At 34.2% G+C, this 115343-nt stretch carries 94 protein-coding genes, 1 other RNA gene and 1 pseudogene (1 of these 96 only partly in view); 45 read left to right on the forward strand and 51 right to left on the reverse strand.

All coding sequences use genetic code 11. The features are described 5' to 3' along the window. From EKL99_RS01430 to EKL99_RS01495, 14 genes are all read left to right on the forward strand, one after another. Window positions 1-840 carry the 3' portion of an ATP-binding protein gene (locus EKL99_RS01430; protein WP_255416394.1) on the forward strand. 1755 nt of this gene lie to the left of the window's left edge, so the window shows 840 of its 2595 coding nt (coding positions 1756-2595); its start codon lies off the left edge, out of view; the stop codon is at window positions 838-840. 2 nt (window positions 841-842) lie between these two features. Further along, the gene (locus EKL99_RS01435; protein ID WP_126459855.1) at window positions 843-1277 is read left to right on the forward strand and encodes a response regulator; all 435 of its coding nucleotides are present in this window, start codon (window positions 843-845) and stop codon (window positions 1275-1277) included. 205 nt (window positions 1278-1482) lie between these two features. After that, window positions 1483-1674: a hypothetical protein gene (locus EKL99_RS01440; RefSeq protein ID WP_126555764.1), complete on the forward strand. Its 192-nt coding sequence runs from the start codon at window positions 1483-1485 to the stop codon at window positions 1672-1674. 302 nt (window positions 1675-1976) lie between these two features. Further along, window positions 1977-2198 (forward strand): hypothetical protein, encoded by a 222-nt coding sequence (locus EKL99_RS01445; protein WP_126555761.1) that lies wholly within the window; start codon window positions 1977-1979, stop codon window positions 2196-2198. 122 nt (window positions 2199-2320) lie between these two features. Continuing rightward, window positions 2321-2755: a hypothetical protein gene (locus EKL99_RS01450; protein WP_197037190.1), complete on the forward strand. Its 435-nt coding sequence runs from the start codon at window positions 2321-2323 to the stop codon at window positions 2753-2755. Window positions 2756-3030: 275 nt separating this feature from the next. Continuing rightward, on the forward strand, window positions 3031-3249 hold the full coding sequence (locus EKL99_RS01455; protein WP_126459867.1) for a hypothetical protein: 219 nt from the start codon (window positions 3031-3033) through the stop codon (window positions 3247-3249). Between the two features lie 397 nt (window positions 3250-3646). Beyond that, a complete protein-coding gene (locus EKL99_RS01460) occupies window positions 3647-4285 on the forward strand; it encodes a porin family protein (RefSeq protein ID WP_126459870.1) in 639 nt (212 codons plus the stop codon). A gap of 33 nt (window positions 4286-4318) precedes the next feature. After that, window positions 4319-4471, forward strand: a complete 153-nt coding sequence (locus EKL99_RS01465; protein WP_126459873.1) for a lmo0937 family membrane protein — start codon at window positions 4319-4321, stop codon at window positions 4469-4471. Window positions 4472-4497: 26 nt separating this feature from the next. After that, window positions 4498-4767: a YtxH domain-containing protein gene (locus EKL99_RS01470; RefSeq protein ID WP_126459876.1), complete on the forward strand. Its 270-nt coding sequence runs from the start codon at window positions 4498-4500 to the stop codon at window positions 4765-4767. 141 nt (window positions 4768-4908) lie between these two features. Beyond that, window positions 4909-5124: a histidine kinase dimerization/phospho-acceptor domain-containing protein gene (locus EKL99_RS01475; protein WP_126576256.1), complete on the forward strand. Its 216-nt coding sequence runs from the start codon at window positions 4909-4911 to the stop codon at window positions 5122-5124. A 364-nt stretch (window positions 5125-5488) separates the two neighbouring features. After that, complete coding sequence (locus EKL99_RS01480; protein ID WP_126576257.1) at window positions 5489-7180, forward strand: Ig-like domain-containing protein; 1692 nt, start codon at window positions 5489-5491, stop codon at window positions 7178-7180. Window positions 7181-7183: 3 nt separating this feature from the next. Continuing rightward, complete coding sequence (locus EKL99_RS01485; RefSeq protein ID WP_126555742.1) at window positions 7184-9217, forward strand: OmpA family protein; 2034 nt, start codon at window positions 7184-7186, stop codon at window positions 9215-9217. A gap of 429 nt (window positions 9218-9646) precedes the next feature. Continuing rightward, complete coding sequence (locus tag EKL99_RS01490; protein WP_126562180.1) at window positions 9647-10126, forward strand: nuclear transport factor 2 family protein; 480 nt, start codon at window positions 9647-9649, stop codon at window positions 10124-10126. Next, window positions 10116-10562, forward strand: coding sequence for a DinB family protein (locus EKL99_RS01495; protein WP_126576258.1), 447 nt, complete (start codon window positions 10116-10118; stop codon window positions 10560-10562). The genes EKL99_RS01490 and EKL99_RS01495 overlap by 11 nt, the downstream gene beginning before the upstream one ends. A 586-nt stretch (window positions 10563-11148) precedes the next feature. On the opposite strand, the gene EKL99_RS01505 is transcribed toward EKL99_RS01495, so the two are convergent. The 19 genes from EKL99_RS01505 to nagB (EKL99_RS01595) all read right to left on the reverse strand — a co-directional run bounded on the left by EKL99_RS01505 (window position 11149) and on the right by nagB (EKL99_RS01595) (window position 32850). Next, window positions 11149-12195 carry an o-succinylbenzoate synthase gene (locus tag EKL99_RS01505; RefSeq protein ID WP_126576260.1) on the reverse strand — a complete coding sequence of 349 codons (1047 nt, stop codon included), beginning with the start codon at window positions 12193-12195 and terminating at the stop codon, window positions 11149-11151. 137 nt (window positions 12196-12332) lie between these two features. Next, window positions 12333-13541: a M48 family metallopeptidase gene (locus EKL99_RS01510; protein WP_126576261.1), complete on the reverse strand. Its 1209-nt coding sequence runs from the start codon at window positions 13539-13541 to the stop codon at window positions 12333-12335. A gap of 185 nt (window positions 13542-13726) precedes the next feature. Beyond that, complete coding sequence (locus EKL99_RS01515) at window positions 13727-14404, reverse strand: metal-dependent hydrolase (protein WP_126576262.1); 678 nt, start codon at window positions 14402-14404, stop codon at window positions 13727-13729. 54 nt (window positions 14405-14458) lie between these two features. Then, window positions 14459-15421, reverse strand: a complete 963-nt coding sequence (menA, locus tag EKL99_RS01520; RefSeq protein ID WP_126576263.1) for a 1,4-dihydroxy-2-naphthoate octaprenyltransferase — start codon at window positions 15419-15421, stop codon at window positions 14459-14461. 85 nt (window positions 15422-15506) lie between these two features. After that, on the reverse strand, window positions 15507-17021 hold the full coding sequence (locus EKL99_RS01525) for a PH domain-containing protein (protein ID WP_126576264.1): 1515 nt from the start codon (window positions 17019-17021) through the stop codon (window positions 15507-15509). Further along, window positions 17021-17542, reverse strand: a complete 522-nt coding sequence (locus EKL99_RS01530; protein ID WP_126555721.1) for a PH domain-containing protein — start codon at window positions 17540-17542, stop codon at window positions 17021-17023. The genes EKL99_RS01525 and EKL99_RS01530 overlap by 1 nt, the downstream gene beginning before the upstream one ends. A gap of 198 nt (window positions 17543-17740) precedes the next feature. Then, entirely contained in the window at window positions 17741-18571 is an 831-nt protein-coding gene (locus EKL99_RS01535) for a 1,4-dihydroxy-2-naphthoyl-CoA synthase (RefSeq protein ID WP_126459908.1), read from the reverse strand. 876 nt (window positions 18572-19447) lie between these two features. After that, on the reverse strand, window positions 19448-20302 hold the full coding sequence (locus EKL99_RS01540) for a S1 RNA-binding domain-containing protein (protein WP_126454843.1): 855 nt from the start codon (window positions 20300-20302) through the stop codon (window positions 19448-19450). A gap of 413 nt (window positions 20303-20715) precedes the next feature. Next, entirely contained in the window at window positions 20716-21219 is a 504-nt protein-coding gene (locus EKL99_RS01545; RefSeq protein ID WP_126562183.1) for a CAP domain-containing protein, read from the reverse strand. Between the two features lie 165 nt (window positions 21220-21384). Then, complete coding sequence (pdxH, locus tag EKL99_RS01550) at window positions 21385-22029, reverse strand: pyridoxamine 5'-phosphate oxidase (protein ID WP_126562184.1); 645 nt, start codon at window positions 22027-22029, stop codon at window positions 21385-21387. 96 nt (window positions 22030-22125) lie between these two features. Continuing rightward, on the reverse strand, window positions 22126-23031 hold the full coding sequence (locus EKL99_RS01555) for a ribonuclease Z (RefSeq protein WP_126459916.1): 906 nt from the start codon (window positions 23029-23031) through the stop codon (window positions 22126-22128). Between the two features lie 95 nt (window positions 23032-23126). Further along, on the reverse strand, window positions 23127-23459 hold the full coding sequence (locus tag EKL99_RS01560; protein ID WP_126459918.1) for a ribonuclease Z: 333 nt from the start codon (window positions 23457-23459) through the stop codon (window positions 23127-23129). Between the two features lie 77 nt (window positions 23460-23536). Next, window positions 23537-24463: an aspartate carbamoyltransferase catalytic subunit gene (locus EKL99_RS01565; RefSeq protein ID WP_126555712.1), complete on the reverse strand. Its 927-nt coding sequence runs from the start codon at window positions 24461-24463 to the stop codon at window positions 23537-23539. Window positions 24464-24509: 46 nt separating this feature from the next. Continuing rightward, window positions 24510-25049, reverse strand: coding sequence for a bifunctional pyr operon transcriptional regulator/uracil phosphoribosyltransferase PyrR (pyrR, locus tag EKL99_RS01570; RefSeq protein ID WP_126555710.1), 540 nt, complete (start codon window positions 25047-25049; stop codon window positions 24510-24512). Window positions 25050-25130: 81 nt separating this feature from the next. After that, entirely contained in the window at window positions 25131-25427 is a 297-nt protein-coding gene (locus tag EKL99_RS01575) for a DUF418 domain-containing protein (RefSeq protein ID WP_126555707.1), read from the reverse strand. 46 nt (window positions 25428-25473) lie between these two features. Next, window positions 25474-26241 carry a DUF4382 domain-containing protein gene (locus EKL99_RS01580; protein WP_126555705.1) on the reverse strand — a complete coding sequence of 256 codons (768 nt, stop codon included), beginning with the start codon at window positions 26239-26241 and terminating at the stop codon, window positions 25474-25476. Between the two features lie 813 nt (window positions 26242-27054). Next, window positions 27055-28674 (reverse strand): ABC-F family ATP-binding cassette domain-containing protein, encoded by a 1620-nt coding sequence (locus tag EKL99_RS01585; RefSeq protein WP_126453416.1) that lies wholly within the window; start codon window positions 28672-28674, stop codon window positions 27055-27057. A 186-nt stretch (window positions 28675-28860) separates the two neighbouring features. Beyond that, complete coding sequence (locus tag EKL99_RS01590) at window positions 28861-30888, reverse strand: beta-N-acetylhexosaminidase (protein ID WP_126576265.1); 2028 nt, start codon at window positions 30886-30888, stop codon at window positions 28861-28863. A gap of 24 nt (window positions 30889-30912) precedes the next feature. Further along, window positions 30913-32850 carry a glucosamine-6-phosphate deaminase gene (nagB, locus tag EKL99_RS01595; protein ID WP_126564202.1) on the reverse strand — a complete coding sequence of 646 codons (1938 nt, stop codon included), beginning with the start codon at window positions 32848-32850 and terminating at the stop codon, window positions 30913-30915. Window positions 32851-33196: 346 nt separating this feature from the next. On the opposite strand from nagB (EKL99_RS01595), the gene EKL99_RS01600 reads away from it, so the two are divergent. Beyond that, complete coding sequence (locus EKL99_RS01600) at window positions 33197-34858, forward strand: MFS transporter (protein WP_126562186.1); 1662 nt, start codon at window positions 33197-33199, stop codon at window positions 34856-34858. A gap of 120 nt (window positions 34859-34978) precedes the next feature. Here EKL99_RS01600 and fsa read toward each other — a convergent pair whose 3' ends face one another. The 3 genes from fsa to ffs all read right to left on the reverse strand — a co-directional run bounded on the left by fsa (window position 34979) and on the right by ffs (window position 36786). Continuing rightward, window positions 34979-35635 carry a fructose-6-phosphate aldolase gene (gene fsa / locus EKL99_RS01605; RefSeq protein WP_126576266.1) on the reverse strand — a complete coding sequence of 219 codons (657 nt, stop codon included), beginning with the start codon at window positions 35633-35635 and terminating at the stop codon, window positions 34979-34981. 138 nt (window positions 35636-35773) lie between these two features. Further along, on the reverse strand, window positions 35774-36577 hold the full coding sequence (locus EKL99_RS01610) for an SDR family oxidoreductase (protein WP_126576267.1): 804 nt from the start codon (window positions 36575-36577) through the stop codon (window positions 35774-35776). A gap of 111 nt (window positions 36578-36688) precedes the next feature. Beyond that, window positions 36689-36786: signal recognition particle sRNA small type (ffs, locus tag EKL99_RS01615), an RNA gene on the reverse strand. 86 nt (window positions 36787-36872) lie between these two features. On the opposite strand from ffs, the gene EKL99_RS01620 reads away from it, so the two are divergent. Both EKL99_RS01620 and hutI read left to right on the forward strand, forming a co-directional pair. Then, on the forward strand, window positions 36873-37949 hold the full coding sequence (locus tag EKL99_RS01620) for a glutaminyl-peptide cyclotransferase (protein ID WP_126576268.1): 1077 nt from the start codon (window positions 36873-36875) through the stop codon (window positions 37947-37949). 11 nt (window positions 37950-37960) lie between these two features. Then, on the forward strand, window positions 37961-39199 hold the full coding sequence (hutI, locus tag EKL99_RS01625; protein ID WP_126562190.1) for an imidazolonepropionase: 1239 nt from the start codon (window positions 37961-37963) through the stop codon (window positions 39197-39199). Between the two features lie 48 nt (window positions 39200-39247). On the opposite strand, the gene EKL99_RS01630 is transcribed toward hutI, so the two are convergent. Next, window positions 39248-40132, reverse strand: coding sequence for a hypothetical protein (locus EKL99_RS01630; protein WP_126576269.1), 885 nt, complete (start codon window positions 40130-40132; stop codon window positions 39248-39250). 100 nt (window positions 40133-40232) lie between these two features. Between EKL99_RS01630 and EKL99_RS01635 the strand changes: the two genes are divergently transcribed. Further along, a complete protein-coding gene (locus EKL99_RS01635; RefSeq protein WP_126459968.1) occupies window positions 40233-41270 on the forward strand; it encodes a formimidoylglutamase in 1038 nt (345 codons plus the stop codon). Between the two features lie 111 nt (window positions 41271-41381). After that, on the forward strand, window positions 41382-42635 hold the full coding sequence (locus EKL99_RS01640; RefSeq protein WP_126576270.1) for a DEAD/DEAH box helicase: 1254 nt from the start codon (window positions 41382-41384) through the stop codon (window positions 42633-42635). Window positions 42636-43173: 538 nt separating this feature from the next. On the opposite strand, the gene EKL99_RS01645 is transcribed toward EKL99_RS01640, so the two are convergent. The 3 genes from EKL99_RS01645 to aroC all read right to left on the reverse strand — a co-directional run bounded on the left by EKL99_RS01645 (window position 43174) and on the right by aroC (window position 46991). Further along, the gene (locus tag EKL99_RS01645) at window positions 43174-44460 is read right to left on the reverse strand and encodes a dicarboxylate/amino acid:cation symporter (RefSeq protein ID WP_126453385.1); all 1287 of its coding nucleotides are present in this window, start codon (window positions 44458-44460) and stop codon (window positions 43174-43176) included. A 79-nt stretch (window positions 44461-44539) separates the two neighbouring features. Further along, window positions 44540-45820 (reverse strand): dicarboxylate/amino acid:cation symporter, encoded by a 1281-nt coding sequence (locus tag EKL99_RS01650; protein ID WP_197037191.1) that lies wholly within the window; start codon window positions 45818-45820, stop codon window positions 44540-44542. Window positions 45821-45929: 109 nt separating this feature from the next. Next, window positions 45930-46991: a chorismate synthase gene (aroC, locus tag EKL99_RS01655; protein ID WP_126453382.1), complete on the reverse strand. Its 1062-nt coding sequence runs from the start codon at window positions 46989-46991 to the stop codon at window positions 45930-45932. A gap of 183 nt (window positions 46992-47174) precedes the next feature. Between aroC and EKL99_RS01660 the strand changes: the two genes are divergently transcribed. Beyond that, window positions 47175-48014 carry a UDP-2,3-diacylglucosamine diphosphatase gene (locus tag EKL99_RS01660; RefSeq protein ID WP_126576271.1) on the forward strand — a complete coding sequence of 280 codons (840 nt, stop codon included), beginning with the start codon at window positions 47175-47177 and terminating at the stop codon, window positions 48012-48014. A gap of 103 nt (window positions 48015-48117) precedes the next feature. After that, a complete protein-coding gene (locus EKL99_RS01665) occupies window positions 48118-48627 on the forward strand; it encodes a hypothetical protein (protein ID WP_126576272.1) in 510 nt (169 codons plus the stop codon). 46 nt (window positions 48628-48673) lie between these two features. Here EKL99_RS01665 and EKL99_RS01670 read toward each other — a convergent pair whose 3' ends face one another. From EKL99_RS01670 to EKL99_RS01720, 11 genes are all read right to left on the reverse strand, one after another. Beyond that, the gene (locus EKL99_RS01670; protein WP_126576273.1) at window positions 48674-49105 is read right to left on the reverse strand and encodes a protease complex subunit PrcB family protein; all 432 of its coding nucleotides are present in this window, start codon (window positions 49103-49105) and stop codon (window positions 48674-48676) included. A 46-nt stretch (window positions 49106-49151) separates the two neighbouring features. Next, the gene (gene bshA, locus EKL99_RS01675; RefSeq protein ID WP_126459984.1) at window positions 49152-50285 is read right to left on the reverse strand and encodes an N-acetyl-alpha-D-glucosaminyl L-malate synthase BshA; all 1134 of its coding nucleotides are present in this window, start codon (window positions 50283-50285) and stop codon (window positions 49152-49154) included. Window positions 50286-50362: 77 nt separating this feature from the next. Then, a complete protein-coding gene (locus EKL99_RS01680; RefSeq protein ID WP_126576274.1) occupies window positions 50363-52375 on the reverse strand; it encodes a heavy metal translocating P-type ATPase in 2013 nt (670 codons plus the stop codon). A gap of 1 nt (window position 52376) precedes the next feature. After that, on the reverse strand, window positions 52377-53558 hold the full coding sequence (locus tag EKL99_RS01685) for an MFS transporter (protein ID WP_126459990.1): 1182 nt from the start codon (window positions 53556-53558) through the stop codon (window positions 52377-52379). A gap of 46 nt (window positions 53559-53604) precedes the next feature. After that, a complete protein-coding gene (locus tag EKL99_RS01690; protein WP_126459993.1) occupies window positions 53605-54225 on the reverse strand; it encodes a phosphatase PAP2 family protein in 621 nt (206 codons plus the stop codon). A gap of 144 nt (window positions 54226-54369) precedes the next feature. Continuing rightward, window positions 54370-57366, reverse strand: a complete 2997-nt coding sequence (locus EKL99_RS01695) for a glycoside hydrolase family 3 N-terminal domain-containing protein (protein WP_126576275.1) — start codon at window positions 57364-57366, stop codon at window positions 54370-54372. A gap of 13 nt (window positions 57367-57379) precedes the next feature. Further along, complete coding sequence (locus EKL99_RS01700) at window positions 57380-57862, reverse strand: ABC transporter ATPase (protein ID WP_126576276.1); 483 nt, start codon at window positions 57860-57862, stop codon at window positions 57380-57382. A gap of 90 nt (window positions 57863-57952) precedes the next feature. Further along, window positions 57953-58744 carry a (Fe-S)-binding protein gene (locus EKL99_RS01705; RefSeq protein ID WP_126453357.1) on the reverse strand — a complete coding sequence of 264 codons (792 nt, stop codon included), beginning with the start codon at window positions 58742-58744 and terminating at the stop codon, window positions 57953-57955. A 111-nt stretch (window positions 58745-58855) separates the two neighbouring features. Continuing rightward, window positions 58856-60187 (reverse strand): (Fe-S)-binding protein, encoded by a 1332-nt coding sequence (locus EKL99_RS01710; RefSeq protein ID WP_126568937.1) that lies wholly within the window; start codon window positions 60185-60187, stop codon window positions 58856-58858. 5 nt (window positions 60188-60192) lie between these two features. Beyond that, window positions 60193-61158: an MlaD family protein gene (locus EKL99_RS01715; RefSeq protein WP_126460005.1), complete on the reverse strand. Its 966-nt coding sequence runs from the start codon at window positions 61156-61158 to the stop codon at window positions 60193-60195. Between the two features lie 562 nt (window positions 61159-61720). Then, entirely contained in the window at window positions 61721-62878 is a 1158-nt protein-coding gene (locus tag EKL99_RS01720; protein WP_126576277.1) for an N-acetylmuramoyl-L-alanine amidase, read from the reverse strand. 83 nt (window positions 62879-62961) lie between these two features. Here EKL99_RS01720 and EKL99_RS01725 point away from each other — a divergent pair, with 83 nt between their 5' ends. Together EKL99_RS01725 and EKL99_RS01730 are read left to right on the forward strand one after the other, a co-directional pair. Further along, window positions 62962-65712 carry a putative LPS assembly protein LptD gene (locus EKL99_RS01725; RefSeq protein WP_126576278.1) on the forward strand — a complete coding sequence of 917 codons (2751 nt, stop codon included), beginning with the start codon at window positions 62962-62964 and terminating at the stop codon, window positions 65710-65712. A 49-nt stretch (window positions 65713-65761) separates the two neighbouring features. Next, window positions 65762-66142: a RidA family protein gene (locus EKL99_RS01730; protein ID WP_126460017.1), complete on the forward strand. Its 381-nt coding sequence runs from the start codon at window positions 65762-65764 to the stop codon at window positions 66140-66142. Window positions 66143-66297: 155 nt separating this feature from the next. On the opposite strand, the gene EKL99_RS01735 is transcribed toward EKL99_RS01730, so the two are convergent. From EKL99_RS01735 to EKL99_RS01750, 4 genes are all read right to left on the reverse strand, one after another. Then, window positions 66298-67149, reverse strand: a complete 852-nt coding sequence (locus EKL99_RS01735; protein WP_126460020.1) for an N-acetylglucosamine kinase — start codon at window positions 67147-67149, stop codon at window positions 66298-66300. Window positions 67150-67289: 140 nt separating this feature from the next. Further along, the gene (gene gap / locus EKL99_RS01740) at window positions 67290-68294 is read right to left on the reverse strand and encodes a type I glyceraldehyde-3-phosphate dehydrogenase (RefSeq protein WP_126460023.1); all 1005 of its coding nucleotides are present in this window, start codon (window positions 68292-68294) and stop codon (window positions 67290-67292) included. A gap of 75 nt (window positions 68295-68369) precedes the next feature. Further along, a complete protein-coding gene (pfkA, locus tag EKL99_RS01745; protein ID WP_126460027.1) occupies window positions 68370-69356 on the reverse strand; it encodes a 6-phosphofructokinase in 987 nt (328 codons plus the stop codon). Between the two features lie 383 nt (window positions 69357-69739). Continuing rightward, on the reverse strand, window positions 69740-74182 hold the full coding sequence (locus EKL99_RS01750; RefSeq protein WP_126576279.1) for a translocation/assembly module TamB domain-containing protein: 4443 nt from the start codon (window positions 74180-74182) through the stop codon (window positions 69740-69742). A 193-nt stretch (window positions 74183-74375) separates the two neighbouring features. Between EKL99_RS01750 and tsaD the strand changes: the two genes are divergently transcribed. The 8 genes from tsaD to EKL99_RS01790 all read left to right on the forward strand — a co-directional run bounded on the left by tsaD (window position 74376) and on the right by EKL99_RS01790 (window position 82403). Further along, complete coding sequence (gene tsaD / locus EKL99_RS01755; protein WP_126555958.1) at window positions 74376-75398, forward strand: tRNA (adenosine(37)-N6)-threonylcarbamoyltransferase complex transferase subunit TsaD; 1023 nt, start codon at window positions 74376-74378, stop codon at window positions 75396-75398. A gap of 3 nt (window positions 75399-75401) precedes the next feature. After that, on the forward strand, window positions 75402-76106 hold the full coding sequence (locus EKL99_RS01760) for a 16S rRNA (uracil(1498)-N(3))-methyltransferase (protein ID WP_126460036.1): 705 nt from the start codon (window positions 75402-75404) through the stop codon (window positions 76104-76106). 76 nt (window positions 76107-76182) lie between these two features. Continuing rightward, window positions 76183-76821, forward strand: coding sequence for a DUF4159 domain-containing protein (locus tag EKL99_RS01765; protein WP_126460039.1), 639 nt, complete (start codon window positions 76183-76185; stop codon window positions 76819-76821). Between the two features lie 509 nt (window positions 76822-77330). After that, window positions 77331-78278: a zinc metalloprotease gene (locus tag EKL99_RS01770; protein WP_126576280.1), complete on the forward strand. Its 948-nt coding sequence runs from the start codon at window positions 77331-77333 to the stop codon at window positions 78276-78278. A 260-nt stretch (window positions 78279-78538) separates the two neighbouring features. After that, entirely contained in the window at window positions 78539-79483 is a 945-nt protein-coding gene (locus tag EKL99_RS01775) for a zinc metalloprotease (protein WP_126453317.1), read from the forward strand. A 75-nt stretch (window positions 79484-79558) separates the two neighbouring features. After that, window positions 79559-80650, forward strand: coding sequence for an AI-2E family transporter (locus EKL99_RS01780; RefSeq protein WP_126460045.1), 1092 nt, complete (start codon window positions 79559-79561; stop codon window positions 80648-80650). Between the two features lie 2 nt (window positions 80651-80652). Next, the gene (locus EKL99_RS01785; protein ID WP_126460048.1) at window positions 80653-81834 is read left to right on the forward strand and encodes a class I SAM-dependent methyltransferase; all 1182 of its coding nucleotides are present in this window, start codon (window positions 80653-80655) and stop codon (window positions 81832-81834) included. A gap of 2 nt (window positions 81835-81836) precedes the next feature. Next, entirely contained in the window at window positions 81837-82403 is a 567-nt protein-coding gene (locus EKL99_RS01790; protein ID WP_126460051.1) for a hypothetical protein, read from the forward strand. A gap of 4 nt (window positions 82404-82407) precedes the next feature. On the opposite strand, the gene EKL99_RS01795 is transcribed toward EKL99_RS01790, so the two are convergent. The 5 genes from EKL99_RS01795 to EKL99_RS01815 all read right to left on the reverse strand — a co-directional run bounded on the left by EKL99_RS01795 (window position 82408) and on the right by EKL99_RS01815 (window position 91283). Next, window positions 82408-83067 (reverse strand): M15 family metallopeptidase, encoded by a 660-nt coding sequence (locus tag EKL99_RS01795; protein WP_126576281.1) that lies wholly within the window; start codon window positions 83065-83067, stop codon window positions 82408-82410. Window positions 83068-83321: 254 nt separating this feature from the next. Beyond that, window positions 83322-85241 carry an amino acid permease gene (locus tag EKL99_RS01800; RefSeq protein WP_126576282.1) on the reverse strand — a complete coding sequence of 640 codons (1920 nt, stop codon included), beginning with the start codon at window positions 85239-85241 and terminating at the stop codon, window positions 83322-83324. A 235-nt stretch (window positions 85242-85476) separates the two neighbouring features. Beyond that, window positions 85477-88392 carry an FAD-binding and (Fe-S)-binding domain-containing protein gene (locus EKL99_RS01805; RefSeq protein WP_126576283.1) on the reverse strand — a complete coding sequence of 972 codons (2916 nt, stop codon included), beginning with the start codon at window positions 88390-88392 and terminating at the stop codon, window positions 85477-85479. A 97-nt stretch (window positions 88393-88489) separates the two neighbouring features. Beyond that, a complete protein-coding gene (gene nagB, locus EKL99_RS01810; protein ID WP_126576284.1) occupies window positions 88490-90418 on the reverse strand; it encodes a glucosamine-6-phosphate deaminase in 1929 nt (642 codons plus the stop codon). Between the two features lie 115 nt (window positions 90419-90533). Next, entirely contained in the window at window positions 90534-91283 is a 750-nt protein-coding gene (locus EKL99_RS01815) for a DeoR/GlpR family DNA-binding transcription regulator (protein WP_126555976.1), read from the reverse strand. Between the two features lie 278 nt (window positions 91284-91561). Here EKL99_RS01815 and EKL99_RS01820 point away from each other — a divergent pair, with 278 nt between their 5' ends. From EKL99_RS01820 to EKL99_RS14825, 11 genes and pseudogenes are all read left to right on the forward strand, one after another. Continuing rightward, window positions 91562-94624 (forward strand): SusC/RagA family TonB-linked outer membrane protein, encoded by a 3063-nt coding sequence (locus EKL99_RS01820; RefSeq protein ID WP_197037192.1) that lies wholly within the window; start codon window positions 91562-91564, stop codon window positions 94622-94624. Window positions 94625-94635: 11 nt separating this feature from the next. After that, window positions 94636-95931, forward strand: coding sequence for a RagB/SusD family nutrient uptake outer membrane protein (locus EKL99_RS01825; protein WP_126555981.1), 1296 nt, complete (start codon window positions 94636-94638; stop codon window positions 95929-95931). 175 nt (window positions 95932-96106) lie between these two features. Next, window positions 96107-96934 carry an N-acetylmuramic acid 6-phosphate etherase gene (gene murQ / locus EKL99_RS01830; protein ID WP_126555983.1) on the forward strand — a complete coding sequence of 276 codons (828 nt, stop codon included), beginning with the start codon at window positions 96107-96109 and terminating at the stop codon, window positions 96932-96934. 41 nt (window positions 96935-96975) lie between these two features. Beyond that, window positions 96976-98484 (forward strand): sodium:solute symporter, encoded by a 1509-nt coding sequence (locus tag EKL99_RS01835; protein WP_126555986.1) that lies wholly within the window; start codon window positions 96976-96978, stop codon window positions 98482-98484. Window positions 98485-98534: 50 nt separating this feature from the next. After that, entirely contained in the window at window positions 98535-99743 is a 1209-nt protein-coding gene (locus EKL99_RS01840; protein WP_126576286.1) for an anhydro-N-acetylmuramic acid kinase, read from the forward strand. A gap of 51 nt (window positions 99744-99794) precedes the next feature. Continuing rightward, on the forward strand, window positions 99795-101066 hold the full coding sequence (locus tag EKL99_RS01845) for an acyltransferase family protein (protein ID WP_126576287.1): 1272 nt from the start codon (window positions 99795-99797) through the stop codon (window positions 101064-101066). A 143-nt stretch (window positions 101067-101209) separates the two neighbouring features. Then, on the forward strand, window positions 101210-102739 hold the full coding sequence (locus tag EKL99_RS01850) for a glycoside hydrolase family 10 protein (RefSeq protein ID WP_126562203.1): 1530 nt from the start codon (window positions 101210-101212) through the stop codon (window positions 102737-102739). Window positions 102740-102765: 26 nt separating this feature from the next. Continuing rightward, window positions 102766-104040 (forward strand): MFS transporter, encoded by a 1275-nt coding sequence (locus EKL99_RS01855; RefSeq protein WP_126460066.1) that lies wholly within the window; start codon window positions 102766-102768, stop codon window positions 104038-104040. A gap of 167 nt (window positions 104041-104207) precedes the next feature. Continuing rightward, window positions 104208-105821: a glycoside hydrolase family 3 protein gene (locus tag EKL99_RS01860; RefSeq protein ID WP_126576288.1), complete on the forward strand. Its 1614-nt coding sequence runs from the start codon at window positions 104208-104210 to the stop codon at window positions 105819-105821. A 204-nt stretch (window positions 105822-106025) separates the two neighbouring features. Further along, window positions 106026-107492, forward strand: a complete 1467-nt coding sequence (nhaC, locus tag EKL99_RS01865) for a Na+/H+ antiporter NhaC (RefSeq protein WP_126460073.1) — start codon at window positions 106026-106028, stop codon at window positions 107490-107492. Between the two features lie 94 nt (window positions 107493-107586). Next, window positions 107587-107817 (forward strand): annotated as a pseudogene (locus tag EKL99_RS14825) (integrase core domain-containing protein); the annotation flags it as partial. Window positions 107818-107927: 110 nt separating this feature from the next. On the opposite strand, the gene EKL99_RS01875 reads toward EKL99_RS14825, so the two are convergent. The 5 genes from EKL99_RS01875 to EKL99_RS01895 all read right to left on the reverse strand — a co-directional run bounded on the left by EKL99_RS01875 (window position 107928) and on the right by EKL99_RS01895 (window position 112309). Beyond that, window positions 107928-109712, reverse strand: coding sequence for a DUF885 family protein (locus EKL99_RS01875; protein WP_126568927.1), 1785 nt, complete (start codon window positions 109710-109712; stop codon window positions 107928-107930). A 165-nt stretch (window positions 109713-109877) separates the two neighbouring features. Then, window positions 109878-110057 (reverse strand): hypothetical protein, encoded by a 180-nt coding sequence (locus EKL99_RS01880; protein ID WP_126460079.1) that lies wholly within the window; start codon window positions 110055-110057, stop codon window positions 109878-109880. A 9-nt stretch (window positions 110058-110066) separates the two neighbouring features. Further along, on the reverse strand, window positions 110067-111359 hold the full coding sequence (locus EKL99_RS01885; protein WP_126562206.1) for a type II toxin-antitoxin system HipA family toxin: 1293 nt from the start codon (window positions 111357-111359) through the stop codon (window positions 110067-110069). Next, a complete protein-coding gene (locus tag EKL99_RS01890) occupies window positions 111359-111706 on the reverse strand; it encodes a helix-turn-helix domain-containing protein (protein WP_126556010.1) in 348 nt (115 codons plus the stop codon). The genes EKL99_RS01885 and EKL99_RS01890 overlap by 1 nt, the downstream gene beginning before the upstream one ends. Before the next feature lie 237 nt (window positions 111707-111943). Beyond that, window positions 111944-112309, reverse strand: coding sequence for a hypothetical protein (locus EKL99_RS01895; RefSeq protein ID WP_126576289.1), 366 nt, complete (start codon window positions 112307-112309; stop codon window positions 111944-111946). Between the two features lie 1178 nt (window positions 112310-113487). On the opposite strand from EKL99_RS01895, the gene EKL99_RS01905 reads away from it, so the two are divergent. Genes EKL99_RS01905 through EKL99_RS14490 form a run of 3 tightly spaced genes read left to right on the forward strand, consistent with a single transcriptional unit; the run spans window position 113488 to window position 115130 of the window. Further along, on the forward strand, window positions 113488-114243 hold the full coding sequence (locus tag EKL99_RS01905) for a hypothetical protein (RefSeq protein WP_126576290.1): 756 nt from the start codon (window positions 113488-113490) through the stop codon (window positions 114241-114243). A gap of 13 nt (window positions 114244-114256) precedes the next feature. After that, complete coding sequence (locus tag EKL99_RS14830) at window positions 114257-114967, forward strand: DUF5675 family protein (RefSeq protein ID WP_370453896.1); 711 nt, start codon at window positions 114257-114259, stop codon at window positions 114965-114967. Further along, window positions 114954-115130, forward strand: a complete 177-nt coding sequence (locus EKL99_RS14490) for a hypothetical protein (protein WP_197037193.1) — start codon at window positions 114954-114956, stop codon at window positions 115128-115130. Before EKL99_RS14830 ends, EKL99_RS14490 begins: the two co-directional genes overlap by 14 nt. Window positions 115131-115343 lie beyond the last annotated feature (213 nt).

Consider the following 115343-nt stretch of genomic DNA (forward strand, 5'->3'; position numbering starts at 1 on the left):
AATGCCGATGTTGAATTAGAAAATGAGTTAATCGAATTAGATACCGAAATCAAGAATATTAAAGTCTTAGTAGTTGAAGATATTCCGCTCAATCAATTGCTAATGAAGACATTATTAGACGATTTTGGATTTGAGTGCGATATTGCCGAAAACGGGAAAATAGCTATCGAAAAACTAAAAGCGAAAGAGTACGACATTATTCTAATGGATTTACAAATGCCAGAGATGAACGGATTTGAAGCTACAGAGTATATCCGTAAGAAAATGAATTCAAAAGTCCCAATTATTGCTTTAACTGCTGATGTCACCACAGTTGATTTAGCTAAATGCAAATCGGTAGGAATGAATGACCACCTTGCAAAACCAGTTGATGAAAGACTGCTGTACAGCAAAATTGTTGGAATATTAAAAAAACCAAAACTGGAAAAACTGAGTGAAAAACTTAATAACGGTTTAAAGGAAAACAATAGTAAAGAGAAAAAAATAAAATGTATTGATTTGATTTATTTGAATCAAAAAACAAAATCAAATCCAACCTTAATGATGGAAATGATATCCCTGTATTTAGTACAAACACCGCCTTTAATGAATACTATAAAGCAAAGTTTAGAGGACAAAAACTGGAAATTATTAGGCGCTGCTGCTCATAAAATGATCCCTTCATTTGCCATAATGGGTATTAACAGTGATTTTGAAAATATGGCAAAAAAAATTCAGAACTTTGCAATTACACAAGATCAATCAGAGGGAATATATGATTTAGTATTACAACTAGAAAAAATTTGTCTGCAAGCCTGTATTGAACTAGAGGAAGAACTTAATATAATTAAAAACGCATAATAGTGAAAAACGAAAATAAAATAAAAATCTTCTTAGTAGATGATGATGCATTATTTTTAAAATCTTTAGAAATTGAATTTACCACAAATACTGATTTTATCGTTGAAACCTTCTCTACCGGTGAACACTGCTTGGCAAATATATCCAATAATCCAGATGTGATCATTTTAGATTACCAACTTGATGGTATTGAGAAAAATGCCATAAACGGAATTAAAACTTTAGATCAAATTAAAGCTTTCAATCCAGATATTCCAGTGATCATGTTGTCCTCACAGGATAAGATTGAAATTGCAGTAAACTGTATGCATCACAAAGCATTTGATTATGTAGTAAAAAGTGAAACTGCCTTTATTCGGTTAAATAAAAATATCAAAACTATTTTTAAATATCAAAAAATGACAAAGGAATTGAATTGGTTCATGGATAGAATGTGATACTAAATCCCTTTTTTTTAAGTGTGAATGATGTAACTTTTATAGACAATTATATAACACTCGTAAAGTCTAATCGGAATACATTTGTATTGTAATACCATTATTTACAGCTGTTTGAAGATATTTTTATTTTGTGTATTTGTTTCTAATTAGACTTTCACGAGAAATTACTAAAACTATAGCAATCCATTTAAAAAAAAGAAATATGAATCTTAAAAGAATCTTTGGAACTGTACTTACTTTTCTTGGAATTAGCGGTCTAATCTATACTGCGGTATTATTTTCTAGTGCCTCAGACGATATGAGTGACATTAAATCCCTCCTTATTTATGGCATATTAGGTGCCGTATTTTTCGCTTCAGGTATTAGTCTGATTCGTACAACAAAAGATGAATAATAAAATATCTTCACTCTGCACAACTGTCAAAACAACACTCCATAAATAGAACGGAATTATCTTATAATTTAAATTGTTTTATACCAAATTGACAACTCTATAGCTGTACTTTAAAAGCCATTTGCTCTAGCACACCCACTGGAACTGTTTAATTTCTTGAGTGAGGATGAACATTTTTTAAAATAAAATTCGAAATCAAACATCCCAATCAGATGACACCAAATCAGCAACATACCTTTGTAAAAGAATATTTTTCAAAAGCATAAACGCATCTCCATACAATCACTTTTAAATAAAAAAAAATGAAAACAAGAACCATTGGAATCGCGATGATTTTTTTAGGAGTAATTCTGTTACTTTACAACAGCTTTAACTATGTAACCACTGAAAAAATTGTTGATATAGGCCCAATACAAATAAATAAAAAAGTAAACCATCCAATAAAATGGTCCCCCATTATAGGGGCTGTACTTGCTATTGGAGGAGTTGTTTTAATTATGAAAGACAAGAAACAAAGTAATTAATTACAAAGAATAAATTTTTTATTAATCTGTGAATATTACAAGTTTAAATAAAAGTTATTCAACAACTAATTTAATAAAAAAACTTAAATTTGTATTATATATACTCTTAAAATAAAACTAAAATGAAAATAAGTGCTGATTTAAAAAAAATATTTATGGGTGGTTTAGCAATGCTGATGCTGCTTTCGATTTCTTCATGTGGTAAAAACATTGCTTTTCAAAATTCTATTGTGGTCCCCGCAGCAAATGGCTCGGTAAATGTCACAAAAGACAGTAACAAAAATTATTTGATAAAAATAAAAATATCAGATTTAGCCGAAGTAAACAGATTACAGCCTTCAAAAAATGTTTACGTTGTCTGGATGGAAACAGACGGGGATATTGTGAGAAATATTGGTCAAATAAAAAGCGATAGCGGATTTTTGTCCTCAAAACTTAGAGCAACTTTTGAAACAGTTACAGCCTACAAGCCGTCAAAAATATTTATAACTGCTGAAGATGACGGAGATATTCAATATCCGGGGATGCAGATGATTTTGTCTACCAACAAATTTTAAATTTATAAAACCTACCTGATATGAATCCATACCTGGTAGGTTTTATTTTTAAAAAGTTACCTTTTCTTTTTTTGGAATAGCAATAATCCAAAAAAACCTTAGGACATGAAACCCGCAATAACAATTCTTACTCTGGAATAAACAACCGTATTTTGAATAAATTTACTTTATAACCACTACTTTATCAAGTATTTATTCTAATTATTAAAGATGAAATTCGTGAATTTGATTGCATCTTTTTTAAAAAAATAAAGGTTACCTTAAACTATTTTAGTATGAAAACAGAAAAACAACTTAGCGAATCTATTCTTGAAATTACGATAAAAATACACGACCAGTATCCTGAGTTATCTAAATACCTAGCGGAGATTCCCATCACTGTTCCAATTATTTCAAATCCTGAAATAAATATCCAAACATTAACAAATTACTACAAGTCTTTAGAAAATATCCTTAAAGAATACACTATTAATCACCCTAGAACTGCCAATTAATCAATTCCGGTATATGAAATGAATGAGGCAAAATACATGTGGCTCTAAGCCTTAGTCTGTAACCCGTGAATAATGTAACTAATCCTAAAAGTTATGTAATCGTTTTTAGGTATAAAGTGGATATTCCAGAGCAAACTGAACACCCTATTCCGGTTTAAACTGTACATAAAGAGCTGAACTTTGTAAAGTGACAATTCTTTCACAGGTAATTATCAATAAAGCGGAATGAATCAGATTTAAAAGGAAATTGGAAAAACAAAAATAAAAATCAAAAGAAAAATTTGGAGATTGAAAAAAGTGTGAATAATATAAACTTATCAAAAAGTATTGTAACATAATTATTTTGAAACAGTTGCATCTTTGCAAAGAACAATTTTTTAATTAAAAAATTAAACAAATGAAAAAATCAAAATCAATTATTTTAGCTTCACTATTTGTAAGCCTTATCACTTTTACAACTATTGAAGCACAAGAAAAAACAGCTTCTTTTGGTTTTAAAGGAGGATTAAATTTCTCAAATCTTTACACGGATAATGTAGATGACAATAATGTATTAACAGGTTTTAATGCCGGTTTATATGCTAAGCTTCCCATTACTAATGCTATTGCTATTCAGCCTGAGATTAACTATACCACAAAAGGAGCAGAACTGGTGTACAACAATTCTTTTGCTAACGGAACAGCTAAATTCAATGTCAATTATATTGAAGTACCAGTCTTATTGGTAATGAATCTTACCGATAATTTTAATGTCCATGTTGGGCCTTATGCCGCTTATATGGTAAGTGGTAAAACAACCAATGATTCTAACTTATTTAGTTCCGAAAGTGAATTAGACACCAATGATTTCAATAAGTTTGACGCCGGTATCTCCGGAGGTATTGGTATCGATTTAGATGTTGCAAACTTTGGAGTACGATATAATTATGGTTTAACCAAAGTAGGAAAAGAAAGAAATTATTCCGGTACTAATTACACTTATCCTGATGCAAAAAATAGCGTATTGAGCGTATATGTGGGACTTAGACTTAACTAGAAATTAAAATATTAATCATTAAAAACTAAAATCATGAGCAATCTATTATATACCATAGCCGTAATTTTAATTATCTTTTGGGCGGTTGGGTTCTTCGCATACAGCGCGGGATCAATTATTCACATCCTTTTGGTTATAGCTGTAATAGCAGTGATATTGAGACTGATAAAAGGCCGAGGAATTTAAATTCATTGTTATTAAAAATAAACATTATGAAAGCAGATAAAATTATATTAGGAGTATTAGGAGGAGTTGCCGTAGGAGCATTATTAGGAGTCTTGTTTGCGCCTGAAAAAGGAGAAAAAACAAGAAGAAAAATCATGGACAAAAGCAATGATTATGCTGATGAACTAAAAGGCAAATTAGACTCTTTATTAGGGACAATAACTCAAAAGTATGAGAAAATTTGGAACGAAGGCGAAAATTTAATTGGCAAGGGAGAAACTAAATTTGTAGAAGCTAAAAAGGAATTTAAAATTTAAAATTTTTAAATTACAGTTACAAAAAGATTCTCAATATCAATTTGTTCCAATTTTCAGTGTGGAAAACAATGTAACTACAGTATAAATGCTTTTTAAAAAAGCAAAAGAAACCATAAAGAATATATAAAAGGTCTTGAAGAAATGATCTTCATGACCTCGCATAGAGTGAGGCAACCTATTGCCAATATCATTGGGTTAGCCAATTTACTTGAGGAATCTATAAATTCCCCAAATGAATTAAAGGAATTTTCAGAGTACATAAAACAATCTACCATAGCGCTGGATATTTTTACAAATGAATTGACAACATTTATTTTTGCATTAGAAAAAAAAGGTAAAAAGAAAAAAAAGACATAAACAGATTATATTCGTATTATTTACAAATCAAGAATGAAAATTCTTGATTTTTTTTATGTCTTTTTTTAAAATTAATTTTTGCATTTTACGCTATTTACTTTTTTGAACTTAAAATTGAACATCGATATAAAACTACAAAAAAGCTTTTAAACTGTAAAGAGATCCTGTAAAAGGCCACTATTCTCTTTTAATATTGCGTTAAGCAAACACAAAATATAACTAATTGATTTTTAATACATAAAAGTAAAGATGACAATTTACAAGAGTAAATCTTGCAAGTAATTTCGCTAATTCCATAACATATTCCTACTTTAATAAACTCACCTTTGTCTGCATATAACTTAATCCCCTAAATAAACAAAAAATGAAAATTAAAAATTTATTAGTAACTTTTGCAATACTATTTATTGCATTAATTTCTGGTTGCGCTAAGGATGACTTTCAAGAAATTGATGGTGTTTGTCCAGAAGTTATCTCGACAAGCCCTGAAAATGGAGCTATTAATGTAGCACTAGACAAATCGATTACCGTTATTTTCAATGAGGAGATGAACGCATCAACTTTTAACCAATCCTCTTTTACTTTACAAGGCTCCACTTTAGTTACAGGAACTGTTTCATTCAGTGGAACAACTGCTACACTTGATCCTACATCCCCATTATCTGCGAACACAACCTATACCGGTAAAATTAAAACATCCGTTAAAGATGTAATGGGAAATGCATTACAAGTAGACTATGTTTGGACATTTAGTACCGGATCTACAGTTACTCCAATGGTAATAGAAACAGATCCGTTGAACAATGCCACCAATGTATTTCTGAATAAAGTGGTTGCGGCAGAGTTCAATATGCCAATGAATCAAGCGACTGTAAACGCTACCAATTTCACCTTAAAACAAGGCGCTAATTCCGTTGCTGGTACGGTTACTTATAACGGAACAAAAGCTTATTTTGTACCTAGTATTCCTTTAACTGTCAATACCGTCTATACAAGTACGATCACAACTGGAGTCAAAAATATACAAGGAACATCACTTACAAATAACTTTGTTTGGACATTTACCACAGGCGCCACTAGTGGACCTTCAGTAGTCACAACAGATCCTGAAAATAATTCTTCTGGTGTTGCTCTGAATAAAACTATTACTGCTGGTTTTAGTGTAGAAATGGATCCTACTACTATTAGTAATTCTACCTTTACTTTAAAAAATGGTACTACAGCGGTAGCAGGAGCTATTTCCTATTCAGGGACTACACTTTCCTTTATTCCTACAAGCCCACTTACAGCAGGGACTACTTATACCGCAACAATTAGTACAGCTGCTAAAAATTTAGCGGGTACTCCTTTGGCAAACGATTACGTTTGGAACTTTAGTACTAGTTCAAACTTGGTTGGAAATACAGTAAATCTTGGATCAGCAGAAAGATTTGGAATTTTATCCGGTGTTGGAGTAAGTAATAATGCAGGTTTCAGTGTAATTAATAATATGGATGTGGGTATCAGTCCTGGTGTTCGTTCTTCAATAACAGGCTTTCCTCCCGCAGTTATAATAAATGGTGCTATTTATGCTTCTGATGATACTGCCCCTGTAGGGATTGCTGCCCTGCTAACACAAGCAAAACTAGACCTGACTAATGCATATCTTTTTGCAGAAGGAGCTTCTTATAGTGCGCCAATAACTGTATCCGGTGATCAGGGCGGAAAAACACTTGTTGCAGGTATATACAAATCAACATCCACACTTTTAGTACAAAATGGAGATTTGACTCTTACCGGTTCTGCAACTGACGTTTGGATCTTCCAAGTCGCATCTGCTTTTACTACTGTTGGTGGTGCAGGTGGAAATATAAAACTTAGTGGTGGAGCACTTGCTAAGAATGTGTATTGGCAAACGGGAAGTTCTGCAACTATTGGAAACTACACAAAATTTGAAGGGAATATATTAGCCTTGCAATCTATAACAATGGGAGCATATTCAACTGCAAATGGCAGAATGCTTGCTCGAAATGGAGCAGTAGTAATGACGCACACAAATATAATCTCTAAACCGTAAAAAATGAAAACTAAAAATAATTTCAAAATGGGATCATGCGCTGCATGGTCCCCTAATAATCTGAATTTCAAAAGTGTTGCGATAGTTGCTTTGACATGGTGGAGCATTCAAACCCAAGTTCAGGCACAAGAAACACTAGTAGTAAAATATGCAAAACCTACTTGGCTTTTTGGAGCTGCAGCTGGTGCCAATTTTAATTTTTATCGCGGTTCAACAAATCAGTTGAATGCTAATTTCACACCACCCGCTACTTTCCATGAGGGAGACGGTATTGGACTTTTCATTGCGCCGCTTGTAGAATACAGGCCTGCTGATTCCAGATGGGGCATCATGTTTCAAGCAGGTTATGACAGCCGTAAAGGTTCTTTTGACCCCGTTACTACCGCATGTGACTGTCCTGCAGATTTATCTACTGATCTTAGTTACATCACCGTGGAACCCAGCGTACGTTTTGCTCCGTTCAAATCTAATTTCTATGTGTATGGAGGCCCGCGTTTAGCTTTCAACTTAGACAAATCATTTACCTATCAATTGGGCACTAATACGGCATTTCCGGATCAAGAGCCTTCTCCTGAAGTAAGAGGTGATTTTAGTGCCATTAACAAAACAATTTTATCTCTTCAAATTGGAGCTGGATATGACATTCCGCTATCTTCAGACAGCAACAAAACACAATTTATATTGTCGCCTTTTGTCGCTTTCCAACCCTATTTTGGTCAAGATCCACGTGCTACAGAAACATGGAACAATACTACTGTCAGAGCTGGTGTTGCGCTCAAATTTGGACAAGGGAAAAATATTCAGGAAGCAACAGATCTGGCTAAGGACCGTGAAGTACAGTTCTCCGTAAATTCTCCTAGTAATGTTCCGGGAGAAAGAAGAATGACAGAGATTTTCCCACTTAGAAACTATGTGTTTTTTAATCAAGGATCTACTGAAATTCCAAGTCGTTATGTTGTATTAACGAAAGACCAAGTAAAAGACTTCAAAGAAGACCAACTGGAAGTTTTTGTTCCAAAAAAATTGTCTGATCGTTCTAAACGTCAAATGACTGTGTATTATAATGTATTGAACATTCTGGGTGATCGAATGCAAAAAAATCCTACAGCTACAATTATCTTGGTAGGTTCGTCAGAAAAAGGATCCCAAGAGGGTTTAGTAATGGCAGCATCAATCAAAACTTATCTAGTATATATATTTGCTATTGATCCGTCTAGAATCATGACTAAAGGTCAAGACAAACCAACTATACCTTCTGAACAACCAGGCGGAACTCAAGAACTAGTCTTACTTCGTGAAGGCGATCGCAGAGTTTCTATCGAAAGTAATTCACCGGATTTACTAATGGAATTTCAAAGTGGACCTGATGCGCAATTAAAACCTGTACAAATAATAGCACTACAAGAAGCTCCTATTGAAAGCTATGTTAGCTTCAACAATAAAGGAGCCGGTGAAGCCTTATCTTCATGGTCATTACAAATTACTGATGAGCAAGGTACGGTTCAAAATTTTGGACCATATACTCAAGACGAAGTTAAAATTCCTGGGAAAGCAATTTTAGGGAGCCGTCCAGAAGGTGATTACACCGTAAAAATGATTGGTCAAACTAAAAGTGGTAAAATTGTAGAAAAAGAAACTCCTGTTCACATGGTACTTTGGACTCCTGCAAAAATGGAGGAAGGCACCAGATATAGTATTATTTATGAATTTAATAAATCTAAAGCAATTGGTATCTATGAAAAATACCTTAGCGAAGTAGTAACCCCACAAATACCTGTTGGCGCAACAGTACTAATTCACGGTCATACTGATAGTATTGGTGAAGAAACCTACAATCAAAACTTGTCTTTAGCCCGTGCTAACGATGTGAAAGGGATCCTTGAAAAAGGGTTATCTAAAGCCGGTAGGAATGACGTAAAATTTGAAGTAACCGGAGAGGGCGAGAATGAAAATAATTCTCCTTTTGAAAACAAAACCCCTGAAGAACGTTTTTACAACCGTACCGTCATAATTGATATAATGCCCGCTATTAAATAAGTAAAATGCACGTATTATAAATTGACAAAGAGGGTAGAAACGCAAAGTTCTATCCTCTTTTTTTGTGCTGAAATTTATTTCAGATATCATGAATAGAAATTCATTTTCATAATTAAGTAGCAAGAAAGATATATTCTCGCAATTATTAAAGAAAATTTTTGCAACAGATTGGGCTGATTAAAAATATTTTAAAGCTATGAAGCGCATTAATCTATGCAAATCTGTGAAATCTATGGAAAGAAATGAAGATCTTTATTACTATTTTAGTCCCAAATTAATACCAATTTTTTTGAATTAATTTATTAGTTCTGAATCTTATAATTTTACAAAGTAAAGGTAAATTAGACGTAGTCCCTTTCCAATTTTGATTTTAAACACTTACTTTTCGTAAAAATTTTAGTATTTTTACTTTTCACTTTATTTAAAAACATGACCGAAAACGAGAAAATCCTTACCAAATTCTATAGTGCTATTGCAAATGCAGATTCACCAACAATGTGTAACTGTTATGATTCCAGTATTCAATTTCGTGATCCAGTTTTTGGTCTATTAAAGGGAAATGATGTTTGCCTAATGTGGAAAATGCTCCTCGAAAAAAGCAAAGGGAATATTACAATTAAATTCTCTGCGGTCAAGGCTGATGACTATATTGGCTCCGTACAATTTATAGCTACCTACAATTTCAGTAAGACTAATAGAAAAGTAGTAAATCGTATTCAGGCACAATTTCAGTTTAAAGACGGATTAATTATAAAACACACCGATGATTTTGATATTTTTAAATGGTCCAAACAAGCTTTTGGAATCACCGGATACCTACTAGGCTGGACTGGTTTTTTTCATAAAAAAATTCAAGAGCAAGCCCTTTTATCATTAAAAAAATATAAAGAAACTCAACATGCTGATTGACACCCTGAAAATGCTTTTCATTAGAGATTTAAACATTCTGAAATCCGAAATTGAATCGTATGAAAACGAAAGTGATATTTGGAAAACACAAAAAGGAATCGCTAATTCAGCCGGAAATCTATGCTTGCATATTATAGGAAATCTCAACACATATATTGGAGCCCAATATGGAAAGACGGGTTATATAAGAAACAGACCATTAGAATTTTCACTGAAAGATATTTCAAGAGCAGAATTATTATCAAAAATCGAAGAAACGATAGTTATCCTTGTCAATGCACTTAATACCCTCTCAGAAGAAGATTTGAAAATGGAATATCCACTTTTAGTTTTAAAGAACAAAACTTCAACTGAGTTCATACTCCTCCATTTGACCACGCACCTTGCCTATCATTTGGGACAAATTAATTACCACAGGCGATTATTGGACGCTTAAATATTTCCCACAATATTCAATTTACTGTAATTCGATTAGTTATAACAAACATCTTACTCGCAAATAAATATAAAATACGAATAAGAGATAACGACTATAATGTAATATTGATATCCAATCCTCTAAAACTCCCATCCCGGTTCAGTCCACTAAAAAATATTCTGTTTTAGAAATTCTTCAGTTTATAAGTAATAACCATGGTATAATGTCGTATTTTAAAATCAGGATAAAATTATGTAACAATCTGATTTAAGGATGTTTTACTTAAAGTTAATTCTTTTGACTTTACGACTTTTAAACTTTCGACTTACTTAACGTTGTCCGCATTAATATTCTATTTTAGAAAAACACTATTTATTCCGTTATGTTTTGCTTTACTCATTAGTTTTATTCTATATCCTGTTTGTAAGTGGATTGAAAAAAAAGGAATACAAAAAGGATTAGCTATCTTTATTTGTATTTTAGAACCTCACTTTTGGCAGGTCCCGTTATTTATTTATTATCAAATTGATAACGGACCGCACTCCTAGTTAGAAGACATTATCCGTTTTGTTAGGAGAGGGCGAACAAAAAAAGACGAGATAATCTATTTCAAAAGAGCAAAATCAAACGCCCAGTCCAACTCCTTTTTATACCACAATTGCCCTTGTGAAACTTCCAGCGGACAGTCAAAATTATTCGTATAAAGCGCTCCGGTTCCTAATCCCTGAGGCATTGCATTGTGTTGCAAAAAAGTCCATTGCGCAATCGCATTTAGTCCAATATTACTCTCCAAAGCAGAGGTAATCCACCACCCGATTTTATGCTTTTCAGCCAATGAAATCCATTCTTGCGTGCCTCGAAAACCACCTACAAAACTAGGCTTCAAAATGATGTATTGCGGCTTGATTTTTGTCAGTAATTGCTTTTTCTCTGCCAAAGTAAACACACCGATCAGCTCTTCATCCAAAGCAATAGGAAAAGGAGCTTTTTTACACAGATCTGCCATCCTGTCAGTGTGGTTTTTTTGTATCGGTTGCTCTATACTATGTAATTTAAATTCAGATAGTTGAATTAATTTATTTAAAGCTAAAGTTACATCAAAAGCACCGTTCGCATCCACCCGAATTTCGACTTGTTCCGGAGTAAAATGTTCCCGAATAAACCTTAATAACTGTAGTTCTTTATCAAAATCTATTGCTCCAATTTTGAGTTTGATGCATCTAAAACCCTGCGCTAATTTTTCCTCGATTTGCTGCTTCATAAACGCCTCTTCACCCATCCAAACTAAACCGTTTATCAGGATGGATTTTGTACCGTTTGTGAATTCAGATGGAAAGAGGAAAAAAAGGTTTTCACTCTCCAAAGATCGGAACGCCATTTCCACTCCAAATTGTATCGAAGGAAACTCTAATAACGCTTCCCAAAGCTGATCTTTTCCTAAGTGAATATTATCGCAAGTCCACTGCAATTTTTCTTCATAATCCGGTCGGTCATCAATACTCAATCCGCGAAGGATTCCGCACTCTCCTATTCCCTTTTTACCGTCTTGTTCCAAAACAATAAACCAAGTTTCTTTTTCGGTCATAACGCCACGAGAAGTTCCTGATGGACGTTTGAAATTAAGAATATATTTGTGGTAGGTTGCTTTCAAGAAATTATGAATTATGAGTTATTTCAATCTAGTAAACTTATATCTGAATTATTTTATTAAAATTTAGATGCCTAACATGGTAAAAAGAATTGTTGCTTCTTTAAAACATATAAGGCATATAAGTTTTAAAGTTCGATTTATTTATCCATTAACTTCAAAACTCTTTCAAAATCATCATTTTTAATCCCAACTTTCTTAAAAGCTGCGAAATCTTGTTTTACTTTTTGAGTCCAACTCAAACTATCCGTTACGTTTTGCGATTGATACTCTTTATAAATGGCTTTTGCAGACGAAAAATTATCATTCAATAAATAAGCGTGCGCCAAATTCAGCTTTATCAATAACTCTGTATCGTCTATTTTCTCACCTTCTTTCAGGAATTTAATTGCTTTGCCGTATTGCTTCGTCAAAACATAACTGCTACCTATCGCATTATAATCCAAAGCAGTTGCTTTTCCATCATTGATAATCGTTGTCAATTTCGTGATTGCCTCACCTTGTTTCCCTTGTTTAGCCAACATAGCGGCTTGCTTACGCAAATTGTCATACACACTTTTTGAAAGACTACTTTCACCAAAACAACTATTACCAAAATCCCTGAACGCCTTAGTGCGCTCTACAGCTAATAATTTCTGGAATTCCTTAAACTTGTACTTGGTTTGGATTTTATCGAGAATACAAACACAAAAATCATCTGAATTGGTCATTTTTTGAGCCAAATTAGAAGTTTTGCATTGATCGATGATTGCTTTTCTGTTTGCTAAAGTCCATCCGCGACTGAGTTTATTATCAACCCACGGCACCACTTCGAGAATGATTTTTTGGTTCATGATCCAGTTTTTACTTTCAAAACCAAACCATAAATTTCCCGAATTCGATCGCATACAAGTAGATTTCTCAGTAGAAAGTCGTTTGGCATCTTTACTCACCGGCGTGTCTTGAACCAAACAAGCATCATCCGTTTTGCCACTTTCTTTATATTGCATGGCTAATTCATCGCTAGAGAAAACAGCATACTTGCATTTATCATCACCTGATATTTTCGACAAGATAAAAACTGCTCCTGCTGAACCTTGACTGATTCCTGTTGGGTCTGGAATAGCTTTTAAAACCGAAACTAAACTGCCCACCATTTGCTGATTTTTATCCAAAAGCGTTATTCTGTATACGACCTCGGTAGTTCCTTCAGGGAAATCTTGAGTTTTTATAACGATTCTATCTCTGGCGGAAACTGTAATTTCTTCGGTTGTAGCACGGGTTTTATCCCAATAGCCATCTTTCTGAGAAAAAATAGTATTTGTTGAAATTAGAAACAGAAATAAAAAAATGAAATTCTTTTTTTGCATGATTGATATAAAATTTAAACACCAGAGCGAACAACGTTTTAGTAAAATTAACTACGAAGTTTGGTACCGGCAAACCCTAGCCCAGATAGAAGTAAAAATCCTTTTATCACCCTGTCAGGGTTTGAAACCCTGACAGGGTGATAAAAGATTGCAACGGATAGCTGGATTAGCTTCAAATAAAAAAATTACAACTCTATGGAACTTCCTATCTCTAACAACATGAGATCTTTTCCTTTATTGAAAAATTTACGAATAGCATCTTCATGATCAATTTCGATATAACCGAAAGTGTCGTAATGATACCCCAGAATTTTATCGCAATCCAAGAAATCAGAAGCGACAATAGCATCTTCAACATCCATGGTAAAATTATCACCTATGGGCAGAATGGCTAAATCGAGTTTGGTCCGCATAGGAATGAGTTTCATATCCATAGTAAGCGCTGTATCACCAGCAATGTATACGTTTTTATGTTCCCCTTCAATGACAAAACCGCCAGGATTTCCTCCATAACTGCCATCAGGAAACGAACTGGAATGAATGGCATTTACATATTTCAGTTTTCCAAAATCGAAATTCCAGCTTCCACCGTGATTCATAGGATGCGATTGAAAGCCTTTTGCACCATAATAACCGGCAATTTCAGCGTTAGAAACTATTACCGCATTCGTTCTTTTAGCTATCGCATCGACATCCAGAATATGGTCTCCGTGAGCATGTGTCACTAAAATATAATCGGCTTTTAACGTATCAATGTCAATGTGAGCTGCATTGGGATTTGCAGAAATGTACGGATCTACAATAATATGTTTGCCGCCAACTTCTATCCCTAATGCCCCGTGACCGTAAAATGTTATTTTCATCTTTTTAAATTTAAAAATAGAATGATTAAAGGATTCCGTATTTAGATTATTATTTTATCTCCCCCCTAAAAAAGTGTTTACAATTATATCCGAAAAGAAATAAATCATACCTAATGACAATAAAATTGAAAGTGCAAAAGTACTCAATGCCAGTTTTTTTAATTCAGGATCTAATTCCTTAGGATTTTGGTTTTTATAGACGGTAATTAAATGTTTAGTCAAAGGGATATACGACAATAAAAACAAGTATTGATCAAAGTGAAAATCATCTGTAATTGCAAAAATCAATACTAAAACCATTGCGGTTACAATCAGAATATAATGGTATATTTTAGCTTTGGCACCGCCAATTTTTACGACAATCGTGTTTTTATTTGATTTTTTATCTGATGCTTCGTCTCGCATATTATTCAGATTTAAAACACCTACACTCAATAATCCAATGGCTATTGCAGGTAAAACCAACAACGCATCCAATTGTTTAGAATATAAAAAATTCACTCCTAAAGTACTCACCAAACCGAAAAATACAAAGACAAACACATCGCCAAATCCACGGTATCCGTACGCCGTATTTCCAACTGTATATCTAATGGCTGATACAATTGCCAAAATTCCCAAAACCAAATAAAACAAGGAAAACCATAAATTTGTATCTCTAAACGCATAATAAATCAATAGCATCGCTGAAAGCAATGTCAAAGCTGATGTTATGATCATGGCGCGTTTCATGGCTTGCGGAGTAATCACACCGCTTTGTATAGCGCGTTTTGGACCTACACGATCGGCATTATCTGTTCCTTTCATTCCGTCACCGTAATCATTGGCAAAATTGGACAATATTTGCAATCCTAATGTTGTCAATATTGCAAAACCAAACAATCGCCAGTTAAAGACTTCCGTAGGCGTTAATATGTTATCTGTTGGGTGTGCCAAAGCATACATACTTCCTACGATGATTCCAGAAACCGATAAAGGCAAGGTGCGCAGTCGTGCGGCTTCAATCCAATGTTTCATATTTTTTTATTTAAAAGTTTGAAGTTTAAAACTTAAGCTTTATTGTAAAAAACAACTTTAAACCTTAAACTTTAAACCATTTTATTTACATCCAATTGCTATCGGAAGTTTCTATTTCGTACAACCAAAAATTAACTTGTTGTTGTAGTACTGAATAATTCCCTAATTGAAAAGCGATATTTCCTCCTGCGGTATGCAATGTTATGGAACCAATATCCAACTTTTTATGCCAAAAAAGCTGCGACGTTGTAATCGCTTGTATTTTACTGGGTTCAATAATATCATTGCTCACATCCCAAGCGCCACTTTGCTTTATTATAAAATTCTCGTGGATAAACAATCGGTCATTTTTGAATTTAAAATACTGGATTGCTCCAATAAAAATCACATAAATTGGCATCACATAATTATATTCAAAAATTATAGGTTCAATCCAATGACCAACTGCCATAAAACCAAACAAAGGTAATCCTATTGAAAGAATAACAGAAAAAACAAGTTTACGAAAATTAGGCTGAAGCATTAGTCCCTTTTCAGGAATTTGATGAAATAATAACTTCAATATGGAATCTCTTTCGGCTTCACTGCATCCCGGAATTTCTATTATTGATTTCCGTTCTTCCTTTTCACCCCCGGTAGCTTGTTTGATTTGTAGTTCTAAAATTCCCATTTTTTTTTGGAAATAATTTCTGGTAACGGACGTGATCTGAACTTTTTCAGGTTTGATGATAGTGCTTTTCGTATTCAACAAGCCAAAAGACAACAACAAAGATCCTTTTTGTCTCGCTATTCTATAATCATAATATTTAAAAACCGTACGGATCACATTTACTACCAGAACCACAACAAACAACAACAGTATTGATATTAAAATAGTTTGCAACACTGCATTTTTATCAATGTATAATCCTACTTTCTCCTTATAAGCATTGCTTTCTTCTCCAAAATTTTGAAAATTCTCATATATAGTACTAAAAAAAATTACCAATAGAGCGATACTTCTGCCATAATTAGATGTAATTCCAACTTTCAGCAAACTCAAAAAACTGATTTTAATAAAAGGATGCGCAGCTTCAAATAGTTTTTGCTCGGTTTCCTCCAATACAGTTTCTTCAGCGCCAATTTCATTCTTTATATCTTCATTTTCTAACAAACGAAATTTCAATTCCAAAGCCAGTTCTTGCGAAATCGCTTGAATAGCACCTTCTTTTTTATTGCTTCCGGCTGTGTCTACATCCAATTCATAAACACCAATTAATTTTTGAATAAAAGACTGATTGATATTTACCTGTTGGATTTTACGCAGCTGAATCGCGGTTTTGGTTTTATTGAAAACGCCGTCGGTAATGATAAATTCCTGATTTTCGGCATCCAAAAAGAAAGTGAAATTCAGGTATTTCAAATAAGAAACAACTCCAACACTCACAAAGAGGGCAAGCATCCCAAAGAAAAAATACAATTTATTAACCTCATCAAACTTGAAAATCCAAATCACAATCATAGGCCACAACGCTCTGGCGTAATACTGAAGCGTGTAAAAAAACATCACTAAAATCCCTATTGAAGATTGCCTCTGTGGCTGACTAAAATCGGCTCCCATTACAATTGCTTTTGTATTTTACCCATCAACAACTGTTTGATATTTTCCGCTTGTTCTTTTTCAATTCCGGGAATTTCAATATCACTGGAATTTCCGCCAGCAGTAAAAATTTCAATTTTGGCCAAACCAAAATAACGTGAAATCAGTCCTTCATGCAATGCCACATGTTGCACTCTGTTATAAGGAATTACAATCGTATTTGTAGCAATTATTCCGTGTCTGAAAAGCACATCGTGTTCCCTGAATGCAAATCCTTTTTTATGGAATCCAATAATAGAAAACACTACCAACAAAGCTGAGAATACGGGAATAACAGCTCCTATAATCAACCAGACTCTTCCTGAAAACAGTTCCGGTTTAAATGTTGAAATCAATATTGGAACAAGAATAAGTATGCCAATAAATAACGCCAAATTAATCAATACTACCCTAATATATTTAGGATGTAAATTCATAAAAGTGACTTTCTCAAATTTTGGAAGTTGGCCCGTATCAATTGTTTCGTTTGTGAAATTTTCCATTTGTAAATTTTAGTTTTTTTTGCCAAAAAGAGGCTTTCTTTTTTGCCACAAAGACCACTAAGGCGCGACGTTTTTATTTGAGTCTTTTGAGTCTGATTACTGAAACTGTTAATGAGATTTCTTCTTCGTCGAAATGACAAATTACGACTGCGTTCTTGATGGCGACCGACTACTGAACACTAATAACTGAATACTCAATTACGGCAACCATTTTTTCTCAAAATTCGGCTTTCTTTTTTCCAAGAATGCATTCCTGCCTTCTTTAGCTTCTTCTGTCATATAGGCAAGTCTAGTGGCCTCACCGGCAAAAACCTGTTGTCCCACCATTCCATCATCCGTAAGATTCATCGCAAATTTTAGCATTTTAATAGCCATTGGAGATTTTTGCAAGATTTCCTGCGCCCATTCGTAAGCCGTATTTTCTAATTCAGCGTGAGGAATCACAGCGTTCACCATTCCCATATCCATAGCATCCTGAGCCGAATAATTGCGTCCCAAAAAGAAAATTTCACGTGCTTTTTTCTGTCCCACCATTTTAGCTAAATAAGCTGAACCATATCCACCATCAAAACTGGTTACATCGGCATCAGTTTGTTTGAAAATAGCGTGTTCTTTACTTGCCAAAGTCAAATCGCAGACCACATGTAAACTATGTCCGCCGCCTACAGCCCATCCAGGAACTACGGCGATAACTACTTTTGGCATGAATCGGATTAAGCGTTGTACTTCTAAGATGTTCAAACGATGCTGTCCGTCATCGCCTACATATCCTTGATGACCACGTGCGTTTTGATCGCCTCCGCTACAAAAAGAATATACGCCATCCTTAGAAGAAGGTCCTTCGGCAGAAAGTAAAACTACTCCAATTGAAGTATCTTCCTGCGCATCATAAAAGGCATTATACAATTCAGCTGTCGTTTTTGGACGAAATGCATTGCGCACATCCGGCCTGTTAAAAGCAATTCTGGCAACGCCATTGCATTTCTTATAAGTGATATCTTCGTATTCTTTAGCAGTAATCCAATCCATTACAATTGATTTTAATTATTATAGTGTAAAAATAAATCATTTTTTACATTTTATCTATTCTATTTAGACAAGCTTATGGTAATATTTCTCTCATTAAAGGCTTTGTAATGTTAAAAAACGACCAAAAAATAGCGTTTTAACAGTTGGGAATCCAAATTATTTCTAACTTTATAATCAGCTAATCAGATAAATACGAATTATTTATCTCATTTAATTATTGATTTTTCACTGATTTATTAACCTAAAAAAAGAATGTATTGAATACCATTAAAAATGTTGTCACTCGTTTTTCTACGGTAATAACTTATAACACTATTTCAAAAGCCCTGATTAACGAGTTTATGAGAAAATCATTTGCTTCAGCAGTAAAAATAAAAGTAACACCCACGGTTAACTAAAGAGCTATTTTTCTTGTTCTTGCATAAGTGAGACATTAATAAACAATTGTTTAGAAAATTATCTTCCAATATATATAAAACCAGTGGCTTTATTGTGAAATTATTTTCAAAAATGCTACGCAACTGACTGGACATTTAAAGACAAACTATTCTTTAAAGTACTTTATGCTTACGTTATTGTTTTAAAAATAGTATCCTGAATACTATAGTGTTAGAGGTGGATAAAGTTACTTTGAACATCCAATTTATTTTAATGTTGTCAGAATTTATTATTCTAAAACAATATTAAAAAGAGAAAGACTAATCATACCGATTAGTCTTTCTTTTTTTAATTTACATTGAACATTGTTTAAACATTTTATATTTTTTCTAAATCATTTAGAAATTAATCTACAGTAAGAATATGCTCCTTGACTAAACTTCCTAAATTTTTTAATGGTTGCAAACGATAAAACATAAAAATAGTGTTGGTATTATTTTACTCCTTAATTAAGTAAATTCCGTCTTCCTTGATTTCGATTAATTTCTCTCGGTATAAAGCACCAATGGCTTTCTTGAAGGTTTTCTTGCTCATTTTCAAAACTGTTTTAATGTCTTCCGGGTGTGAATTGTCCGTCAAACGCAAAAAACCTCTGCTGGCTCTTAACTCATCTAGAATTTTATCTGCATTGGGCTCGATACTTTGGTACCCCTGAACCTGCAATGCCACATCAATTTTATTATCAGGGCGAATCGTCTTAATGTAGCCGCGCATGCGGTCTCCTGTTCGAATTGCATCATCATACACTTCATCTTTGTACAACAAACCTTTATGTTTCTCGTTGATAATTACGTTAATTCCTATTTCAGTAATGTGCGAAACAATCAAATCCACTTCTTCTCCTTTTTCAACCGTTAGCTCCTCATTTTTTAGAAATTGGTTGGTTTTACTGGAAGCCACCAAACGATTAGTTTTTTCGTCCATATAAAGATAAACCAAGTAGCGTTTGCCTTTTTCCATAGGACGCGCCTGCTCTTTGAACGGAACCAAAATATCTTTTTCCATTCCCCAATCCATAAAAGCACCAATCTGATTGGTATAATTCACACGCAAAAGCGCAAATTCATTCAATAATATATACGGTTCTAATGTGGTGGCAACGGGTCTTTCTTCGTGGTCTAAATACACAAAAACAATCAACTCCTCGCCTATTTCAAATTCGTTTGGTACATATTTGTTAGGCAACAGAATGTCGTGAATTCCTTCGGGATCTTTTTCTGGATTACCTAGAAACAAACCCACTTTGGTATCGCGTAATATGGTAAGCGTATTGTATTTTCCTATTTCAATCATTTTCTTTCAATTTCTAAAGTGCAAAGGTACGAAGTTTGAAAATAGTAAATTAAGAAACCGTCCACAAAAAAACAAAGCCCGAATCCGAGGTTTTTTGGTTTTCCAGAAGCATCACTTTCCGTTGTTTCATTATGAGTTGTACTGCCGACTATTTAGTATCTTTTACTCATCAGTGGACGTAAACCAAAAATGAAAGAGCTACTTTAGAATAAAATTAGTTGTTTTTTTTATAAACGAATAAAAATTCCGTAAGATTACACAAATACAAAAAGTCCAATGAAAGTAGATTCATTGGACTTTTTGTAAATAAAAAAATAGCACTAAACCTTTTTAAAAATAATTGGCTATTCATAAAAAATAAAAGGCCGTCTTTTGGGGGAAGACAGCCTTTTAATTATAAAAAAATACTCAACTTAAATTTTTGCGAAGATATTTGTGTAATATTTTTTACCCGTTGCAGGATCCTCTTTTATTGCAATTCCAAAATGGGTAAAATTACCCTCTATATTTTCTTTATGACTAGGACTGGCTAACCAAGCATTTAAAGCCGCTTGTGGTGTATTGTAATTATAAGCAATATTTTCGCTCACGGATGTGGCTCCTAATGTTTTCATTATATTTTCGGAACGAGCCACAAAATCATTATGATTCACTACATTATTTGCAATCATATAATGATCATGTTCTTCTGATTTGTAAGACATGTGATTAATTTTTTCTAAAGGTGTTAAACCCTTGCGAACTCTGTGAGCATTAATCAAATTCATCGTTTCTATTTCGATCGAATTGTATGAATAAACAGTTACTTTCTTTGCTACGGCATCAGCTGTTTGAGTATCAGAAGAGTCTGAAGAACAGGAATTCATAGTGCATATTACAGTCACGAGCAATAACGCACGAAGTAATTTTAGCTTCATAAGAGTAGTAGTTTAAGTGTAAAGTAAATTGTGGGGCAAAAAACTTTAAGAATAATTAATAGATGCTTTTTATTATTAATTAAAATTACATCTTTTATCGTTAAACTACCAAAAATAATCGACTAACTACATTATAAAGATATTTATATATGTATATTTCCTACTTTAAGGAGAGAGTCTGTCCATTTTCCAAGAATAATCGTGTTGACTTGTATAACGAATTCTATCATGTAATCGATTGGGCCTTCCTTGCCAAAACTCTACTTCTAAAGGAGTTACTAAAAATCCGCCCCAGTGTTTGGGTCTCGGAATTACAACACTCTCAAAATCTTTTTCTAACTGCTTCAGGTTTTCCTCTAAATAGCCTCTGGAAGGAATCACTTCACTTTGGTTAGAAACTATTGCGCCTAATTTACTGCCATCAGGTCTGGATTCAAAATAACTATCAGAAGTCATTTCCGATGTTTTTTTTGCAATTCCTTTAATGATTACCTGACGCTCCATAGTATGCCAAAAAAAAGACAGGCACACATTAGGATTTTCAGCAATAGCCTTACCTTTTTCTGAATTGTAATTGGTATAAAAAATAAAACCTTCTTCAGTAAATTTTTTCAATAAAACAACTCTAGACTTGGGAAAACCATCTAAACCTATTGTAGCAACCGTCATAGCATTTACTTCGCTTTCGCCACCATAATCTTCTACTTCATGAAACCAGCGATTAAACAAATTTATTGGGTCTTCCGGAATATTCGATTCTAATAATTCACTCTTTTCGTATGATTTTCTGTAATTACTTAAGTCGTTCATATTTCATTGTTTTAAAAATGTTTGATTGTTGAATGATTTGATAAAAATTATCAAAAAATCCAAATACTATTTTATACTCTAAATTGATTTCTGTATTTAAAACTCAAAGCTTTTTCCATCATCTGCTAAGAGTACTGAGGGGAAAATAGTTTCGGCTTCTTCTTTAAACAATCCGATATTTTCATATCGGGTGGAATAATGTCCTAAAACTAATTGTTTAGCATTTGCTTTCAAAGCTATGGTTGCAGCTTCTTTAGCTGTAGAATGTAATGTTTTTTTGGCCAGATTTTCCTCCGATTGAAGGAAAGTAGATTCATGGTACAACACATCTATATTTTCAATTATAGGAAGTATCTCCTCATTGTAAGCAGTATCTGAGCAAAATGCATAATTCTTTGCCGGAATAGGATCAAATGTCAATTTGTCGTTTGCTATGATTCTTCCGTCTTCCAACGCGATGTCTTTCCCATTTTTTATTTTTTGGTAATAGCAACTCTCTATTTCATAATTTTGAACGGCATCCAAATTCAGTTTTCGGTCTCCTAATTTTTCTTGGAACAAAAAACCATTTGTATACACGCGGTGTTTTAATGGAATGGTTTTTACCAAAACCTTGTCGTCTTCAAAAATAATTTCGCTTTCCAGCGATTCCAATTCATGAAAGAACAAACCGTAATTGGTCCAAGAATTAGACAATCGCAATTGCAACTTGATAATTTCTTTGATGCCCTTTGGACCATAAATATGCAAATCCGTAGTTCTGTTGAGCAAAGTAAATGTGGATACTAAACCCACTAATCCAAAGAAGTGGTCTCCGTGCAAATGGGAAATAAAAACATGGTTTATTTTAGAAAATCGTATTTTATTCTTCCGCAATTGCACTTGGGTTCCTTCTCCGCAATCAATCAAAAAAAGTCTGTTTTTTATGTCTAAAATCTGGGAAGTAGGATTGGTAAAGGTTCGTGGAGTGGCTGCATAGCAACCGAGGATTGTTAGTTTCAAGTTTAATTTATTCGGTTATTTGGTTAACTGTTTAATCGTTATTTCATATTTGTTTAAATAAATTTGGCGGTTAAAAAGTAACCGAGTGTTCTAACTTAAAAACCTAAATCTCTTTCAATCTCCTCCATTTCAATAATATCATGAGACTCTAATAGTGAAGGCACCACAGTTAATTTCTCAGGAATGGCATTGTAATCAAAATCAGAAGTGACAATTACAAAAGATTTTTTAGCTTTTTTATGTTGTTTTGACAATGGCATAAATAATTTAACATCATTTGTTGACAAATCGTTATGCAACAAAAGATCAATTATTATGTTGTGTTTTTCGAATGTTTTATATTGATGGGTAACCTTCATTAAAAAAGAAGTAAAATCACCCTGAGTATCCCTAATCGTTATCGTATGTCCTTTTTGATCTACTTTCATTGTATTAAATTTCAGAGACTGCATCTTTAATAGCAGTATGGTTTATAAGTAGCTAATTTACAAAGTTTTAAATTAGTTTATTGAATTTTTGAAGCCAAAAGATAAATAACCGCCATTCTAATTGCTACACCATTTTCTACTTGGTTCAAAATCACGGATTGATGGGAATCAGCCACTTCACTTGTAATCTCTACACCGCGATTAATAGGTCCGGGATGCATAATTATAATTTCTTTATTAAGAGAATCCAAAAGTGGTTTATCAACTCCATATAGTTGTGCATATTCCCTTGTGGATGGAAAATAATTGACATCCATACGTTCATTTTGCACACGTAACATATTGGCAACATCACACCATTCTAATGCTTTTCTTAAATTAGGTTCCACAGTAACGCCAAGCGATTCAATATGTCTTGGAATAAGTGTTTTAGGGCCGCAAACTTTGACCTCAGCGCCTTGCATTTGCAACGCATAGATGTTGGACAAAGCGACTCTGGAATGCAAAACATCACCTACAATGACCACTTTCTTTCCGGCTACTTCACCTAGTTTTTCTCGAATGGAATAGCTGTCTAACAACGCTTGTGTAGGATGTTCGTGTGCACCATCTCCTGCGTTGACGATGCTGGCTTTTACGTTTTTGGACAAGAAATAAGCAGCGCCTGGATTCGCGTGCCGCATCACCACCATATCTACTTTCATCGAAAGGATATTGTTTACGGTATCTATTAATGTTTCTCCCTTTTTGACAGAAGATTGTGCTGCCGAAAAGCTAATAACATCTGCAGACAACCGTTTTTGTGCTAATTCAAAAGAAAGTTTTGTTCTGGTACTGTTTTCGAAGAAAATATTGGCAATGGTAATATCTCGTAACGAAGGCACTTTCTTAATTGGTCGATTAATGACTTCTTTAAAATGATCGGCAGTTTCAAAAATCAGGTCAATATCATTCTTGTTGATGTATTTTATCCCTAATAAATGATTTACGCTTAATTCTTTCATTTTTATTTACGATTATAGTTTTTAATAGGTGGCTTTTGTTTTAAATCTAACTTGTAATTAAATACACACCATCTTCTCCGTCATTTTCTTTCCAGCTCACTTTTACTTTTTCATCATTTATTGCGTCTACCTGTCTGCCTCTATAATCCGGTTGAATGGGTAAATTGCGACTGAAACGTCTGTCTATCAAAACCAGCAGTTCAATTTCCGAAGGTCGCCCAAAAGATTGTATAGCAGTCAAAGCTGAGCGTATGCTTCGTCCGGTGAACAGGACATCATCTATGAAAATGACTTTTTTATTTTCAACAATAAAATTAATCTTGGTTTTATTGGCTTCTAATGGCTTATCTGTTCTTCTAAAATCATCTCTGAAAAAGGTAATGTCCAGATAACCTAATTGAATTTCAGGAGTTTGATATTCTTTTTCCAGAATTTGTTTCAATCGCTCCGCCAAAAAAACACCTCTTGGTTGGATTCCAACTAATATTGTATCTGAAAAATCTAAATGTTTTTCTATTAATTGACAAGCCAAACGATGTAATATGATAGTAACTTCTTTTGCAGTAAGTAATACTTTTTGACTCATAGTAATTGTGTAGTTTGGTTTGGCAAATATACAAATTCCAATTTATGATATTATAATTAAAAAGGGAGAAAATAGCAGCATTTAGGATTTGCCCCATGAAATCCATGTGGCTTTATGCCAAATCATTTCTAAAAGTCCTTGCTTGTGGGTTTCAAGCCACCATTTACAAAAATATAATTGGATAAAAAACAATGCAAATCCTATCAATAAGCAAAAGATAGCGCCAGTATATTTAAAAAGTCCCAACCCATATCGGTAATAAATAAATACGCCAATTGCTGACTGAAATATATAATTTGTAAGGCTCATTTTTCCAAACGGAATAAACTTAGAAAATACGTTATTAACAGCATTCTTTATGATAAAAAAAATACTCAATTAATAAAAAATTAAGTGTTTAACGTAACAAATTTATTTATACTTTTTAAAATGCAGTTGTTCCTATATCAGTTGTATTACCAATGGTCACTACGATAGTACTTTTTGTTACAGGCAATAAAGGTAAAACAGGAGTCATAGTTACGTTGTAAGTCCCTGAAGGAAGACCTATAACTAAAAATTCACCGCTTGCATTTGCGTTTGTTGAATAAGATAAACTCGTAAGAACATCAACAGCAGTGACTACAGCTAAACTGCCTACCGGAGTAATTTTACCTTTAATGTTACCACTTATAGCCGCTTCAATTGTTCTAACAACAGGTTTCAATTTATAAGCACCATTTCCTGTATTCACAATTGATTTATTCGCATCAAAATCAAGTAAAACACTATACAAAATTCCTTGTTCAAGTGTTTGGTGTACTTGTAATTTCAGTCCTGATTGTTCAGCACTTGGAGTATTCAAAGGATAGGTTACATTATCAACAACTACCGTATTGTTTGTTCCAAGTATAAGTCTAATTTGAGCAACTTTAGAAATTTGTAAGGTGTCAGTAGCAATAAGAGTACTTTCGCCGTTAGAAAAATCAAGTAGGTTATAAATTCCTTTCTTAACATTCAACGTTACCGTTTCTCCAGCATCTCCAGTTACTTCTACACCTAGTAAATCAATATTTACTTTTTGATATGGCCCCGGAGCGTCAGTCATTTTTACTTGATAAGGATAACTTGAAGCTATTTCTTCGTTGTTATTACATGAAGTCATAATAATTCCTAATACGAAGAAAGATAGAATAATTTTCATTTTTTTCATTTTCAATTGTTTTTTATAGTTATAAAATACTTTAAAATATTTAGTAAATTTAAAAGCAACGTGAAAAAAATTTGTTACATAACTTTAGTATTAAGTTATAGGATTCACACATTAAAACAGCAGTACTATAAGACTTTATTATGCATTAAATTTTTTCCTTTACAATGCGGTCTTTTTTGACATGTAAAACTGTTAATTGCTTTTCTATTGCTTCCATCATAGGCGGAGGTCTACAGAGGTAAAATAATTCATCAGTTACTTTTTGGTTGATTTTAATCAAATTTTCAAAGATTTGACCATATTCATCTACAACACGTTTTTCTTTTGATAGAATATTAATGAAATTATGACCTAATAATTCTTTAAATTCATCTTCTAATATAATATCATCTTTGGTTTTATTATATTACTTTTATGTTTAATTATGGTGGTTAACCACTATTTTGTGATTTTATCCTCTAAATTTCACAATAAACTTAAATAATTATGTAACAACGCTATACTTGAAACCTGTAATTTTATATTTCAAATTAAAGATAGAAATCATGCTAAAAAAATTAACCAGACTATTAATGCTTTCATTGGTACTAATATCATTTTCAAGTTGTTCAATAATAGGAGGAATATTCAAAGCTGGAGTAGGTGTTGGTATATTTATAGTTGTTGCCGTTATCGTTATTATCATTTTTATCATTAATAAGATTTTCGGTAAGAAATAATGATCGTTTAATTAAGATTGACAATTAAAAACTTCTTTTAATAAAAATATCCCGCAATTGCGGGATATTTTTAATCTTAAATATAAATTACTTTTTATACAATATACATTTTAGCTCTCAATTCCTGAACTTTTTCATCATCTAGGTAATCATCAAAAGTCATGTAACGGTCAATCGCTCCATTAGGCGTTAATTCAATTACTCTATTAGCAACCGTTTGCGAGAATTCATGATCATGAGTGGTGAAAATCACAGAACCTTTGTAGTTTTTTAATGAATTATTAAAAGCTGTAATGGACTCTAAATCCAAGTGATTGGTAGGTTCATCCAGCATTAAAACATTCGCTCGTTCCATCATCATTCGAGACAACATGCAACGCACTTTTTCTCCTCCGGATAATACTCTGCAGGTTTTTAAGGCTTCTTCTCCTGAAAAAATCATTTTTCCAAGAAAACTACGAATATTTACTTCATCACGCTCCTCTTCAGTTTTTACCCATTGACGCAACCAATCTACAAGAGAATAATCGTTTTCGAAAAACGAATGATTATCTCCTGGTAAATACGCTTGGTTTGTTGTAACTCCCCAATCATAAGTTCCGGAATCCGCTTTTTGATTTCCATTTAGAATTTCGTAGAAAGCGGTAGTGGCACGTGAATCTTTTGAGAAAAGAACGATTTTATCGCCTTTGGCCATATTCAAATCTACGCCTTTAAATAAAATATCTCCATCTACAGAAGCGCTTAAATTTTGCACATTCAAAATTTGATCTCCTGCCTCACGCTCTTGGTCAAAAATAATTGCCGGATAACGACGACTTGATGGTTTTATTTCGGAAATATTCAGCTTGCTAATCATTTTTTTACGAGAAGTAGCTTGTTTTGATTTGGCTACATTCGCACTAAAACGACGAATAAATTCTTCTAATTCCTGTTTCTTTTCTTCTGCTTTTTTGTTTTGTTGCGCGCGTTGTTTTGCTGCTAATTGACTTGATTCATACCAGAATGTATAGTTTCCGGAATAATGATTTATTTTACTGAAATCTATATCCGAAATATGCGTACAAACAGAATCCAAAAAGTGTCTGTCGTGAGAAACTACAATTACGGTATTTTCATAATTGGCCAAGAAATTCTCTAACCAGGCAATGGTTTCAAAATCCAGATCATTGGTAGGCTCATCCATAATAAGTAAATCCGGATTTCCAAAAAGCGCTTGTGCCAAAAGGACACGAACTTTAATTTTTCCCTCAAGATCTCCCATTAAAGTATAATGATGTTCCTCTGTAATGCCTAGATTTGATAACATCGATGCCGCGTCGGAATCAGCATTCCAACCGTTCATCTCTTCAAATTGCACTTGTAACTCGCCTATCCTGTCCGCATTTGAATCATTGTAATCTAAATATAAAGCATCCATTTCTTTTTTGATCGCATACAAGGTTTTATTCCCCATCATAACGGTCTCCAATACGGTGCTTTCGTCAAACATATTGTGGTTTTGGTTTAAAACCGACATACGTTTTCCTGGTTCCAAATGAATATGTCCCGAAGTTGGGTCCATTTCACCGGCGATTATTTTAAGAAAAGTAGATTTTCCAGCGCCATTGGCTCCGATAACTCCGTAGATATTACCGTGAGTGAAGGTAGTATTTACTTCGTCAAACAAAATTCGTTTGCCAAACTGAACTGATAAATTATTTACTGTTAACATGAATATTTATTTTATAAAATTTTTGCAAAAATACGAAAAAAATAACGATTTACTGAATTCCAAAAAAATCCATTTTTAACGGTTTTAATTTACGGATTAGAACAATAATTAACAGAAAAAAATCCTGACACAAATTATCAGGATTTCAAAATTCTTACTTCATAAAGCCAATGTTACTTTTCTTGTTTACAGCAATTTTTTCAAACTACCGTAAACTGCTAATTCTACATCGGCGGGACTTCTGGTATTGCATTTCTCTAATAAATCTTCCAATACAGTTTGACTTACTTTTTGTTTTTTATCTATTAAAAGCAATAGCTGCTGGGATACATCACTCAAACTTTTAGACAAGGGCAAAAGAGGTTGCACCAGCGACGCATTGGCACTTAAAGCAATTAAATCGGAATTTAGGACGATCCACTTCTTAAAAAAGTCAGTCACTATCCCTTTATTCTCCTTGCTTTTATTTGCTAAATATGTATTGACTGCAACATTAAAATCTAGTGCTTCCGAAGCATCCGCATTACAAGCATCCGCAAATAAGGTCAACGGAGAATGCATGCGGTATTTCTTTCCGCCACCATTACGTTTGTAATTTTTCAGTGGTTCACAAAGGTTTGAAAAATCATTCAATGCACGCGTATCTTGATTGTTGCTGATGTTTCTTAAAATCACTTCTTTGTTTCTAATGTGAGTAATTCCGAGTTCTTCTAATCGAAAAGAAATCGTTTTCAACCTTTTGCGTAAGCTGTTCATATCGGTAACAGATTCATCAGACCATAATCGCTCGGCTATCGCAGCGGTTCGTGGCCAAATTCTGGAATCTATATTTAATGGCGTTACGAGTTCACTCCACATCGCTGCTTCTCCTCCTAAAACCCTTGCTTTTTCCTCTGGACTAAGAATTATCTTTTTGGGTATGGGATCATTCAAATAATGACTTTCAATACCAAGCATCAAATCAATATAATATCCATTTGACAACACTGTATTGTAACCGCTTTTTGCAGCTTCGATCAATGCTCCACCGGCTTCTTGCCCTTCGTTAGTTCCTCGCCAAGCATGAATTATGGCGTCTTTAGACATGTTTTCAGTCATTATTTCTTCCCAACCCATTAATTTTTTGTTGTATTTTTTCAAGATTGGAATCAACTTCATATTAAAATAAGTTTGCAAATCATGATTACTGGCCAGATTATTATCCTTTTTAAATTGCTGAATAGCAGGATTTGCATTCCACTCCTTCCCATTGTTTTCGTCACCTCCAATATGAAAATAACTACTTGGAAATAACGGGCACACTTCATCAAAAATCGAACTTAAAACTTCGTAGGTTTTTGGATTTATAGGGTCTAAAGTCGCATTGAAAATCCCTGAATTTCTTTGTACTTCATACGTGATTTCCCCCTCACCTACTTTACTTCCTATTTCAGGATAGGCAGTCAGCAATGCCGATGCATGTCCAGGAACATCTATTTCAGGAATAACCAGAATCCCTCTTTCATCAGCATATTTTACAATATTTTTAATTTCTTCCTGAGTATAAAAATTTCCATCTGAGGCTAATTCTGTCAATTTTGGATGATTTTTTAATTCAATTCTCCAACCTTGATCATCGGCTAAATGCCAATGGAAAACATTCATTTTCATCGAAGCCATAGCGTCCAGATTTCTTTTGATAACATCTACCGGTTGGAAGTGTCGGGCCGCATCAATCATCAAGCCTCTCCAGGTAAAACGTGGCGAATCCGAGATTTCAACAACCGGAAAGTAATATGACGTACTATTATTCTGAAGCAATTGTAATAACGTCTCCAAACCATGCAAAGCCCCTAAATCACTTGTGGCATTAATGGTTATTTGATTAGAAGCAATTTCCAATTCGTAACTTTCGTCCTCATTAATTTCTATTTTTCCGTTGCGAACACAATTTATCTGCAATTCTGCTTCCGGACTTTCGTTGACTTCTGTCAAAAAACTTTGTTCGAGAAACAATCCCGTTCTGCCATCTAATCGTCGCAGGAAATTGGTTGCGCCTATAAAAATTCTAGGATTAGGATTCCCGGTAATATTCACTTTAAAATTTTTGCTTAAAGCAAAAGTGCCAGCGGTCAACTTTATATTTTGTGGCCAAGGCATTAGGTTTAATTGCTCGGTGGTAATTTGTGCATTCGAAACAAAACTTACTAATAATAGGATCAAAAAGTATTTCATAGTTTATAGGTATTCAATATGTTTTTAATAGTCAAAACGTTTAAAAGCTTCGATGGCTTCATATTCTGCCAGTCCTAAATCATCATATAATTTTGCTGTATGTTTATTGCGGTCTTCGGCACGCACCCAAAATTCTCTGGAATCATTACCTTGAAACATCACGCGGTCTTTTTGCGATTGATGGTATAAAATTGCGTGTCTTTTTAGCATTACTTCTTCTGGACTTAATGGTACTGCCATGTCTATTTCATGAATTTCCCATTCATGCCAAGCACCACGATATAACCACAGCCAGCAATCATTCATAAACGATTGTGGTTTCAACGCTGCCATAGCAGTAAAAATAGCATTAAGACAAACTTCATGCGTTCCGTGCGGATCCGCAAGATCACCAGCGGCAAAAACCTGATGCGGTTTTATTTTTTCGATAATCGCTTTTACAATAGCAATGTCATCCGCGTGGATTGGGTTTTTCTTTATTAGTCCCGTCTCATAAAAAGGCATATCCAGAAAATGGATATTCGATTCATTTAACCCAATGTACCGAACGGCTGCATACGATTCTCTGCGTCTGATAAGTGCTTTAAGTTTCCGAACTTCAAGAGAATCTATTTGATTTTCTGACTTGTTCCTCAGGAAATCAATAACGGATTGAAAATCAATTTTAGTTTTAGCATCTCCAATGAAATCAGTACAAACCTCAGCAAATTTTAAGGCTTCGTCATCTGTAACAGCGATGTTTCCTGAAGTTTGATACACTACATGAACATCATGTCCTTGTTTTATTAATTTAGAAAAAGTTCCTCCCATGGAAATCACGTCATCATCTGGATGCGGACTAAAAAGAATCACTCTTTTCTTATCAGGATTAGCCCTTTCCGGTCTATGGGAATCATCAGTATTAGGTTTACCTCCTGGCCATCCGGTTATGGTGTGCTGCAACACATTGAACATGTTTATATTCAAGTCGTAAGCTGAACCTTCTAATGCTAAAAGATCAGACATTCCATTATTATTGTAATCTCTGTCGGTCAATTTCAAAATAGATTGATTGGTACTTTGACACAGCCAAACAATTGCTTTGCTTTTTAACTCTTGAGTCCAAATACATTCGCCCACTAACCACGGTGTTTTGAAACGGGTTAATTCTGAAGCTGCCAATTGATCTAAAACGAACGTAGCATTAGCATGATTTTGCAAAAATGTCGCAGGAACTTCAGAGCTAATATCGCCTTGAATTGTTCTTTTTATTATATCTGCTTTGTTTTGGCCCCAGGCCATTAATACAATTCTTTTAGATCTTAGAATCGTAGAAACTCCCATGGTAATTGCTCTTTTAGGAACATTGTCAATCCCATTAAAATCAGATGAGGCATCGACTCTTGTAATGTGATCCAAAGTAATTATGCGAGTGCCCGAGTTGATATGGGATCCTGGTTCATTGAACCCAACGTGACCCGTACGACCAATTCCTAATAATTGAAAATCAAGTCCGCCAGCATTTTTAATATTCATTTCATAATCAATACAGTATTGATTCAGTTCTTCAATAGCTATCGTTCCATCTGGGATATGTATGTTTTCAGGCTTAATATCGATATGATTAAAAAGATGCTGGTGCATGAAATAATGATAGCTTTGGTTATTTTCTTTTGTCATCGGATAATATTCATCCAGATTAAAAGTGACTACATTGCTAAAACTAAGTCCTTCTTCTCTATACATTCTAACTAGTTCTTCATACACTTTAATAGGTGAAGAGCCAGTAGCCAAACCAAGAACACAAGATTTATTTTGCTTTTCTTTTGATTTAATCAATTCAGCAATTTCCTGCGCTACAATTACAGAGGCTTCTGTTGAGTTTTTGAAAATTTCATTATGAATTTTTTCAAATCTAGTTTCTTCGAATTTACCGGCACTTTTATAATTGATATCTTTTTTTCTTCTTAAATCACTTTTCATATCGTGTTTTTCATACTGAATTATAAAGATAGTTTTTTTAAAAGAGTAAGGAAAATAAAAAATACCATAAATCAGATTGCTTCGAGTATCCAAAAAAATGGAGATTATGAAAATCTTAAACTATTTCTATAGATAAAGTACATTTAATCCCAATTTCAAAGTTACCGTCGTTTTAGAATTAGCAAAAAGGTTAAAAAAAAAGCATCATTTTTTAATAAAACGTGGTGATTCAATAATTATAACAATATTTAGTCTAAATTATTTTTTTTTAATTTACTTAACAAATATATTTACGGTCTTACAGCTATAAAAGTATTTAGTTTTAATCATTAACCAATGTATACTTATGAATTCAGAACAAACAAAGTCTAACAATTCCGCGCTTTACACGCTCATAACCGTATTTTTCTTTTGGGGTTTTATTGGAGCATCAAACGGAATTTTTATTCCATTTTGCAAAGCTAAATTTGGCTTAGACCAATTTCAAAGTCAACTTATCGATTTTGCTTTTTATGGGGCTTATTATATCGGAGCTTTATTGCTTTTTATTTTTAGCAGTATCGCCAAAAAAGATATTTTAAACGGTTGGGGATTCAAAAAAGGAATTATTTACGGATTATTGATAAGTACGTTTGGAGCTCTGCTTATGATTTTAGCGGTAACACAAGGAAGTTATTTGTTTATTCTTGGTGCATTATTCATTGTAGCTCTTGGTTTCTCACTGCAACAAACATCGGCACAGCCGTTTGCTGCTTCATTGGGCGAACCACATTCAGCATCAAGCAGACTAAATCTTGCTGGTGGAATCAACTCATTGGGCACCACAATAGGACCGATAGTGGTTTCTATCGCCTTGTTTGGTGTTATTGCAGGAGTTAATATCGAAGAATTTGCTCAAAAACCAGATTCATTAGATTCTATGAGAATCCTTTATGTATTTGTTGGTGCACTCTTTTTATTGGCAGCAGCCTTATTCCATTTTTCTAAAAAGTTACCGGCCGGAAAAAGTGATTCTACTTTTGAAACGGCGAATAAAGCAATGAAAACACTAATTGCGATCACTGTAATTTTGGTTGCTATTTTTGCCTATATCTTTTCTCGTTATGAAGATGCTGAATTTATTACTCGTTTTATCGAGAACAAAGAAAAAGATTACTTAGGATTAGCCTTAACGGTTTCTACACTTTTGGTAGTTGTTATTGGATTATTTTTCGCCAATACAACGGCTCAAAAAAATCCTGAAGGATGGGGAGCCATGAAATACCCACAATTAGTTTTGGGAATGTTAGCCCTTTTCGCTTACGTAGGTGTCGAGGTAACTATAGGAAGTAACCTTGGTGAATTATTGGTGACTGCTGATTTTGGTTCAATAGCTGGACCTGCTTTAGCGCCCTATATGTCTATGTATTGGGGAAGCTTAATGATTGGGCGTTGGGCAGGAGCCATTACAGTTTTCAACCCGTCATCTCAACTAAAGAAAATTTTACTTATCGTAGTTCCTTACATAGCTTTTGGAGTCGTATTAGCCGCTAACGCTATTTCCGGACAAGATGTAACACCTTTATATGCTTATGCATTTGTAATTTTGTTCCAAATCGCTGGTTTCTTTTTAGGAAAAGATCAACCGTCTAGAACCTTAATGATTTTTGGTTTAATGGGAATGACAGCCATGCTTATTGGTTTATTCACTACGGGTACAATCGCTATTTTTGCTTTCATGAGCGGTGGATTATTCTTAAGCATCATGTGGCCTTCTATTTTCTCATTAGCAATTGCAGGTTTAGGAAAATATACCTCCCAAGGTTCAGCCTTCTTGGTGATGATGATTTTGGGTGGTGGTATTATCCCGCCATTACAAGGAAAACTAGCAGATATTATAGGAATTCATGCTTCTTACTTCATTCCTGTTTTATGTTTCGCATTCATCGCATTCTACGGATGGAAAGTAATTGGAATTTTGGAAAAACAAGGAATCGGAAAAGAAGTAGAAGTTGGTGGCGGACACTAATCAAAAATATAATACCAAACCATATTGAAACCAAACCAATAAAAAAAATCCCATTTCAAATTTGAAATGGGATTTTTTTATTCAATTCGCTGAGACTCAAAATGGCTCACCGAGCATTTTTTATTTATTTCCTTTCTCGAAATCAGCCACAAACTGCGCCAATCCAATATCCGTCAATGGGTGTTTCAATAAGCCGTATATAGCAGATAATGGTCCGGTCATTACATCAGCACCAATTTTTGCACAATTTACAATGTGCATCGTGTGACGTACTGAAGCAGCCAGAATTTGAGTTTCGTAGCCATAATTATCATAAATCAATCTGATTTCTTCAATCAAAGCCAAACCGTCTGTAGATACATCGTCTAAACGACCAATAAAAGGAGAAACGTAAGTAGCTCCCGCTTTTGCAGCCAATAAAGCCTGTCCAGCCGAGAAGACTAATGTTACATTCGTTTTAATTCCTTTATCCGAAAAGTATTTAGCAGCCATAACCCCTTCTTTAGTCATAGGAACTTTCACCACGATTTGCTCGTGTAAATCCGCTAATTCTTCTCCTTCTTTAATCATCCCGTCATAATCCAACGCATTTACTTCGGCACTAACATCACCATCAACAAGATTACAAATGTCAACATAATGTTTCAAAATGTTGTTTTTTCCTGTGATTCCTTCTTTTGCCATTAATGTTGGATTAGTGGTAACACCATCCAAAACGCCTAATGCCTGTGCTTCCTTAATCTGAGCTAAATTAGCCGTGTCAATAAAAAATTTCATATTATATAATTTAATTGTGTGTTTTAATTCTTTGGGCGTGACCCAAGGGTCGGGCTTTCCGCTTCAATCTTTTATTTTTTAAAGAAAAAATAAAAGATTGAAGCGGAAAGCCCTCACGCTAATAAATTCGGTGCAAAATTACAACTTATAATGGCTCATCAGCATTTTTTCATATACTTTATCTGGTAAAATTCTTTTCAAAACAATTGAAAATTTTTGCATAAAAATTCCCACTTTATAATGAATTTTAGGTTCTGGAGTTTGGATAATCTGATAGACCGCTTCAGCCATTTCATTTGGATTACTGCCGCTGTCCACATGTTCATCCATCGTTTTCAAGGTGTTTCCGTACGGAGTTTCGTAAGCGGAACCCTTTAGTACCGGAGCATGAAAACGTCCCGAAGCAATATTTGTCGCAAAATCTCCCGGAGCTACATTCGTAATATGAACTCCAAAGGATTTCACTTCCATTCGCAACGCTTCAGTGATGAGTTCAAGGGCACCCTTTGAAGCAGAATAAACACTTCGATACGGCAAACCCATATATCCCGCAATAGAAGTCACATTGATGATTAATCCTGATTGTTGTGTACGCATTTGTGGTAACACTGCTTTCATTACCTCAATTGGGCCAAAAAGATTAGTCTCAAAATTATTCTTAATTTCATGCATCGGAATTTCTTCCAATGGTCCCGTAATCCCAACACCAGCGTTGTTAATGACAACATCAAGCCTTCCGGAGGTCGCAATCACTTTGGCTACAGCCGCATGAATCGAATCCGAATCCCGAACATCTAAAGCAATTAGAGGAAAAACCGAATTTAAAATTCGTTCCGGATTTCTGCTAGTTCCGTACACAACAAAACCTTTATGGTGTAAAAATTCGCCAATAGATTTCCCTATTCCTGAAGAACCGCCTGTTATTAAAACTACTTTATTCATGATTATTGATGTTTATTGTACGAAAGGTCCAAAAATAAAAAAATCCTCCCGAAGGAAGACTACTTATTTGTGTGAATTTAGAAAAGAATCTGAAATAAATTCAGATTAAAAAAATGGCAAGCGACCTACATCGCACCGCTCAACCACGTACCCTTGCTATGTTCCCATCCTGGGGGAGTCTGCAGGAGCTGGTCGTGTAGGACTTGCCGGTGCAAAGATACAATCTTTTTATATTTTTACAAGAGCTTTAATCATTAAAAAATAACGTTATATTGGGGTATCAAAAATTCAAACAATGAAAAATTATAACTTCCTATCTATCATTTTATTAGGAATCACTTTAGCAAGTTGCAACGAGGAAAAAAAAGGCCAAAACACTTTATTTACCTTTGATAATTCTAAATTTTCAGCATTATATACCCCACAAGAAGTCCTTTCTTTAGCGGTTTTGAATCCCAATTCAAAAAAAGTAGATAGCATTATTTACTACGTCAATGATAAAAAAATTGCTTCTAAGAAAGGTCTTGATAAACTATCATTGGAATTAAAAGATCAAAAATTAGGAAACCAAGACCTGAAAGCCCTTGTTTATTATGAAGGACAAACCGCTGAGGCTACTGGAAGAGTAGAATTAGTTTCCGGCATTCAACCAAAACTATTAAAATATACCATTGTAAATACCTATCCGCACGACATTCAAGCCTACACGCAAGGATTAGAGTTTTACCGTGACACGCTGTATGAAGGAACTGGAAACGGTTCTGGAAACAGTTCTGGAATAAAAGGGATTTCGAGTTTAAGAAAAACAAACTATAAAACTGGAGAAGTATATAAAAAAGTAGAACTGGCTGACAATTATTTTGGGGAAGGAATTACGATTCTCAACAACAAAGTATACCAACTGACTTGGCAAAACAATGAAGGATATGTGTATAATGCTGATACTTTCAAAAAAGAAAAAACGTTCCCCTATTTCAAATCAATTGAAGGTTGGGGATTGACAAATGACGGAACTTATTTATACCAATCAGACGGAACCGAAAAAATTTGGATCATTGATCCAATCACATTCAAAGAAGTAGATTACTTGAACGTATATTCCTTTGAAACAAAAATAAAAGCAATCAATGAACTCGAATGGATTGATGGTAAAATTTATGGAAATGTGTACCAGAAAGATGCCATTGCAGTCATCAATCCTAAAAATGGAGCCGTTGAAGCAATTATCAATCTTGCTGATTTGAAGAAAAAAATTACCCAATTACCTGATACAGATGTCCTAAACGGAATTGCCTACAACCCAAAAACCAAAACCATTTTTGTGACCGGAAAAAACTGGGATAAAATGTTTGAAATCAAAGTTTCTGAATAATTTTATATAAAATGACAACGCTACTTATCAATATCAAAGAATTACTCCAGATTAGGGAAACTGCTATTGCTAAAGTTTCCGGTGCTGAAATGGCAATTCTTCCCACCATCAAAAATGCCTTTTTGGTCATTAGTGACAACCTGATTGCTGATTTTGGATCAATGGATAATTTGCCGGAATTACATGCTGACAAAATAATTGATGCCACTGGCAAAATAGTTTTACCTTCATGGTGTGACAGTCACACGCACATTGTGTATGCGGGAAATAGAGAACAGGAATTTGTAGATCGGATTAATGGCTTGTCGTATGAAGAAATCGCCAATTGTGGTGGTGGAATTTTAAATTCAGCTACAAAACTCAACGAAACTCCCGAAGATGAAATTTATAACCAATCCAAGGTGCGTCTGGAGGAAGTCATGCAACTGGGAACCGGAGCTGTAGAAATCAAATCAGGATATGGCTTGACGCTGGATGGAGAATTGAAAATGCTTCGAGTGGTTCAGCGGCTATCAAAAAATTATCCCATTACTATAAAAGCAACTTTTCTGGGTGCTCACGCTTTTCCATTGGAATATGCAACAAACCATCAAGGTTATATCGATTTAATTATCAACGATATGCTTCCTGAAATTGCCAAAAACAAACTGGCAGATTTCATCGATGTGTTTTGTGAAGCGGGTTATTTTACTGTTGAAGAAACCCGAAAAATTATGGAAGCCGGAATTAAATTTGGCTTAAAGCCAAAAATTCACGTCAATCAGTTCAACTCAATTGGCGGAATTCAAGCAGGAATTGAATACAACGCGTTATCAGTAGATCATTTAGAGGTTATGAAACCGGAAGATATCAAAGCGTTGAAAAATACCGACACAATGCCTGTTGCATTGCCTTCTTGCTCATATTTTTTAAGCATTCCCTACACTCCCGCACGAGCAATGATCGCGGCAGGACTTCCTATTGCCCTTGCAACGGATTACAATCCGGGCTCTACTCCTTCAGGAAACATGAATTTTGTTGTAGCAACGGCATGCATCAAAATGAAAATGACTCCCGAAGAAGCCATCAATGCTGCCACAATAAATGGAGCTTACGCCATGGGAATTTCTGAAACTCATGGAAGCATTACTATTGGCAAAAAAGCAAATCTAATTATTACAAAACCCATTACATCCTATTACCAGCTTCCATACGCTTTTGGCAGTACTCTAATTGAAACGGTACTGATTGAAGGTGAAATTATTTCATAAAAAAAGAGGAACAGCACGTTCCTCTTTCCTAATTATTTCAATTTTTGATTATCTCAACACAAAACTTGTTTTTGAAACTAAAACATCTTTATTAAAAATATTGATAAAATACGTTCCTTTAGCAAAATCTTTCCCTTTTAAATCCTCAGAAACTAGAATTGTTTTGTTTTCATATTTCACATTAGTTGCAAAACTGTATGTTAACGTATTCTCACCAAAATTTTCCGTTTTCTTGTCTCCTAAAACATTGTTTTTGCTGTCAATTACTTGTACGTAATACATTTTGTCACCGGACATAGCAATTTGATTTTCAGCAATCGTAAAATTAACTCTTAAAACATCGGCTCTACTTGCTTTGTCTGTTTCAATTTGTTTTCCAGAACTTCTTAATTTAAAAGCTGTTCCTCTAGTATTTAAAACCGTTAATTTAGATCCTTTTTCAACCGCTTTAGATAATTCTTCGTTTTGTCCAACTAATACTTCGTTGTATTTTTTAGATTCTCCCAAGACCACTACAGTACTGTCTCGTTGTATAGTTAAGGTTGTGTTTTCTTTTTTCAACCCTTCATTTTCAGCCATTAAAACTTTCATATTTCCCTGCAAGGCATTGAATTGAGTTCTGTATTTAGATAATGAAGCTACATCCCCTTTGGACTTACTCAAATCATTCATCAAGTTTACTACTTTATCTCTTTCTTGAATTAACTCATCAGACATGGATGTGTTTTCAGCAATTGCGGCATCATACGTTGATTTTAATTCCTGCAAATCTTTCATAACCGATTCTTTTTCGGTCAATGTAGTTTTCAATTCTGTTTTAACGGTATCTGCGTCGGAAGTCATTTTAAAAATGTAAACCAAACTCCCCACTAATAAAATAGCCAACACTGCTATAACCGCCTTAAGACTTGAACTGCTTTTTTGATTTTCCATCTTTTAATTAATTTAATTTCTACAAATTTAACAATATATAACTAATGAATAACGCAAGTTGATACATTTATATTATTTTTGGGAAAAAATATTTTTTTTAATGGAAAAAATTATACGCTTTACAATTCATGATCTTGCAAAAATTACGAACCACAGAAGTGGCGAGATAAAGTTTGGAGAAAAAATGATAACCATCCCAAAAGATGTTGATTCAATTGATTTTCTAACAACCTGTGAGGCTAAATATGTATTATTTGGTATTCCCGAAGACATTGGAATAAGAGCTAATTTTGGCCGACCCGGGGCGGCTTCAGCTTGGGACAGTGCCATAAAAAGTATCGCTAATATTCAGCACAATCGTTTTTGTAAAGGAAGTCAGTTAATTGTTTTAGGGCAATTAGACGTAAGTGAGAAAATGCAGGAAGTAGAACACCTTGATTTTAATGATATTGATGATCGTTTTAAGTTAAGCCAATTAGTTGAAAAAATAGACAAAGATGTCTCTCATATCATTTTTAACATTATAAAATCAGGTAAAACTCCAATAATCATTGGTGGCGGACACAATAATTCATACGGAAATATAAAAGGAACTGCACTCGCCAAAGGCAAACCTATTAATGCAATCAATTTTGATGCGCATTCTGATTTTAGGATTATAGAAGGACGTCACAGTGGCAATGGTTTTTCGTATGCTTATGAAGAAGGTTTTTTGAAAAAATATTTTATTTTTGGACTACATGAAAACTACACTTCAAAAAGTGTGTTGGATATCATTAAGAAAATAGAGGATCGAGTTCGTTTTAACACCTATGATAGTGTAAGTATTAGAAGAGAAAAAAACTTTGATCAGGAAATGGCGCTCGCTTCGGAATTTATAAATGATGATTTTTTTGGAATAGAGATCGACTTGGATGCGATTCCTAATATTGCCTGCAGTGCCATGACTATGAGTGGATACTCTGTGGAGCAACTTAGGCAATTTATATACTATTTTGCCAAAAATAAAAATGCTGCCTATTTACACATTTGTGAAGGCGCACCGGATTTAGGCGAAGAAAAAAACAATCATTTAATAGGTAAACTGATAGGCTATCTGGTGACTGATTTTATTAAATCGAACCAGCAGATTGTCTAACTGGTTAAATGATAAATTGCTTAAACGAATACCTATTAACCTAATCGATAAATAACACTACCTTTGCAGCACTATCTATGTACTTAATACATGATATTTAATATTTAAAATATGTTATTCGAAGATTTACCACTTTCAAAAAGTATACAAAAAGCCGTATTTGAACAAGGCTATTTAGAAGCAACTCCAATACAAGAACAAGCCATTCCAATCGTATTATCAGGTAGGGATATGATTGGTTGTGCCCAAACCGGTACCGGAAAAACGGCCGCATTTGCCATTCCTATTATTCATCAATTGCATAGAATAGTAGGGTCCTCTAAAAAAGCAAGTCCAATCCGTGCTTTAGTCATCACCCCAACCCGAGAATTGGCCGTTCAAATTGGACAAAATTTTGACCAATATGGAAAATATACAAACTTAGTGCAACTTACTATTTTTGGTGGCGTTTCTCAAGTGCCACAGGTAGAAATGCTGAAAAAAGGAATTGATATCCTGATTGCTACTCCAGGACGTTTGCTAGACTTAGTCAAACAAGGTTTCATCGATTTAGACCATTTGCATACTTTAGTCCTTGACGAAGCGGACCAGATGCTGGATATGGGATTTGTAAATGATGTCAAAAAAATTGTAAAACTGACCCCTAATAACAGACAAACCTTATTTTTCTCGGCTACAATGCCAATGGCCATAAGAGAATTAGCCGAAATGTTTCTGAAAGATCCTGCAACAGTTACCGTATCTCCTGTTTCTTCTACAGCTGAAAACGTAGAACAACGCGTATATTTTGTTGAAAAAGCAGAAAAAAGAAATTTGCTGTATCATTTAATTAAGAACGAAAAACTGTCTAATGTTTTGGTTTTTTCAAGAACAAAACACGGAGCTGACAACGTTGTAAAAGCATTGCGCAAACACGATATTGCTGCCGAAGCGATTCATGGTGACAAGTCTCAAAATGCCAGACAACGCGTTTTAGAAGGATTCAAGAATAAAGAAGTGAATGTTTTAGTGGCTACTGATATTGCAGCCAGAGGAATTGATATTGATCAATTACCATTTGTCATTAATTTTGATTTACCCAATATTCCCGAAACGTATGTACACCGAATTGGCAGAACCGGTCGTGCCGGAAATGAAGGTGTTGCAATTTCTTTTTGTAGCAAAGATGAGCACCAATATTGGAAAGACATTCAGAAATTAATAAAAGTAGATGTAAAAACCGTAAGTGATCACCTATACGGTTGGCATTCAGGAAGTCCTGAAACCGCTCCCGCGGGAACTCAAAAGAACTCAAACCGCAGTGGTGGAGCTCATAAATCAAGAAAATCAGAGGTTTCCAAACAAAATAAAAAACGCTGGTATTAAATTCGTTATACTGACTTACATCTGTAATAAATCACTTTTTAACTGTCGTTAAAAAGTGATTTATCGTTAACGTGTTATTTTTAAGCGTTTTAATGAAATTATTATTTGAATTAAATGACCTTAATCTTCTTGAATTTCAATACTATCTATTTTTGTCATGTACTAAAGAAATTACTATAGAAAATTTATCCTTTTGAGTAATGGCTTTGTACAAGGCAATTTTCGAAATTTTAAAGGATTTTTTGAAATCAGCATTCTTCAGGTATTGTGACGCATGATCCGTTAATTTTACGATCTCATTGTTTGATGCCGTTTACGTTTATGCAAGTACGTCATCACTGAAAAAGTTAACTACAAACACTATTAACAACACAATATACACCTGATTCATAAGTGACTAAATTTAATCAAATATAAATTTATACGCCAATAAATAATAATTTATTTTAATCAATTAAGTGTTAAAAGTGAACTATTTTGAAGTCTCATGAATTTCAAATATATTAAATCCACTTCATGCTGTACAAGGAACTAATAGTTATAAAGTAATTTTTTTTGGTTTGTTTAATTTTCCGACAGATTTAGCAACAATAGTTGCTACCGTTGCATCACTTGTCACATTGACTACCGTTCTGCACATATCCAAAGGTCTGTCAATAGCAAAAATAAGCGCTAGACCAGCTTCTGGAATCCCAGCTTGACCAAGAACAATAACAAGCATCACCATTCCGGCACTAGGAACCGCTGCTGATCCTATAGAAGCTAGTGTTGCCGTCACAACTATCATCAATTGTGTACTGAGGTCTAAAGCTTCCGGAAGCATTGCTTGAGCTATAAATATCGCAGCTACTGCTTGATACAAGCTAGTTCCATCCATGTTTACTGTTGCTCCCAGAGGCAAAACAAAACTGGAAACCTCTTCATCAACTCCTAAACGCTCGGTAACACATTCCATGGTAACGGGCAGTGCAGCTGCACTTGAACTTGTTGAAAAAGCCAATAATTGGGCAGGCGCAATGGCGTTAAAAAACTGTATTGGATTTACTTTTGCAAAAATCATTAATAAGCTTGGATAAAATACAAACATCATCAAAAACAAGCCAAGCAAAACTGTTAATCCATAGATTCCCAGCGCTCCTAATGTTGAAAAATCTGGAATTTCGACCATCAGTGCGGCCATCAGTGCGAAAACACCAACTGGTGAAAAAAGCATGATAATGTCAATAATTTTCAGAATTACATCATTCAATCCCTTAAAGAAATCAACGACAGGTTTTGATTTTTTTTCTTCAATTAAAATCAGACCGATCCCAACTAAAATAACAAAAAAAATGACTTGCAACATACTTCCATTATCACTTAAAGCTTTAAAAAAATTATCTGGCACAATATCTATTAAAGGTTGCAGTGGCCCACTATTTTTAGCTTTTACCGCCAATTCAATTTTTTGAGAAGCATCAACCGAAAAATTTTCAAGTAAGCTTATTCTGGATTCTTCGTTAATGTAAGTTCCGGGCTTAATTAAATTGGCTAACAACAAACCAATAATGACTGCTATTACTGTGGAACATAAGTAAAAAAAGACTGTCCTTCCCCCTAATTTAGAAAGTTTAGAAATATCTTTTAAATCTGCTAATCCAACAATCAATGAAACCACAATTAAGGGAACAGCAATCATTTTGAGTAAGTTTATAAAAATAGTTCCAAAAGGTTTTATCCAGTCAATTACGATTCCTTTTTGTTCTAAGTTTTTCATTACTAATCCAAAAAGGAGCCCTAGAATCATTCCTAAAAGAATTTTCCAATGTAAAGCAAGTTTTTTCATAATTTTAAATTCATTTGAATCAGACAAACTGATGTTTTACAAAAAAAAACTCCTCATTATTTGAGGAGTTTTTTATTATTTAGTCTAATGAAACCGGTTCGGAATCCTCGTCTTTTTCCCAGCTTCCAACTACCGATGTTGCTAAAGCATTTCCTAACACATTGGTTGCGCTACGAAACATATCACAAAAATGGTCAATAGGTAAAATTAAAGCAATTCCTTCGATTGGAATGTCAAACATACCACAAGTTGCAGCAACAACCACTAAACTCGCTCTTGGTACTCCTGCAATTCCTTTACTGGTAAGCATCAAAACTAAAAGCATGGTCATTTGCGTACCCAAATCCAAATCAATTCCGTAGGCTTGCGCAATAAAAATACTGGCAAAAGTCATGTACATCATACTTCCATCCAAGTTAAAAGAATACCCGAGCGGCAACATGAAAGAAACAATTCTGTCCTTGACTCCAAAACGTTCTAATTCTTCGGTCAATTTTGGAAAAACAGCTTCACTGCTGGTTGTTCCAAAAGCAATTATTAATGGACTTACAATTCTTTTTAGCAAAACGGTCATCCTGCTTTTTAGAAATACATACCCCACAACAATCAACACGACCCAAAGTGAGGAAATTCCAATTAAGAAAGAACCAAAGAACTTGAAATAGGTAATTGCCAATTCCTGAAAATCTCTAACCGCAAATACACCTGCTATAGCACCAAATACTCCTATTGGGGCAAATTTCATAACGTAGTTTACCATTTTCAGAACAATATGAGATATTTTATCCAAAGCATTTGTCACTGGCTTCACATAATCACCTAATGCAGCCGCTGCCAGACCAAAGAAAATCGAAAATATTACAATTTGTAAAATTTCATTAGTAGCCATTGCTTCAAAGATACTTTTAGGTACTATATGCTCAATAAAGTTTTCAAAAGATATGTTTTGTGTTTTCGCTGTGACTTCTGAAACTGATCCCATATCAACATTTGATAAATTAAGGCCAACTCCCGGTTCTAGTATGTTTACAAAAAACATCCCCAATAACAAAGAGATAAATGAAGCTGTAAAAAACCATCCCATCGCTTTTCCTCCAATTCTCCCCACCGCTTTGATATCCCCAAGTTTCGCAATTCCTACCACCAACGTCGTAAATACCAATGGCGAAATAATCATTTGAACCAGTCGAATAAAAATAGTAGCCAGAATTTTGATTTTGTTACTAAAATTTTGAGCTGCTTCCGGTGAAATAGAATTATGAATGATAATGCCTAAAATAGCACCCAAAACCATAGCTATTAATATTTGCCCTGTTAATCCTGAAAAAAAGGACGGCTTTTTAGTTGTATTCATATTCATTAAATTGGTTATTAGATTGTAGGATCTACCCTGATTATAAAAAATAATTTTTTGCTCGCAGTCAGGTAAAAAATGGTATTGTAAAAAACATAAAAAGTATCAACAATTACTACTGATATGTTTTATTTATCAAATAAAAATCAGCTAATACAATGGCTGCCATTGCCTCAACAATAGGCACAGCACGCGGTACTACACAAGGATCATGACGCCCTTTTCCAGTCATTTCTGTAATATTGCCTTTATTGTCCAGTGATTCTTGTTTTTGCATAATGGTGGCCACAGGTTTGAAAGCCACGCGAAAATAAATATCCATTCCGTTACTGATTCCTCCTTGAATTCCACCTGAAAGATTGGTTTTTGTCGTTCCGTCAGCATTGTATAAATCATTATGCGCACTTCCTTTCATCTTAGCGCCTTCAAAACCACTTCCAAATTCAAATCCTTTTACGGCATTAATAGAAAGCATGGCTTTGCCAAGTTCTGCGTGAAGCTTATCAAAAACGGGTTCTCCTAAACCAATAGGTACATTTTGAATCACACAGGTTACGGTTCCGCCCACAGTATCCCCTTGTTTTCGGATATCACGAATATATTCTTCCATGATTACCGCTGCCTGTTCATCTGGGCAACGAACCGGATTATTTTCGGTTTTCGAAAAATCTAAATCTTGGTAGGGTTTGTCTAAAAAAATGGGTCCTACAGAAGAAACATACGCATTAATTTTTATGTCTGGCAACATTTGTTTTGCTACAGCTCCCGCCACAACTCTACTGGCAGTTTCCCGCGCAGAACTGCGTCCACCGCCACGATAATCCCTAACCCCATATTTTTTTTCATACACATAATCCGCATGACTGGGTCTGTAATTGTCTTTTATATGAGAATAATCATCTGATTTTTGATTGGTATTAGGAATAATAAAACCTATGGGTGTACCGGTGGTTTTACCTTCAAAGATTCCGGAAAGAAATTGAACGTCATCCGGTTCTTTGCGTTGAGTAACTATTGCTGATTGGCCTGGCTTTCTGCGGGACATTTCAAATTGAATTGCTTCTAAATCTATTGTTATTCCGGGAGGACAACCGTCTATTATCCCTCCTAAAGCGTCACCGTGAGATTCTCCAAAAGTTGTTATTCTAAATAGTGTTCCGTAGCTATTTCCTGCCATACTGATTAGTTTTGAACAAAAGTAGTATTTTAGTTTAAAGTTCAAAATTTTAACCACTAAACTTTTGAATAGCAATATCTATTTATTGACTTTAAATTAATATTGAAAACTATTTATTAACCTTTAATCGCATTTCAATTCAGTAGAATTCCATTAATTTGATAAAATTCAAATTCAAACACCTTGAAAAAAAGAAAAGTCGAGTTAGTAGTGATTTCTGATGTACATCTGGGGACTTATGGAAGTCATGCTAAAGAACTTTATAATTATTTATCTGCAATTAAACCTAATATTTTAGTCTTAAATGGAGATATTATTGATGTATGGCAATTTAGAAAATCCTATTTTCCCAAAGCACATTTAAAGGTTATCCAAAAAATCATCAGTTTTGCTTCAAAGGGAACAAAAGTCTATTATATTACTGGAAATCATGATGAAATGCTCCGAAAGTTTAGCGATATGAGTATGGGTAATTTTGCATTGGTGGACAAGTTAGTCTTGGATCTTGATGACAAAAAAGCCTGGATATTTCACGGTGATGTCTTTGATGCTTCCGTACAACACTCAAAATGGATTGCAAAATTAGGCGGTTTAGGATATGATTATCTGATACTTTTGAATCGATTTGTAAATTGGTGCTTATCAAAAATAGGGAAAGAGCCCTACTCTTTTTCTAAACAAATAAAGGCTGGTGTAAAAAAGGCAGTAAAGCACATTTCGGATTTTGAAAAAACAGCCACGGAACTCGCCATCGAAAACAACTACGATTATGTAATTTGCGGTCATATTCACGAGCCAAAAATAATCAAAAAAGAGAATAAAAACGGAGCTACTTTGTATTTGAATTCCGGGGATTGGGTGGAGAATTTAACCGCATTGGAATACAATAAAAAACGTTGGAAATTATTTCACTACTCAGAAACTAATTATGCTGAAGATGAAAATCTTTTTGAGATGGAGGATTTAATCAGTACTCAGTATGTTACACCTGCTATTTTCTTTAAAAAAACTATTTTAGATTAATGGTGGTTTTATATCAAAAGTGTGAATTATGAAACATTTACAATTAATTTTGTAAATTTAATCACAAAGTTAGTAATATCTTTGTATTTATAAAAATTTACTTATGAAAAAAATTATTTTATCGGTTATAATGCTAATTGGATTAGCATTCACCTCACAAGCACAAGAGATTTCAAAAAATGCACTAGGCCTTCGTTTTGGTGACAGTGGTGGTTTTGGTACTGAGATCACCTATCAAAGAGGTTTAGGCGATAACAATCGTTTAGAATTAGACTTAGGTTGGAGAAACAGAAATAATTATAACAATGATAATTATGATGACAATGCCATCAAATTAACTGGTTTGTATCAGTGGGTATGGAACATTGATGGTGGATTCAACTGGTATGCAGGTATTGGTGGTGGTGTAGGAAACTACAATAGAGATTATAGAGACAACAGAGATTACAACAATGGCGCTTTCGCATTTGTTGCCGGAGATATAGGTATCGAATATAATTTTGATATTCCTTTGTTAATCTCTTTAGATTTCAGACCAGAGTTTGGTGGTAGCGACTATTACAGAAACAATTACGGTTCTGATGTAGCTTTAGCTCTTAAATACCAATTCTAATATTTAAAAAGAATAAAAAAAATGCCACTAGAAATAGTGGCATTTTTTATTTTATAAGAATCTCTTTCTTGGAATTTATTTTCACAACACAAAAAGGAGTCGTAAAAGCTTGTGTCACCATACTACCCGGCTCAGGATTTGTTTCTTGAACTGTTATAATTATATTTTTATCCGTTTCAATTACCTTATCAATTCCTATGGCATATCCGCCAGTGGTTTTCTCTCCCATATTCAAAACAACAAAATTAGCATTCAGAATATCATTAGCATTAATCTTATTTTTTAAGTTTGCATCATTCTGCAGCATTTTAATTTCGCTTGGTTCAGAAAGAATCTCAAAAAAACGGATACTAGCTCCACCATTAGTTTGCTGAGTCAAAACTTCATATAGCGCTGTAGTGGCATCTGTACTTTTTAAAGAAACGCTACCGCAGGAAACGACAGTTATAGCAAGGAACGACAGCATTACTTTTTTCATTTTTATGTTTTTACATTTAATAATTTCAAAAATAATTCCTGTGTGTCTATAAGTATTTATTAATGGCTTTTTGATATAACTCTTCGTAAAGGGGCAAAATATTTTTTATGTCAAATTGTTTGGCAACAGCTAATGCGTTTTCTTTAAATTTAGCAAGCGTCAAATCATCTTTTAGAATTTTCAATGCGTTTTGAGCCATTTCCTCTGTATTTCCTACATCACTTAAATAGCCGGAAATGCCTTCAAAATTAACTTCGGGTAAACCGCCTGAATTACTAGAGATAACAGGAACTTTACACGCCATAGCTTCAAGGGCTGCCAAACCAAAACTTTCTGTTTCAGATGGGAGTAAAAACAAGTCAGTTAAGCACAAAATCTTATCAATTTCGTTGCTGTTACCAAAAAAGATTACCTTGTCTAGTATACCCAATTCCTGACATAAATATTCTGCTTTTTCTTTTTCAGGGCCATCACCAACCATCATCAATTTAGCCGGAATCTCTTTTTGAATATTATAGAAAATTTTAATGACATCCGGAATTCGTTTTACTTTTCTAAAATTACTGATGTGCGTTATAATTCGTTCATTTTCCTTGGCCATGACTGAACGTTGACAAGGAATGTTCAGGTTATTTGTATTTTTATTCAATTCAATAAAATTAGGAATAACCTCAATTTCATTTTTTATATTGAATAATTTAAGCGTATCGTCTTTTAAACTTTGGGATACTGAGGTAACAAAATCTGATTTATTGATACTAAAAGTGACTGCTGGCTTATAAAACGGATGATTTCCTACCAAGGTGATGTCTGTTCCGTGTAATGTTGTCACCATTGGAATATCAATGCCTTCGTCTTTCAGCATTTGTTTTGCCATATAGCCCGCATAGGCATGAGGAATAGCATAATGTACATGAAGCAATTCTATTTTATATAATTTTACCATATCGACTAATTTGCTCGATAAGGCCAATTCATACGGTTGGTAATGAAACAATGGATATTCAGGCACATTTACTTCGTGGTAATGCACATTTGGACTTAAAAGTGCCAAACGTACGGGCTGACTGTAAGTTATGAAATGTATTTCATGCCCGCGACGAGCCAATTCCAGTCCTAATTCTGTAGCGACAACACCACTACCTCCAAAGGTAGGATAACAAACTATTGCAATTTTCATGTATGTAATTTAATGAAACGAAATTAAGAAAAATAGGAATGTGTTTTATGGAATTTTAAGTTAAATGCAATACAAATTTAAAATTTCATTCGCTGAATTCGAACGGCATTTAAAATCGCCAATAAGGCCACCCCCACATCTGCAAAAACCGCCTCCCACATAGAGGCAAGTCCAGCAGCTCCCAGAATGAGAACTATTAGTTTTACGGAAAAAGCCAATCCAATATTTTGCCAAACGATTTGTTTTGTTTTTTTTCCAATGGTGATAGCGGTAAAAATCTTAGTGGGCTGGTCATTTTGAATGACAATATCAGCCGTTTCAATAGTAGCATCGCTTCCTAAACCACCCATAGCAATTCCCGCATCTGCCAGAGCAATGACTGGAGCATCATTTACTCCGTCTCCAACAAATGCAACTTTTAATTTTTGGTTTAAAAGTGCGCTTACTTTATTGACTTTATCTTCCGGCAGCAAATTTCCGTAAGCTTCATCAATATTTAATTCTTTGGCTACAGCCAAAACTACCGCTTGATTGTCCCCAGAAAGTAATATTGTTTTGATATTTATTTTATGTAAACTTTCAATAGCCACTTTTGCATCTTCTTTTATTTCATCGGCAACAAGAAAATAACCTGTATATTTTTGATTGATGGCAACTACAACAATAGTGTACGGAATAGCATCAAGATCCGTGTCATAATCAATATGGAATTTTTTCATCAGTTTAGGACTTCCCACCAAGATTTCATTTCCATCTACAACACCTTGCAAGCCAAGGCCTGGAATCTCAGTGAAATTAGAAACAACAATTTCATTTTTAGGATTTTTGGCAAATTCTACTATTGCGGAACCAACCGGATGCGTCGATTTAGCTTCAATTACTGCAGTATAGTTAACTAAATCAGACTCCAGAATTCCTATCGACACTACTTTCTGAACTTTAAAAACGCCTTTGGTTAAAGTCCCTGTTTTATCCATCACCACTACCTGAATAGCTGCCATAGTATCCAGAAATGTAGATCCTTTAAACAATATTCCGTTTTTACTTGCGGCGCCAATTCCGCCAAAATACCCTAACGGAATGGAAATCACCAAGGCACACGGACAGGAAACCACCAAGAACAGTAAGGCTCTGTACAGCCATTCCTTAAATATATACGTTTCTGCAAATAAGATTGGCACTACACATATAGCAATAGCGAGATACACTATTATTGGCGTGTATATTTTAGCAAACTTCCTAATAAATAATTCTGTTGGTGCTTTTTTAGCAGTGGCATCCTGCACCATCTGGAGGATTTTAGATAATTTGCTGTCTGTAAATGCAGTAGTCACTTCTACTTGAGCAATAGAAGTGCCATTGATCATTCCGGCAAGAATTGTATCTCCTTTTGACTTAGAATCCGGTTTGCTTTCGCCTGTTAATGCAGCAGTATTGAAAGTGGCATAATCCGAAAGCAACATTCCATCTAATGCTAATTTTTCTCCGGGTTTTAATTCTATGACAGCTCCAATAGCCACTTCCGAAGCTTTAATTGCAATCACATTTTGTCCCATTACAACGTTTGCAACATCAGGTCTTTGATCCAGTAATAATTTTATATTTAATTTTGCTCTTTTAACGGCGAGCATTTGGAATAATTCACCAATGGAGTAAAATAACATGACAGCCACTCCTTCGGCATATTGACCAATTCCAAACGCACCTAATGTAGCTATTCCCATTAGAAAAAATTCAGAAAAAATAGCTCCTTTACCAATACTAGCGTAAGCTTCTTTCAAAACTGGAAGCCCTACCGGAATGTAAGCTGCAACATACCAAACGATTCGAAACCAACCATTAAACCAAGATTGAGGAAAGTAATTATCAAACAATAAAGCAATCAGCAATCCTATAAAACTAATTATAGATGGTAAAAACATTCTGAGGGTGCTTTCATTTCCGTTAGAATGATCGTGATCTTCCTCATCGTGATTTTCTGACTCACTGTGAGAGGAACAACATCCTGCATCTTGCTCTGCTTTATTTACTTTTTTTTCTTCTACTGCGCAACATTTGTTGTCAGGTAAAGTTTTGTGTTGGGAAGCCATTTTAAATTGTTTTATATTTAATGAAAAACGAAAAATAAATAATAATAAGTAATGTGGTTATCCCAGTAATAAAAAATGTAGTATTCGCACCAAATTGATACCAAAGGACCCCGGCAAAAGAACTGGCCAATAAGGCGCAAATACTTTGAAATCCAGAATAAGTTCCAATAGCAGTCGCAGTATCTTTTTTATCAGAAATATTACTGATCCATGCTTTCGAAATCCCTTCGGTTGCAGCAGCATACACACCGTAAATTAAAAATAATCCACCAATAATATAACTGTTTTTAGTAAATGCCATTCCAAAATAGACAATTGCAAATAGAAAAAGTCCAAAAGTAAACATTTTCTTCAATCCAATTTTATCAGCAAAAATTCCTAATGGAAATGCACAAAGAGCATAAACCAAATTGTAAAAAATATAAATCTCTATTACCACAGTATCATTTAAACCTGCTTGCTTCGCTTTTAAAAGTAAAAAAACATCGGAACTATTGAATAAGGCAAAAGCTAATAGTCCTGTTACTACTCTTCGATATTGTGCAGGACTTGTTTTCCAATAGCTAAGAAACGAGAAAAACGAAATCTGTTTTACCTCCTTTGCCTGTACCTTAAGTTTATCGTTAAGCAAAAAAGAAGCAAATACCGCTAGTAAACCTGGAATAAAAGCAACATAAAAAAGCATTTTATACTGTTGTGGATAAAAATGCAGATAAATCAAAGCCATAACAGGTCCTAGAACGGCACCAAACGTATCCATTGATCTATGAAATCCAAATATCTTTCCTTTCGTTTCAGCAGTTGCTTCATCAGATAAAATCGCATCTCTTGCACCAGTACGAATTCCTTTTCCGAAACGATCAATTGCTCTGGCAAAAAATATCCAAAGAGGGAAGACGAATACCGCCATCATGGGTTTTGAAATAGCACTTAAACCGTAGCCCAGACGCACAAATGGAACACGTTTACCTGAACTATCAGATAACTTACCAAAATATCCTTTACTTAATCCAGCTAAAGCCTCGGCAAAGCCTTCTAAAACACCAATTAATACAATCGAGAACCCAATCGATTTAAGGTATATAGGCATTATTGGGTAAAGCATTTCGCTCGCTGTATCCGTAAATAGACTAACCAGTGATACTATCCAGACTGTTTTTGAAATATAATTTAATCTTTTCATTTTGAATTATTTTACGTTTTCATAGAACAGTAAACAGTATAAACCGTTATTTTTCCATTCTTGATCTTTTCTTGTTAAGCCATTTATTAGCCTTATAGGTTAGGTAGGCCGACCCACTTCCTAAAACGGCTCCTGCCACTACATCGCTTGGATAATGAACGCCTAAGTGCATTCGAGAATATCCCACGGCACTTGCCCATACAAAAGACGGTGCAATAACATACCATTTATGATACGCTAAACTAAGTGACGTTGCCGTTGCGAAAGCTGACGAAGTATGTCCCGAAGGAAATGAATAACCCACGGTCGACGCTGCTTGATCAATATCAGGATAGGTTTTAAATGGTCGCTGTCTTTTTATAGTATGTTTCAAAGCGGTAGTAATAAATGCATTTACTAAGAATGCTTCTCCAACAAAAATTGCCTGTTTCTTGGCGGCATTATCTTTCTTTAATAAACCAACCGAATATATAATAATAGGAGTAACAAGACCGATGGGAACCGCACTATTCGTTATTAATTTAAAAGTAGGATCTAAATTCTTATTTCGATCAACATTGATATCTCGTAGAATATTTATATCATTATTTTGAGCATTTACAAAAGTCATGCAAAAAAGCCATACAATTAAATTGATTTTTGCAATTACAGTATTCTTATTTTTCATCCTATTGTTTTTATCTCAAATATACTATAATACAGGTGAACTTTGTAACGAAATACTTCTAACAAAATCATTTTAAAAAAAATAGTTCAAATGAAATTGACTATAATTTTATTTGAACTATTTTATTATTACGTTAACGTTTGCTTAGTTTATAATCGCTTCATAAATTACCCTTTGGATATCTTCCCGAATATTTTCTTTCGATAATCTATTTTCACTTGCAATTGGGAAAGTTCTATTAGATAAAAACACATAAACAATTTGCGTTTCAGGATCAGCCCAAGCCATTGTACCTGTATAACCAGTGTGACCAAAACTCGTCATTGAAGCACAACCGCACGTAGGTCCTACAGCACCTAATTGTGGTTTATCAAAGCCCACTCCTCTCCTATTTCCGGCGGCACAAAAATAGCACGTATTGAAATCATCAAATGTTTTTTCAGAAAAATATTGCCGGTTTCCATAATTTCCTTTTTGTAAATAAAGTTCCATTATTTTAGCCACATCCATAGCATTCGAAAAAACACCTGCGTGACCTGAAACCCCACCTTCTAAAGCAGCGGACAAATCATTGACATATCCTTGTAAAAGTTGACGACGGAAATAGGTATCTGTTTCCGTTGGCGGAATTCTGTTTTTATCAAATTTAGTCAATGGATTGAAACTTGAATTGTTCATCCCGAGTGAACGATAGAAATTTTCTTGAATTAAAACATCTAATGGTTTACCCGTTGTCTTTTCTAAATAATCCTTCAGAATCATAAAAGTAAGATCACTGTATTTGTATTCTTTTTTTAATGACAGTTTACTCTCAACAATCATTTTCATAATTGTGTCACTAAAATCATTTCGTATAAAAAGACTGTCTCCTAGTTTTTTCGAAAACTGCTCTTCAGCAATTTTTCTAAAATAAACATCAGAAGGAGATTGCGATTTATTCATTGTAGCCTTGTAAAATGGTATTCCTGCTACTAAACCTGCATAATGCGACAATAAATCCTTGAAATTAATATTTGCCTTATTGGAATCTTTAAAAATAGGAGACATTGATCCTAATGTTGTTTCCAAATTTATTTTTTGCTGATCGTATTGCTGCATCACATTAGGCAATGTAGCTATAATTTTCGTTAATGAGGCAACATCATAAATATCGGAGTCTTGCACTTTAATCGTTCTATCATACGTATGATGACCGAATGATTTTTGATAAATAACTTTTCCTTTTCTGGCTACCAATACCTGAATTCCAGGAGTCATTTTAGCGTCAATTGCTTTAGTAGCAATACTGTCAATTTTTGATAAAATCCTTGAATTCATCCCAACATTTTCTGGAGTTGTGAATCCCAGCCGATTCAATTTTTCTGTTGGCAAACCATCATTTACATTAAAACTAGTATTAATAGAAACCGGTAGTTTCCCTTTAGCTTCAATAGCCCCAAAAATTAGTTCTGCCGAAACGACCTGTGCAACTGCACTATTTTGATAAGAAACAACTAAACCTTCAATATCTTCAAAATTTATAATTGGTAATAAAGCGTATGGTTTTGCAAAAACATCCAGAATTACAGTATTATTTTGGGCTAGAAATTTAATTTTTGCCAACTCATCCAATCTTAGATCATGATTACTAAAAGCAACATCTGATTTGTGATAACCAATGATTACGGTTGTAAAAGGGTGTAATTTCACTTGAAGACTATCCAAATTCACATCTGAAATCACAGTTACTTCAGTGTATTTTTTTAAAGTTGAAACAAAAACATCATTGTTGTCATCTCCCATTTTTACATAAGCGATTTTTTGTTTGTCCAAATTTTTAATCGGCAAAACAGCAGCCGTGTTTTTTAGAACGGTAATTGCATTTTCATACAACTCATAGTGTAAAGCTTCATTTTCAACTGAATTCAAATCGGTGTATAAATTTTCAGTGGCAATTGGTTTAAAATTATTCAAATTCGCTTTGTACTTGAATTTCAGAATTTTTTTTACGGAAAAAGCCAATCGTTCCTCCGTAAATAAATTTATAGAATACGCAAATTTAAATTTCTCAATAGCAGCAGGAACATTTTCAGGAAACAGCAGCACGTCATTACCGGCTATAAAAGCTTCAAAATTGATTTCACTGGGTAATTTAAATTCGCTTACACTTTTCATATTCAAAGCATCTGTAAAAATAAGTCCTTTGAAACCCAATTCTTTCTGAAGAATATCAGTAACCACATTGTAGGAAATTGAGGAAGGAAAATTAGGTCTTGGTTCTATGCTGGGAACGTTTAAATGGGCTACCATAACGGACGAAAGTCCTTCATGAAACATTTTTTTGTAAGGATAAAACGCTAGGTTTTGTAATTGTTCTTTTGAGGAATTTATGGTCGGTAATTTTTTATGAGAATCCGTATCCGTATCGCCATGTCCCGGAAAATGCTTTCCTGTTGAAAATATGCCTTGACTTTGTACCCCTTTCATCAAAGCAATAGCATGTGCTGTAACCTTGAATTTATCTTCACCAAAAGAACGAAAACCTATGATAGGATTTTTAGGATTGGAGTTGATGTCAAGAATTGGAGCAAAGTTAAATTGCAATCCCAATCGCTTGTTTTGTTGTCCTATTTGAACACCTACTTTCTCCAATAATTTCATGTCTTGGATGGCTCCAAGAGTCATATTCCAGGGATAACTGTAGGTAGAGTCCAATCGCATGCCCAAACCCCATTCCGCATCACTACCAATAAACAATGGAGTTTTTGACTTGGATTGAAAACGGTTGGTTAATTTTGCCTGACGAACAGGTCCACCTTGAAAGAAAATTAATCCTCCAATTTTATGATCTGTTATGAGTGTATCAATAGCTTTAATATGCGCCGAATCTTTATTGGAATAAGCGGCAACCATAAACAATTGTCCAAATTTTTCCTCTAAAGTCATTGCACTGTAAACACTATCAACCCATTTGTTGCCTTGAGGAGACAACTCAAAAAGTGTGGGCATATTACTTAAAGCAATACTGTCTAAATTTTCAATTTTGGACGGAATGTTGGTTACAATTACTTTATTCTTATTTGTTTTTGTACCAACACAACCAACAGCAATAAAAAGAAATAAGACATAAAAAAAACTATTTCTGATGCTTATCTTTTTCATCTGACTATTTTGTTTAAAAAAAACGACTGTGCCAGCTATCAATGGCAGGAACTTCCCAGGATTCATTGTATTCTTCTATATTATTAACTAAATTATTGAAAACGATGGTATTTTCAGTAACCGCTTTATCTTTTACCATTTTCTTGAAATCAATCAACGGCTTGTGTGCTATATGTTCTCCAAGTTTGAAGGTAACGTTCATTTTATCCAATAAATCTACGGTATATTTTTGTTCTAAATTTTGAATAAATTCTACAGAGGAATCTATAGAGCATCCTGTTGCAGCTTGTACATCCTGATTTACGGCAATAATGATAAACCGGTTGTATTTTAATTGGTACGAGGATTCTAGACTAGTACCATGCGCAGCCCAACCTTCCAGAAAAGATTGCAAGGCGCTTTCTATTTCAGAAAATTCGGCATCCGAAAATTTTCTGTTTGATTGATAAATCCAGATTTTAGATTCTTCGGGTAAATTTTTAAATGGAACGTACATACGATTTTAGATTTGTGATTTTAGATTGTAGATTTATGAAGTTAGGTGTAATAAATTATAGAGCATTGCTGATTACTTAGACACTGTACACTAAAGATCCTGCGCATTAGCAATTAGTTCCGCAATATCCATCACTTTTACTTCGCCTTCTTTTTCTTTATTTTTAATACCGTCCGTCATCATGGTATTACAAAAAGGACAGCCTGCGGCAATAATTTCTGGTTTTGTTTCTAATGCCTCCTCGGTTCTTTCTATATTGACTTCCTTATTTCCAGGTTCAGCATCTTTAAACATTTGGGCTCCACCTGCACCGCAACATAAACCGTTAGCTTTAGAACGCTTCATTTCAACTAATTCAGCATCCAATTTAAGAATCAATTCTCTTGGTGCTTCATATACATTATTAGCTCTTCCTAAATAACAAGGATCGTGAAAAGTAATTCGTTTACCCTTGAATTGTCCACCTTCAATGGTCAGCCTTCCGTCATCTAACAAGGATTTCAAAAACTCCGTGTGGTGAACCACTTCGTATTTTCCGCCTAATTCCGGATATTCATTTTTTAGTGTATTGAAACAATGTGGACAAGCGGTAACAATTTTTTTTGCTTCGTATGCATTCAAAACCTCAATATTCATCATGGCCTGCATTTGAAACAAAAACTCATTACCAGCTCTTTTGGCAGGATCACCTGTACAGCTTTCTTCAGTACCTAAAACGGCAAAAGGAACATTAGCCCGATTTAAAATCCGAACAAAAGCCTTCGTTATTTTCTTCGCTCTATCGTCAAAACTTCCTGCACAACCCACCCAAAATAAAACTTCTGGTTGTTTCCCTTGAGCTAACATTTCGGCCATGGTAGGCACTATTAAATTCTCTGACATACTATCTTGTTGATTCGGTTATTTGCTTATTTGGTTAATGACAAAATCTTCATTTGTAAATCGGTTATTCGTAATACAAATAGCCTATTAAACAGTGACGCGATTTAACGCCTATTCGTTTTTCCAATTCAATCGGTCTTGCTGATTGTATTGCCATGGCGCACCGTTATTCTCTATATTAGTCATCATGGCGTTTATTGGCAGTGGGGCCGCACTTTGTTCCATTACTAAATAGCGACGCATATCCATAATAATTGAAAGCGGGCTAATGTTTACAGGACATTCTTCCACGCACGCATTACAAGAAGTGCATGCCCAAAGCTCTTCTGGTGTGATGTAATCGTTTAATAATGTTTTGTTGTCCGGAATAAAAACACCTTTATTGGCATCAATATTTCTTCCTACTTCTTCCATTCGATCTCTGGTATCCATCATAATTTTACGTGGAGACAATTTTTTTCCTGTAATATTGGCTGGACAAGCTGACGTACAACGACCACATTCTGTACAGGTATACGCATTCAATAATTGAACCCAGTTTAAGTCCTGAATATCACTGGCACCAAATTTACTTGGAACCGCATTCTCATCCACTGGTGCTGCCGCAAAAGGATCAGCATTAGGATCCATCATTAACTTCACTTCTTTAGTAACGGATTCTAAATTATCAAATTGTCCTTGCGGATTTAGATTTGCAAAATACGTATTTGGGAATGCTAACAGAATATGTAAATGTTTTGAAAAATACAAGTAATTCATAAAAATTAAAATACCCACAATATGCAACCACCAGAATATCTCTGAAAGCAACATTACCAATTCATTTGACATTCCGTTAAAGATAGGTTCAATAAATTGACTGATCGGAAACCAACCGGCTTTTATAAAATGAGAAAAACCTCCGGGGACATTTTGTAAATGCAAATCAGAAGCGTTCATCAATAAAAATAATGTCATAAGAACCACCTCAAAATACAAGATATAGTTTGCATCATTTTTTGGCCAGCCTTTTAAATCAGAGCTTACAAATCTTTTCAATTTGATGGCATTTCTTCTGCTCCAAAAAGCAAAAACTGCTACTAAAACTAAAAAAGCTAAAATTTCGAAAGAAGCAATCAGCACATCATACGTAGTTCCTAAAAAAGCAAAAACACGATGTGTCCCAAAAAGTCCGTCGATAATAATTTCTAACAATTCAATATTTATAATTATAAAACCCACATAGACAATAATATGCAATGCTCCAGCGATAGGTTTTTTGACCATTTTTGATTGACCAAGAGCTATCATGGCCATATTAATCCAGCGCGCTTTTGGATTATCAAAGCGATTTACATCCGTTCCAAGATTGATATTTCGTCTGATTTTTTTAACACTGTTGAAAAAATAACCAAAACCAATTACCAATATAACGGCAAATAAAATGTTGTCTAAGTAGCTCATAATTGCTATTTTATTTCATTAGATATAGAATCATTTACAGGACCTACATACGGTTTATTTTTCTTTCCAAATAAAGAAATATTGACATATCGAGTGGGATAAAGTCTAATATCTTGCAATAATAATTCTAATTCTTTTGTGGCGTTTTTTATGTTTTGGTAGAAAGCCTCGTCGTTTAGCAATTTACCCATAGAACCTTTCCCAGATTCTAAACCACTCATAATACCATCAACTCTTCCTAGAGTTGCATTGAGATTTTTTACCGTTTTTCCAAGATCGGCTTTATTCAAGGAATCTGATATTTTAGAAAAATTACCCGATATTTTAGAAAAATTGCTAACGACTCCGTTGATTTGTGCTTTATTCGTTTCTAATAAAGTATTGACATTTAAGGACACTTTATGAAATTGTTCAATGGTTTTGCTCAATTCAGCTAGAGTGAGTTTTAAATCCTGCTGCCCTTTTTGATCCAGAACGTTATTAAAACCGGAAATTAATTTATCCGTGCTTAACAATAGTTTTTCTAGTTTTTCCTGAAGAGGTGCTAATTGATCCCCTACTTTATCAGTAAGTCCTAATTTCACTCCGCCTTGCAATTTCTGACCATCAAGTGCCAAGCTTTTATCTTTAAAATTAGGGATAATTGCAATTTGTTTTCCTCCAATAAATCCTGGCTCATAAATAGAAGCCCTACTGGATTTAGAAATAGGAAAATCAGTTTTCAATTGCAATTCGACTAATAATAGTCCTGTGTTTTCATTTATGGTAATACTATTTACTTTACCAACCACCAAACCGTTCAAGGTAACAGGTGAGGATGTGGCTAGGCCTTCAACACTTTTATATTCTACATAAAATGTTTTATAATTTGTGAAAAGATCTCTTCCTTTCAAAAAACTATAGCCCCAAATAAATAATAAAATAGAAGCAATTACTAAGATAGCAGTTTTAATTTCTCGTGTTATTTTCAAAATTCAAGTATTTTTTACAAATTTAATGTAAAATATTTTAAGTTGTTGTTATTATTTAAGAGCTTATTCTACACTTATTTTTTCTCCAACATTAAATGCAATTAAGTGTCCGGACGTATCTTTTTAGGTTTAACCATATCGATTTTTTTTTGCTAAATAATAATCTGATATTTAGATTTATAACTAATACTAATGATCCTGTCATCCGCTATCAGTAGAAGCTCTTCAGACACTTTGAAATTAGATACGTAAAATTTTCTATTTTATAAAACCCGTTATAGTTTTACTAATACATTATTTTGCGATGAACTTCTTGAACATCGTACGCATTTTTAGATCTGTTTTTTTAACTTTAATGTTGTCGTAAGCGCATTTGCTTTTCAACAAAACTATTGTGCAAATTTACTGGGTTTTTACCGCCGTGACCGCATTAAAATAAAATAAATCGGTCTGAGAAAAAAAGTTCAACAAGACCAACAAAATTTCTTTTAGAATTGCGAATTTGCTCGTATTATTTTCGAAATAAAACTTATTTTTTTAATCAATACTACTGTAGCACTTGTTATTTAATCGCTTCTTGAATGCTTATTTTTTCTCCATTTTTAAAAGCGATCAAAAAAGCAGTATCATATCCTTTCTCTTTTGCCTCTGTTAATTGCTTTCTTGCTTCATCGTAATCCGTTGTTTCTCCATACATATATTTGTATACTGTATTTTCATAGGCAACAGAGATATTTTTTAATCCTTTAAAATTTCTAGGCAGGAGCGCTACTTTTTTGATACTAGCCAAAAGTTGCACTTTGAATGAGATTTTAGTATTATCGATTGCTTTTTTAGTTTCAATAACTTGAAGGTTTGTTTTTGATTTTAAAGGCGTTGCAGTATCCTTAACTTGTTTTTCAATAATTTTTTGCGAAGGCTTTACTTCAAATGCTTCCGATTCTCCACTTCCAAAATATTCTTTTTTATAATCGATTATGGCTCCTGCAATGGCTTTGGCAATTTCGTTCTGGCCTTCTTCTGAATTTAATCTATTTCCTTCAGTCGGATTAGAAATAAACCCCATTTCTATCAATACTCGTGGCATGTAGGCTTTATGAAGCACCATAAATGGCGCTTGTTTAACTCCTCCTCCACGTATTTTTTTTCCTAAATCTGCAAAAGCATCTTCTACCTTACTGGCCAGTGAAATACTGTTGTCTAAATATTCTTCCTGCATCAAGGTCATCCCAATCATAGTTTCCGGAGAGTTTGGATCAAATCCTTCATATTTTTGTTTGTAATCTTTTTCAAGAGTGATTACAGAATTCTCTTTTTTAGCCGCTTCTAGGTTAGAGGCTATCTTACTTAAACCCATCACGTAGGTTTCTGTACCATCGGCAGCGGTATTTCTGTTGGCATTACAATGAATTGACACAAAAATATTAGCATTGAATCTATTGGCAATATTGGCTCTTTCAATTAAGTCAATAAAAACATCTGTTTTTCGTGTAAAATTCACATCAATTTGTGGAGTAGCTTCTAATAACTTACCAACTTTTAGAACGACAGCCAAAGCTATGTTTTTTTCTATTCGTCCTTCATATACAGCACCAAAATCATGATCGCCATGCCCCGCATCAAGTGTTACTTTAAAAACATTAGATTGACAAAAGGCTGATAGCGATATTATCGTCATCAAAAAAGTTATTGTAATTTTAATTTTATAGGTGTTGTGCATAAAGCTATAAGTTAATTTAATTAGAAGACTAAGGGTATAAATTTATTTATTTGACTATTTTTGACAAAAATTTATATGTAAGTTTGACATCTCAAAAAACAGGCCATAATTTTACAAAAATAGCATTTAAACCTTTGCATACAAACTTATTTAATATCGTTTTATTATCAATCTTCCTATCCTTAGGGTCTGGAAAATTATATTCTCAAGATATATCAAAAAAAAAGACGGCGATTTCCATTAGTAAACAAATAGATAGTACTACTTTAGGAACTATCAAAAAGGTTCCTACTGTTGCAACTACTACAAAAGAGAAGGATTCAATACAAAAAGACAGTATAAAGCCTACCAAAGCATTCCTTGACGGAAAGGTAAAATACAAAGCCGATCAATATGCTAAAATTGATCAAAAGAAAAAGCTCATTACTTTGTATAATAACGCGGAATTGTATTATCAAGACATTGAATTGAAGTCTGGTATAATTGTAATGAATTATGAAAAAAATGAGGTATATGCCGGTCGCATCAAAGATTCTACAGGAGCTTATACACAGTTTCCAAATTTCAAACAGGGCACTAATGTTATTGAACCTGATTCTATCCGATTTAATTTTAAAACAAAAAAAGCTTTAATTTGGAACTCACGATCAGATCAAGGCGAATTTAAAATAAAAGCAACGCAGACCAAAAAAGAAAATGATTCTGTTTATTTTCTAAAAGGAGCCCGTTTTACTACTTCAAAAGATGTAGACAATCCAGAATATTATTTTCAAACCAGCAAAGTAAAATTCATCCCAGGCAAAAAAGTAGTTACGGGATTGACTAATATGGTTATTGCAAATGTTCCTACTCCAATTGCATTGCCTTTTGCTTTTTTTCCAATGAGCCAAGAAACCAGCATTTCAGGATTAATTTTACCAAGCTATAACGACTCCAACAACCGAGGGTTTTCGTTGCAAAATTTAGGGTATTATTTTGCCTTGAGTGATAATTATGATTTAACCGTATTAGGCGATTATTATACTAATGGCAGTTACGGGTTGCGTTTTGAATCCAGTTATGCCAAAAGATACAATTATAGAGGAAACTTAAACATTCGATTTGAAAACTTAATTACCAGCGAAAGAGGCTACCCTGATTACTTAAAACAAAATATTTATAACATACAATGGTCCCATTCCAAAGACTCTAAATCGAATCCTAATTCTAGTTTTTCGGCCTCTGTGAATCTTGGAAGTAGTAAATATTTTCGACAATCTATCAATCAGATAAATATTGGTTCAAATCTAAATAATACCTTAAGTTCTTCTGTGTCGTATTCAAAAACATTCACTTCAATTCCACAAGTTAGAATGTCATTGACTGCAACTCACTCGCAAAATACACAAACCGCAGAAATCAATATGACACTACCTACACTACAACTGAGTGTGGATCGGATTTATCCTTTTGTGGGGAAAGACGGCGTAAAAAAAGGATTTTTCAAGAACATCAATTTACAATATAATCTGAATGGCCGAAACAGCATTGTTACTACCGATTCTTTATTCTTCAAGCCACAAATGTTCCGGGATGCAAAAATTGGTTTTCAACACAGTATTCCGTTAAGCACCAATTTTAAATTATTTAAATATTTCAGTGCGTCTACATCCGTAAATTATGAGGAAATTTGGTATACCAAAACAATTGAAAGAAGTTTTGACCAAAACCAAAGCACCGTAGTCGATAAAACGGTTAATGGCTTTGATGCCTTTAGAACCTATTCCTTCTCCTCAAGTCTGGGAACCACTATTTATGGAACTTTTAACTTTGGTGAAAACAAAAAGATAAAATCAATTCGGCACGTCATGAGACCATCTGTTTCGTATGGGTATACCCCAAGTTTCGAAAAATATTATGACACCTACGCATCCGATGCAACCGGGACAATGACAAAACAATATTCCAGATTTGAAAGCGGGATTTTTGGAGCCCCAGGATTGAATAATTCGAATTCGTTAGGATTTGATTTGAGCAACACTTTTGAAGCAAAAGTTACTGATAGCGATAGCACCAAGGTTGAACCTAAAAAAATAATGCTGCTGAATAACTTAAACCTATCTACCAGCTATAATTTAGATGCAGATGGTGTCAATTCATTAGCTTTTGCGCCGATACGAGTTAGTGGTGGTACCCAACTTTTTCAAAATAAAATGAATGTCAATTTTGGCGCAACGTTAGATCCCTATGCGATTGATAACTCCGGAAACCGAATTAATGTCTTTAATATTAACAACGGCGGCAGCCTTTTTAGAATGACAAGTTCTAATATGACTTTAAATTACTCTATTTCCAGTAAAGGAAATGATAAAAAAGAAAAAGACACAAATGAACAAAGTCGAAGAAATGGGGGCCGTGGAGATGATCTGTTCGGTACCAATACGGACTTAGGAGACAACAGGAGAAGTCAGTTTGACGAAGAAGAGGAAGATGATGGAGAAGATAAAATTTCTGAGTTTTTTAATTCAAAATTACCATGGGATATGACCTTTGCCTATTCTTTGACCTATGGAAACAATAATAGAGAGAATCAAATAATTGGTAACTCGATAATGATTTCAGCTAATGCTGATATCACTCCAAAATGGAAAGCAGGAATATCAACCGGGTACGATTTTGTTCAAAAAGGAGTTACCTTTACTCAGCTTCGTTTTGAAAGGGATTTATTAAGTTGGAGAATGGATTTTAACTGGTCTCCATTTGGTGATAATGCAAACTGGGGATTCTTCATTGGAATAAAATCAGGCGTGCTCAGCGATATCAAATGGGACAAACGAAGTACTATAAATCGGTAATTAGGCCAGGAGACTTTTAAACTAAATTGAATTACATAAAATAGAACGTATGAAAAAGATAATTTTTACAGAAAATGCTCCTGCACCAATTGGCCCGTACAACCAAGCAGTCCTAAAAGGAAACACATTGTATGCATCAGGTCAAATTGCAATAAATCCGGCAACTGGAACGTTAGTTCTTGATTCAATCGAAGCCGAAACAGAACAAGTCATGCAAAATATGAAAGCAGTTCTGGAAGCCGCCGGAATGACATTTGAAAACATAGTAAAAACCACAATATTTATTATGGATATGACCGATTTCGGGAAAATAAATACGGTTTATGGTTCCTATTTTAACGAGAAAACTGCTCCGGCACGGGAAACAGTTCAAGTGGCCTGTTTGCCAAAAAATGTGAATATTGAAATCTCAATGATCGCTATTCTTTAGTGCTTTTTTTCCGCTTTCATTATTAAAACAAGAAAAACGGTTGAAACGATTTCAGAATGTCCGTTATCAATTAGTTATAAATTAAAAACCACTGTTGATTTACTTGCTCTAAAGTAAATTAACAGTGGTTTTTGATAAAAATAAACTCTGAAAAACTATTTATTTGCAATATGATATGCAATTAAACCATCAATAGGTCGTCGCAATACATTGCCTAATTGCAACTCATATTTATCAAATATTTCTTGCAGCTCTTCTTTGAGATAAAAGGCTATGGACCCCACAAAATGAACTGGAATTTCTTTGCAGTTATCGTATTGTTTTATGTAATTTTTTACAAAAGATTTCATTCCTTTGAAAATAATTTTTCTGCAGAACTCCGTTTCTTTGTGCTGAATCAGGAACTTCGCAAAAGTCGCTAAATACGCATTTGGATTGGGTTCTTTGTACAATTTGCTTTTTATAGCATCTGGATCAAGGTTGTATTCTTTCTCGAATTCAACGGCCAGTTCTTTTGGCATTTTATTAAAATAGTACTTTCTGATTAATTCTTTTCCAAAAACATTTCCGCTGCAATCATCCATGGCGATATATCCCAATGACTGTACTTTTTGATGGAGTTCTTTGCCATCAAAATAACTGCAGTTTGATCCGGTCCCCAGTATAGAAACAATTGCTTTTTCTCCCTTTGGAGTCGTTGCATAAACGGCTGCATAGGTATCTTCTTTGACATCTATAATAGCATTAGGAAAATACTTTTGAAAAACCTGAGACAGTGCAATTTTCATTCTTTCAGTACCACAACCTGCTCCATAAAAAAACAAATGGGTTGCATTTTTCTTGTTTTGCAAAATATCAAAACGATCATTTAAGCGTTCAATAATTTCATCTTCTTCAAGTACTTCAGGATTCAATCCTAAGGTTTGAGTTGTAAACAATATTTTACCATTTGTATCTATTGCAATCCAATCGGCTTTGGTAGAACCACTATCAACTATTAATCTCATTTTTTTCTGGTTTTTGGTTTTGTTGTTATATTTCCTAATACTTTCATAAAGGAAGGTATTAACAAAATATAAATGAAAAAGGGAATAAAAAATAAAGTCCCGTTACTATAAAGATAACGGGACTTTGTAAATATAATTAATTATTTTAAACCTGCAATATGTACTGATAAATCGATCAATTTGCTTGAATAACCATATTCATTATCATACCAAGATACAATTTTGAAAAAAGTAGAATTCAAACCAATCCCTGCATTAGCATCCACAATTGAAGTACGGGGATCCGAAACGAAATCTTGTGATACTACAGCATCTTCGGTATATCCTAAAACACCTTTCATAGTGGTTTCAGAAGCTGTTTTTAGAACAGCCATGATTTCTTCATAGGTTGTTTCTTTTGCTAATTTAACAGTCAAATCTACTACTGAAACATCTACAGTAGGAACACGCATAGACATCCCTGTTAGTTTTCCGTTCAATTCCGGAATCACTTTTCCTACTGCTTTTGCAGCACCTGTACTAGATGGAATCATGTTGACTAATGCTGATCTACCGCCACGGAAATCTTTTCTTGATGGTCCGTCATTTGTCATTTGAGTTGAAGTTGTTGCATGAATAGTAGTCATCAAACCTTCAACAATTCCAAAATTATCATTGATTACTTTGGCCAAAGGAGCCAAACAATTTGTAGTACAAGAAGCATTAGAAACCACTGTATCTGAAGCTAACGCTTTGTCATGATTTACACCCATTACAAACATTGGCGCATCAGCAGAAGGTGCAGAAATAATTACTTTTTTAGCACCACCGGTGATGTGTGCTTTTGCCGTTTCAATAGTAGTGAAAAAACCAGTACATTCCGCTACAACATCTACATCTACTTCATTCCATTTTAGATTTGCAGGATCTCTTTCTGCAGTAATTCTGATGTGTTTATCGTTTACAAAAAGTTTTCCGTCTTTCACTTCTACTTTTCCGGCGAAACGTCCGTGAACTGAATCGTATTTTAATAAGTAAGCTAAATGATCTACATCTAATAAATCGTTAATTGCAACTACTTCTACATTATCTCTGTTGTACGATTCTCTAAAAACTATTCTCCCTATTCTTCCAAAACCGTTTATTCCTAATTTAACTTTTGACATTTTACTTTAATTTTTGTTTATTTAAATATTAACTTGCTCTAAAGTCTAATTTCCTCACTATAAACTTTAATCCCTTTATGTAGACATTATGTCTGAAACTCTTAATAATTCTCTATCAATTTCTGTTTTGCCTTTAATGGCTTGTTCCAAAGGTGTCAATGAAACTGTATCGTTCTTTAACCCTACCATGAACTTTGACTTGCCTTCCAGCAAAGATTCAACTGCTTTTACGCCCAATCTACTGGCAAGAACCCGATCAAAACAAGAAGGGGAACCGCCACGTTGCATGTGGCCCAGAACAGAAACTCTAACATCATATTCCGGCAAATTAGCTTCTACGTAATCTTTTAATTCAAATACGTTTTTCCCTATTTTATCTCCTTCTGCTATTACAACAATGCTGGATGATTTACCAGAAGCCTTGCTTTTTTGCAGGGATTCTAATAATCGCTCTAATCCTAAATCTTCTTCGGGAATCAGAATTTCTTCGGCACCGGCACCAATACCGGCATTCAAAGCGATGTGACCGGCATCTCTACCCATCACTTCTACAAAGAATAAACGATTGTGTGAACTTGCGGTATCTCTAATTTTATCAATGACATCCACAACGGTATTCAAAGCGGTATCATATCCTAAAGTATGGGTGGTCCCAAAAATATCGTTATCAATAGTTCCCGGAATTCCCATTACTGGAAAATCAAATTCATTATTGAACAACAAACCACCGGTAAAAGTACCGTCGCCCCCTATTACTACTAGAGCATCTATTCCTGCTTTAATCAGGTTATCGTGTGCTTTTTTTCTTCCTTCTGGAGTTTTAAATTCTAAAGAACGTGCTGACTTCAAAATTGTCCCTCCTTTATTAACAATGTTGTTTACGCTACGAGGTCCCATTTCTTTGAAGTCGCCTTCAATCATTCCCTGATATCCTCTGTATATTCCTATACATTCAATAGCATGATACGCACATGTCCGAACAACGGATCTAATTGCTGCATTCATACCTGGTGAGTCTCCTCCCGAAGTAAGAACACCAACTTTTTTTATTGTTTTTGGCATTATTTAAGTATTAAAGTGTAAAACTAGCAAACATTCAGCACTTACAGAGCCGTGTTTTTTATAAATTAGTTAAGCAACCAAAATTCAAACGTTTTCGTTAATAAGTTTTCGAAAAATCAAAATAAAACGAATTTTATTTAACAAAATAAAAAAATAATGAATTTTTATTTGATAATTAACAATTTAAGCGTTTTTATGATTGTTTTATGACAATGATCCATTACGTATTTACAAATGAGGAATTAAAAAAAACGTCCTTGTGGTAAGTCTGAAATTCTTTTAATTGGTACTGAAGCAGATATTGTTAATCTCCTATCCTGATCCTGATTCTCATTCTCATTTGTATGAATTCTTGGTTCTGATTCCTCCTGTTTACAAAAAAATTAGTTTTCCTCCGGGACTAAACCTTCTTGATTATTTTTGGTTTTTTCTGTTTTGGGTTTTTTAGATTTCATAAAATTAATATAATCCGGAGATAAGTCAGAATCTTGATCTTCAGCGGCGGGCACTGTCACTCTGTCTATTTTTAGATTCGTAAAAATTTTATTGACTAACTCCTTGAAAGTATCAAAATCTACTTCGTAAGAAACTCCTAAACCTTGGGTATAACCAATCCCTTGCCCAATATAATTGATATCATTTTCTTTATTAAACAATCGTAAATTAAGTGTTCCATCTTCATTAACCCTATATAGCACTTCAACATCTCCTACGATAGCGGATTCATTAATCCCACCAAAAGGAACTCCTAGTTTTCCATTGATCGTTATTCTTTCGTTTATTTTGGATGAAATTGTTGCAACAAACCGTCCATCTGTTTCTCTTCCTATTCTTCTGTCGGCTCCAATGAAATTCAGACCCACTTTGAATTTTTCATCGTCAGATTGTATTATTCCTCCTAAAAGACTAGAGGCGGTCTCAAACAAACTTCCTGAAAAATCAGATTGACTTACTCCTTCCGGACTTAAAAATCCACCGGAAGATAATAAATACAATGCTTGAGTTTGTCTCACGTCCTTATCATTTAACTTATATTGGATTTCTGATTTTAACACCGTGCTGACTGTTGGAAATTCAATATTAAAATCGGGTTCCGGACTAGTCAAATCGCCTCTAATTCCTATAACTACTTCCACGGGGACTTTCGTATTAAAAGAAGCATTTTCTAACAAAATTGCAGGATTTGCAGTAGTTTTGTATACTGCTTCAAGATTTAACTGTGCGCGCATCGGATTCCCTTCCCAGGAAATTGACCCTCCTTTTTTGACCTCAAACTTCTTGTCTATCAGTCCTCCATATTTAAAATTATAAGTCCCTTCATACGCTTGAAAATCACCCCACATATTGAATTTCCCCGTCGTGTTTATTTTAAACAACAAAGAGCCAAAACCTTTCCCCTTCATTCCGTGACCTGTGTTTCGGTCTAGAATTACCTCTACTTCGGCATCCGGTGTAATATCAAAATCAAACTCCAATTCAAGGCCATTATAATTCCGGGTATTTTCTACAATACCGTTCCTTACATTGTATTTTTCTTTAGCAGTCAGGAAATGAAGAAAAATATTATCACTTACACTTTCGGCATTATTAATAGGAATTTTTATGGCTGTTCCTTTCTCTGATTTTGCAGCTACTTTTATAAACAATGAATTAGTTGGTCCTTTTATAGTGGCAACTCCATCTATAAATGCAGTACCATAATAAGCTGAATCTTCAGTATCCTTAGTATCTAATGCTAGAAGCCTTTTTGAATTAACGGTTAAATCTAATTTCCAATCCGAAAAATTAGTATGCCCAATACTTCCGTTTAACTTCCCTACAGTGCCAAATTTTGTGTCTGTCAAGGTATTGTTTCTAAACAAGAATCGGTCATCGGTCAGGTCTATAATTGTGTTATCACTTAAACCGTAATCCACATTCAGGTAGGGTATGGTTATTCCTGCTTGGTCAAGGTACAGCCTGCCATTTATACTAGGTTTCTTAAGATTTCCTTCTATGGTAGCATTACCGGCTATTGAACCTCGTATATTAGACAATACTTCACCACCCAAAGAGTTCAAGGTTGCGATATTAAATTTATCAAATTTTAGCCTCAAATCAAGAATGGTTTCTTTATTGACAATTTCAAAACTACCATCCGCATTAAATGATTCAAAATTTTTGTTCTCTAAATTAGAATTTATGGTAAACTTGCTAAGATTTTCATCACCTTCAATTTCAAAATTTAAAGTTCCTAAATCTATTTTATTTAAATTCAAATTATCAATAACTATAGAAGATGTAGGCTGAAAAACATCTTTATTTTGCTTGAAATTTACTTTTCCATTTATATTTCCATGTGCAATAAATTTATCATTAGCAGGCGTGATTTTGTTTAGATCCACATCTTTAAAACTCAGTTGTAAATCCTTAATTGTAGTATCTTTAAAAAGGCCCACTAAAGAAATTTCCTGTTCTTCATGTGACAACACAATGTTATCAATATTGAAATTTTGAAATGATTTATCAAAAACAACTTTATTATCAGTTGCTTCTTTTTCGTTCAAAAACCACAAATAATCTTTGAATTTCACCTCTGATTTACTAATTCCAACTACATTATTGTTATCCTGATTAATAGTATGGTATAAATTCAGATTAAAATAATCTTCTGCTTTTGGTCCCCCTTTAAACTCCGAACGAAAATACAGTGTGTCTTTCATTGTGACATTTATCAGACTAAAATCACGTATTTTATAGTATTTTGTTTTTATACTGTCCAGTTCTATGTAGGCATTATAAAGCGGATTTTTATTGTCTACCGAAACTCTTATATTATCAAGTATATTGTTTGAAGCTATAATTTGAGGCGAATTAAAATTGAGTTTAAATTCCTGATTATCGGAGTTTATATTTCCTTTAATAATGGTGTTGGGTGCAATAGAAATATCAGGGTAAAATATTTCAATTATTTTATTATATATAGAGAAATTAAACTTAAGAAACTGTCCTTTCTTTACCTTGTTGGGTTTAAAATTCGTGTACAGGCTTCCCAAAGAATTCTTTACCAGGTTTTCCAATTGGTTAAATTCATATTTACCCACAATTTCACCCTGAACAATATCTGGTGAATTTACAGTCATGGTTCTTACTCTATTTTCATCAAAAGTTGAATTTATGGTAAAATCATCAAAATTATACGTGTCTTTTGCATTTTGATAGGAGGTTTCGTTGATATACACATTTCCTTGAAAATTTTCTACAGTATTTCCTGACGCCTGAACTACCACATCGCCTCTAAATACAGCAATAGAATCCTTAATTAACTTTAATTTATTCAAATCTGCGTTTTCAACATTAATGTGAAAATCGTATCTATTGTCTTTTTTGCTTAAATCCAATAAACCTTCAAAATTCATACTTAAATTAGGATCTTTTATGGCAATTTGTCCTCTGTAATTCGGATTTTTAAGAACTCCATTGACATCAATATTCGTGTAATTGTATTTTTTATACTCTATTTGGCTAATGCTCCCTTTGATAGCTGAGTCCAGGTATTTTTCTTTGAATCCTTTACCATCGATATCCATATTCAAACTTACCTTTCCTAGTTCTTTTTGATCCAATAAAGTTCCAATATCAAAATTTTCTAAAATAACGTTCCCAATATAAGAAGCCTTATCAATAACATTTATATTTTTTATTTCTAAATTAGAGATTACTTTACCTAACGCCGTTATCATAGAAAAATCAGCTTTGACAACAGTTGTAGAAACATTTGAAACTCCGGAAGCTGAAAATCGTCCTAATTTTTTTAGAGAACTGGGTAATTTATTTCCAAGAATATTAGGTAATATAACTATCAAATTATCATAGCTAGAGGTTAATTTGTCAAATCTGGCATACATCGAAAATTTCTGCCCTTTTTTAGCAAACAAGTTTTTAAAATTAATAGCACCGTTGATCTGTGTTTTCCGATCATCAACTAATTTTAAATTTTTGAATTTCAAATCATTAAGCGTTCCTTTAATAGATGCTTTGATATAAAAATGTTGATTTTTCCCTATTTCTTTATAAAAGTAACGAATATCATTTGAAGCAATTGAGGCAGCATCCAGTTTAATATCAAAGAGTACTTTATCGGTAAAATTAGAAAAATATTCAATTTTATAATTTAACAATACAGTCCCTTTTAAGGTGGATTCTTTGGTCAACAAATTCAGATTTTCTAGTTTTAAGTTTTTTCTGGAATAACTGAATTTTGAGTTTAAATTTTTAACATACAAACCCCGAAAATCTAAAAATGACATTTTATCAATCATAGTCGTTACATCCTGACCGTAAATTTTAAAATTCGTTACGGAAGCATTCAGTTTAGTAAAATCCAAGTCTTTTGGAATTTCACGATTTAGATCTGTCAAAATAAAATGACTATCGTAAATTTTTAATTCCTTTACGGTGAGCAGAAACTTTTTCGTTGATGGTCTTCCGGTTTCAAAAGCGGCTATAAATTTATCGAGATTAGACTCTTTTTCATTTTTGTACGTTTTTAAATTAAATACTAAACCACTCAACCGCAAATCACCAAAAATCAGATCACCGTCCAGCAATTTTTTACCTTCTAAAATAGTCGTTGCAATTCTATCCGAATAAATTAAAGTGTCTTTGTGGTGATCCAGAATCAATACTTTTTTGAATTTTACACCTCCAAAAACAGATATAACAACTCCGTCAATAGCAATATTAGTTCCAAAGTCTTTATTGAGACTTCGGGTGAAATACTGTGCTATTTTAGTTTGAACAAATGGTAGGGTAAGAGCAATACCAAGTACAAGTAAAAGTAGGATTAGTCCAAGTAGAGACCGAAATACTATTTTTTTTATTTTTTTGATACCTACTATATATTTAAATTTTCTAAAATTTCATTTTACCTCTGGAAACTCCTGTGCCTTAAATAAAAATTCTTTAATTTTGGCCTTTACAAAATTGTTGTTTTTTGTAAACTAATCATCAAATGTAACTCCAAATTTATGCCTTTTTATGCAAAATCCCGAGGTTTTTATTCTTGCCATTGAAAGTTCTTGTGATGATACTGCAGCGGCCATTTTACACAACGATAAAGTATTGTCAAATGTTGTTGCAAATCAGCTAATTCATAATCAATATGGTGGCGTAGTTCCTGAGCTCGCCTCACGTGCACACCAACAAAACATAGTTCCGGTAGTCGATGCGGCGCTTCGAAAGGCAAATATACAAAAAGAACAGTTATCTGCAATTGCATTTACACAAGGTCCGGGACTCATGGGTTCGCTACTGGTAGGGAGTTCGTTTGCAAAATCACTTGCCCTGGCCTTACAAATTCCTTTGATTGCTGTAAATCACATGCAAGCTCATGTCCTGGCACATTATATAGAGGAAGAGGGCTATGAAAAACCCACTTTCCCGTTCTTGGCCTTAACTATAAGCGGTGGACATACACAAATCATCAAAGTAGATCATTTTTTTGACATGACCGTAATTGGTCAAACCACTGATGACGCAGTTGGAGAAGCTTTTGACAAAAGCGCTAAAATTTTAGGACTTCCCTACCCTGGTGGCCCCTTAATTGATAAATATGCGCAATTAGGAAACCCAAAAGCATTTGTGTTTACAAAACCTAAAGTTCCAGGATTAAATTTTAGCTTCTCCGGTTTGAAAACGGCTATTTTATATTTTATTCAAAAGAAAAAATTAGAAAATCCAAACTTTGTTGCTGAGAATCTAAATGATATTTGCGCATCAATCCAACATACTATTATTGAAATTTTAATGGACAAATTAAAATTAGCCGTAAAAGAAACCGGGATCAAACAAATAGCCATCGGCGGAGGCGTTTCTGCTAATTCCGGAATCCGAAATACATTAAAGGAAACAGAAAACATATATGGTTGGAAAACCTTTATTCCTAAATTTGAATACACTACTGATAATGCTGCAATGATAGGAATTGTAGGATATCAAAAATTTTTAACCCAAACATTTGAAACTTCATCTGTTGTTTCTAAAGCAAGAATACAATTATAAATTATGCAATTATTCTTTAACCCTACTATTACAGAATCCACGACAATTTTTTCTTTTGATAAAGAAGAAAGCAAACACATTATCAAAGTATTACGCAAGAAAGATACCGATATATTATTTGTAACCAATGGCTCAGGCTACTTATTTAAAACAGAAATAACACTGGCATCCGACAGTAAATGCACCGTTAAAATCCTTTCGTTCGAAAAAGCCCCAGTTGCAAAATTTCACATACATCTGGCTGTAGCGCCAACTAAAATGAATGACCGTTACGAATGGTTTTTGGAAAAAGCAACCGAAATAGGCATTCACGAAATCACACCTATTATTTGTGATCACTCAGAGCGAAAAGTTATCAATAATGAACGATTTGATAAAATTTTATTAGCTGCCATGAAGCAATCTAACGAATTATACCTGCCGAAATTAAATCAGGCCATATTGATGAAAGATTTTTTAAAACACAACTATGAAGGCCTTAAATTAATTGCCCATTGTGAGGAAACGGATAAAAAATCATTGAAATCCGTTTTGAAACCAAATGAAAATGTGACCCTACTAATAGGCCCTGAAGGTGATTTTTCAGAAAAAGAAATTGCATTGGCAATTGACAACAAGTACATTCCGGTTTCATTAGGAAATACAAGGCTACGAACAGAAACGGCAGCAATAGTGGCTTGTCACAGCATACACTTTGTCAATGAATAATAATAAAACGTGTTTGGATTGCTGAACAATCAAAAAAAACAATGCACAAAATGGGTGCAAATAATAGAAATTGGCTATGAAAAAAATATTTTATTTACTCTTATTATTTTCGGTCGTTTCATTTTCGCAGGAAATTGCATTGTTAAAATACAGTGGTGGTGGCGATTGGTATGCAAACCCAACATCATTACCCAATTTGATAAAATACTGCAATGCAACTATAAATACCCAAATAAAAACAAAGCCAGCCACGGTTGAGCCTGCTAGTCCTGATTTATTTTCATACCCTTATGTGCATATGACCGGCCATGGAAATGTAGTTTTTAGTGCTGCTGATAGCAACAACCTTAAAAATTATTTGCTGGCTGGAGGATTTCTTCATATTGATGATAATTATGGAATGGACCAATACATCCGAAAAGAAATCAAAAAAATATTTCCAAATAATAGTCTAGTGGAAATTCCAGCGAGTCATGCCATTTTTCAAAAACCATTCTCGTTCCCAAACGGATTACCCAAAATACACGAACATGACGGTAAACGACCCCAAGCTTTTGGACTTTTTATAAAAAATAAATTAATACTGCTTTATACCTATGAATGCGATTTAGGAGATGGATGGGAAGATCCAGAAGTCAATAATGATCCAGCAGCGATTCGAGAAAAAGCATTAAAAATGGGGGCAAATATTATCAATTATATTTTTAATAATTAACACTGCTTACCAATAATTTATTTTGAGTAACAATCATCGTATAATGTCGTGTTTTACAATTAGACAACAAGAAGTAACAAATCGATTTTAAGATACTATTTTTACATTTTTTTTGACTTTATGACTTTTTAACTTTCGAGTTCTGTAGCGCTATAATTCTTAATATCCTTCTTTGAAAGATGCCATCGCTAACAATCAAATAAAAAATACAGATTAGTATTAATTGTGAAAATAAATAGTTTGAAAAATCCACCATTACTTTCTTTTTTCAGAGGTAAAATTAGCATTAAAGAATCATTTAATAAGAATAATATTAATTACAATCTCCCTAAATATATTTTATTAAGACCAGAGGTAAATCAAGAACACGACAGCAGAAAGAGGCTACTAAAAAGTCATAATTGATATTTATTTCATGAAAAAATAGATATTTATTTTTTTTCATGAAATAATTGTTATAAAATTGTTAAATCATTAACCAAATCTATTAATTTATAACAAACTCGATTATGAAAAATTTTTTTTTACCCGTTGCTGCTCTTTTAATGCTTTTCTCTTGTCAAAATGATACAGCAGAAACAACTTCGGAAGCAAGCGCTGTATCTCAACGCGGTTGTGCCACTCAAGAAGTTCTTGCTGCACAAATGAAAGCTGATCCATCATTAGCCTTGAGAATGAATAAAATTGAAGCATTTACTGAAAAAGCAATGTTAGCCGGTCGATTAGTTAACGGTAAAGTAGAAATTCCTGTAGTTGTAAACGTTTTATACAGAACTGCGGCAGAAAACATAACTGATGCTCAAATTCAATCTCAAATAGATGTATTAAACGAAGATTTTAATGCTACTAATTCAGATTTCAGCAGTACTCCCGCTTTATTCTCTGGAGTTGCAGCAAATGTTGGTATTACTTTCGTTTTAGAAACAATAAATAGAAAATCTACTACTAAAACTTCATGGGGCACAAGAGATGCTATGAAAAAAACAAAACAAGGCGGTTTAGACCCTACTTCACCAACAACATCACTTAATATATGGGCTTGTACTATTGGTGGCGGTATCTTAGGTTATGCGCAATTTCCTGGCGGATCAACGGCTACTGATGGTGTTGTAGTTGATTCAAAATATTTTGGATTATCTGGATCAGGGGCTTATCCTTATAACTTAGGAAGAACAGCAACTCACGAAGTAGGACACTGGATGAATTTACGTCATATCTGGGGTGATGCAACTTGTGGAAGTGATTTAGTTTCTGACACACCTACACACAATACTGCTAATTATGGCGTTCCTGCTTATCCTCATTACAGCACATGCTCTGAAACTCCTGTAGAAATGACTATGAATTACATGGATTACACAGATGATAGGGGTATGTATATGTTCTCTAATGGCCAAAAATCAAGAATGGCTGCAATTTTTGTTGCAGGCGGAGCAAGAGCAGGTTTTGGAGTATAATTCCTAAATAAATTTATAAAATAAGCGACCTAAAAAGTCGCCTATTTTATTTATAAGCATTACGTGTTTATATTTCTTCATTACGATAAGTAACCTATTAACAGCATAAATTTTATTTAAATAGTCTTTACTGTTCTTATCCAAAAAGCAAGATTTAAATTATTTAATAAATAAGTAATCATAAAATTTTTTTTTAAATAAAAATTGTTATAAAATTGTGATATAATAAACCAAATCTATTAATTTATAACAAATTCATTATGAAAAAAATTCTTTTATCTGCTGTAGCATTATTAATGCTTTTTTCTTGTCAAAATGACACAACAGAAATTACTCCATCAGCTGATGCAGTTACAAAACGTGGTTGCGCATCTCAAGAGGTGTTAGCTGCCCAAATGAAAGCTGATCCGTCATTAGTTTTGCGAATGAATAAAATTGAAGCTTTTACCGACAAAGCAATGTTATCTGGTCGCTTAGTTAACGGTAAAGTAGAAATCCCAGTGGTCGTAAACGTTTTATACAGAACTACAGCTGAAAATATTTCGCTGGCACAAATCCAATCCCAAATTGACGTATTGAATAAAGATTTTAATGCTGCAAATTCTGATTATAATTCAGTTCCCGCAGCATTTTCAGGAGTAAAAGCAAATGTTGGAATTACATTCGTCTTACAAAGTGTAAAGAGAAGATCTACTACTATAACATCTTGGTCTACAGATGATTCTATGAAAAAATCAACAAATGGAATCGTTCCAACTACACCAACAACTGTATTAAACATGTGGTCTTGTAATCTTGGTGGCGGTATTCTAGGCTACGCACAATTTCCTGGAGGTGCATCGTCTACCGATGGAGTAGTAATGGATAACAATGCATTCGGTACTACCGGGACAGTAACAGCGCCATTTAATCTAGGAAGAACAGCAACTCACGAAGTAGGACACTGGATGAATTTACGTCACATTTGGGGTGATGCTACTTGTGGAAGCGATTTAGTTTCTGACACGCCTACGCACAATACTGCTAATTATGGTGTTCCTACCTACCCTCATTACAGTACATGCTCTGGTACTCCTGTAGAAATGACTATGAATTACATGGATTATACAGATGATAGAGGTATGTACATGTTCTCTAACGGCCAAAAATCAAGAATGGATGCAATTTTTGTTTCTGGTGGAGCAAGAGCGAGTTTCGGAATATAATTTTTAGTTTTTTAGAATTTAAAACTCGCTACTTGTTAGCGAGTTTTTTTTATCTTTAGCCCTTAATATAAAGATATGATTACGTCAAAAACCATTTCTAGCGGCATTATCCGTGCGCTACTTACCTTAGTGCTAGGTGCTTTAGTGCTGTTCTTTTTCTACCAAATTCAATCGGTGATAATTTATCTTGTAGTATCCTTTATATTCACAATGATTGGAAATCCTATTTTAGATTTTTTTAAACGGAGATTAAAATTTAATCATCTCTTTGCTACTATTACCACTTTGTTTATTTTTATACTGATTATATTTGGTTTCATAATGATGTTTATTCCTTTGATTTTATCCCAAGGACAAAATTTATCACTGCTCAACACAGCAGAAATTGAAAAAAATATAATTGAGTTAGCCAATCAGATCAGTGTGTTTTTGGAAAGTCATCAAATTGATTCCTCACAAATACTTAAGGAAGCCAACATTTCCTCTAAAATAAATTTTAATATCATTCCAAATTTTCTAAATGCTATTTTGGGAACAATCAGTAGTTTTGTTGTGGGACTGGCTTCGGTACTGTTTATTACTTTTTTCTTTTTAAAAGACCGATTAATGTTTCTTTTAGGAGTAAAAAAATTAATTCCCAATAGTCACGAATTTCAAATTTTAAATTCACTGGAAAAGATCAACCATTTACTATCGCGTTATTTTATTGGATTATTGCTTCAATTATTTATTGTGTTTCTTTTATACTTCATAGTCTTAGTCATTTTTGGTATTCCCGATGCAATTGTTATTGCTTTTTTATGTGCTGTATTGAATATTATCCCCTACATAGGTCCATTAATTGCATCGGTGTTAGCCGCAATTTTGACTATGATCAGCAATTTAGGTGGTGACTTCCAATCCGATATTTTACCTACGACAATTTACGTTCTTATTGGTTTTTGGATCGTTCAGATTATTGATAACAATTTATCCCAACCTATTATCTTTTCAAAAAGTGTCAGTTCACATCCCTTAGAAATATTTCTGGTTATCTTAATTGCCGGTTTTCTTTTTGGAATATTGGGAATGATTGTAGCCGTTCCATTGTATACAATAATTAAGGTGATAGGGAAAGAATTTTTTCCGGAAAATAAGATCATTCAATCATTAACTAAAGACCTTTAATTTTGGATTTAATGATTTTAAATCCTGAAGTACAAGTATTTATCAATGCTAACATTGGTACACACGTAGCAACATTAGCATTACAAAAAAATCCCTTTCCCAATGTGGATTGGATCACCATTTTGAACCAAATAGACGCTAAGACAAAAGCAAAAGATAAATTGCCACATTGGTTCTTGTCCCAAAACATCATTTATCCAAGCAAACTTTCAGTAGAACAAACGTCTTCTGAAAAAACAGCTTCTTATAAAGCTTCTATTGTTACTGGTGATCACTTAATCGATTTGACTGGAGGTTTTGGTGTGGATGATTTTTATTTTGCACAAAAAATAAAAGAAGTGGTTCATTGCGAAATTAATCCCGATTTATCTCAACTTGTAAAACACAATTTTGAGCAATTACGTGTTCCTAATATTACTTGTTATACCGGAGATAGTCTGGCAACCTTAACCGCTTTAAAAACAAACTGGGACTGGATTTATATTGATCCTTCCAGAAGAAATGATACCAAAGGAAAGGTATTCATGCTTAAAGATTGTTTGCCAAATGTTCCTAAAAATCTAACTCTTTATTTTAAAAATACAAATGCTATTCTCATAAAAACGGCTCCTATTCTTGATATTACTGCCGGACTAACGGAATTACAACACGTGAAACAAATTCATATTATAGCCGTTGAGAACGAAGTTAAGGAATTGTTATGGGAACTTCATGCAGCTTATTCCGGACCAATACGCATTAAAACTGTCAATATCCTCAAGGATAAAAATGAAACTTTTGATTTTATTTGGAATGAAGTTGCTAGTTTTTCAAATTTCAGCTTACCTCAAACCTATTTATACGAACCCAATAGTGCTATTATGAAATCAGGTGGATTTGATGAAGTGGGATCCTTTTACAAAGTCAATAAACTACACAAGCATTCCCACTTATACACTTCCATGGACTTAATTCCCTTTCCGGGTCGTGTTTTTGAAATTCAAAATACATTTTCCTACAACAAAACAGCGATGAAATTTTTTTTAGAAAACAGTAAAGCCAATATCACAACTCGGAATTTTCCGGACAGTGTAGAAAGTATTCGGAAAAAATGGAAAATAAAAGACGGAGGAAATATATATAGTTTTTTTACAACTGATGAAAATAACCATAAAATAGTTTTAATTTGCACCAAAATATCATAAAAATGAAATTCATAATTACATTAACTTTCTTTTTCTTCAGTTTGAGTCTTTTTGCACAAAAACCATGTGATTACAGTGAAAACGTTACTGATTCAATAGGAACCTATAAATCAACTAAAGAATATATGATTAGTGAAAAAAAATTTGCCGGAAACTCCAGCTATATTTTCTATTCACTGGCTTTAACGGATGGATTACCAACCTTAAACATACAATTTATCCAAAAAAGCAAGGGATTTATAAAAGCGAATTGTTTTGATAAAAATTCAAAATTGTTTTTACAACTCAACAACGGAAAAATAATTACGTTAATACACACTGATCAAGAAGATTGTGGCACTTTGATTCGTGATGACAATGGATATGATAACCGGATCAATTCTGCAGCATTTATGTTTATGAAGGATAGTTTTGAAGAATTAAAAAGTTCTCCAGTTTCTATGATGCGCATCAAATATTTAACTGATACAGAGGATTTTATTATAAAAAAGGAATTTAAATCGGAATTAAACAACGAAATTTACTATCCGGAAACCTACTTTATAAATACGATAAAGTGTATCGAATAATAGTTTATTTACATTCCCATTTAGTATTAGAAATAGTGTCATTCAACCCTGATTTTACATTATAATGCCACCATTCCGAATCAAATGAATTAAAACCACTACTAATCATTGTTGTTTTCAGCAGGTTTCTATTTGCCTTTACTGTGTGCGAAACAGTAGGATAATCATGACTCGCTTCGACTCCAAAAAAATCAAAACCAGTACCCATATCTAATTCTTTTCCACTGCCGTTCACTAAAGTAAGGTCTACAGCTCCCCCTCTATTATGAATTGATCCCTTCGAAGGATTAGCCACGTACTTAGGATTAGGTACAATTTCCCACATTTTTTTCTGAATATCTAAAGGGCGATAGCAATCAAAAATTTTAATCTTATAGCCCTTTTCCATAAACTTCTCATTGGCTTCAACAAGTGCACGAATGGTTTTTAACCGCAAAAAACATTCAGCGCAATCATATACTTTTGCGTTCAGGAAATTGTCTGTTGTGGCGTATTTCATATCATACAGAAAATCTTGACTGTATTCTTTCAAATTTACAAATAGCGTATCATTGCTAATTGAATTCTTTTTTTCATCCGTTTTAGAAATCAAATTTTGGGATTGACAACTAACAATACAAAAAAGAAAACTAACGAATAGAAGTGGTTTGACTATAAAAATCATGTGTTTATTTTTTATAAAAATAAGTAAAAAATGACGGTATCAATTATTACCTATGAATTAATCCGTTCAGTAGTCGTTTCATTTTTGAAAAAGCAATTGGATTTCCTTCAATTGCTTTATATTAAGAAGATCTATAAGATATCCGCTAAAACAAATAAGTCCTCTAAATTGCTTTTAGAGGACTTATTTGTTTTTCCTAATATTGATCTAAATGCATCGTAAGACCCTGACTGTTTTAGAATTTTTTCCTATTCTTAATTTAATTTGCTGTTTTTTCGGCTAAAGCCAAAATAAATAACCAATCCAATCAAAAGCCATATTCCAAAATAAATCCAGTTCCAAACACTCAATTCAGCCATCATGTACAAACAACAAATCAATCCCAATAGCGGTATCAAAGACAAATTTGATTTAAAAGACCAAACGGATAATCCAGCTAAAACAATCAAGAAAATCCACATTGGAATTTTGTGTTTAAATAAACTAAAACCGCTTTCATATTTCACTGCATCAGCAATTGGCAAACCCGCTATAACAGCAGCATATTTTGCCTCATCTTGTTGATACTGGCGCAATAAATGCTCTAAATCCGGCGTTTCATCAGTGCTGTTTTTAGCATCAATAGTGACTAAATAATTGTATACTTTTTGGGTTTCTTCTTTGTTTAACGAGGTGATGATAGCGGATGAACTGTTGATTTGAGTTTTATTGGTAATAAAATCCATTGTTCCTTTTTTATTGTAACCAAAAGCAAACACCAATCCCATAATAATCAAAACTGGCAATATGAATTTTGAATTTACATAAGGAGTTTTAAATTTTCCACGAGGTATATCGGTTCTGTTTTGTAACACTAAAACTCCGGCACAAACCAATACAAAAGCGAATAACGTTCCAATACTGCACAAATCTGTAACCAATGTTAAATTCAAAAATAAAGCGGGAACTGCTACTACAAACCCGGTAACAATTGTCGCATACGATGGTGTTTTGTATTTTGGATGTACTTTTGAGAAACGTTTTGGCAACAAACCATCACGACTCATACTCATCCAGATACGCGGTTGTCCCATTTGAAAAACCAATAAAACACTTGCCATAGCCACAACCGCACTGACGGCAATGATTCCGGACATCCATTTTAGGTCTAATTTTTCAAATACAAAAGCCAAGGGATCACCTACATTCAACTGGTCATAACGCACCATTCCGGTAAGTACCAGAGCAATGGCAATATATAAAACGGTACATATTATTATGGCCCACATCATTCCTTTAGGCAAATCACGTTGTGGATCTTTGCATTCCTCAGCCGTTGTCGAGATGGCATCAAACCCAATGTAAGCAAAAAACACTGCTGAAACTCCTTTTAAAACTCCTGTAACACCATTAGGCGCAAAAGGATCCCAATTTGCAGTATCCACATAGAAAACACCAACCGCTATGACTAAAAGAACAATACATAATTTGACAACCACCATGATATTACTCGCATTTCGAGATTCTTTCATTCCGCGGTAAATCAATGCCGTAATCAAAACAATAATCAGTAGTGCAGGAAGATCTGCCACAAAATGAAACGATCCAATAACCGGCGAAGTCGTCCAGGCTGTATAAGCATCCTGTAAAGCAGGACTTAAGTTTGCAAATTCTTTGCCACCTTGCATTAGCGCAATGGCATCGTCAAAACCTCTGGAAGCGGACAAAAAATCCATTTGAACCCATTGTGGTAAGTGAAGCCCGCCACTTTCAAGTAAACCCGTAAAATAGTCACTCCACGATATGGCGACCGTTATATTCCCCACAGAATATTCCATTATCAGCGCCCAACCAATAATCCAGGCTATTATTTCTCCAAAAGCCACATACGAATACGTATAAGCACTTCCGGAAACGGGAACCATCGATGCAAATTCAGCATACGCAAAAGCAGCAAAACTACAGGCTATAGCAGTAAACAAGAACAAAAAGATAACTGCAGGCCCTCCATCAGAACTAGCTTTACCAATCGTACTGAAAATTCCGGCTCCTACAATTGCGGCGATACCAAATGCTGTTAAATCACGCGCCGTTAAATGTTTTCCTAATGCATTATGGCCATCGGCATCTCTTTTTTCAACCTGTTTTAAAATATCTTGTACTGTTTTTTTTCTAAATAAACTTGAAGATGCCATAAACTAAACTTTATCATTAAAAATTAATAAACTGTAAATTGTATGCTATAATTATGAAAATAGTTCAAATTATCTTCAAAATTCAAAAGTATAAAACAATTTTAATTAATGGAGTTTCTCTAACTATTTTTTTATTTATTTTTTATAAAAGTTAAATCAATTTTTTTTTATAGTAAATAAGTCAAATTTTGCTATTCATCTAATTAAAAAATAATTTTAAAATCAGCTGCAATTATTATTTCAACCAGCTTTTTAGAATCGTGACCGGATGCAAGGCTTTTCTACTGGTACCATCAAAAATCTGATGGCGGCAACTAGTTCCTGCTGCTGCGATAGCCACTGTTGCATCAGTAGCTCTTATTTTTGGGAACAAGGTGTCTTCTCCCATTTGCATGCTGATTTCATAATGTTCTTTTTCATAACCAAAAGAGCCAGCCATACCACAACATCCCGAATTATAAATCGTAACTGAACTATTTTTAGGGACATTCAACATTACAAAAGTTGCTTCCATAGTACTCAATGACTTCTGGTGACAATGTCCGTGAATTTTTATTGTTTTTGCAACATCAGAAAATTGTTCTGGATGAATTTTACCTTTTGTAATTTCATTTTTAAAAAACTCTTCAATCGTAAATACATGTTGTGCTAATTTTTCAGCACCTTCCTTATCGTCAGCCAATCGAATGTATTCATCTCTAAAGGTCAATATTGCTGAAGGTTCTATTCCTATCAACGGAAAATCAGTAGTAACATAATCCGAAAAAACAGTTACGTTTATGTTTGCGATTGCTTTGGCTTCTTCCAGAAAACCTTTAGAGATAAAAGCCCTTCCGCTTTCCTCATGATCCACCATAATTACTTCATATCCTAATGCTGTCAATAACTCGTACGCATCAATGCCTACTGAAACATCATAAAAATTAGTAAATTCATCACAAAACAAACATACTTTTCCGTTTACAAAAGAATCACTTGGTGCTTGATTCCAATTTTTCTCATACCATTTTCTAAAGGTTTGCTGAGCCAAAGGCGGTACTTCTCTTTTTGAGGCAATTCCCATGGTTTTTTTTACCAAAGGCAAGTTCAGCATGAAATTCGTAAACTTTGGAGTGATACTCCCCAGTCCATTTAATTTCGCATTAAAAGCAAATACTTTATTGCGCCATGAAAATCCATTCGCTTTTTGATAGTGGTACAGAAACTCTGATTTCATTGCTGCCACATCCACATTACTGGGACATTCACTGGCACAAGCCTTGCAGCTCACACACAACTCAAATACCTTATATAATTCTTCATGATCGAACTTATTGTCTTTTTCTGAATGCGTCAAATATTCCCGCAGCGCATTGGCTCTGGCGCGCGTCGTATCTTTTTCATTCCGCGTGGCGCGATAGCTAGGACACAAGGTTCCTCCGGCCGAAGGTAATTTTCTGCAATCACCAGAACCATTACATTTTTCCGCAGCACGCAAAATCCCCATACTATCAGAGAAATCCTGAATAGTTTGTATTTCCGGTTCTACTCTCCCCGCTTCCATCCGAAGGTTTTCATCCATTTTGAAAGCGTTTACAATTTTTCCCACATTCAAAATGGTGTTGGGGTCAAAAGCATGTTTGATTCTTTTCAATAATTCATAATTCTGTTCTCCAATCATAAAAGGTAAAAACTCTCCACGAACAATACCGTCCCCATGTTCCCCGCTCAAGGAACCTCTGTATTTTTTGACTAAAACAGCCACTTCGGTTGCGATGTTTCTAAATTGGTGTATCCCTTCTTTTGTTTTCAAATTCAAAACCGGACGCAAATGCAATTCTCCTGCACCGGCATGCGCATAATAAATAGCACTTTGACCATGACGCTCCATCATTGCGGAGAATTCAGCAATATAATTAGGCAAATCACTCAATTCAACAGCGGTATCTTCAATAGAATCTGCCGCTTTATTGTCGCCAACAATACTGCCTAAAAGTCCAAGACCTGCTTTTCTCAGTTCATTTACTTTATCAATATCTGCTCCGTAAATTTTTGGCAAAGCATACCCAAAATTATTTCGTTCTAAATCGGAAATCAAAGCATTGGCCTGTAATTCAGCATCTTCCATACTGTGATACGAGGCTACTTCAAGCATGATAACCGCTTTTGGTTCTCCTTGAATGAAAAATCTATTTTTAGCCTGTTCCCGGTTGGTTTTGGTACAATCTAATATGGTGTCATCCATCATTTCACAAGTGTACAAATGGTGTTTCATTGCGGTAACCACAGCTTCTAAACTTTCCTGAATGGTATGAAAATGGGCCACTATCATCACATTATTTGTTGGCGGTAGCGGATCTACTTTCAGCGTAATTTCAGTGGTAAATGCTAAAGTTCCTTCGCTTCCACAAAGGAGTTTTCCTAGATTTATAGTGCTTTCGGTTCCTCCAAAAAGTTCCGATTTCAATACTAAATCAACTGCATATCCGGTGTTTCTTCTGTGAATTTCAGGTTTCGGAAATTCTTTTGTAATCTCTTTTTGGTTTTCTGTGTTCGAAAGTTCCTCATAAATAGTCTTGTAAATAGAACTTTCAAGCGTGTTCCCTTTTGTTTTTTCAATGAATTCAGCAGAAGTCATTTCTTTAAATACTGCCGAACTTCCATCACTCAAAACTGCTTTAATTTCCACAATTTTATCTCGGGTAACTCCGTACCGAATTGATGTAGTTCCAGATGAATTATTGCCTACCATTCCGCCTATCATACAACGATTGGAAGTCGAAGTATTGGGGCCAAAAAACAATTCGTGCGGTTTTAAATATAAATTCAGTTCATCCCGAATTACTCCTGGTTGTACGGTAACGGTTTTTTTAATAGAATCAAAAGCAACAATCTTTGTAAAATGTTTCGAAACATCCACGATTATTCCACTACCTACAGTTTGACCTGCCAATGATGTTCCGGCAGTTCTAGGCGTAATTGAAATTTTATTTTTTGCTGCAAAGCGAATAATTTTTACAATATCTTCCTCTGATTTTGGAATCGCTACAGCAAGCGGCAGGATCCTGTAGGCCGAAGCGTCAGTGGCATACAATGTTTTATGAAGGTCATCATATAAAAGAATGCCTTCTAATGATTGAGATAGTTCTTGTAACGGAGGCGTAATTGACATATTGTGGAGTGAATTGCTGTTATTTTCACAAATATAAATATATAGTGATTTATAATTTTAAGAATAAAAGCTAAAGTTTGTGATTTCTTTCTTTCTTTCAGTAATTAAAACGTTTGAAAGCTTCAATAGCTTCATATTCTGCGAGACCTAGATCGTCATATAATTTAGCTGTATTCTTATTACGATCTTCGGCTCTTACCCAGAATTCTCTGGAATCATTTCCTTGGAACATCACCCTATCCTTTTGAGATTGGTGGTATAAAATGGCATGTCTTTTTAGTAAAACTTCATCCGGGCTCAAGGGTACAGCCATGTCAATTTCATGAATATCCCATTCATGCCAAGCGCCTCTGTACAACCATAACCAACAATCATTCATAAAAGGTTTTGATTTCAGTTGTTTCATGGCCCCAAATATCGCATTCAAACATACTTCGTGCGTACCATGCGGATCTGCCAAATCTCCCGCTGCAAAAACCTGATGTGGTTTTATTTTTGCAATGATGTCCTTTACGATTTCAACATCTGCAGTTCCTAATGGGTTTTTCTTAATTTGTCCGGTTTCATAAAAAGGAAGATCTAAAAAGTGTGCATTTTCATCTTTTAAACCAATATATCTAATGGCGGCATACGATTCTCGGCGTCTAATAAGTCCTTTCAGTTTTCGAACTTCTAAAGAGTCAATTTGATTTTCGGTTTTATTATTTAAAAAGTCAATAATGGCAGTAAAATTAATCTTAGTGGCGTCATCTCCTACAAAATCATTAGAAACTTCGGCAAATTTTAAGGCTTCATCATCTGTAACTGCAATATTTCCTGAGGTTTGGTAAACAACATGAACATCATGTCCTTGTTTAATTAGTTTAGAAAAAGTTCCTCCCATAGAAATCACATCATCATCCGGATGAGGACTAAAAATAATAATCCTTTTCTTGGCAGGATTAGTTCTTTCAGGTCGATACGAATCATCTGTATCAGGTTTCCCTCCGGGCCATCCTGTAATAGTATGTTGCAAAACATTAAACATATTTATATTCAAATCGTAAGCTGAACATTCCTCTTGCGCTAATAGATCCGACATACCGTTATTATTGTAATCCCTATCAGTCAGTTTTAAGATAGATTGACTGGTATGTTGGCACAGCCAAACTATGGCTTTACTTTTTAATTCAGGGATCCAAACACAGGCGTCAACTAACCAGGGCGTTTTAAATCGGGTTAATTCCGAAGCGGCAGATTGGTCTAAAACAAATGTGGTATTGGTGTGATTTTGCAAAAAGGTAGCAGGAACTTCAGAGCTAATATCACCTTGAATAGTTCTTTTAATAATATCGGCTTTATTTTGGCCCCAAGCCATTAACACAATCCTTTTTGATCTTAGAATCGTTGAAACTCCCATAGTTATTGCTCGCTTAGGAACATTTTCAATCCCATTAAAATCAGAGGAAGCATCGACTCTTGTAATATGATCTAAAGTGATAATTCGGGTACTGGAATTAATGTGAGACCCAGGTTCATTGAATCCAACGTGTCCGGTTCTCCCAATTCCTAAAAGTTGAAAATCGATTCCACCCGCTTCTTTAATTTTCAGCTCGTAATCAACACAATGTTGATTTAAATCGGCAATAGCTATATTTCCGTTAGGAATGTTAATGTTTTCAGGATTAATATCTATATGATCAAATAGATGCTGCTGCATGAAATAATGATAACTTTGACTGTTCCCTTTGGCCATTGGATAATACTCATCCAAATTAAAGCTAATAACATTACTGAAACTCAAGCCTTCTTCTTTGTGGAGACGCACGAGCTCATCATAGACTTTTGTCGGGCTGGAACCTGTTGCTAAACCCAGAACACACGGTAAGTTTTGAGATTGTTTTAGTTTAATCAATTCTGCTATTTCACGGGCAACAATTATTGAAGCTTCCAAAGCATTTTTAAAAACCTTATTGTGAATTTTTTCAAATCGAGTAGTTTCATATTTGCCTGGCTTAACGTAAGATAAAAGTTGAATTGCACTCATAATTATTTCGGAATTTAAGAATATTAATAAGGCAAATATAAAAAAACATCCTAAATAAATGCAACTTTATGCGTTAATTTAGGATAAATTATTAAATAACGCATAATAATGCAATTTACAATACCTGAACACCGGCTTTAATATACTCTTCTAATATAGGATTTTTGGGATTTAGATCAGTTATTAAAGTATTTAGTTGGTTAAGTTCGCTAACAACGTAAGGCATTTTAGTATTTAGTTTTTCAGAAGAAACCATAGTAACTACCTTATCTGAAGCTTTCATCATTGCTTTTTTCACAATAGACACTTCGTAACCCATTTCTGTAAGACCCAAACGAACATTTATACTACTGGCCCCCATAAAACAAATATCTGCTTTTAATTTAGACAATACATGCACCACATCCAATCCAATCGTAACCATTGCATTTTTTTGCATTTTTCCTCCAATAAAAATCAACTCAACATTAGAATGTTGTGAGAGCTGCATGGCTATTGGCAAACTATAAGTATAAATAGTTGCTTTCAGATCAGATGGAATTAATTTAGCAAAAGCAAGGTTTGTAGTTCCCCCACTCATAATAATGACCTGTCCATCAGTAATTAGAGAAAGGGCTTTATTTCCTATTATATCTTTCTTATCTCGATTCACAATCGTGATATCAAAAATATTAGCAGGCTTATCAATAACAGGAAATGCTCCCCCATATACTTTTTCAAGAAGACCTTTTTTATTCAATTCTATTAAATCTCTTCGTATTGTATCTTCCGAAATATTCAATTCCAAGGCTAAATTAATAGTACTAACTTTTTGATTTTCATGAAGTTTACCCATTATGTATTTATGTCTTTCTACTTTTAGCATTTCAATTAATTAAAAATAATGCCAAAGATATAAATATTTGAACTAGAATAAATACATGTTGCTTTATATTATTTATGAGATGCATTATTTAAATAATATAAATGATAAAAATTATTCGAAATCAAACTTAAATTGCATTATTATGCGTTATTAACAAATAAATTGAAAAATATATTAATAATGTCGCATTTATATGCAATTAATGGATATATTTGTTTTCTAACCCTAAAATAACCCCTACAATTATGAAAAAATTATTCCTAATTTTATTATTGTTTTTGTTAACCCTAGGTGCTTTTGCACAAACAAAAACAATTACTGGAACTGTCAAAAACAAAGCGGATGGCATACCTATTCCTGGGATTACTATCACCTTAGATGGAACTTTTAAAGGTAGCGTTTCGGATCTTGATGGAAAATACAGTATTTCTGCTTCCACAGGAGATGTCCTTACATTTAGCTATTTAGGATTCGCTACTTCTAAAGTAAAAGTTACTGCAAACAGCAGTACAATTAATGTTGGGATGTCTGAAGAGCTAAATACATTAAATGAAGTGGTTGTAATGGGATCAACCATTCGAACTACAAGGAAAGAAATGGGTAATGCTGTAACAAGTATTAAATCGTCAGATTTGGTTAAAACACAACCTAACGGACTTGCATCTGCCTTGCAAGGCAAAATTGCAGGAGCACAGATCACGCAAAATTCAGGTGATCCCTCAGGAGGGTTTTCAATTAAATTAAGGGGTACTTCTTCTATTTTGGGAGGGTCTGATCCGCTTTATGTTATCGATGGTGTGGTTATCAGTAACAGTAGTGCTAATATTTCAAATCCTGAGATTGGTGGTAATACAAACTTAGTAATAGGACAAAACCGAACTTCCGATATCAATCCAAACGATATTGAAAGTGTAGAAGTCCTAAACGGTGGCGCCGCAGCAGCTATTTATGGATCTCGTGCAGCAAATGGTGTTGTAATTATTTCTACTAAAAAAGGAAAAGCTGGTAAAGATTCGTACACTTTTTCAACAAGTTTGGTTGTCAATTCTTTACGCAAAAAATTAGATGTCAATCTTGTAAATAAACAATTTGAAATACCTGCAGCTAGTGGAGCATTATTTCCAATTACTGGATTTCCTGCTAGTTCAGCCACTACTGTCCCTGTAAGTCGAGGTTTAAATCAAGCTGGCGTTCCTCAAGGGCTTACAAATATGGACACTCGTTTAAAGAATGTAACTCGTTATGATTTTCAGGATGATATTTTCACCACTGGTATTGGTACTGACACGTACTTCTCAGTCGCAGGCGGTAATACTAACACTAAGTATTTTGCATCGGTTGGTTATCTAGAAAATGGTGGTATTGTAAAAAACACCGATTTCAAAAGACTAGGTCTAAATCTTAAAGTTCAAAATAAAATCAACGAAAAGCTTTCTGCTTCTTTTGGAGTAAATTATGTTACCTCGCGCTCTGAAGACAAGCCTGATGGGAATGTTTTTTACAGTCCGATGAATTCTTCGACGATCAACAATAATATTTATGATATATCTACACGCGATGGTAATGGTAATTTATTAGCAGTTGATCCAGGTCGTGTTAATCCACTCTCTGTTATTGAAACTTTCAAATTTGGACAGCAAACCGATCGTGTGATCGCAAATGTACTATTGAATTACAAGCCTTTTAAAAATTTCAATGCTGACTTTATTGTTGGTTTAGACAATTTTAACCAAAAAGGATTTGGCTTTATTCCTAGATTTCCTTATGCACCAGTTAATGTAGGCACTTATAACGATGGATTTGTGTCAGAAACCGATAATAAAGTTTATCAATTAAACAATGATTTAAATCTTAGGTACGTTTGGAATATATCAAAAGATTTTACGGCAACAACTTATGCAGGATACAATGTGCAATATTATAGAGACAAACTTTTTTCTGTTCAAGGACGAGATTTAAAACCATTTATTGAAAATATAAATGCTGCCAATACTATAATAGGTGGTTCCGCTTCTTCTGCAGAAACAAATTATAACCTGTGGGGCGTTTATCTTCAAGAAACTTTTGGCTATAAAAATAAATTATTTGTAACCGCTGCTATTCGACAGGACGCATCCACAATTTTCTCAGCCGATGTAAGAAGACAAATTTATCCAAAAGTGAGCGGAAGTTATGTGCTTTCCAGCGAGGAGTTTATGAAAGACAGTAAAGTGAGCACTGCAAGACTGCGAGCTTCATGGGGAGAATCAGGAAACTTAACGGCGATCGGGGCTTATTCAAGATTTACTAACTATTCTACAGGTAACCTCTTTGGACAAACCTCTTTTACACTTGCGGGGAACAGCCGCGGAAATTTAGGATTAATACCAGAACGCAATGTATCTTATGAAGTAGGAGCTGATTTTGGATTCTTTAATGATAGATTAACACTTTCTGGAACTTATTATAAAGCTGACATTAAAGATTTACTATTGCGTGTACAAGCAGCACCGTCAACTGGCGCAACTTCTTCTATTGAAAATTTAGGTGAAATGACTAATAAAGGGTTAGAATTTACAGTGAAAGGTATAGTTGTTAAAAGTGAAGATTTTAACGTTGAGATTTATGGTAACATGAGCCGAAACAGAAATGAAGTTACTAAATTAAACCAACCGTTCTTTTTATTAGATTCAAATCCTGCGGGTGCTCCGATTGCGGTTCAGCTGAATCGCCCTGTTGGTACTTATTTTGGAAGTTACTATGCACGTAATCCTGATGGCAGCTTGTTACTTATGCCCGATGGATTGCCGCAAACAGAACGCGGAAACACAGCAACTGGAGTAATTCAAAGAAATGCAAATGGACAACCGTTTGGTGATGTTTTAAATAAAGAGATTGGCGATCCAAATCCAGATTTCATCTATGCTTTTGGCACCAATGTTAACTATAAAAAATGGGGTCTTTCTGTTTTATTGGACGGTGTGAGCGGCGGAGATATATGGGATGCTGATTATAGAACACGTCAAGGTACTGGTGCTGGACAATTAGTTGCTCAAGAGTTAAGAGGAGAGTTACCACGTGGTTATGTTTATTCTATTTATAACATTCAAGAATTTCGAATTGTTGATGGTAGCTATCTTAAACTAAGAGAAGTTTCAATAAATTACTCTTTTGGTAAAATGAACAACTTCTTTGAGGACTTTACAATAAATCTTAGTGGTCGTAACCTTTATTCATGGGATAAGTTTACAAGCTATGATCCTGAGGTAAATTCTGGTGGACAATCAGCTGTGGCAAGATATAATTTTGGAACAATTCCAATTCCTCGTACTGTTGCACTAGCGCTTAAATTTAAATTTTAATACAAAGAAAAATGAAAAAATTTATTATTTTATCAGCTCTTATGAGCTTGTTTCTAACCTCTTGCGATGAAGAATTTTTAGATCCAACGCGCGCTTCAGAAGAAGATGTGTTTTCTTCACGCGATGGTTTAGTTGGCGTTGCCAATGGGCTACAATCACGATTTAGTGTTGGACGCCAGAGTCCGTTTGGGTATGCTATCATAACTGCAAATGGATTTACGACAAATGAGCTTGGTGCTCCTCAAGGCGGAAATGCAGATGAAGTTGCATTATTTGCTGGTTCTGGAGAGGTTTTACCAGTTAACGGAGTGGTAAGCACTATCTGGGCGCAAAGCTTAATTCTGAACTCGGAAGCTCAAAAGGTGATCAATAATATTGATCGCATTAGCTTACCAGTTGAAAAAGCCAGCGTACTAGTACATGCGTCAATTTTCAAAGCTTTAGCTTTGGGAAATTTAATTCAATTTTTTGAAAGAGTGCCAATCTCAACTGAAAAAAATGCCGTTTTTAATTCACGTGCCGAAGTACTTGCAGTAGTAATTAAAACCCTGGAAGATACCAAGACTTCGTTGCCTAGTGCAACTGGTTTTTCTGGTTTGGTGGGTAATTTAAATTATACCAACACGGTTAATGCTCTTTTGGCTAGGTTTTATCTGATGTCCGGAAGTGCAAATGATTTAGATAAAGCACTAGAACATGCAACATTAGTTAATTTATCTGTCCGTTCTAACTTTCCTTTCGATGCTGTAAATCAAAATTCAATTGCAGCAACTGCATTTTTAGTTGCGAATAATTATCAGCCAATAGGACGTACTTTAGGTTTACCTGCAGCATTACAACCAGTCACAGCTGATGGGCGTATTAATTTTTACATCAATCCAATTTCTACACCTTCAGCAGTTAAAGGAGCTGGATTTTGGAGTGGTGTAGGTTCTTCAGTCCCTGTTTATTTGCCAGGTGAAATGATTTTGATCAGAGCAGAAGTATTGGCACGAAAAAATCAGTTGCCGCAAGCTATTATAGAAATTAATCGAATATTACAAAAAACGGCAGCGTCTGATGCGTGGGGTGTTGGCGCAAATTTGCCCGCCTATTCTGGAGCAGCTGACCAAGCAAGTGTGCTAACAGAAATATATAGAAACCGTTGTATTGAGTTGTTTATGTCTGGTTTGAAACTTGAAGATACACGTCGATTTAATCGTCCAGCTAGTGGAACTGTAGGAGCAGAAAGAAACCGTAATTGGTATCCTTACCCAGATTCAGAAAGATTTAACAATACAAATACTCCTGCTGATCCAGCTAATTAAAACTTAAACAGAATCGAGGCGATTAATCTATTTTTTATTTCGCCTCGTTTTTTCAAACTAGTAAAATCCACTTTTATAGTTCTATTGTTATATACAAAAGGTTTGCAATGACTGCATAAAAATAGTTTATGGGTTTCTTTGCGCACTTTTTTATCCAAATTAATTTACACAAAAAATGAAAAAGAATAATACTGATACAGAACAAGAATCCCTTTATTCAAATTTAGACAAAATGAGTACTCAGGAACTACTTCTAAATATCAATAAAGAAGATATGAAAGTAGCTGCTATAATTGAAAAACAAATTCCAAATATTGAAAAACTGGTAGACAGTATCGTATCTAAAATGAAACTGGGAGGCCGTTTATTTTATATTGGAGCCGGCACTTCTGGAAGAATTGGAATTCTTGATGCTTCAGAATGTCCCCCTACTTTTGGAGTTCCCGATAATTGGATTATTGGTATCATAGCCGGAGGTGATTCCGCCATTAGGAAAGCCGTAGAAAATGCTGAAGATGATGTTCATCAAGCTTGGAGAGATTTATCGGCATATGCCATTTCAGGTTTAGATGTGGTTATAGGAATTGCTGCTTCAGGAAATACACCCTATGTCATCGGTGGTTTAAACAAAGCCCGTGAAAATAATATTATCACCGGAAGCATTTCTTGCAATAGTGAAAGTCTGATTTCAAAAGAAGCTGATTATCCTATTGAATTAATTGTAGGACCAGAATTCCTCACTGGAAGTACAAGGATGAAAGCAGGTACCTCGCAAAAATTAGTGCTAAACATGATCTCTACCTCAGTTATGATTAAACTAGGACGAATTTATGGGAATAAAATGATCGATATGCAATTATCCAATAATAAATTGGTACAAAGAGGAATAGAAATGATTGTTGAAGAACTCCAAATAGATGAAAATTCAGCTTCTAAATTGTTAGAAAAACATAAAAGCGTAAGAGCAGTATTACTCAATCAAAATAAAAATCTTGATATTTAACGCTCCGTTATTCAAAAATACAAACTCCTAAAGATTATAAAATGACACCAAATGCAATCCTGATCCTTATAATTGTTTATTTTGGTATATTGTTCTATATATCACATATAGTCAGCAAGAAAGATGATAGTAATGAAGCATTTTTTAAAGCTAATAAAAATTCAAAATGGTATTTAGTAGCTTTTGGGATGGTAGGTACTGCTCTATCAGGAGTCACATTTATTTCAGTTCCAGGAGAAGTTGGTGCTCCAAGCGGAGAACAATTTAAATACTTTCAATTTATACTGGGGAATGCTATAGGATTTATTATTATTACTAAACTGCTATTACCCATATATTATAGGATGAATTTAACATCTATATATGGCTATATAGAAAAGAGAATGGGTTTCTATAGCTACAAGACTGCAGCTACTATTTTTTTAGTTAGTAGAACTATTAGCTCCGCATTTAGACTTTATCTAGTAGTTATAGTACTGCAGCGTTATGTTTTCGATTTCTATAAAATCCCTTTCTTCTTGACAGTACTAATATCATTGCTTTTAATATTTTCTTACACCTACAGAGGTGGTCTTAAAACAATAATAATTACTGATACTTTACAAACTTTTTTCCTGGTAACTTCTGTTATTCTGACTATTTATTTCATTTGCGACAGTCTCGATTTAAATGCGATTGGTGCATTCAATGAAGTAAAAAACAGTAACTACTCGAAAGTGTTTTTCTTTGACGATTTTATGACTAGTAAATTTCACTTTGTGAAACAAATTATAGGAGGCATGTTTGTTACGATTGCAATGGTTGGTCTTGACCAAGATTTGATGCAAAAAAATTTAAGTTGTAAAAATATTGGCGAAGCTCAAAAAAATATGTTCACATTTACCGGAATCTTTGTTGTTATCAATATTTTCTTTCTTAGTGTTGGTGCACTTCTCTATATTTATGCAAATAAGAATGGAATCACCGCTCCTCTTGATCTTATTACAAATAAACCCAGAACCGATTTATTATTTCCTGAAATTGCATTAAATCATCTATCAATAATGCCTGCTATTGTATTTTTATTAGGGATTATTGCCGCTACTTTCGCAACAACTGATTCAGCATTGACAGCACTTACGACCTCTTTTTGTGTAGATTTCCTTAATATGGATAAAACGGAAAATCTTAATAAAAAAAACATGGTGAAAACTAGATATTTTGTACACATTAGCTTTTCTGCATTAGTGTTTATTGTAATTCTAATTTTCAACTCTATTAATGACAGTTCTGTGGTCGGAATGATATTCAAGGTTGCTTCCTATACTTATGGGCCTTTGTTGGGGTTATATTCTTTTGGTATATTTAAAAAATCAAAAAAAGTAAATGACAAACTAGTACCTATAATCTGTCTATTATCACCAGCACTGACTTATTTTATTAGCGAAAATTCTAAAACACTACTGTTTGGGTACGTATTTGATAATGAGTTAATCGTACTAAATGGACTACTTACGTTTATAGGACTATACCTAGTAAGTAAAACTTCTAATGAAGAATTACATTTTTAAAATCATCTGCAAAATAAAAATAGTCCTTTAAAATTTAATTATTTGTGAATATGAATGTAAATATAGAATTACTTTATAAAATCGCTCAAAAACCTGCTCGCAAGATAATCGGACTAATGTCAGGTACATCCTTGGACGGCCTAGACGTAGCTTTATGCGAAATTTTAGATTCAGGCCAAAACACACAAGTCAAACTAGTAGAGTTTGATACCGTTGAGTATACACAAGAAATAAAAACAGAAATTCTAAAAGTTTTTGCAAAACAAAATATTGATTTCCACAGTCTGGTTTTATTAAACGAATGGATAGGTATGTTGCATGCTAACATGGTATTAAAATGCTTGGAAAAATGGGGAATTAAAAGTAATGAAGTTGATCTAATTGCCTCGCATGGACAAACAGTATTACACCTACCAAAAATTTTACATCAACAAGAAAAATTTCCAAACGCTACTTTACAAATTGGTGATGGAGATCACATTGCTGTAAAAACAGGTATTATAACGCTTTCTGATTTCAGACAAAAACACCTTGCCGCCGGTGGCGAAGGTGCCCCTTTAGCAGTTTACGGTGATTATTTAATTTTTGGTGAAAAAGGAGAAAATCGTATAATGCTCAACATCGGAGGTATCGCAAATTTTACCTATTTACCAATGGATCTAAATCCGGAAGAAGTTTTTGTAACTGACACAGGAACCGGCAACACTTTAATTGATGCCTTTACCAGATTCTATTTTCCAGATAAAGCCTACGACAAAGATGCTAAAATTGCTTTGCAAGGTATTGTGAATTCCTCACTTTTACAGATTCTTAAATCCAATCCATTCTTCGAAAAACCGTTTCCAAAAACTACAGGGGCAGAACTTTTCAGCATAGAATATGTTAGAAAAGCACAGAAAGAATCCAATACTGAAAACATTTCAATTCCAGATTTATTAGCAACATTAACACGATTCAGTGCAGAAACAATAGCCGAATCCATTCATTACGCTATAAAAAACACAAAATATAACACAGACAGTTTTACAATTTACATGTCTGGAGGAGGAACACACAATCCTTTATTAGTGTCTTGGTTAAAAGAATTACTAGCCTGTAAATTTTTAAAAACAGACATCTTAGGTATTCCAGGTGATGCAAAAGAGGCAATATTGTTTGCTGTTTTAGCAAATGAAACAGTTTCGGGAGGAAACTCTAATTTTGGATCACGTGAAGGTATTCCTGCGGTTTCGATGGGAAAAATTTCCTTTCCTACTTAAAAATAAGAACCTGATAAAAAATCACTTCTCCTTTTTGAAAAAAATAAAAAAATGATAAAAGAACGTTTAATTTCACTAGATGTATTTCGAGGATTTACCATTTTATTAATGACTATTGTCAACAACCCGGGAAGTTGGGCCGCTATTTATCCGCCTTTGGCACACGCAGAATGGCACGGCTGTACTCCGACCGATTTAGTTTTTCCCTTTTTTATTTTTATAATGGGTAGCGCAATCCCTTTTGCAATGCCAACGAAACAATTTGACTCTGTAGTTTTTAATAAAATTATAGTTCGATCCTTACGAATTTTCTGTTTAGGATTATTTTTAAATTATTTCAGTAGAATTGAATTATTGGGCTTAGAGGGGATTTCCTTGTTACTGCTCAGGCTAATAATAACCTTTGCAGTCGCTTATGCACTTTTAGGAAACTTTAGTTTAAAAATTAAAACCTATCTCGTTTTTGGAATTTTCACAATATTACTAATCTTAGCATACAGTCCAATTGAAGCATTTCAGGATGTACGAATCCCAGGAATTTTACAGCGAATAGGAATTGTATATTTTTTTGTCTCTCTTTTGTATTTAAAAACAAATCTGAAAACACAACTTCTGTTTGCTGCATCAATTTTATTGGGTTATTGGATTGTAATGGCTTTTGTTCCAGTTCCGGGATTTGGTGCCGCAAATTTTGAAAAAGGGACCAACTTAGCTGCGTGGTTGGATAATTTAGTATTAAAAGGACATCTGTGGAGTTATTCCAAAACTTGGGATCCAGAAGGAATTTTGAGTACTTTACCTGCTATTACAACTGGAATTTTTGGAATGCTCATAGGTCAGGTATTAAACTTAAAAATTCCAAAAATTGAAATTATCAAAAAAACAGCTATCATAGGAATTGCTTTACTGATTACAGGTTTGCTTTGGAGCATCGTATTTCCTATAAACAAATCACTTTGGACAAGCTCTTATGTATTGTATGCTGCTGGTATTGCCACAATATGCTTAACCCTATTATACTGGATAATTGATGTTTTAAATTATAAAAAATGTATTAAACTGTTTTTAATTTGGGGGGTAAATCCAATGATTGTATTTTTCTTTTCTGGCATTATTCCAAGAGTTCTAAGCTCGATTAAAATTCAAAATCCAGAAATTTCAACCGAACAAATCAATCTTCAAAATTTAATTTACAACTTATGTATTGTGCCTATTTTTAAAAATCCGTTGAATGCGTCACTAGCTTATGCGCTAACATATGCTGTTTTTTGGTCTCTTATACTTTGGTTTTTTTATAAAAACAAACTGATTTTTAAAGTATGATACCTAAAAGTAACATGATTTATTTATTTACTAAAAAACGGCAAAGAAATTGCGCTGATAAAAAAAGTCGAATTTTAAACCCATTTTATCGGGTAAATTTCACTAAAAAAACTATTTTTGAATACTTTATAAACAATACTCTAATGAAAAATCGCAAGCACACTCTTTTGCTTATTTTATTCTTTTTACTATCTTTTTCGATTGGTAACGCACAAACATCCGCTACAAATCCCAAAAATGAATTTAGAGCCGTTTGGATTGCTACAGTGGTGAATATTGACTGGCCTAAAATGAGTACTGATAATGTTGCCAAACAAAAAGCAGATTATATTGAGATTTTAGAGGCTTATAAAAAATTAAATTATAATGCAGTCATTGTTCAGATTCGAAGTGTTGGTGATGCTTTTTATCCAACCCAATTAGCACCTTGGTCCCGATTTTTGACCGGTAAAGAAGGACAGGCACCAAAACCTTATTTTGACACCTTAGCGTGGATGATTGCTGAAACGCATGCCAGAGGTTTTGAATTTCATGCTTGGATGAATCCATACCGAGCCACAATGGATTACAATACTGCACTTTTAAGTCCTCAACACGATTTTTTTAAATATCCCGAATGGATGATAAAATATGGTGGTAAATACTATTACAATCCTGCTTTGCCTGAAGTTCAAAATCATTTGACAGCTGTCGTGGAAGAAGTCGTTACAAATTATGACATTGATGCCATTCATTTTGATGATTATTTTTATCCGTATAAAATAAAAGGCGAATTATTTGACGACACTGATTCTTTCAAAAAATATGGAGATGGATTGGATTTAGCGGATTGGAGACGTAAAAATGTGAATGATTTTGTAAAAAGTGTTTCAATATCGATCAAAAAAATCAAACCGTGGGTGCAATTTGGCATCAGCCCATTTGGTGTCTGGAGAAATAAATCAGTAGATTCAAGAGGTTCCGAAACGGAATCTGGGCAAACTAATTACGATGATTTATTTGCTGATCCGTTAGCGTGGATGGAAAACAAGTGGATTGATTACCTTGTTCCGCAGCTATACTGGAGTATGGATCACCCTAAAGCTTCCTATTCGAAATTGTTGCGTTGGTGGTCTGAAAATTCAACAAATACGGCAATCTATATTGGTAACGGATCATACAAAATCAATACCGACTCTGACAAAAGATGGAATAATCCATACGAAATCCCCAACCAAATAGACATTACCAGATCATATAAAAATATTCAGGGTAATGCTTTTTTTAGTGCCAAATCATTTTTAAACAAAAATCAAAGTGTGACTCGATTACTGGAAAACAACCAATACAAATATCCTGCACTTCCTCACGTTGTTCCAAATTTTGTCAAAAAAGTAATCGCTGTTCCAAGGGCAAACGCACTGGTTAAAAATTCGATTTCTTCTAGTTTTTATGTTCCTTATCCTGAAAATAGTCAAGTGCGTTATGTGATGGTTTATGGATCTACATCTGAAACACAAATTGATGTGAATGATCCGAGCCAAATCATCAACAAAATTGCTTTCAATGAGAAAAACCCAGTTGAAATAGTAATTCCTACTTATAAATTAGATAAAAATAATTCCTGCGCCATTACATTCATCGATTTTTATGGCAATGAAAGTGAAGCTGCTTTTGTCAATTTTACGCTATAATTTTAATTGAATATAATTTGCCTTAAATGAAAACAGACAATAGACCCTGGTATTGGATTCCCGTTTTAAACTTTGCTTCAGGCTTGCCGTATGCTATTATTATTTCGGTTTCGGTAATAATGTATAAAAACCTAGGAATCAACAATGAGGATATTGGCATATATACCAGTTTACTATATTTACCATGGGTAATCAAACCGCTGTGGAGCCCTTTTATTGACCTCTATTCGACTAAAAGAAAATGGTTTTTGAGCATGCAATTACTGATTGCAGTTGCATTTTTGATTGTGGGTTTGACCATTCCTATGAATAATTTTTTCATGCTAAGTCTAGCTGTTTTTTGGATGGCGGCATTTGCATCAGCCTCTAATGATGTGGCCAGTGATGGCTTTTACATGTTGGCTTTAGAGAAAGACCAACAATCCTTTTTCCTTGGAATCCGGAGTACATTTTACAGACTTTCTATGCTTACCGGAAACGGATTAATTGTAGTTATTGCTGGTTATCTGGAACAGGAATATGGAGACAAACAAAAAGCATGGTCCTACACCATGGTAATTGTAGGATTAATTATGACGGTAATTACCATTTACAATTATTTTTCGACTCCAAAAATTGAAACAAAAATTGCAGAGGCAAAAACGGAATCAGTCCCAAATAAAAGCTTCGGAGTTGTTTTTGCTACTTTTTTTCAAAAGAAACAAATTGGTTTAGTTTTGGCTTTCATTTTATTATTCAGATTAGGAGAATCTCAGTTATTAAAAATGTTAACTCCTTTTTTAATAGATCCTATAACTGCAGGAGGCATGGGCTTAACCACACAGGATGTTGGCGTTATCTATGGGACTTTTGGCGTGATTTCGCTTACTTTGGGCGGCATCTTAGGCGGTATTGCCATTTCCAGAGATGGATTAGGAAAATGGATGTTACCCATGATTTTAGCCATGCACTTACCTATAATAGGATTCATACTATTATCCCATTTTCATCCCGGTTCCGTTTTCTATATTTATGCGACGGTGATTGCGGAACAATTTGGTTATGGTTTTGGTTTTGCGGCTTTCATGATGTACTTGATTTATGTGGCTGATGGCGAATCAAAAACCTCTCACTACTCTATTGCAACCGGATTTATGGCGTTAGGAATGATGCTTCCGGGAATGTTGAGCGGATTTATTCAAGACTATTTGGGCTATGGAAATTTCTTTATTTGGGTGTTTTTGGCAACCATCCCTGGATTAATTTTATCCCGCTTTTTGATTTTTCCTGCAAATTTCGGTAAGAAAACAGAACAAGAATAAACAAACTAGCTTTTTTTTAAACATATAAGTCATATAAGTTTATTTAAGAAAGTAAGACTCTCTTAAAAATAACTGTTTTTTCACAACCCTTTTAAATAATTATTTATTCTGTGTAATTTGACTTACGTGACTTATTTGTTTAAAATTAACATCATATTCATTTTATAATGACAATAGAACAAAAAATAGGACAATTTTTTTTTCCAGCCGTTTTCATCAATGATACTGAGGAAAACATTCAGGCTACCGAACGATTAATAAAAGAGCACAATATAGGTGGATTGACTTTTTTTCACAGCCGTGCCAGTGCAGCAACCAATTATGAAACTACAAAAAAAGTAGTCCTGAATGATGGTAGTTTTCAGCGTTTAAAAGAACTCATAATCAGATATCAAAATTGTGCTACGACTCCGTTATTAATGAGTATTGATGCCGAATGGGGATTGGCTATGCGCGTAGAAAAAACACCACAATATCCGTATGCGATTACCCTTGGCGCTTTGCCTGACAATAAAAAAAATCTGGTTTATGAAGTGGGCAAACAAATAGGTTTAGACTTAAAATCAGTTGGGATTCATTATAATTTATCGCCATTGGCGGATATCAATAACAATCCGAATAATCCTGTAATTGGCTACCGTTCTTTTGGTCAAGACAAAAAAAAAGTAACTGATTTTGCGCTGGAATATCTCAGAGGACTTAATGATACTGGTGTTTTAGGCTGTCTCAAACATTTTCCCGGACACGGAAATACTAATGTTGATTCGCATTTGGGATTACCTATTTTAAAAGAAACTCTCGAAGAATTAGTAGCCAATGAACTGGTTCCGTTTATAAAAGGAATTGAGAACAAAGTCGATTCGATTATGATTGGCCATTTGGCAGTTCCTGCTTTGAACGAAGGAAAAAACACTTCGGCAACGCTGTCAAAATCCGTGATTGAAACCCTTTTGCGCAAGCAATTGGGCTATGATGGTTTAGTGATTTCGGATGCTTTGAATATGCACAGCGTTTCTAAATTATACGATCAAAAAGGGCAACTGGAATGGGAAGCTTTTAATGCTGGTAATGATATTTTGTGCTTTGCCGAAAACGTACCCGAAGGAATACAGGAAATCCTAAAAAACGCAACTCCGGAACGGATTGAAGCTAGCTTTAACCGGTTGTGGAAATGCAAACAAAAAGCAGGTATTATAGACGGAAATTCTAAATTACCGCATCTTTCCCGGAATGCTTTTGATTTTAAAACCACTTCTGAATTAAACTCAAAAATTGCTCAAAATTGCATTACTAAAATAAAAGACACCCGCAATACCGTTACGCTTTTTGATGCAAAAAACGGAGCGAATCTAGCCAAAATAAGTCTGTATAAAAACACTGAAAATTCTTTTTTTAAAAATTTATCGGCCGCATTGCCTTGTCCTGAATTTTGCTATGAAAGAGGAGATACCATAGCCCTGAATGAATTAGATGAACTGCTACTAGATTTTGATACTATTCTTATTGCTTTGTTTGTTCCAAAAGCCAAACCAATGAATAATTTTGATATAGAGGATTTTGTATTGCAGTATTTAGAAAAATTATTTATTTCAAAAAAGTGTTTTTTATATGTCTTTGGAAACCCGTACGCATTACAGATAATTCCTAACTTAAGTGCTACTGCAGGAATCGTTCAAGTGTATCAGGATTTTTCGGAATTTCAAGAAACAGCAGCACACCAATTACTGGAAAACATGGAGTGTAAAGGAGCTCTGCCGGTGCAAATATCAACTATTGAATAGACTCATAAAATATTTGATTTTTTCTAAAAAGGACTACGGATTGTGAAAAATAGCCAAAAAATAAATTCCGAAATATTTTAAATCCCGAATGGTTTAATTTGAAAATTCTACTAATAAAATCTACAAAAAACCAAAACCGATAGAGCAGCCACTTTAGGATATAAGGCTTTTTTTTATCTATATTGCACATCCAAACACTATAGAATGGATATAAAAATCAACAAAAATAAAGAATTATCAATAGGACAAGCGTTGATTCCTGTTCTAGCGCTCATCATGCTGCTAGGTTTTAATGTATTCGTTTACGGTGATGATGCTTTGAGCGGAAGCAATCAATTTGTACTCTTGCTGGGTGGAGCTGTTGCAGCAATTATAGGTTTTTTTAATAAGGTTACCTATCAAAAAATGATTGATGAAGTGGCTGAGAACATCAAATCAACCGTAGGCGCTATCCTGATCTTACTTATGGTTGGAGCATTAGCGGGAACTTGGTTGGTAAGTGGCATTATTCCTTCGATGATTTATTATGGGTTACAAATTTTGAGTCCAACGGTATTTTTGCCTGCTACATTGCTAATTTGTTCTATAATTTCTATTGCTACCGGAAGCTCCTGGACCACCAGTGCTACGGTAGGTATAGCATTAATTGGTGTTGGTGGCGCATTGGGTTTTGATTTAGGAATGGTTGCAGGGGCCGTTATTTCCGGAGCCTATTTCGGAGACAAATTATCGCCCATGTCAGACACAACAAACCTCGCCCCTGCTATGGCCGGAACCGATTTGTTTACGCACATCAGATATATGATGATAACAACAATTCCTACGTATATTATTACTCTAATTTTGTTTATTATTCTGGGTTTGACAGTGGATATTAAAGGAGATGTGGATATAAAAACACTGCTGAATGATATTGAAAGTTCTTTTACTGTTTCGGGATGGTTATTTATAGTTCCCGCTGTTGTTATTGGATTAATCATAAAAAAAACAGAACCGCTAATTGCTCTTTTAGCAGGAACTCTTCTGGCTGCTGTATTTGCAATTCTATTTCAACCTCACATCATCAATCAAATTTCTGGTGTCAACAACATGACTTTACAATCCGGTTACAGAGGAATAATGGATGCCATAACAACTAAAGTAAGCATTCCTACTACAAATGAAACCCTTGCGGATTTATTTACTTCTGGAGGAATGCAAAAAATGCTGGGAACTATATGGTTGATTCTTTGCGCAATGGTTTTTGGTGGCATTATGGATGCAATTGGCGCATTGGCAACAATTAGTAAAGCCCTCTTAAAATTAGCACACACCACTTTTGGTTTATTTGCGTCTACCGTAGGGAGCTGTTTGGCATTAAACATTACAGCTTCGGATCAATATTTAGCCATTGTAGTTCCGGGTAAAATGTTTGCGAAAGCCTATAAAAATAAAGGTTTAGCCCCTGAAAACTTAAGTAGAACATTAGAAGACGCCGGGACTGTAACCTCGGTATTAATTCCTTGGAATACCTGCGGAGCGTACCAATCAGGAACATTAGGTGTGCCAACATTAGACTATCTTCCTTTTGCCTTTTTTAATCTTTTAAGCCCTTTTATGACTTTATTATTTGCTGCTTTCAACATAAAAATAAGACAATTACAAAGTGATGCGAACAATACATCTATCTAAATAAAAGTTATCATGTAACCACTAATTCTCATCATCGATTTAGGAAACATCAAAACCTAATTCTAGATTTAGAAATAAATAAGAAAATGCTGTAGCTGAAAGAATAAATGGAATATTAAAGCAGGAATTTATGATTGACAAATACAATCTAGATTTAAAAGTTATGAAGCAAATTGTAAAAGAATCAATCAGCATATACAATGAATTAAGACCTCATTATTCTAATTTCATGCTGACTCCAAACAAAATGCATTTACAAAATCAAATTAAAATGAGGACATATAAAACAAAAAACACTTACAAAAACGTTTTTGCAAGTGTTTAATTAAATATTTTTATCTAATAATCTGTATCGGTTATTCAGGACAAGACAACTTAATAACTTCGTTAGGTTTTAAAAAAACTATTGTTTCCCAATTAATACTTATATTCTCCTTAGTTACTTTGTTCAGAAGCCCAATTATCCATATAAGTTTCAAACACATTTAAAGGCACGGAACCAACCTGCAAAATGGCATCGTGAAACTTTTTGATTTCAAACTTGCTGCCCAAGCTTTTGATGTATTTGGCTTTCAATTCCGAAATTTTCAATTCCCCTGTTTTATAGGAAAGCGCCTGTCCTGGCATTGCCATATATCTTTCTGTTTCTGAAACAGAAGCTTGCTGCTCTCTTCCCCCTTTTTCCATCATGTATTGGATTGACTCTTCTCTTGTCATTATTCCAGTATGCAATCCAACGTCTGTCACTAATCGTATCGCTCTAAATAATTCTGATTTGTAGGCAGCCAATTTTTGATAAGGATCGGTGTACAATCCTAGTTCATCACCCAATGATTCGGCATACAAAGCCCAGCCTTCAGAAAAAACGGAATAGCCAGCAAATTTTCTGATTTTAGGCATGGATTGATTCTCTTGCTGTAAGGACAATTGAAAATGGTGCCCCGGAATTGCTTCATGTATAAAAAGATTGTCCATCCCCAACTTATTGAATTTAGTAGCGTCAACGATTGGAACATTAAAATAACCGGGTCTGCTACCGTCCGTTGTGCCTCTTTCATAATTGGCTGCCGACGTCGCCGCTTTAAATTTTTCAATTGCCTTCACCTCGAAGGCTGTTTTGGGAACAATATTGAATAATTTTTTCAGCTTCGGCTCTATGATGGGCAGGATGGCTCTGTAACTTTCCAATATTTCTTCGTCAGTGGTGAAAGGAAAAAAGGAGGGATCAGTCAGGGCATGATTGAAAAATGCAGTTCGGTCTCCCTGAAAGCCAATTTTTATCTTGAGGTCATCGATCTCTTTAGTAATCTGTTCCACCTCTCGAAGTCCCGTTTGGTAAATTTCATCCGGTGTTTGATTGGTAGTGGTGTTTACTCCAACAAAATATTCATACATTGCTTTTCCATTGGGCAAATCATTGTAGCCCGATGTGGTTCTGGATTTTGGCAAATAAACATTTTTTAAATAATCGGCCAGTTTTCGGTAAGTAGGGATTATTTTAGTGTTGATTGCCTTTTGATAGGCCAATCGTATCGCTTTCTTTTCTTTTGCAGAAAAGGAGCTTGGCATATTCCGAACGGGTTCATAAAAGATATTTTTGAGTGTATCTGGCGCAATTTGAGCTTCCAGCTGCGGAATCATTTTAATCACCAAGGCTTTGGGAAGTACCATTTTCATTGCAACGCCTTTGTTAAAATTAGCTATCGCAGTATCGGCCCATATCGTAAAACCATCAATTCGTTTGAGCCAGTTTTCATAATCTTTCGCTGTTTTAAATGGTTGAGAACTTTTTCCTGAACCAAGAGAAGGTAATGAACTGGGATAGCCCCTAAACTGGCTAAAGGGAATGTATTCAAGATGGAATGTTTCTCTTTCCAGGGCTTGCTTTATTTGGAGACTTACGATGTCGAAAGAAATTTTATCAAAAGAATTCAGCTTGTTTCTATCAAACGATGCTAACTGTTTTTGATACACGATGGTAAAGTCGTGTTGTTTTTTTAGGTAGGGTTCAGCGATATCGTTCGGAAATAAATCGTTGTACCTGTTGTCGCCTCTTTGTGTAGCTGTCAATGGGTTTAATAGCAAGCCTTCTTCGTAATAATTATCTAGAAATTTGCCGAATTTAGCATTGCTTGAGTTTTTTTGTGCCATTACAATTGTGCCGGTGAAAACAAAAAGCAGGACTGCTGTTTTTCTAAGAAGAGATTTTAATTTATTCATATTAAGGATTATTTAGAAAATGATTTAATACTACACGCTTGATTAGTCTTTCGATTAAATGGCTGTTATTAGGGTATTTATGTTAATTTTTTTTTCAATATGCTAATTTATGTTTTATTTTTTTAACTATTGCAATTATTTAGTTTGTCCTCAAAGCGCTATTATTTACAATACCATTTCCAGTTTGTACTTTAACTCAAAATAGTTTTGATTTACTTCTATTACTTTTATACCGGCTTCTTCAATAGCGGTTAATTCTTCTTTTTTTGATCCATCTGCATCAAAATAGAAGAGTATATTTTTATCACATTCTGTAAGTGTTTGTATTACTTTGTCTGCAAACATGTTTTTTACTTATAAAATTAGATGTGATCTAGCAATACTCTCTTTCATTTTATTCTCCACATTTGCGGCTTCAGCGAATTCGTACCATCTTTTCACAGCCTGATCAATTTGCTGGATGATAGTATTCGCCTTTTTTATATTCATTGATTTTGCTACTGTCAGTAAATCTTCTCTGGTAATATAGGTTCTCTTTCCATTAATACTTAAGTTATGCTGACTTACCCAATCACTATCAGGGCGATAGGCAAAACAAATATCATAAGCAGGAGAAAGTTCCCAATCACCCTCTTTCTTTAGTCGAAATGCAAAGTTTTTTGTATGGTCATCACAATTGCGTGCTATTACATTAAACACCATCCTTCTGTATAACTGTTCCGCTTGTGGATACGGTAGTTTTAATAAACGCATGGTTTGAAACAACTGTTCGTAACTAAAACTCGTTATTTGGTTAAAGTCATAGTGTTGCATTGCGCATAACGTTTGTATGTGGTGTTTTTGATCGCCATTTTCTCTATCAAAACGTTTCGTCATGAAATGCGCTCTACCATTTTCTTCGTATAAACGGCATTCCATCATTTCAATTCCGGCTGCTCTTGCCATCAGATAATAAGCCATTTCAATTCTACCATAGCCAGTACTTGCACCAAACTGCACATCGCTTACCGTATCAAGTTTGATTAACCAATGTTCAAATCCTTTTGGGGCATTTGTTTGTCCGGATTTTACCTGTCCTGTTTTTTCGTTATAGGCAATAATGGCTTTTGGACGAGCACCACCAGCTGAGGTTCCAATTTTAAGGATGTTCATCATGGCTTCTTGCTCGTTTTGGTTTAGATTGGCTGTAAAACCTTCTCTTTTGTACAGCATTTTTTGAGAGATGGCTACCAAGCTATCCACTTCTATATCAAAAGCTCTTTTATTGACATTAAATTGGGAAGGTTCAAATTCAAGCGCACCCATACCACGGGTTCCTATAAAGCAAAGCATTTCAACAGGGTTCATACTGTTTTCCGGTCGACCATTTTGGGCCAGCCAACTGTTAATTAATTGGTTTCCATAATCATCTGGCAATACATCTGCCAGCAATCCAGGAAGTCCTTTAAATGTTTTAATTTCTTTTAATTCTGTGAAAGTAAAAATACGTCCACGAGCATTATTGGCAGGCATTTTTAATGGGGCTAAATCCCAGTTTTTCGCCAAGAATTTTGCCTCATATTCAAAACTAGCTACTCCCGTTTCTGTATTCCAAGCAACAGCTCCCACCGTTTCATTCCATATTTTAACAAATGCCGTTGTTATCATTACCAATCTGATTTTTTATTAGAATCATTGTCACTGTTTCTCGCTCGTTGTCTTTTTTGCTGATCTAGTTTAGCTAACTCTATAGGACTTATTTGTTCTTGTATCTTGAAAACCTCCATAATATAGAGAAGGTCTAATACTCTTAATACTTGTAGCAAGGTTGGGACTGTTATTGTTCCCCCTTTTTCTAGTAAGCTGAGTGTAGAACGGCTTATATTTGCGGCTCCGGCAACCTCTTCCTGCGTTTTGTTCTGCGATAAGCGATGGTGTTTAACAAAAGCACCGATGGTTTGTGCTAAAGCGTTATCGCTCATTGCTATCCAGTTTATGTATGATGTATCATTCATAAAGTAGTTATTTATGATTTAATGACTGATGTGTCATACAAATATAGCTAATTTTAACGAAAAACTCAATAAATAACTTTAAAAGACTATTTCATTAAGAATGTTTTGGTCTTCATCTTCATCTAAAATTTCCATCGGTACATATTCTTCACAAAAGGATTTAAATTTGTCTTCCGAATTTTTATCCCAGAAAATGATTCTTTCTTGATTTAAAAGGCCTAAACCTTTTTTACATACCTATTGTTCAGTAATTACAATGATTAGCACCCCTGATGTCCTCGTAATAATAGTGTATGCAAATTCAAATGCTTCTTTTTCAAATTCTAAAGGAATATATGTTGACCAAATCACACATTCTTTTTTCAACCCTTTCAAACTCAGAATGAAATCCGATTCTACCTTTATATTTTTTCGAGATAACAGATTCCTTAAGTTATAATCTCTTTCTAAAATACAGGTGTTTTTTAGATCAAAAATTTTGTAGTGCTCGATTATGCTTTCTATTTTAGGAATAAGTACTTCTTCGGATTCACCATATACTACAATAGGTCTTGCAACTGGAGGAGTACCTTTATATGGTACAATATTAGAAGTGCCTTTCATTTTGCCAGCTTCCGTGGACCATTTATCTGTTTCTACTCAATTCAATTCTTTAGCCATTTACAGTAATTCGAGTGTAGATAGGTACTAGACCGTTTACACTAGCTTTGGCTCTCTTTGCGTAAAAGAGAATAGATACTTTTGTTTTCATTGCGGTAGCCTTTTAATTAGTATTCAATTTAGATTTCTAAAGGATATCAAACAAGATGTTTAAATAGTGGACTAGTGATAAACTAGCCATTGAACAGGTTGTTTGAAATTTTCAAGTTGATTTAGCGAGACCCTGATTTTTGAATTATTGTAGGGTCTCGATTTTGTCTCGTTAAGAATGAGATTAGATGAATAATTTGAATAATACGTAAAAGCAAAAACCCCGTAAATCATAAGATTTACGGGGTTTTGATACCATTTGTTTTTCTACTGGCGGAGAAAGAGGGAGTTGTTTGTTTTTCTAAAGTGCCGTAAAATAAGGCTTCGCAAAGCTTTTATTTTAAGTGACACCTCAACTGACACCTCTCAATATGTTAGCAAATTGTTCTAAATTTCAATTACCAAATATAAGTGTTTTTTCTCTGGAATTAATGATTAATTGTCATAATTTGAACCGGTTAACCATTTTTTTTTGAACAGGCATTGGTTCAAAATTTAGTTGCCTAAAACATAAATTCTATCCAATTATTAAAGGTTCAACTTGTTCAATTTTCAGGCTCGTAAATTGGCAAAATTCTTCAATGGACACGAACTCATCCTCTAGTTTGTTTAACTTAATTCTCATTTTTTGAAGTAGTCTAATGCTTTGGCGATAACTCTTTCCTGTTATGCGTTGTATGTCCTTAGGGTAGATACATAGTCTCTTGTTTTTGGATCTCATACTCTATCTATAGCTTTGATTGGGCTTTGCCTAACTTGATACCTTTGTGGTTCAACTTCTGGCACTCCATAAAAATAGTAAATAATTCCTTTGGTTTAGAAGCGGAAATTTACTCCTGTCAATGGTGGTTGTGAATGGATATTTGGATCATTTTCTGCCATTTGTGTCAGAAAGTGACATATGGAATAGGAACCTCTTTTTTATCTCACTTAATAGCTTAAAATTTGTTTAGAAATCAATCGAAAGATGTTGCAACAGGATGATGATTGAGGGAATTTGAAACAATTATTAATTTAAAATTTTAGGAATTATGGCTAGACAAAAAGGCATTATTAAATTGAAAGGTACTATCGGCGATATTACTTTTTACAAAACCAAAGATGGGCATTTAGCACGTGAAAAAGGCGGCATTGATGCAAGCAGAATTGCGAGCGATCCTGCGTTCCAGAGAACGCGTGAGAATGGAGCCGAATTTGGAAGAGCTGGGAAGGCGGGTAAAACGTTACGAACTGCAATGCGAACTTTACTCATTAATTCTGCTGATAGCAGAATGGTAAGCCGATTGACTCAATCTATGATTAAAGTCATTCAGGCGGATATGGTAAGTGAGCGTGGATTGCGAAATGTGATTGATGGAGAGGCAGAATTGCTTGCTGGTTTCGAATTTAACATTAGAGGAAAGCTGGGCACTGCTTTATTTGCTCCTTTTGTGGGGACGATTGACCGTGCTACGGGTGATATTATGGTTGATTTATTGCCGTTTGTACCTGCGAACATGATTGCGGCTGCAAGTGGAACTACTCATTTCAAAATCATATCAGCAGGTGCGGAAATTGATTTTGAAGCAGAAACCTTTGTCGTTGCTACTTCGGAAACGGATATTCTACCTTGGGATTCGAATCAAACTGTTGCTATCAATCATGTCAATCCGGTTACTCCGGGCAGCACAAAACCATTGTTTTTGGCTTTAGGCCTTGAATTCTTTCAAGAGGTAAATGGTAGAATGTATCCGTTGAAAAATGGCTCTTTCAATCCATTGGCTTTGGTTCAAGTGAGCGGTCTGTAAGATGGTTTTAGTGTTGAATAGGACGTATTTCCCTGAGGGAACGCAAGGGGCTTTAGAATGGAACGGCACCTTAGTTTGTTATACCATCGAATTGCCCTGGTTGGGAAACCGAAAGCGTATTTCTTGCATTCCCGAGGGAGAATATATCTTACAGAAGCGGTTTAGCCCCAAGTTCCAATGGCACTTGCATTTGAAAAATGTTCCGGGGAGAGATTTGATCTTAATCCATCCCGCCAATGATGCTAAAACGGAATTATTGGGTTGTATCGCAACTGTAACACTGCACACAGGAATAGGGAAAGGAAGTTTTTCCCGAAAAGCGTTAGAAAAGTTAAAAGCGTTAGTTTATAAAGCTTTGGTCTATAATGAAGAAGTGAAAATAAAAATCCAATCTAATCCTTCGACTCCGCTCAGGATGATAAGGCTTAAAACAAGTAAAGAAATTATGAATATAGTTGAACGTGCAAAAGCACCTACCCCGAAGTTCTTCCGGGTTTTGAGAAGTATTGGATTGGCTTTATTGACCATCAGTGGCAGTATCATTGCAGCTCCGGTAACATTACCAGTAGTTTTTGTCAGTATTGCCGGATATGCAGCCCTTGCGGGAGGTGTCATTTCGGTAATCAGTCAAATTACGGTAGACGATGAGGCCAACCGAGAGCAGGCCATCATCAATCGGTTGAAAAAAGACAATCAATATTTACCGCGAGATGGAATCAAATAACACTTTATCAATTGGAACCGCGTCCGGAACTTTATTGAGTGTGATGCCAAATATTGTTTCTGAAGATATTCTAAAAACGATTATCTTAGCGGTAATTGGAGCTATTATTAGTTTCCTAATTTCGCTCCTTTTAAAAGGATTGACAAAAATTAAAAAAAAATAATTGGAGTTTGGCTTGGTAACCTTTTCTCGAATTTATTTGAAAGTCTGGTCGTGAGATCAGGCTTTTTTTTAGTTTATTTTTTGCAGTTAATTATCGTGGCGAAAAATAAAAAGATTATTTTTAATTGTTACAGAAGATGTTAATTAAAAGAGACAAGCAATTTTTAAAAAAAATAGCAACGAGAATTAGCCACTTGAAGAAATGTTGCGAAAT

Origin of the sequence: Flavobacterium sp. ZB4P23, from assembly GCF_003970375.1 — a bacterium.
GTDB lineage: Bacteria > Bacteroidota > Bacteroidia > Flavobacteriales > Flavobacteriaceae > Flavobacterium.

Bases quoted from the DNA above. Each gene is read 5' to 3' on its own strand.
- EKL99_RS01440 (WP_126555764.1), top strand. From the start codon at position 1,483: ATGAATCTTAAAAGAATCTTTGGAACTGTACTTACTTTTCTTGGAATT.
- EKL99_RS01445 (WP_126555761.1), top strand. From the start codon at position 1,977: ATGAAAACAAGAACCATTGGAATCGCGATGATTTTTTTAGGAGTAATT.
- EKL99_RS01450 (WP_197037190.1), top strand. From the start codon at position 2,321: ATGAAAATAAGTGCTGATTTAAAAAAAATATTTATGGGTGGTTTAGCA.
- EKL99_RS01455 (WP_126459867.1), top strand. From the start codon at position 3,031: ATGAAAACAGAAAAACAACTTAGCGAATCTATTCTTGAAATTACGATA.
- EKL99_RS01460 (WP_126459870.1), top strand. From the start codon at position 3,647: ATGAAAAAATCAAAATCAATTATTTTAGCTTCACTATTTGTAAGCCTT.
- EKL99_RS01465 (WP_126459873.1), top strand. From the start codon at position 4,319: ATGAGCAATCTATTATATACCATAGCCGTAATTTTAATTATCTTTTGG.
- EKL99_RS01470 (WP_126459876.1), top strand. From the start codon at position 4,498: ATGAAAGCAGATAAAATTATATTAGGAGTATTAGGAGGAGTTGCCGTA.
- EKL99_RS01475 (WP_126576256.1), top strand. From the start codon at position 4,909: ATGATCTTCATGACCTCGCATAGAGTGAGGCAACCTATTGCCAATATC.
- EKL99_RS01480 (WP_126576257.1), top strand. From the start codon at position 5,489: ATGAAAATTAAAAATTTATTAGTAACTTTTGCAATACTATTTATTGCA.
- EKL99_RS01485 (WP_126555742.1), top strand. From the start codon at position 7,184: ATGAAAACTAAAAATAATTTCAAAATGGGATCATGCGCTGCATGGTCC.
- EKL99_RS01490 (WP_126562180.1), top strand. From the start codon at position 9,647: ATGACCGAAAACGAGAAAATCCTTACCAAATTCTATAGTGCTATTGCA.
- EKL99_RS01495 (WP_126576258.1), top strand. From the start codon at position 10,116: ATGCTGATTGACACCCTGAAAATGCTTTTCATTAGAGATTTAAACATT.
- EKL99_RS01510 (WP_126576261.1), bottom strand. From the start codon at position 13,541: ATGCAAAAAAAGAATTTCATTTTTTTATTTCTGTTTCTAATTTCAACA.
- EKL99_RS01515 (WP_126576262.1), bottom strand. From the start codon at position 14,404: ATGAAAATAACATTTTACGGTCACGGGGCATTAGGGATAGAAGTTGGC.
- menA (WP_126576263.1), bottom strand. From the start codon at position 15,421: ATGAAACATTGGATTGAAGCCGCACGACTGCGCACCTTGCCTTTATCG.
- EKL99_RS01525 (WP_126576264.1), bottom strand. From the start codon at position 17,021: ATGGGAGCCGATTTTAGTCAGCCACAGAGGCAATCTTCAATAGGGATT.
- EKL99_RS01530 (WP_126555721.1), bottom strand. From the start codon at position 17,542: ATGGAAAATTTCACAAACGAAACAATTGATACGGGCCAACTTCCAAAA.
- EKL99_RS01535 (WP_126459908.1), bottom strand. From the start codon at position 18,571: ATGGATTGGATTACTGCTAAAGAATACGAAGATATCACTTATAAGAAA.
- EKL99_RS01540 (WP_126454843.1), bottom strand. From the start codon at position 20,302: ATGATTGAAATAGGAAAATACAATACGCTTACCATATTACGCGATACC.
- EKL99_RS01545 (WP_126562183.1), bottom strand. From the start codon at position 21,219: ATGAAGCTAAAATTACTTCGTGCGTTATTGCTCGTGACTGTAATATGC.
- pdxH (WP_126562184.1), bottom strand. From the start codon at position 22,029: ATGAACGACTTAAGTAATTACAGAAAATCATACGAAAAGAGTGAATTA.
- EKL99_RS01560 (WP_126459918.1), bottom strand. From the start codon at position 23,459: ATGAAAGTAGATCAAAAAGGACATACGATAACGATTAGGGATACTCAG.
- EKL99_RS01565 (WP_126555712.1), bottom strand. From the start codon at position 24,463: ATGAAAGAATTAAGCGTAAATCATTTATTAGGGATAAAATACATCAAC.
- pyrR (WP_126555710.1), bottom strand. From the start codon at position 25,049: ATGAGTCAAAAAGTATTACTTACTGCAAAAGAAGTTACTATCATATTA.
- EKL99_RS01580 (WP_126555705.1), bottom strand. From the start codon at position 26,241: ATGAAAAAAATGAAAATTATTCTATCTTTCTTCGTATTAGGAATTATT.
- EKL99_RS01585 (WP_126453416.1), bottom strand. From the start codon at position 28,674: ATGTTAACAGTAAATAATTTATCAGTTCAGTTTGGCAAACGAATTTTG.
- EKL99_RS01590 (WP_126576265.1), bottom strand. From the start codon at position 30,888: ATGAAATACTTTTTGATCCTATTATTAGTAAGTTTTGTTTCGAATGCA.
- nagB (WP_126564202.1), bottom strand. From the start codon at position 32,850: ATGAAAAGTGATTTAAGAAGAAAAAAAGATATCAATTATAAAAGTGCC.
- EKL99_RS01600 (WP_126562186.1), top strand. From the start codon at position 33,197: ATGAATTCAGAACAAACAAAGTCTAACAATTCCGCGCTTTACACGCTC.
- fsa (WP_126576266.1), bottom strand. From the start codon at position 35,635: ATGAAATTTTTTATTGACACGGCTAATTTAGCTCAGATTAAGGAAGCA.
- EKL99_RS01610 (WP_126576267.1), bottom strand. From the start codon at position 36,577: ATGAATAAAGTAGTTTTAATAACAGGCGGTTCTTCAGGAATAGGGAAA.
- EKL99_RS01620 (WP_126576268.1), top strand. From the start codon at position 36,873: ATGAAAAATTATAACTTCCTATCTATCATTTTATTAGGAATCACTTTA.
- hutI (WP_126562190.1), top strand. From the start codon at position 37,961: ATGACAACGCTACTTATCAATATCAAAGAATTACTCCAGATTAGGGAA.
- EKL99_RS01630 (WP_126576269.1), bottom strand. From the start codon at position 40,132: ATGGAAAATCAAAAAAGCAGTTCAAGTCTTAAGGCGGTTATAGCAGTG.
- EKL99_RS01635 (WP_126459968.1), top strand. From the start codon at position 40,233: ATGGAAAAAATTATACGCTTTACAATTCATGATCTTGCAAAAATTACG.
- EKL99_RS01640 (WP_126576270.1), top strand. From the start codon at position 41,382: ATGTTATTCGAAGATTTACCACTTTCAAAAAGTATACAAAAAGCCGTA.
- EKL99_RS01645 (WP_126453385.1), bottom strand. From the start codon at position 44,460: ATGAAAAAACTTGCTTTACATTGGAAAATTCTTTTAGGAATGATTCTA.
- EKL99_RS01650 (WP_197037191.1), bottom strand. From the start codon at position 45,820: ATGAATATGAATACAACTAAAAAGCCGTCCTTTTTTTCAGGATTAACA.
- aroC (WP_126453382.1), bottom strand. From the start codon at position 46,991: ATGGCAGGAAATAGCTACGGAACACTATTTAGAATAACAACTTTTGGA.
- EKL99_RS01665 (WP_126576272.1), top strand. From the start codon at position 48,118: ATGAAAAAAATTATTTTATCGGTTATAATGCTAATTGGATTAGCATTC.
- EKL99_RS01670 (WP_126576273.1), bottom strand. From the start codon at position 49,105: ATGAAAAAAGTAATGCTGTCGTTCCTTGCTATAACTGTCGTTTCCTGC.
- bshA (WP_126459984.1), bottom strand. From the start codon at position 50,285: ATGAAAATTGCAATAGTTTGTTATCCTACCTTTGGAGGTAGTGGTGTT.
- EKL99_RS01680 (WP_126576274.1), bottom strand. From the start codon at position 52,375: ATGGCTTCCCAACACAAAACTTTACCTGACAACAAATGTTGCGCAGTA.
- EKL99_RS01685 (WP_126459990.1), bottom strand. From the start codon at position 53,558: ATGAAAAGATTAAATTATATTTCAAAAACAGTCTGGATAGTATCACTG.
- EKL99_RS01690 (WP_126459993.1), bottom strand. From the start codon at position 54,225: ATGAAAAATAAGAATACTGTAATTGCAAAAATCAATTTAATTGTATGG.
- EKL99_RS01695 (WP_126576275.1), bottom strand. From the start codon at position 57,366: ATGAAAAAGATAAGCATCAGAAATAGTTTTTTTTATGTCTTATTTCTT.
- EKL99_RS01700 (WP_126576276.1), bottom strand. From the start codon at position 57,862: ATGTACGTTCCATTTAAAAATTTACCCGAAGAATCTAAAATCTGGATT.
- EKL99_RS01705 (WP_126453357.1), bottom strand. From the start codon at position 58,744: ATGTCAGAGAATTTAATAGTGCCTACCATGGCCGAAATGTTAGCTCAA.
- EKL99_RS01710 (WP_126568937.1), bottom strand. From the start codon at position 60,187: ATGAGCTACTTAGACAACATTTTATTTGCCGTTATATTGGTAATTGGT.
- EKL99_RS01720 (WP_126576277.1), bottom strand. From the start codon at position 62,878: ATGCACAACACCTATAAAATTAAAATTACAATAACTTTTTTGATGACG.
- EKL99_RS01730 (WP_126460017.1), top strand. From the start codon at position 65,762: ATGAAAAAGATAATTTTTACAGAAAATGCTCCTGCACCAATTGGCCCG.
- EKL99_RS01735 (WP_126460020.1), bottom strand. From the start codon at position 67,149: ATGAGATTAATAGTTGATAGTGGTTCTACCAAAGCCGATTGGATTGCA.
- gap (WP_126460023.1), bottom strand. From the start codon at position 68,294: ATGTCAAAAGTTAAATTAGGAATAAACGGTTTTGGAAGAATAGGGAGA.
- pfkA (WP_126460027.1), bottom strand. From the start codon at position 69,356: ATGCCAAAAACAATAAAAAAAGTTGGTGTTCTTACTTCGGGAGGAGAC.
- tsaD (WP_126555958.1), top strand. From the start codon at position 74,376: ATGCAAAATCCCGAGGTTTTTATTCTTGCCATTGAAAGTTCTTGTGAT.
- EKL99_RS01760 (WP_126460036.1), top strand. From the start codon at position 75,402: ATGCAATTATTCTTTAACCCTACTATTACAGAATCCACGACAATTTTT.
- EKL99_RS01765 (WP_126460039.1), top strand. From the start codon at position 76,183: ATGAAAAAAATATTTTATTTACTCTTATTATTTTCGGTCGTTTCATTT.
- EKL99_RS01770 (WP_126576280.1), top strand. From the start codon at position 77,331: ATGAAAAATTTTTTTTTACCCGTTGCTGCTCTTTTAATGCTTTTCTCT.
- EKL99_RS01775 (WP_126453317.1), top strand. From the start codon at position 78,539: ATGAAAAAAATTCTTTTATCTGCTGTAGCATTATTAATGCTTTTTTCT.
- EKL99_RS01780 (WP_126460045.1), top strand. From the start codon at position 79,559: ATGATTACGTCAAAAACCATTTCTAGCGGCATTATCCGTGCGCTACTT.
- EKL99_RS01790 (WP_126460051.1), top strand. From the start codon at position 81,837: ATGAAATTCATAATTACATTAACTTTCTTTTTCTTCAGTTTGAGTCTT.
- EKL99_RS01795 (WP_126576281.1), bottom strand. From the start codon at position 83,067: ATGATTTTTATAGTCAAACCACTTCTATTCGTTAGTTTTCTTTTTTGT.
- EKL99_RS01800 (WP_126576282.1), bottom strand. From the start codon at position 85,241: ATGGCATCTTCAAGTTTATTTAGAAAAAAAACAGTACAAGATATTTTA.
- EKL99_RS01805 (WP_126576283.1), bottom strand. From the start codon at position 88,392: ATGTCAATTACGCCTCCGTTACAAGAACTATCTCAATCATTAGAAGGC.
- nagB (WP_126576284.1), bottom strand. From the start codon at position 90,418: ATGAGTGCAATTCAACTTTTATCTTACGTTAAGCCAGGCAAATATGAA.
- EKL99_RS01815 (WP_126555976.1), bottom strand. From the start codon at position 91,283: ATGCTAAAAGTAGAAAGACATAAATACATAATGGGTAAACTTCATGAA.
- EKL99_RS01825 (WP_126555981.1), top strand. From the start codon at position 94,636: ATGAAAAAATTTATTATTTTATCAGCTCTTATGAGCTTGTTTCTAACC.
- murQ (WP_126555983.1), top strand. From the start codon at position 96,107: ATGAAAAAGAATAATACTGATACAGAACAAGAATCCCTTTATTCAAAT.
- EKL99_RS01835 (WP_126555986.1), top strand. From the start codon at position 96,976: ATGACACCAAATGCAATCCTGATCCTTATAATTGTTTATTTTGGTATA.
- EKL99_RS01840 (WP_126576286.1), top strand. From the start codon at position 98,535: ATGAATGTAAATATAGAATTACTTTATAAAATCGCTCAAAAACCTGCT.
- EKL99_RS01845 (WP_126576287.1), top strand. From the start codon at position 99,795: ATGATAAAAGAACGTTTAATTTCACTAGATGTATTTCGAGGATTTACC.
- EKL99_RS01850 (WP_126562203.1), top strand. From the start codon at position 101,210: ATGAAAAATCGCAAGCACACTCTTTTGCTTATTTTATTCTTTTTACTA.
- EKL99_RS01855 (WP_126460066.1), top strand. From the start codon at position 102,766: ATGAAAACAGACAATAGACCCTGGTATTGGATTCCCGTTTTAAACTTT.
- EKL99_RS01860 (WP_126576288.1), top strand. From the start codon at position 104,208: ATGACAATAGAACAAAAAATAGGACAATTTTTTTTTCCAGCCGTTTTC.
- nhaC (WP_126460073.1), top strand. From the start codon at position 106,026: ATGGATATAAAAATCAACAAAAATAAAGAATTATCAATAGGACAAGCG.
- EKL99_RS01875 (WP_126568927.1), bottom strand. From the start codon at position 109,712: ATGAATAAATTAAAATCTCTTCTTAGAAAAACAGCAGTCCTGCTTTTT.
- EKL99_RS01880 (WP_126460079.1), bottom strand. From the start codon at position 110,057: ATGTTTGCAGACAAAGTAATACAAACACTTACAGAATGTGATAAAAAT.
- EKL99_RS01885 (WP_126562206.1), bottom strand. From the start codon at position 111,359: ATGATAACAACGGCATTTGTTAAAATATGGAATGAAACGGTGGGAGCT.
- EKL99_RS01890 (WP_126556010.1), bottom strand. From the start codon at position 111,706: ATGAATGATACATCATACATAAACTGGATAGCAATGAGCGATAACGCT.
- EKL99_RS01895 (WP_126576289.1), bottom strand. From the start codon at position 112,309: ATGAAAGGCACTTCTAATATTGTACCATATAAAGGTACTCCTCCAGTT.
- EKL99_RS01905 (WP_126576290.1), top strand. From the start codon at position 113,488: ATGGCTAGACAAAAAGGCATTATTAAATTGAAAGGTACTATCGGCGAT.
- EKL99_RS14490 (WP_197037193.1), top strand. From the start codon at position 114,954: ATGGAATCAAATAACACTTTATCAATTGGAACCGCGTCCGGAACTTTA.